The following is a 115,343-nucleotide window of genomic DNA, read 5'->3' as shown; positions in this document are numbered from 1 at the left end:
CCGAAGTTTCGCGTCTGGTCGGTCATCACAAGGCTGATGTGGTGGTTCTGGCGCGCTACATGCAGATCCTGCCGCCGCAGTTGTGCAGCGAATATGCCCATCAGGTGATCAACATTCACCACAGCTTCCTGCCATCGTTCGTCGGCGCCAAGCCTTATCATCAGGCCTCGCTGCGTGGCGTGAAGTTGATTGGTGCCACTTGTCACTATGTCACCGAAGAACTCGACGCCGGTCCCATCATCGAGCAGGACGTGGTTCGCGTCAGCCATCGCGACAGCATCGAAAACATGGTGCGCTTCGGCCGTGACGTGGAAAAAATGGTCCTGGCCCGTGGTCTGCGTGCTCACCTGGAAGACCGGGTGTTGGTGCATGACAACAAGACCGTGGTTTTCGATTGATCATTTGCGCCATTCGCGAATAAATTCGTTCCTACGCCTCTGTAGGAGCGAATTCATTCGCGAGACGTCATTGAAGGCGACAGATTTTCTTCGAATGTACGGGCGCCTTGCTAATGACCGATCCCCTCGACAAAGCCACCTCCACCGCGCCTCCCACTCTGGGCGAAGGCTGTCTGAGTCGCTACGACCTTGATGAGTTGACGCCTGAAGACGGCGCCGACTTCTCTGAGGCCGCTGAATTGTGGCGTCAGTTGCAAGAACAATCCCCCGAGCCCGACAGCAACGCTTGAGCATTCAGCCAGGCGATTTTGGTCATGGGCTGACGTCCTTCCTCCAGCAAGCGTTTGAGGGTGTCGAGCCAGTAGCGGCGCGAGAACCCATGGCGCATGTCGACAGGGTGCAGGCCCAGACGAATGGTCGGTGCTTCCTGAATCCTGGACCTGTGCAGTTCGCTGACCACTTTCGATACGCCTCGCCGCCAGGAACTTCGTGCGCTCCAGACAAGACCGGGTGCATCGATGCTCGTAAAGTCAGGTAATCGATAAAGGTGCTGCGAGTCGCTGGTGTAAGCCAGTGGCAGTTGGCGCAGCGCTTCGCGGGTGCCTTGGCTCATCAACCAGGCGGGTGCCACAAAACCGTGAAGGGGCCAGGCATGGCGTCTGAACAGTTCAATACCCGCTTCCAGTCGCGCAAGGGCCTGTTGTCTGTTCAGGGTGTAAAACTCGCCTTCCCAGGTGAAGATGCGACGCATGAAGTATTCATGCAGTGAGCGGGGCGCAGGGCCGTCGTCGTAGTGACAGTAACCATGCAATGCCAGCTCATCGCCTCGTTCAAGCCTGCTGTGCAGCAGGTTAGGCAAGTACGGGTCGTTATCCAGCGGGTGGCGTTTGTGGAAGTCCGGTACGACCAGCCAGGTGATGGGGATCGAGCCCAATGCATCCACGGCAGCCACAAAGGGCTGATAGTCGGCCCAGGTTGGCGGCGCGACATCATGCAGGACCAGCAGGACACTGCGCGGTTTCGGCGTTTCAGCCATGGGCGAGTGCTGGCAGGCGACAGCCCAGGACTGCTCGATAATGTTCGAGCAGGCCGCTGATCACGTTATCCCAACTGTAACGCTCCTCGACATGGCGTCGAGCCGCCAGGCCTTTCTGCTGCGTGTCATGGCTGAACAACTCGCGAACGGCGAAGGCCATCGCCTGGGGATCATTCGCATGACACAACAAGCCGCACTCCGGTTTTACTATTTCAGTAAAAGCCCCGGCCGCGACGGCAATTACGGGAATGCCGCTGGCCATGGCTTCAAGGATTACCAGGCCGAAAGTCTCCTGATCGCCTGCATGTACCAGGGCATCGGCACTGGCCAGCAGTTGTGCCAGCAGCCTGGTGTTGCAGAAGCGTCCGATAACCGAAACATTGTCCGGCACCTGGACCGGCATATGTGAACCCACCAGCAACAGGTGATAGTGCGGGCCAAGTTGGCGCATGCATTCAAGCAAGACCGGCAACTTTTTCTCTTTCGAGCCGCGCCCGGCAAATATCAGCAGATGGGTATGTTCGTTCAAGCCGAGTTCAGTTCTGATGTCCGGGTTTCGATGGCGGGGGTTGAATGTCTCCAGATCGACGCCCAGGGGCTGTGTATAAACATTTTCTACGCCCAGGGATATCAACTTGTCAGCCATGATCTGACTGGGCGCCAATACCCGGTCGAAGTTGCCGTATAACTTGCTGATGTAGGCTTCGACACTGGTCCCCATCCAGTGGCCCATGCGGTTGCTGACCAACAATGGCAGATCCGAGTGATAGAAGCCGATCACCGGCACTTCCAGTTGCCGCCGGGCATCGAGTGCCGCCCAGGCAGTGAGGTAGGCATCGCCGACTTCTATCAGGTCCGGTTGCAGGCTATGCAATACATTGCGCCAGGGCGATACCCGTAACGGAAAGCGGTAACCATTGCTGAACGGCAAGGCAGGAGCGGCCACTTTATAAACCCCGTCGTTATGGCTTGAGCAGGCACCGGGGATCAGCAGGCTGTGGCGCACATCCGGGTAGCGCTCAAGGCGGCGGTGCTTGGCATCGAGGTAAGTGCGTACTCCACCGCTGGCGGGGGCGTAGAACATGGTCATGTCGGCGATATGCACAGTTGGCACTCCTGCGATCAATGGCAGTTCTTTCCTTGACCTCCCACAAGAATAGATGTTCGCGTGCAAATCCCGCCGCCCGGCGGGAGGATGGCAGTCAGCCTTGTTGAAACTGGTCAATACTATGCGTTCTATAAAAAGCGGCTGGCTGGCGGTCAGCTATTTCCAACAGCTCTGCATGATGTGCATGAGAAGGTGATGACATGCCCGATTCTCAGGAAATTGCGTTGGGGGCCGACCTTGGTGGGCAACCGGTCTTTCAGGCTTTGCGCCTGACCAATCGTCATGGTCTGGTGGCCGGTGCAACCGGGACTGGCAAGACGGTCACCTTGCAGCGTCTGGCTGAAGCCTTCAGCGATGCCGGCGTGGCCGTATTCGCCGCGGATATCAAGGGCGATCTCTGCGGGCTGGGGGCAGCGGGCAATCCTCAGGGCAAGATTGCCGAACGGATTGCCGGGATGCCCTGGCTCAATCACAAGCCTCAGGGATATCCAGTAACGCTGTGGGATATTGACGGCAAGTCCGGCCATCCCTTGCGCACGACATTGAGTGAAATGGGGCCGTTGTTGCTGGGCAATCTGCTTGAACTGAGCGACAGCCAGCAATCGGCGTTGTACGCAGCCTTCAAGGTGGCTGATCGTGAAGGCCTTCTGCTGCTGGATATCAAGGACCTCAAGGCACTGCTCAACCATTTGCGCGATAACCCGCAGTTGCTGGGGGAAGATGGCGCGCTGATGACTACCGGTTCCAGCCAGGCCTTGCAGCGGCGTCTCGCGGTTCTGGAGCAGCAGGGCGCAGAAGCCTTGTTTGGTGAGCCGGCCTTGCAACTGGAAGATATCCTGCGGCCTGCCAGCGACGGGCGAGGGCGCATTCATCTGCTGGACGCCAGCCGCCTGGTACACGAAGCCCCCAAGGTCTACGCCACTTTCCTGCTGTGGTTGCTGGCAGAACTCTTCGAGCAATTGCCTGAGCGTGGCGATGCAGACAAGCCGCTGCTGGCGCTGTTCTTCGATGAAGCGCATCTGTTGTTTGCCGATACGCCCAAGGCCTTGCAGGAGCGGCTTGAACAGGTGGTGCGTCTGATTCGCTCCAAGGGTGTCGGTGTGTATTTCGTCACTCAGTCGCCCGGTGACCTGCCGGATGACATTCTGGCGCAGTTGGGGCTGCGTATTCAGCACGGGCTTCGAGCGTTTACGGCCAAGGAGCAGAAGTCGCTGCGTGCAGTAGCCGATGGTTTCAGGCCCAACCCTGAGTTCGATGCATTGAGTGTGCTGACTGAGCTGGGAATCGGTGAAGCGCTGGTGGGCACCTTGCAGGACAAGGGTACGCCGGCCATGGTCCAGCGGGTTCTTGTGGCTCCTCCTCAATCGCGCATCGGGCCGCTGAGCGAAGCCGAGCGTGTCAGCCTTATCAGCCAGTCGCCTCTGGCGGGGCGCTATGACAGGCCTGTCGACCGGGAGTCGGCCTACGAAATACTGGTCACCCGCAAAGCGAGCGAACCGAGTCAGGCCGATGCACCTGCCGCAAACACGCAGGAGTCGGAAAGTTTCGGGGACAAGGCCAGTGAGTTTCTGGGAAGCGTTGCAGGGCAGGCGGTGAAAAATGCCATGCGTCAGGCGGCGACTCAATTGGGTCGTGAGCTGGTGCGGGGTTTGATGGGGTCGTTGCTGGGCGGCAAGAAGCGCAGGTAAGGCGTCAAAGGCGGTGCGTGCGCACCGCCTTTGTATGGAGCATCAGGCCAGCGCTTTGGACGCGAGCCAGAACAGACAGGCCGACAGTGCGACAGTGGCTGGAAGGGTCAGGACCCAGGCCAGCAGAATCGTACGTACGGTGCCGCCTTGCAGGCCGCTCCTGTTGGCAACCATGGTTCCGGCAACACCCGACGACAGGATGTGGGTGGTCGAAACGGGCAGGCTGAAGATGTTGGCCATACCAATTGCGCAGGCTGTGGTGATCTGCGCAGACATGCCTTGAGCGTAAGTCATGCCTTGCTTGCCGATCTTCTCGCCAATGGTCAGTACCACACGTTTCCAGCCGACCATGGTGCCGATACCCAGCGCCAGTGCAACGGCCAGGATTACCCAGAACGGTGCGTATTCGGTCGTACCGGTCAGGTCCTTGCGAAGTTTTTCCAGGTCGGATTTTTCACGAGCGCCCAGGTTTGGCAACTTGCCGACCTTGCGTGCAGTGTCATCCAGGCAAAGCAGGTAGCGACGTACCTCGATGCGTTGCTCGGAAGACAGCGAGTGGTAATCGGCAACGCCTTTCAATGTGTCGAGCAGTGCGTCGATGGTTGGCTCGGTCTGCTCCGGGTTACATGCGGAACTGGATGGCAGGTCGCCCTTGAACGACTTGCCCATGGCCAGGTATTCGCCCAGCGTGTTGCTGTTGCGCTGATAGAACTGGCTCAGGTGCAGGGTTGCATCCCGGGTGCGCTCGATCTGGTAGGTCGTGCTGTTGAGGTCCAGTACGAACTGGCTTGGCACGATACCGATCAATACCAGCATGATCAGGCCGATACCTTTCTGGCCATCGTTGGAGCCGTGTACAAAGCTGACGGCCATGGCCGAAATGACCAGTACCAGACGGTTCCAGAACGGTGGGTGCTTCTTGTCGTCGATCTTGCGACGCTGTTCAGGCGTCTTGTGCATCTTGGACAGGGGGCGCCACCATTTCAGTGCGATGAGCACCAGGCCCGCCACCAGGAAGCCAGCCAGTGGCGAGAACACCAGCGATGCGCCGATATCCATCGCTTTCTGCCAGTTGACGCCCTCGCTCAGGGGGATGTCGTTGATCAGGGCGTTGGCCAGACCCACGCCAAGGATCGAGCCGATCAGCGTATGGGAACTCGATGCCGGGATACCGAAGTACCACGTCCCCAGGTTCCAGGCGATCGCGGCAGCCAGCAGCGAGAACACCATCGCCAGCCCGTGTCCTGTGTTGACGTTGATCAGCATTTCCACCGGAAGCAGGTGGACGATGGCATAGGCCACGCCGACACCGCCCAGCAGGACGCCGAGAAAGTTGAACACACCCGAGAAGAACACGGCCAGATGAGGCGGCATTGCCTTGGTGTAAATGACTGTCGCCACCGCGTTGGCGGTGTCATGAAAGCCGTTGATGAACTCGAACGTTAGGACGAATGCCAGGGCGAGCAACAGGCTCACTAACACCCAAGCATCTAGCCCGCTGAATAAATCGATCATGTAGGTTTTCTGACCCGGTCTGAAGGGGGCGCGATTATGACAGAAAAAATACGGATCGACTTGCCAGCCGCTGATTGGTATCGATTAAAGTCAAAAAAAAGGCATGCCACAGGTGCCCGAATGATTGCTCAATGGGACGGTGACGCCTGTGTGGCTGGCATTTTCAGGTCTGGGCGAACGGCTGAAGCCCGTTCAGACCTATGTCTCTTCTTTCAGGTCTTTTTCCATCTTCTGCAACTCTTGTTTGAAAGCCTGATCCAGAAGACTGGCTCTTTTACGCCAAGGCTTGCGTTCCGGTTCGGGTTGCGCGGCATAGGTGGTGACTTCCCCGCCGTAGACATCCTTGTAACGTTGCTCCTGGCGCTCAAGTTCCGCGCGCAGTTCATCTTTAGTCACTGAGTTACCTGATCTAAGTCAATTGAGTCTGGTGATAACGCTGAGCACGCAAAAGTGTTCGCTCGTGTGAGCTGACCGGCGAAATACATTCGTGGCTGTCTGGCCACGCAGGGATTCCGGCTTTTTCACAAGGCCTTTGACACGTTGCTGCTCGCGGCTACGGGGCACCAGAAAAAACAGCTGTCGTAGCGACATTCGTTTTTGGGTTGGGCGCTAATGCTTAACGTTGACTGGTCCTTGCACCGAAAAATTAACTGCATGTTGCGCAGGAGGGCAAGGTATCGCCAATCAAGTGATCGATACTATCTCCAAGAAGTTCAGTCTCGTCAACTATAGGCGTTGTCCGGACGCCATGAGATTTCATGAATATTGTTTTTTTTGTGAGACTCTTCCGAAGTTTTGGTGAGTAATGAATATGACAGAACTTTCATCGATGAAAGTCTGATGCGCCGGGACAGAATACTGGCGACAAAATTCAAATGAAAATGAGAGAGGCGATTTATCGAGTGATCATTGAGGGGTGCGTCAGGATGTCGCAGTCTGGATCGCTCTAATGAAAACGGCCTTGCTTCGTGGGCAAGGCCGCTGCCTTGGACTTCTTAGTGGGTACCTGACCAGGATTTCCAAGAAGTCACTTCATGGCAGACGTAAAGGTATAAGTATATTTGCGACGGGTCAATTGCGATTATCGGCCATTGGTTCGATAATCGCACAATCCGGGCTTCGCAGAACCCCTTGAAAAGGGGCTGAAGCCAGCGGTTTACAAGGCCTGAGAGCTGTTACAGAGGTGTTGGCAATGAATAATGATGAACTGCGTAATTCTTTTGCATCGCTGGCACCGCCTATCGTGGCATCGCCTGCAAAACGTATTCAGGCACTGACCGGCGACCCCGATTTCATGACGTCACTGGCACGTGGCCTGGCAGTGATTCATGCCTTCCAGGAGCGCAAGCGGCATCTGACCATTGCCCAGATCAGCCATCGCACGGAAATTCCCCGGGCTGCGGTTCGGCGTTGTCTGCATACGCTGATCAAGCTGGGTTACGCGACGACAGACGGTCGAACCTACTCATTGTTGCCCAAGGTCCTGACACTGGGTCATGCCTATCTGTCCTCGACCCCTCTGGCGGTTTCTTCCCAGCCTTATCTGGACCGCATGAGCGATATGCTGCATGAGGCCTGCAACATGGCGACCCTCGAAGGCGATGACATTCTTTATATCGCCCGCTCGGCAACCACCCAGCGGCTCATTTCCGTCGATCTGTCTGTCGGTGGTCGCTTGCCGGCTTATTGCACGTCCATGGGACGTATCCTGCTGGCGGCGCTGGATGATGTGTCGTTGCGTGAATATCTGGATCATGTGGATTTACAGCCCAAGACCAGCCGCACCATTCGCACTCCCGAAGCACTTCTCGAATGTCTGCAACTGGTTCGCCAGCAAGGCTGGTGCATCGTCGATCAGGAACTGGAGCAAGGGCTGCGCTCGATTGCCGTACCTGTTTATGACGCATCGGGTCAGGTGCTGGCTGCGCTGAATGTCAGCACCAGTGCCGGGCGAGTGGCCCGCAGCGAGCTGGAGCAGCGGTTCTTGCCGATCATGCTCGATGCGAGCCGGGACTTGAGCACGCAACTGTTTACCTGATCGCTGTAGTCGCTTTTTAATGCGTTCGATTATCGAACGCTTAGTCGATTATCGGATTGTTTGCGACCGTGCTCAGGCATAACCTCATTTTCATTGCGGCGCTCTTCGCGCTGATCATTGAACGTGATGTTGGGTTCGGGAGCACCTCATGGCTGAAATTCTTTCTCTACGCGATGCAGTGAAGCAACTGGTCAACGACGGCGATACCGTTGCACTGGAAGGCTTCACGCATTTGATTCCTACGGCTGCTGGTCATGAAATCATTCGTCAGGGCAAAAAAGACCTGACGCTGGTCCGTATGACGCCGGATTTGATCTACGACCAATTGATCGGTGCCGGTTGTGCGAAACGGCTGATTTTTTCGTGGGGCGGTAATCCGGGCGTTGGCTCTTTGCACCGTTTGCGTGATGCGGTCGAAAAACAGTGGCCTCATGCGATTGAAATCGAAGAGCACAGCCATGCCGACCTGGCCAACGCCTACGTGGCCGGTGCGTCGGGTTTGCCGTTCGCAGTGCTGCGTGCTTACGCCGGCTCCGACTTGCCCAAGGTCAACCCGCTTATCAAGACCGTGACCTGTCCGTTTACCGGTGAAGTGCTGGCTGCCGTGCCTTCGGTGCGCCCGGATGTCACGGTGATCCACGCCCAGAAAGCCGACCGCAAGGGCAACGTGCTGCTGTGGGGCATTCTCGGTGCGCAAAAGGAAGCGGCCCTGTCTGCCAAGCGCTGCATCGTGACGGTCGAAGAAATAGTCGACGACCTCAAGGCTCCGATGAACTCCTGCGTATTGCCGACCTGGGCGTTGAGCGCTGTCTGTCTTGTGCCGGGCGGTGCGCATCCGTCCTACGCCCACGGCTACTACGAGCGGGACAATCCTTTCTATCAAGCCTGGGACCCTATTGCCCGGGACCGCGAGAGTTTCACCGCCTGGATTGCCGAATACATTCATGGCACGGCGGATTTCAGTGAGTTCCAGAGCAAGTTGGCCAGCGCTGCGGAGGCAAAATAATGACTTACACCACCAGTGAAATGATGACTATTGCCGCCGCCCGCCGCTTGCGTAATGGCGCGGTCTGTTTCGTGGGCATCGGCCTGCCTTCCAAGGCTGCGAACCTTGCGCGCCTGACCTCTTCGCCGGATGTGGTGCTTATCTACGAGTCCGGCCCGATTGGTGCCAAGCCGAGCGTATTGCCGCTGTCGATTGGTGATGGCGAGTTGGCCGAAACGGCTGACACCGTGGTCGCCACCAGCGAAATCTTCCGTTACTGGTTGCAAGGCGGGCGCGTGGATGTGGGCTTTCTGGGGGCGGCTCAGGTCGACCGTTTCGGCAATATCAACACCACGGTCGTGGGCGATTACCACAACCCGAAAGTCCGCTTGCCGGGTGCCGGTGGCGCGCCGGAAATCGCCGGTTCTGCCAAGTCTGTACTGATCATTCTCAAGCAGTCGGCCCGCTCGTTCGTCAACAAGCTCGACTTCGTGACCTCTGTCGGCCATGGCGAAGGCGGCGACTCGCGCAAGCGCCTTGGGCTGCCGGGTGCGGGACCTGTAGGGATCATCACGGACCTGTGCATCATGGAGCCGGAAACCGGCACCAACGAATTCGTTGTGACTACGCTGCATCCGGGTGTCACTCGTGAACAGGTCATTGCGGCCACCGGCTGGGAAATCCGTTTTGCCGAGCAGGTCGTTTACTCCGAAGAGCCCACTGACGTGGAACTCAATGCCCTGCGTGAGCTGGAAGCTCGAACCGCGGCGGCTCACGGTCAGGTTGCAGGAGAAGCATGATGCGTGACGTCTTTATCTGCGATGCGATTCGTACTCCTATCGGACGTTTTGGCGGTGGCCTGTCTTCGGTGCGTGCCGACGACCTGGCGGCCGTGCCGATCAAGGCTCTGATAGAGCGCAACCCGTCGGTCAACTGGGAGGAGGTCGACGAGGTGTTTCTTGGCTGCGCCAACCAGGCAGGCGAAGACAACCGCAACGTTGCGCGCATGGCCGCTCTGCTGGCGGGCCTGCCGCCGAGCATTCCCGGCGTGACCCTCAATCGGTTGTGCGCTTCGGGCATGGACGCTATCGGCACCGCCTTCCGTGCCATTGCCGCAGGCGAGATGGAATTGGCGATTGCCGGTGGCGTCGAGTCGATGTCGCGCGCACCGTTTGTCATGGGTAAGGCCGATGCAGCGTTCTCGCGCAACATGAAGCTGGAAGACACCACCATCGGCTGGCGCTTCGTCAATCCGGCCATGAAGGCTGCATACGGTGTCGATTCCATGCCGGAAACCGCCGACAACGTGGCGGATGACTTCAAGATTTCTCGAGCCGATCAGGACGCTTTCGCCCTGCGCAGCCAGCAACGCACCGCCGTTGCTCAGGCTGCGGGCTTTTTCGAGGAGGAGATCGTGCCGGTGCGGGTCGCTCACAAGAAGGGCGAAACCATCGTCGACAAGGATGAACATCCACGCGCCGACACCAGTCTGGAAACGCTGGCCCGGCTCAAGCCTGTCAACGGTCCGGAAAAAACCGTTACCGCTGGCAATGCCTCGGGCGTCAACGACGGCGCGGCAGCCTTGATTCTGGCTTCGGCCGAAGCCGTCAAGAAGCATGGCCTGACGCCTCGGGCACGGATTCTGGGCATGGCCAGCGCCGGTGTTGCACCTCGGGTGATGGGCATCGGCCCGGTCCCGGCGGTACGCAAACTGGTCGAGCGTCTTGGGCTGGCTGTTTCCGATTTCGATGTCATCGAACTCAACGAAGCCTTCGCCAGCCAGGGGCTTGCAGTGCTGCGTGAACTGGGGCTTGCCGATGACGCACCTCAGGTCAACCCGAACGGTGGTGCGATTGCGCTGGGGCATCCACTGGGCATGAGTGGCGCCCGACTGGTGTTGACGGCCTTGCACCAACTGGAAAAGACCGGCGGCCGCAAAGGTCTGGCGACCATGTGCGTAGGAGTAGGGCAGGGGCTGGCGCTGGCAATCGAAGTACAACCCGCGTAGGAGCGAATTCATTCGCGAGGGGGCGGCATATTCGATAGATATATGTCGTTTGGAATACCGCATCGCGAATGAATTCGCTCCTACGGTGGCTAGGTAGGAGTGAATTCATTCGCGAGAAGCCGGTGCATTCAACAGAAGTGTGTGGTTTGCAATGCCGGGATGGTTGTACTTGTCGGGCTTGAGTGTTACAGATTGTTTCTAGTCGCCTAATCAGGATGGGGAAACAATGACAACTACAAACACGACGGAAACGCCTTATACCGGCGAAGAGCGCAGCAAGCGAATCTTTGCCATCGTAGGCGCCTCTTCCGGCAATCTTGTCGAGTGGTTCGACTTCTATATCTACGCCTTCTGCGCCATTTACTTTGCTCCGGCGTTCTTTCCTTCGGATGATCCTACCGTTCAGTTGCTCAATACCGCCGGGGTGTTCGCGGCCGGGTTTTTGATGCGGCCGATCGGCGGTTGGCTGTTCGGACGTGTGGCCGACAAGCATGGCCGCAAGAACTCGATGCTGATCTCGGTAACCATGATGTGCGCCGGGTCGCTGATCATTGCCTGTTTGCCGACCTATGCCACGATTGGTGCCTGGGCTCCTGCGTTATTGCTGATGGCGCGTCTGCTGCAAGGGTTGTCGGTGGGTGGTGAATACGGCACCACGGCCACTTACATGAGTGAAGTCGCACTGCGCGGCAAGCGCGGTTTCTATGCGTCCTTTCAGTACGTGACCCTGATTGGCGGCCAGTTGCTGGCAGTGCTGACGGTGGTGATCCTGCAGCAGTTTCTCACCACTGAAGAGCTGCGCGACTACGGCTGGCGTATCCCGTTCGTGATCGGTGCCTGTGCTGCGGTGATTGCCTTGCTGCTGCGCCGCACCCTCAATGAAACGACCACTGCCGAAAGCCGTCAGGACAAGGACGCCGGAAGTATTGCGGCGCTGTTCAAGCATCACAAGTCGGCGTTTATCACCGTACTGGGATACACCGCGGGTGGCTCGCTGATTTTCTACACCTTCACCACTTACATGCAGAAGTATCTGGTCAACACAGGCGGTATGGAACCCAAGACCGCCAGCTACATCATGACCGGCGCGCTGTTTCTGTACATGTGCATGCAGCCGTTTTTCGGCATGCTGGCAGACAGGATCGGGCGTCGTAACTCGATGTTGTGGTTCGGCGCGCTGGGCGCACTTTGCACCGTGCCCATTCTGATGACCCTGAAAAGCAACACCAGCCCGTTCGTTGCTTTCGTGTTGATTACCCTGGCACTGGCGATTGTCAGTTTCTACACATCCATCAGCGGTCTGGTAAAAGCCGAAATGTTCCCGCCCCAAGTGCGTGCGCTGGGTGTCGGCCTGGCTTACGCAGTGGCCAACGCTCTATTTGGCGGTTCGGCCGAATACGTCGCTCTGAGCTTCAAGAGCAACGGCATGGAAAACACCTTCTATTGGTACGTGACGGCGATGATGGTAGTGGCTTTCCTGTTCAGCCTGCGCTTGCCGAAGCAGCCAGCGTATCTGCATCACGATCACTGATTGCGTTTTTCAGGGCATAAAAAAACCACCCGTCAGGGTGGTTTTTTTGTGGATGCCGATCAGAACAATTGAACTGACGGCTTCTCTTTGGCGATAGGTTCCGCGCTGCTGGTCTGCTCGTACCAGCCGCCACCGAGGGCCTTGTACAGGTTGACCTCGCTGGTGAGCTGCGACAGACGATCAGTGATCAGCGTCTGTTGCGCGCTGAACAGCGAGCGCTGTGCGTCAAGGAACGTCAGGTTGCTGTCGATCCCGATGCGGTAGCGACGCTCGGCAAGACGGTAGTAGTCCTGGTTGGCAGTGACGAAATCGCGCTGCGCCTGAAGCTGCTCGTTATAGGTCTTGCGCGAGGCCAGGCCGTCGGAGACTTCCTGGAACGCAGTCTGAATCGCCTTCTCATAGTTGGCGACGTTGATTTCCTTCTGGATCTTGGAGTAATCCAGGCTGGCGCGCAGGTTGCCGGCGTTGAAGATCGGCAGGTTGATGCTTGGCTGGAACAACCATGTGCCCGAGCCGCCCTTGAACAAACCGGACAGGTCAGGGCTGGCTGTACCGGCATTGGCCGTCAGCGTGATGCTCGGGAAGAACGCGGCACGTGCTGCACCGATATTGGCGTTGGCGGCCAGCAGGTTATGTTCGGCCTGCAGGATATCCGGACGGCGCTGCAGCAGGTCAGACGGCAGGCCGACCGGCATTTCGGTCAGCAGGTCGGCAGACAGAGGCTGCGCTTCGGGAAGGTTGTCAGGCAGGGCAGAGCCCAGCAGCAAGGTCAGGTTGTTCTGATCCTGTGCGACCAGTCGTTGGTACTGGGCCAGTCTGGCCTTGGCACTTTCAACCGAGGTACGCGACTGGCTCAGGTCCAGAGCCGAAGCGACACCCACTTCATTGCTGCGCGAAGTCAGGCGATAGCTTTCCTCGTAGGTCTTGAGGGTTTCCTGCGTCAGCTTGAGCAGTTCCTTGTCGGCCTGCCAGGTCAGGTAAGCGTTGGCGACGTTGGCCACCAGGCTGATCTGTGTGCTGCGGCGTGCTTCTTCGCTGGCGAAGTAAGTCTGCAAGGCCTGATCGCTGAGGCTGCGAACACGACCGAACAGATCCAGTTCATAGGAACTGATACCCAGGTTTGCCGAGTAGGAACTGGTGATACCAGCCTCGCCACTGGTGGACATGTCGGCTGGCACGCGCTGGCGTGAGCCCGTGGCATTTGCCGAGACGGCCGGGAACAGGTCGGAACGCTGGATGCGGTATTGCGCACGGTAAGCGTCGATGTTCAGTGCCGCGACACGCAGGTCGCGGTTGTTGACCAGAGCGGACTGGATCAGTTGTTGCAATGCCGGGTCACGGAAGAACTGACGCCAGCCTTGTTCGGCGGCAGCTCTTTCGGCGGTCTCGGCTGGCAGGTACGCAGGACCTTGCGGGTACTGCGCTGCAACCGGTGATTCTGGTTGCTTGTACTCAGGAATCAAAGAGCAACCGCTGAGAATGAACGCGGTTACTGCCAGAGAAATCAGGGACTTGCTCATTGGCCAGCCTCATCGTGAGAGATAGGTTTCTGCTTGCTCTTGAAGAGCGACGATATCGATACAAAGAACAGTGGCACCCAGAAGATGGCCAGAACAACGGCAGTGATCATACCGCCAATTACGCCTGTACCAATCGAGTGTTGGCTGCCCGAGCCTGCGCCCGTGGAAATTGTCAGTGGGACAACACCCAGGATGAAGGCCATGGAGGTCATGATGATCGGACGCAGGCGCATCCGGCAAGCCTCAATTGCAGCGTCGACCAGACTCTTGCCCTGTTCGTGAAGCTCCTTGGCGAACTCCACGATCAGAATGGCGTTCTTCGCAGCCAGACCGACTGTCACCAGCAACCCTACCTGGAAGAACACGTCGTTGGACAGGCCGCGCAAGCTGGTTGCCATCAACGCACCGATGACGCCCAGTGGCACGACCAGCATGACCGCGATCGGAATCGACCAGCTTTCATACAGGGCCGCCAGACAGAGGAAGACCACCAGCAGGGAAAGAGCATACAGCGCAGGTGCCTGCGAGCCGGACAGACGTTCCTCGAAGGACAGACCTGTCCAGGAGATGCCGATGCCTGGTGGCAGTTTCTTGGCCAGTGCTTCCACTTCGGCCATGGCTTGACCAGTACTGTAGCCAGGGGCCGGTGTACCGAGAATTTCCTCTGCCGCCACGCCGTTGTAGCGCGACAGTTTAGGCGAGCCGTAGACCCACTTGCCGCTGGCAAATGCCGAGAACGGCACCATCTCGCCTGCACTGTTGCGCACATACCACTTGTTCAGGTCTTCCGGTGACATTCGTGCGCCAGAGTCGCCCTGCAGGTAGACCCTTTTGACACGACCACGGTCGATGAAGTCGTTGATATAGCGGCCACCCATTGCAATCGACAGCGTACTGTTGATGTCCGACAGCGTGATGCCCAGGGCGCTGGCGCGCTCGTCATCGATCAGCAACTGGTACTGAGGCTCATCGTTCAGGCCGTTGGGGCGGACGCCTGCCAGAACCTTGCTCTGGGACGCCATGCCCAGGAACTGGTTGCGGGCTTCCATGAGTTTCTCATGGCCTACGCCACCCTGGTCTTGCAGGTAAACGTCGAAACCGGTGGCGTTACCCAGTTCCAGAACCGATGGAGGTACTACGGCAAACACCATGGCATCGCGGAAGCTGAAGAAGTGTGCCTGGGCACGCTTGGCCAGCTCGAAGACGCTGTTTTCAGCCGAACGCTCATCCCATGGCTTGAGCATCACGAACGCAATCGCAGAGCTCTGGCCGCGACCGGCGAAGTTGAAACCGTTGACCGTGAACACCGATTTGACGGCCCCGCTTTCTTTGGTCAGCAGGTGTTCGCGCATCTTGTCGATGACTTCTTGCGTGCGCTCAGACGACGAACCCGCCGGCGTCTGGACCTGGACGAAGAGAACGCCCTGGTCTTCTTCAGGCAGGAACGCGGCCGGAATGCGAGTGAACATCCAGATCATGCCAACGCAGATCAGGACATAGCCCAGGTACGCCGGGAATTTATGCTTGAGCATATTGCCCACGCCGCGCTCGTAGCTTTCTACGCTGCGGTCGAAGGTGCGGTTGAACCAGCCGAAGAATCCACGCTTGGGTTGACCATGCTTCTCGTGATCGATCGGCTTGAGCATCGTGGCGCAAAGGGCAGGGGTGAAGATCAGGGCCACCACGACCGATAGCGCCATCGCCGAAACGATGGTGATCGAGAACTGTTTATAGATCACCCCGGTGGAGCCACCGAAGAACGCCATTGGCAGCAGAACCGCCGACAGAACCAGTGCAATACCCACCAGTGCGCCCTGGATCTGCTCCATGGACTTGATGGTTGCCTGTCGGGGCGACAGTTTTTCTTCTGCCATGACCCGTTCGACGTTTTCCACCACGACGATGGCGTCGTCCACCAGCAAGCCGATGGCCAGGATCATGCCGAACATGGTCAGGGTGTTGATGGTGAAACCGAAGGCCGCGAGGATACCGAAAGTACCCAGCAATACCACCGGAACGGTCAATGTGGTGATGACCGTGGCGCGGAAGTTCTGCAGGAACAGGTACATCACCAGGAACACCAGGACAATCGCTTCGCCCAGGGTATGAACAACCCCGGAAATCGACTCGCTGACCACTGGAGTGGTGTCATACGGGTAAACGACTTTCATGCCCGGCGGGAAGAACGGCTCAAGGGATGAAACGGTCTTGCGGATGGCCTTGGCGGTGTCTAGTGCGTTGGCACCGGGGGCCAGCCTGATCGCAAGGCCAGAAGCCGGTTTGCCGTTGAACTGAGAGTCGACACTGTAGTTTTCCGAGCCTAGACCTACCGTGGCAACATCCTTGATGCGCACCTGGGAACCATCGGTGTTGACCTTCAGCAGAATATTGCCGAACTGCTCTGCGGTCTGCAGGCGGGTCTTGCCGATGATGGTGGCGTTCAGTTGCTGGCCGTTAATGGACGGCAGACCGCCGAGTTGCCCGGAGGAAACCTGAACGTTCTGAGCCGTGATTGCGTTGCTGACATCGACCGGAGTCAACTGGAAGTTGTTCAACTTGGCCGGGTCTAGCCAGATACGCATGGCGTATTGGGAGCCAAAGACCTGGAAGTCCCCCACACCGGAGGTCCGGGAAATCGGGTCCTGCATGTTCGATACGATGTAGTTGGCCAGGTCTTCCCTGTCCTGGCTGCCATCTTCGGACACCAGGCCGATAACCATCAGGAAGTTTCGTACTGACTTGGTTACGCGGATGCCCTGTTGCTGCACTTCCTGGGGTAGCAGCGGTGTGGCCAGGTTCAGCTTGTTCTGCACCTGGACCTGCGCCGTATCTGCGTTAGTACCCTGATTGAAGGTCGCGGTGATGGTCATGCTGCCGTCGGAGTTACTTTCCGAACTCACATAACGCAGGTTGTCGATACCGTTGAGCTGCTGCTCGATGACCTGCACCACGGTGTCCTGCACGGTCTGTGCAGAAGCGCCCGGGTAGGTCACTTGAATCGCGATGGCTGGCGGCGCGATGCTCGGGTACTGGTTGATCGGCAGGCTGAGGATCGACAAGGAGCCGATCAGCATGATCACCAGGGCAATTACCCAGGCGAAAATCGGGCGATCGATAAAGAATTTCGACATGGGTTACTCCCCTTTGCTGCCTGCGGCTTTTTCAGTGGCCGGGGCAGGCGCCGGGTTTGCTCCTTTGACGTTGGTTGCTTCTGCGACTTTCACTTCCGCGCCTGGCCTTACGTATTGCAGGCCTTCGGTGATGACACGATCACCGGCGTTCAGGCCTTCTTCGATCAGCCACTCGCTACCTACGGTGCGCTTGGCAACCAGAGTGCGAAGCTCAACCTTGTTGTCCTTGTTCACGATCAGGGCAGTCGGTGTGCCTTTCTGGTCGCGGGTCACACCTTGTTGCGGTGCGAGGATCGCCTGGGCGCTTACACCGGCTTGCAGTTGGGCGTGAACGAACATGCCTGGCAGCAGACGATGATCGGGGTTCGGAAAGACTGCACGCAGGGTTACAGAGCCTGTGCCTTGGTCGACCGAAACTTCCGAGAACTCCAGCTTGCCTTCAACCGGGTAGACGCTGGAGTCTTCCAGAGTCAGCTTGACCTTGGCGGCGTTGTCGCCTGCCTTCTGCAATTTGCCGCTTTCCAGGTCTGCACGCAGCTTGAGCATGTTGGCCGAGGACTGCACCACATCGACATAGATCGGGTCGAGTTGCTGGATGGTAGCCATGGCTTCGGTCTGGGCACTGCTGACCAGCGCACCTTCGGTGACCGCGGAGCGGCCGATACGACCGGAGATCGGTGCCAGAACCTTGGTGTAGCGCAGGTTGATCTGGGCGGTCTGCAAGGCGGCCTGGGCTTCCTGGCTGGAGGCTAATGCCGTGTCGTATTCCTGACGGCTCACTGCTTGTTCATTGACCAGTTGCTTGTAACGATCCGCCAGTGATTTGGCCGACTGCAAGGTCGCCTGTGCGCTGGTGGCGGTTGCTTCGTAAAGCGCCGGGTCGATCTGATACAGCTGCTGGCCAGCTTTTACATCGCCGCCTTCGGTGAACAGGCGCTTGAGAATGATGCCGTTGACCTGTGGACGAACTTCAGCAACACGGAAGGCTGTGGTTCGACCCGGAAGTTCGGTGGTCAGTGCATAAGGTTGGGCTTTGAGGGTGACTACGCCGACCTGAGGAATTTGAGCCGGCGGTGCCGCCTCTTCCTTTTTACTACAGCCACTGAGCAGTGTTGCCAGGGCGACGGCAGTGACCAGAACGGTAACAGCTGGCTTGAATTGCATGAAGATCCTCGGGGGCAGGAGCCTGTTTACGCAAGGGAGTTGGAGAGTGTAAAAAAATATTTCGGCTAGATAAGTAGCATGCTAATGAATATACTTACATTCACGGTTGTTTGTAAACATCTTCTTACCCGCTCATCTGCTGTGTGGAAGGGGTGATTGCAAGCTCGGGACAAGGCAGCCAAATGCCGCCCGATCACGTTTCAGGTCTTGATACACGGTTCGCAAGTCTTTGAGGTTTATTGCCATGGTCCGCCGCACCAAAGAGGAAGCCCAGGTTACTCGCAGTCATATTCTGCAGGCCGCTGAGCAAGCGTTTGATGACCGCGGCATTGCCCGCACGACGCTTGCCGACATTGCGACGCTTGCTGGCGTGACTCGTGGTGCTATTTATTGGCACTTCACCAACAAGGCCGAACTGGTGCAGGCAATGCTCGACAGCCTCCGTGAGCCGCTCGAAGACATGGCCCAGGCCAGCGAAAGTGAAACTGAAGCCGATCCGCTTGGCTGGATGAGAAAACTGCTGATTCATTTGTTTCATGAAGTTGCACTTGATCCGCAGACCCGTCGCATCAATGAAATCCTTTTCCATAAATGCGAGTTCACGGATGAAATGTGTGATTTCCGACGTCAGCGTCAAGCTAACGCAATCCTGTGTCATGAACGAATCGGCCGGGCATTGAGCAATGCCGTGCGCCGGGGACAGCTACCGGCCTCTCTGGACGTCAAACGCGCCTCGATCTGCCTGTTTTCCTATATCAACGGCATCATCTACCAATGGCTGCTGGTGCCTGACAGTTTTTCGCTGTCCGGGGAAGCCGAGCAACTCGTCGATAGTTGCATGGATATGTTGCAGTACAGTCCGGCCTTGCGGGCTTGAGTGCGAACCCTGCTGTGAGGTAGGCCAATATAGCGCTGACCTGCACGCGCAGACCAGTACATAACTTCAATACGGCATGCTTTGGCGGGCTGTTTACTCACCGTTTACCTTTTCGGCGTCAGTATTGCCTGGCCAGCCGAGCATCGGGGCTTTGGGATGACACCTGCTTTGTAGGAATTAGGTAGGACATTTCTCGATGTATGTAGCTGATTTCCCAAACTGATTTCCGCGTATTGCTCCGCTATCAAACTCCCTTCAATCTTCGTCCCTTAACAAACAAACGGGAGGGAGGTTGCATGTTTTCATTGAATCTTGCGCCCATATGCTCTGAAGTCAGCAGCAACTTCACCAGTATTGAAATAGCCCTGTCTGGCTGTGAAAAGAGGGTGGCAGGCCTGATCACGGCAGACCCTTGCATGTCTGGCATGGACGCTTCCCAGATCCGACGGATCATCGGGAGGACAGACGATGTCAGAAACTGTATCTGATCCTGTGAGGTTATTGGCCCGGCTTGCCTCTCAATCTGAACATCTGGCGGTAGATTGCTCTGAAGGTGTCCCGGTCGTTCGTCTGGGGCTGATCACAACGCTGTATTTCAAGCAGGGCCATACGCAAGAGGTCAAACGACGTGTCGAGGCCTGTTTCCTGCGTTTCTACGGCGCCTTCAAACCGATGCTCAAATGGCAGCTTTACAACCGGATGCGACGTCTTACGGCCTCGGGGTTTGCTTCGTGCCGGCGTCAGGTCCTGCAAAGCTCGCCCGATGCCCAGTTCGTGTGGTCGATTGCCAGCGCCACCCAGGCGGAAGTCGCGACCTACAGCCTGTTTGTAATGAACACCTCGCAATCACAGGCAGAGAATGATCGTTCCTGTCTGAAAATGGTTTTGCCCTGGTCGTACCTGGCGGAACCCGATGGCTTGAAGCGTTATGAAACCTGGATCAGATACCTGTGCAGCGAGGTTCAGGCCGAACACGGGTTTGGCGGTCTGGCGTGTGTGTTACCGGGGGACGGGCATCATTATCTGCCGCTGGAGTATCAGTTTGCTCAGGAATACGCCGGGCTGATGGTCGATCCTGGTCCGCATATAGAAAGCCTGCGGCTGCTTGAGCATATCAAGGGCGTTGCCTGGTACACGGTATTGGGCGAGTCGTTCGTGCGGCGGCTTGGCGGTAGCGATGCTCTGCGCGGCAAGTTGAGCGGTTGCAGCGACATTGTGTTTCACGCCTACAGCAATGGCCTGATGATTCGTTCAGGAGTCGTCCCGCAACTGGGCAGCCAGGGGAAGGCGCCAGATGTCTACAGGGTGCTTAACAAGATCATCAGGCCGATTCGCTTGCAGGATACCGGCTGCCTTCACCCTTATCTGGTTCCGGGTGTGGGGTTTACCAAGGAAACCACTGCGCAGTGGTATGCCCGTTTCGACGAAAAGCCCGTCCCGCCGGTCAATTGCGGTGAGCCATGCCCCAGATCCGGTTACTGGTTCAGCAATGCCAAGGTGCGTTCCCGGCGCTTTTTCAATCAGGGCGAAATCATGCCTGTATTTGCGCATATCAAGGCTGGACGCAGCCAATGGTTCTGGGCGCAGCAGGAAGACTGAAGCCTACTTCTGTTCCGCACCGCGCAGCAGTTGGTTGGGCATGACCAGTGCCGTCGCCAGACCCAGTAGCGAGACAGCCGCACTGATCATCAATAAATGACGGAAGGTCAGCGCCAGTTCTGCACGCAAGGCTTCGAGGGCCGGACCGCTGGCGGTGTTCAGGCTATCGATCAACGCATTGCCGGCATTGCCTTCGCCACTTATCGATCCGGGTTGAAGCTGGCCGATCCCCGTGTCTTGCAGCATGGCCAGCAGCAGAGCGGACATCATCGCTACACCCACGGCGCCGCCCAGCGAGCGGAACAGATTGGAGGTACTGGTCGCCACGCCAATATCCTTGATCGCGACCGCGCTTTGCGTACCGACCAGTGAAGTGGGGAACTGCATGCCGCTGGCAATTCCGGTCAGGACCATGAACAGGCTGGTGAGCAGGATCGAGTGCGCGGGAGTGAACGCCATCCCCAGAATGGCGATGGGCATGAGTAACGCGCCGCACAGGATCAGAGGTTGATAACGGCCGGTCACTGCGGTTCTTCGGCCTGCACAATAGGCGCCGATGGGAATGCCCATCGCCAGTGGCAGCAGATGCAGGGCTGCGCTGTCGGCTCCCCCGCCGGTGACCGTCTGGTAACGCATCGGCATCAGGACGATCAGCGAGATAGCCTGAAAGCTGGTAAAGAACACCGCACTCCAGCAAAGCACTGCGCTGCGATTGGCAAACAGGTGCATGGGCAGCAGAGGTTCCAGCGCTCTGCGCTCGTACCATGCAAAAAGCGCCAGGGTGAACAGTGCAATTCCCAGCAGTAGCAGAATCCTTGGGCGACTCAGGCCGTGGCCCTGACCGATTTCGGTGATGCCCAGCAACAGACTGGTCAGGCCGATGATCATCAACACTGTTCCCAGGTAATCGATGACCGGTTTGCGTTGCGGTACGGGCAGGCCATTCAAGGTACGGTAAGCCACGACCCAGGCCACGATGCCCAGAGGAAGATTGATCAGGAACACCCAGCGCCAGGACAGGTATTCGGTCATCAGCCCGCCCAATACAGGGCCGGCGACACTGGCAATGGCGTACATGCTGCTGAAATAGCCCTGATAGCGACCCCGTTCGCGGGGCGGGACTATGTCGGCGATGATTGCCTGGCTGACCGATACCATGCCGCCAGCCCCGATCCCTTGAAGCACTCGGGCCAGCACCAGTTGCTCCATGCTTTGCGCAAACCCGCAAAACAGCGATGCCAGGGTAAACAGCCCGAGCCCGAACAGCATCAGCCTGCGCCGCCCATACAAGTCGCCCAGCTTGCCGTAGATGGGCACGGCAACGGTCAGCGCCACCATATACGCCGCGATGACCCAGGCCAGCAGGTCGATGTCCTTGAATTGAGCAGAGATCGCGGGCATCGAAACGGCCACGATCGTCTGATCCAGCGCACTGAGAAACACGGCCATCATCAGTGCAAATAAAATGCTGCGAATTGTCGGTGTAGTGTGCGCAAGACTGGTCAAGATAAAGCCCGAAACCTGGCGGGGGAAGTTGGCCAGTCTAATCCGATAGCCTGCTAATCGATAGCTGACTTTGTTTAAGAGGCGCGTGCTATTGGTTGTCGATCATCGCAAAGCACTTAATGTTGCAGTGGTTGGTACGCAATGGCCAAAGCTGCAGATTGCGACCTTGGGTGCCTGGCGAATCATTTCAATGCGATAGGCGCCCGCCGCGTATATACCAACCACTGCGAGTACACCCAATACAGCCATGCATTTTCTTGTTTTCACTTTCATGGTGCATTCCTCATTCCCACTACAGAAAAGGACATGAAGTGATTGTAGGACAAGAATTATGGATCAGGCGGTAGGAGCGAATTTATTCGCGAAGACCGATTAGAATGCGTCCCTTCGATTTATCCAGCAGACAGGTTCGCTTCCATGGCACGCAAGGAATTCAATGAGTACGAGGCAGTTTCGGCAGTCATTCCCGGTGAAGGCGGTTACAGCGCGGCGATTGCGGTAAAGGCTTTGGAGGCGGGTGGTGCGCCACGCTTCCATCCCGTTCTGGCGGGAGAAAAGTTCAAGACCGCCCATGACGCCGATCTGGCCGCGGCTCAGGAGCTTGAGCGGCTGATCGGCGTGGATGTCGAGGCTGAACTGGTATGGGCAAACGAGTAATCAGACAGTAGGCCGGTACATCTTGAAGAGTGCTTCAGGCCCTAACTGAAAGTAGTCAGCCGGGCCACCACCACGCAGGATAGGCTCGGCTGCTGCGGTGTCATAGACGCCATCCTTGAGCAGCCACTTGGCGATATGTACCGCCACCACTTCCCCCAGAATCAGCCAGCTTGGTACCAGCTCCTTGTCGGCGCGCTGCAATTGCACGATCTGGGTGACCTTGCATTCAAACGATACTGGCGTTTCCAGTACCCGAGGCACGGCGACGATCTTCGAGGCCAGTGGTGTCAGGCCAGCCAGTTCAAACTCATTCACATCCGCTGGCACGGCTGCGCAGCTCTGGTTCATGGCCTCGGCCAGTGAGCGTGTGGACAGGTTCCAGACGAACTCGCCCGTCTGCTCGATGTTATTGAGGCTGTCTTTGCGCCCGACACTGCAAAAACCAATGATTGGGGGAATGTAGTTGAAGGCGTTGAAGAAACTGTAGGGTGCGAGATTCAGTCTGCCCTCGGCGTCCTGGGAAGAAATCCAGCCAATGGGGCGCGGGCCTACGATAGCGTTGAAGGGATCGTGCGGCAGGCCATGACCTTTGGCTGGCTCGTAGGAGTGAATATCGTCTGACATGGCTTGATTCCTGGTAACCACGGTTTCGGAGAGTCGATCATAGTAGACCTGAGCCCAGGAACAACAAAGCCCGGCACTGGCCGGGCTTGGGTGTCATTCGGGAGGTATCAGACCCGGCGGTTTGCACCGACACGATCAGCACCGTCAGCAGCCAGGCGGTTTGCACCAACGTGGTCGGCACCGTCGGAAGTCAGACGGTTTGCACCGACACGATCAGCACCGTCAGCAGCCAGACGATTTGCACCAACGCGGTCAGCGCCATCGGAAGTCAGACGGTTTGCGCCAACACGATCAGCACCGTCAGCAGCCAGACGATTTGCACCAACGCGGTCGGCACCATCGGAAGTCAGGCGGTTTGCGCCAACACGGTCAGCACCGTCAGCAGCCAGACGATTTGCACCGACGCGGTCAGCACCATCGGAAGTCTGACGATTCGGGCCGATGTTGGTGTTGTTTGAACCACCTTCTGCAACGACTGGAGCGTTCAACGAATCATTGGTGTTGATGGCTGGGAGTGCAAAAGCAGTCGAAGCCAGAACAGAGAAAGCGAGGCCGAAAATCAGTTTGTTGGTTTTCATGATGGTGTCTCCAATTTGGGTCGGGTGAGTTGTCATCCCGGTATGGAGGCAATGCTACGCGGCTGGGCATTATTAAGAAGTTAATAGGATTGCTACCTACCATCGCTGAAAATGATAGTAAGTCGTATCGCCCGATTTTCGGGCCTTTCAGGTAGAAATGGCTATTGATGGTGCATTTTCTGAAAAATCTTGCAATAAAGCCTCTTGACAAATTTAAATATAAATAAATTTAAGGGCTTACATGCGAAAGGCTGTTGAAAAGCGCACCAGCCTGAAACAACTTGTCATGTTCTGTCGTCCATGAAAAAGGGCAGCCCATGACGCTGGCTGCCCTTGATCATCACTCAAACACGAGATCAGTCGGTTTCGATACGCGAATGCTTGCGGGTGTCCTTCATGAATACATACACCAGCAGCGAGCATGCGATACAGGCCGTGACATACCAGTAGTATCCGGTTTCCATGCCGATGCTCTTGAACCACAGTGCAATGTATTCAGCCGTGCCACCAAAGATCGAGACGGTCAGTGCGTAAGGCAGGCCTACGCCCAGCGCGCGGATTTCGGTCGGGAACAGTTCGGCTTTGACCACGGCGTTGATCGAGGTGTAGCCGCTGACGATGATCAGTGCGGCCATGATCAGGAAGAACGCGCCCCACCAGGTCTGGATGGTGTGCAGGGTGGTCAGGATCGGCACGGTGCACAGGGTACCCAGTACGCCGAAGGCGATCAGGATCGGACGACGACCGATCTTGTCGGACAGCCCACCCACGACCGGTTGCAGCAGCATGAACAGGAACAGCGTCGCGGCCGAGATGGTGGTCGAGTCGCTGATGCTCATGCCTACGGTGTTCACCAGATACTTCTGCATGTAGGTGGTGTAGGTGTAGAAGGCCAGGGTGCCGCCCATGGTCAGGCCGACCACGGTCATCAGTTCCTTGGGATGACGCATCAGGGTGCGCATCAGGCTTTCTTTAGGCTTGTCGTCTTTCTGCTTGCGGGTAAAGGACTCTGTTTCTTCCATGCCGCGACGCAGGAACAGCGCAACCACTGCACACAGCGCGCCGATGGCGAACGGGATACGCCAGCCCCAGCTGTGCAGTTCTTCGGTGGTCAGGACCTGTTGCAGCACGATCAGGACAGCCAGTGCTATGAGCTGGCCGGAAATCAGGGTGACGTACTGGAAGCTGGAGAAAAAGCCGCGACGTTCCTTGGTCGCCATTTCACTGAGGTAGGTTGCCGAGGTGCCATATTCGCCACCCACCGACAGGCCCTGCAGCAGACGGGCGAAGACCAGCAGGATCGGAGCGCCGACACCGATGGTTTCATAACCCGGTGTCAGGGCAATGATCAGCGAGCCGAAGCACATCAGCAGTACCGACGCCATCAGGGCTGCCTTGCGTCCTTTGTAGTCGGCGTACAGGCCCATCAGCCAGCCACCGATCGGGCGCATCAGAAAGCCTACGGCGAAGATTGCAGCGGTGTTGAGCAGTTGAGCGGTGCTGTCGCCCTTGGGGAAGAAGACTTTGGCGAAGTACAACGAGAAAGCGGCATAGACGTACCAGTCATACCACTCGACCATGTTGCCGACCGAGCCGCTGAAGATCGACTTGAGCCGGCTGGAGGTGGATTTTTCAGCGGCGGGGGTGCCTGCCGACTCTTTCGAGAGGGAGTTGGAGATATCCATGGTGTTCCTTAAGTCATTATTTTTAGAAGGCAGCTGCACGCAGCCTGACCTGAGCTATAGCAGGAGTTGTGCCAGGCCTGAGAGGCCCGTTCCAGAGGGGGAAGGGGATTAAAATGAGCGGAAATCCGCCTATCCGGTCTTTCTGGATAAGCGGAAAATTGCCGATGGCAGCAAGGTATGGGGCTAGCGAGGGTGACCGGGACCGAAAATCAGCACGGCCAGTACAAAGGCGAACATCAGACCCAGGATGATCATGACGCCCTTGCCGATATTTTCCGAGCAGTAGCTCTTGATGCGTTTCCATCCACCGGTTTTCGCTGCGCAATAGCTCTGGAGCCTGAATATCCGGTAGGGCGAAAGGGCTATCCAGGCCGCCAGAGTGATTGCGTATGTGACCAGTGCAACCGGCCCGTTATTGGCGAAGGCGATACCTGCGACGATCACCGGGATACCATGACGCAGCAGCAATGCCTGATGTCCCGGCCAACTCAGCCAGCCAGGCAGTAACCGCTTGCTCAGATATTCATCCACAGATGCAAAGGAGGCGGAAACCGGCCTCCAGAACGACATGAAGACGTGGACCACCAGAAGAATCACCACTGGCAAGCTGAGTGCCGTGAAAATCATGTAGAGCAGATCAAACTTTCCGGCTCTGGACGTAGGAACAATGCCTGCCATCAGAATGAATACGAACCCGAACAGATAGGCTCTCAGGTACGTGTTGAAATGCACCTGGTCATACAGCGTTCGCCAACTCGAAAGATCGGCGTTCGGGTATTGCTCCAGCGTCTCGGGGTAACGATAGGTCAGGTCCTGAGACAGTTGCTCGCAACCTTGCCAGACTGCCGGGTCGCTGTTTCTGGCCATGCGCAACTGAGTATCCAGCGCAGGCGGCTCAAGCAGCAGCTTCGCCGCATCGCCATGATGACTGTTCTCGTTCAGCAACTCTTGTAGGCGTTTGGCAAAACCATATCGTTCGCAACGCTCCACAAGACGCTGCCAGAGCGAAGGCGGATCGGTCGGGGCGTAATGTTTCTGATCCCAGTCAAAGAGCTGGCAGATACGCTCGAACAGGGCCGGCGTCCAGTCCCTCGTATTGATCAGCAGGGTCATGGTCCAGCGCTGAAGGTGCTCACGATGCTCCAGCTTTTCCAGCCAGGGTTGTTGCTCAAGGGTTTTCAGCTCGTCCAGGAACTGGCGCTCCTGCTGGCTTTCCAGCAGCGCTTGCAGGCGTGGCAGCACGTCATCGAGCAGGGCCTGGATCAGGCGTTTTTCCTGATGAGCACTCAGCGTCACCTTTTGCCAGGGCGTCAGCCATTGCAGTTGCGCTACAGCGGCCTTGAGCAGCTCCAGATTGTCGGCAACATCGATCAGGCAGCGCTGCACAAGATGCTGCTGAAACTGCGCATCCGCCCCGAGGTCCTTGGCCAACTGATGTTGCGAGTGCAGGTTCTGAGCTGTGGTCTTGTGAGCCAGCTCGTACCAGCTCTGTTCCACAGGCGGAGGCGTGCTGACAACCGTTGGCTCTGAAACCTGTACTGTCTCGACGAGTTGCAGATGCATGAGCGGTTCAGGGCTCGCATCGACTTCTTCGTACTCATACTCATCCGCCTCATAGCGATTGCGTGCCTGATCCAGCGCCTGCTCATAAGCGTCGCGCAATCGCTGAAAGGCGTCCGGGTCCTCATCGGGCCGGTTCACTTTCAGCAGCTTTGCGTACTGACGTTTGATGCTGCGCTCGTCGGCGTTTCTGTCCAGCTCAAGGACGCTCCAGCAATTCATCCCTGTTACCTCTCGCCCCGCTCGAAACGATCGATCTCTTGTTCGAGGCTCTTGCGCATTTCGCTGATCTGGCGCTCATCCTGGGTTTCCAGCACTCGCTGAAACTGGCTGGCCCAGTAGCCGATCATTTCCCGGGCTTCGCCCAGATATTCCTGATACAGCCGCTCCAGGCGTGCGCTCAGGTGCGTATTGACCTGCTGTTCGCGAGGGTGAACCTTGAGCGATTCCAGCACCTTGAGGCGTTCCTGGATTTCCGCCGGGGTCATCACTCCGGGGTTGTTCTCGATCACCAGCTTGTGGCTCTGGCCGGTCATCGGGATTTGCACGTCAGCTTCCAGCAGACCGTTGTTGTCGTAGGTGAATCGCACATTCAACTCGACTTCCCCGGCCTTGGCGGGCGGGATCGGAATATCCAGCTCACCCAGAGCAATGTTGTCTTTCACCAAGCGGCTTTCGCCTTGATAAATCTTCACCAGAACATGCTTCTGATTGTCGCTCAGGGTCTGCACGGTTCTGACACGGCTGACCGGCACCACGCTGTTGCGCTCGATGATCGGCAGGTAATGGCCGCTTTCGATGGAGGTGCCGAACCGGTTGGAGGTTTCGATACCCAAGGTGTAAGGGCACACGTCAGTCAGGACAATCTCTTCCAGTGCCGCGTCTCTTTGCTTGAGCGCCGCCTGGATGGCTGCACCCTGCGCGACCACTTCATCGGGGTTGAGGGTAATGGACGGAAAGCGCCCGAACAGACCCGCCGCGAGCTTGCGGATCAGCGGCATGCGCGTGGTGCCGCCGACCAGCAGTATTTCGTCGAGATCGGCTACGCGGATTTTCGCATCGCGCAGGGCGCGCTCGATGGGGGCGCGCAAACGCGAGAGCAATGGTGCATACAGCTCGCCCAGTTGTTCCTGGGTAATCGTCTTGCGCCATTCACGATCAGCATGGCGCAGCACGAATTCGGCGCTGCTATCCTGCCCCAGTGTTTTACGTACGCGCTCGGCTTCGCGGCGCAATGACGGGCCGATGTTCGTTCGGGGCGGGAAATCGGTTTCATCGCGATGCAGACCAATGAAGTGATCGACCAGCAAGAGGTCGAAGTCTTCACCGCCAAGAAAGTTATCCCCGGCGCTGGCGCGGACTTCCATCACGCCATCGAACAGCTCAAGGATCGAGATATCGAAGGTACCACCGCCGAGGTCGAACACCAGAAAAGAGGTTTCGCCTTCCTTCTGGTGCAGCCCGTAGGCCAGCGCCGCGGCGGTGGGTTCATTGATCAGTTTGTCGACTTTAAGGCCTGCCAGTTCGCCAGCCACGCGAGTGGCCTTGCGCTGGGCATCGCTGAAGTAGGCCGGCACGCTGATCACCGCTTCGGTCACGGGTTCACCGAACTCACGTTCCACATCGGCCTTGAGGCTTTTCAAGACCAGTGCCGAGAGCTCTTCGGGCCGATAGCTGTTCGATCCCAGGCTGACCTTTTGCGCGCTGCCCATATGGCGCTTGAACAGCGCAGCGGTTCTGGCCGGATGGGTTTGCAGGCGTTCGCGTGCAGCTTTGCCCACCAGGATCTGATCATCGTCGTCCAGTCCTACCACGCTGGGCGTCAGCATCTCGCCCAGTGCGTTGGCAACCAGTCGGGTTTTACCATCGCGCCAGACGGCGACCAGACTATTGGTCGTGCCCAAATCTATACCGACGATCATGTAATGCTTTCTCCTTGCGTGGTCACTGTCCGGATTCTAAAGGGGGATAAGGTTGATCGGTCGATTCCATGAATAGTTTCATACCAGAAACATTTCTCGCACCAGCCCGTGACGCTGCATTTTTTCGTTGAGCGTTCGACGCGGCAGTTGCAGCTCATTGAGCACGGATTTGATATCGCCTTTATGACGGGCCAGAGACGCACGCAGGCACTGGGCCTCGAATGCTTCCTGCTGCGCCGCCAGGGATTGTCCCTGCTGCGGTGATTCGGCGATATCCAGCCCCAATGCCTGACGCTCGGCCGCGTTGGCCAGTTCGCGGACATTGCCCGGCCAGTCATGGCTGAGCAACTGGCTCAGTTGCAAGGCGCTGAGTGCCGGCGCTTCGCGGCCCATGCGGGCAGCGGCGGTGCGGGCAAAGTGGTTGAAGAGCTGCACGATATCTTCGCGTCGCTCACGCAGGGGCGGCAGATGCAACTGTGCAACGTTCAGGCGATAAGCCAGGTCTTCGCGGAAGCGTCCAGCCCGTGCTTCTTCCAGCAGATCCGGCTTGGTCGCGGCGATGATGCGCAGGTCAACTTCAATACTGCGGTTGGAGCCCAGCCGCTCCAGGCGCTTGTCCTGCAGCACGCGCAACAGTTTGACCTGCTGAGCCATCGGCATGCTTTCGATCTCGTCGAGAAACAGCGTGCCGCCGTCGGCGTACTCCAGCCTGCCGATACGCTTGCCTTGAGCGCCGGTAAAGGCTCCGCTTTCATGGCCGAACAGTTCGGCTTCGAACAAATGCTCGGGGATGGCGGCGCAGTTGAGGGCGACAAAAGGCTTGCTGGCGCGAGGGCCGAAGTCATGCAGGCAGCGAGCGACCAGTTCCTTGCCGCTGCCGGTTTCGCCACGGATGATCACGTTGACCGGTAGTTGCGACAGTTCCAGCACATTGCGTCGCAAGACTTGCAGGCTGGGCGATACACCCAGCAGCGTGGTATCCAGCTGGGAACGGGCGTCGGCCTGTTCGGTCAGGCGGCGGTTCTCCAGAACCAGCTGGCGTTTTTCCATGGCTCTGCTCAGGTTGGTGAGCAGGGTCTGCGGGCTGAAGGGTTTTTCCAGAAAGTCGTAAGCGCCTTCACGCATGGCCTCGACCGCCATGGGCACATCGCCGTGGCCGGTCAGCAGGATAACCGGCAAGTCCTTGTCCAGCGCTTGCAGGCGGGCCAGCAACTCAAGGCCGCCCATGCCCGGCATGCGCACGTCGGTGAGGATCACGCCAGGAAAGTGTTCGGGCAAGTGCTCCAGACATTCCTCGGCGCGGCTGTAGACCTGAACCTGGAAACCGGACAGCGTCAGCCATGGCTCAATGGCCTGGCGAATGGGGGCTTCGTCGTCAACGACGATGACCGAGTTCAGCATGCGTTTTCAGTCTCTATAAAGTCATTGGGCAGGCTGAACCAGAACACCGCGCCGTTATCCCGGTTTTCTGCCGTCAGGCGACCATTGAGTTCATGGATGATCGCATAGGATACCGCCAGCCCGAGGCCAAGCCCGTCGCCCACCGGTTTGGTGGTGAAGAACGGATCGAAGATATTGCCCAGATGTTCCTGCGCAATGCCACCGCCACTGTCGATGACACTCAGACGCCAGTGTCCGGCTTGGGCATCTATCCGCACTTCCAGGCGTTTGAGGGGTTGATTGCGTATGGCATCCAGGGCATTGCGCAGCAGGTTGATCAGCACCTGTTCCAGACGGATTGCATCGCCACGTACCCAGGCCGGGCGTGACAGATGCAGAACACAACTGACCCGCTCCTCGCGGATGCGCGGGTCCAGCAACAGCAAGGCCTGATCGACTACGGTCGCCAGGTCCAGACGTTCACGCAAGCCGCTTGGGCTCTTGCGGGCGAAGGTTTTCAGGTGCCCGGTCAGCGCGCTCATGCGGGTCAGTTGCTGGTCCAGCGGCGTAAGGGATTTGCAGGCATCCTCGATACGGCCCTGATCCAGAAGCAGGCGCACGGTCGCCAGTTGCATGCGCTGGGCCGTCAGCGGCTGGTTGATCTCATGGGCCAGTGCCGCGGACATTTGCCCCAGTGCCGCCAGCTTGGTCGATTGCACCAGACCTTCCTGGGCGGTACGCAAATCACGGGTACGCTCCTGCACCTGACGTTCCAGTTCGTCACGGCTGCGCTCGCGCAATTTCGACAGTCGCCAGCGCTGGTACAGGAACAACCCCAGAAAGACCAGCGTCAGCCAGATACCCGCGCCGGCCAGTGCGGCATTGCGTATGTCGTCATTGACCATCTGGGGTTTGCGCAGCAGGTGCAAGGTCCAGTTTTCATCGGGAAGCGGCATGGACTGCCAAAGGTAATCAACCGTGCCGTCGGGGCCGTCGACCCGGCTCAAATGGCTTTGCTGCCCGACCTGATCGAGGATGCGGCTGCGCAGTGGCGACAGCGGCTTTTTATCGTACTGGCGGGTACGCAGCAGTTCTGCACGGTTTTCGAGGGAAATGGGTTCCAGTTCGCGATAGCGCCATTCGCTTTTGCTGGAGATAAACACGATGCCTTTGTTATCGCTGACCAGGAGCAGATCGTCGCCCTGGCTCCATTCCTGTTCGATATTGGGAAACTCCAGCTTCACCACCATGGCGCCGCCGAACTCTCCTGCCTCATCCAGCACGGCATTGGACAGGAAGTAACCGGGAATGCCTGTCGTGACACCGACCGCATAGAAGCGTCCGATACCCTGGGTCCGGGTCTGTTGAAAGTAAGGGCGAAACCCGTAGTTGTGCCCGACATAGCTGTTGGGCTGTCGCCAGTTGCTGGCGCCTACGGCCAACCCGTTTCGATCAAGTAGTTCCAGGGACGAGGAGTGTGCGGTTTCGTTGATTTTTTCCAGCTTGCGATTGAGTGAGAGCTGGGCGCTTTCGCTGATGGGGCCGCTCACCGCTGCGCGAATTTCGGCGTCGAGCGCCAGCACCGAGGGGAGGGCGCGATAGCGTTCGATCAAGGTGTGAAGGGTGTTGGCGTACAGAGCCATTTGCCCGCTGGCACGTGTTGCTTCCTGTGCCAGGGCATGTCGCTGCGCCTGACGCATGGCCAGACTGGCCGACAGGGCGGCGCCCGCCAGGATCAAGAGGATATACAGGGAAATACGCACGTTGCGCTTGATGATCATACTGCGTGTGCTGCCTGAGGTTTCAAAACGGGCGTATTCGCAAGCGCAGGCACTTACGAATACGCCGTTATCGGCATTTACAACAGATCGAAGCTTGCTTGTTTCACTGCTTCGGAGTCGAGGCCGATCATGACCTTGAACTCACCTGGCTCGGCCGCGTATTTCAGCTTCGAGTCATAGAACTTCAGGTCGTTCTCGCTGAGGGTGAAGTTCACGACTTTCTCCTCACCCGGCTCAAGCGTGACTTTCTCGAAGTTCTTCAGTTCTTTCACCGGACGGCTGATCGAAGCCGCTACATCACGCAAGTACAACTGCACGATGGTGGTGCCGGCAACCTTGCCGGTGTTCTTGACGGTGACACTGGCGGTCAGCTTGCCTTTGCGGGCCATCTTGGTGTCCGACAGCTTGACGTCGGAGACATCGAACTGGGTGTAGCTCAGGCCATAACCGAACGGAAACAACGGGCCGTTGGGTTCCTCGAAGTAGTGCGAGGTGTAGTTGCCTGGCTTGCCCGGCGTGTAAGGACGGCCGGTGTTCAGGTGCGCATAGTAGACCGGCAGTTGGCCGATCGAGCGCGGGAAGGACATGGCCAGTTTGCCCGACGGGTTGTAGTCGCCAAACAGCACGTCAGCCACGGCGTTACCGCCTTCGGTGCCCGGGAACCAGGTTTCGAGCATGGCATCGGCCTGTTCCAGTTCGTCGACCAGTACCAGCGGGCGGCCATTCATCAACACCAGAACCAGCGGCTTGCCGGTGGCTTTCAGGGCCTTGATCAGATCACGCTGCTTGCCCGGAATGTTCAGGCTGCTGCGGCTTGCCGATTCATGGGACATGCCACGGGACTCACCTACAACGGCCACGATCACGTCGGACTGCTCGGCTACCTTCACGGCTTCGTCGATCATTTCCTGAGCAGGACGTGGATCGACTTCCACTTCGTGTTCGATGAAGTTCAGGTAGTTGAGGATGTGCTCGTTGTCACTGACGTTCGCGCCACGGGCATAGACCAGCTTGGCCTTGTCGCCGACAGCTCTGGTCAGGCCTTCATACACGGTCACCGACTGGTTCGGCCGGCCGGCTGCGGACCAGCTGCCCAGCATGTCGAGCTGACTTTTCGCCAGACCGCCGATCACGGCGATGGTCCCTTGCTTCTTCAGTGGCAGGGTTTCGTTCTGGTTCTTCAGCAGCACCAGAGTCTTGCGGGCGACATCGCGAGCTTCTGCGCGGTGCAGGCGATCATCGGAGTAAGTGTCGGCCGGATCATCGGCGGCAACGCCGATACGACCATAAGGCGCTGCGAACAGGCCCATGTCGTACTTGGCGCCCAGCACTTCACGTACGGCGTTGTCGATTTCCTTCATGGAAACCTCACCGTCCTTCACCAGACCGGGCAATTGCTCGCCGTAGGCCACGTCGTTCATGCTCAGGTCGATGCCAGCCTTGATCGCCAGCTTGGCGGCTTCGCGATAGTCCTTGGCAACGCCGTGTTCGATCAGCTCCTTGATGGCGCCGTGGTCGCTGATGGTCACGCCTTTGAAGCCCCAGTCCTTGCGCAGCAGGTCTTGCATCAGCCACATGTTGGAAGTGGACGGAACACCGTTGATCGAGTTGAGTGCGACCATGACACCGCCGGCACCGGCATCGATAGCTGCGCGGTAAGGTGGCAGGTAATCCTGGTGCATGCGCGTCATGCTCATGTCCACGGTGTTGTAGTCACGCCCGCCTTCGACCGCGCCATACAGGGCGAAGTGTTTGACGGCTGCCATGATGCTGTCGTTCGCGGCGACGCTCTTGCCCTGGAAGGACTTGACCATCACTTCGGAGATACGCGACACCAGATAGGTGTCCTCGCCGAAGCCTTCGGAGCTGCGTCCCCAGCGTGGGTCACGGGAGATGTCGACCATGGGGGCAAAGGTCATGTCCAGGCCGTCGGCGCTGGCTTCCTTCGCAGAAATCCGGCCGGTCAGCGCGATGGCGTCCATGTCCCAGCTGGCAGCCATGCCCAGGCTGATCGGGAAAATCGTGCGATGGCCATGAATCACGTCATAGGCGAAGAACATCGGAATCTTCAGACGGCTATGGGCTACAGCCGCTTCTTGCAATGGGCGGTTTTCCGAGCGTGTAATGGAGTTGAATGTTCCGCCGATCCTTCCTGCGGCAATTTCCTTGAGAATTTTCGGCTGAGGCATCTCACCGCTGATGCTGATAAGGCGCAACTGACCGATCTTTTCATCAAGGGTCATTTGTTTCATCAGGTTGGAGATGAAGGCATTCTTGGCTTGCAGTGTGGCTTTGGCGGAGGGAGCGGTAGTGGAAGTGGCGTCGGCCATTACCGATTGACTGGCCAAACCGACCAGCAGACCTAATAAACACAGCTTATTCATGAATGATTTCTCAAGGCTTTTGCCGGTAACTCGCGTTTAATACCGGGTAGCCAGATTTTGGGTTTTAGACCTTTGGCATTTATTGTGCAAACAACGCGAAGGGTAGACGCTGTTCGTTTCGTTGCCCGAGGCATATCGAATCCAGTCAGATTCGACCGACTCGGGCGTTGGCGAGGGATTATGCCGGGGAACTTCTATTTTGGCTAAGGCGTGTCCATCCAATAGAACAAAAAATCACCGGAGGTCGGGTGTTGAAGTTTGTGTTACAGCATATGTTTTATATAGCGATGTTGTGGGGGAGCGCTCTGAAGGTGCAGGCCGAACAGCTCGCTCTGGTGTTCCCGCCAATGACGGGCAATGTAGTCGACTCGGCGCAAATGCTCGACAGCCAGGCAACGGTGCGTCTGGCGAAAATGCTACAGGCCCATGAGCAAGTGACCGGGGAGCGGGTCGTGCTGGTTACCGTGGTCGACTTGCAAGGCACGACCATCGAGGATTACGGTTCGCGACTGGGCAGCGCATGGGGATTGGGCAGCCAGGGCCGGGACAACAGTGCCCTGCTGATTGTCGACCGCGACAAGCGCAGAGTCCTGATCGAGGTGGGTTCCGCCCTGGACGATCGTCTTACCGAGGCTCAGGCGTCGCTCATCATCAACATGCTGATTGCCCCGGAATTCAACCGCAGCCGCTTTGCCACGGGCATCGAACGTGGCGCGCGGGCCATGATCATGGCGCTGGGCGGTCATGTACCGGACGAACCCGAGCCCTCGACCGAATTCAGCGTCTACGACGTGCAGGCCAGCAGCGATGTGGCCTGGCAGATTGCCGGAGGGCTGATTGTCGGTGTGTTGCTGATTGTGTTTGTCTGCTTGAGAAGGGCCGTACTGGTCTGTGCCGCTTCACGCGAAGGGGCGGCAAGCGGCAAGGGCCGATTTGGCGGCGGCGGGGCTTCGGGCAACTGGTAACAGGACACTGGAAATGGCTTTACTCAATAAAGATGAACAGCAGCAGGTCGCAGAAGCGATTGGTCGTCTTGAACTGCGCACCGATGCCGAACTGGTCACGGTCCTGGCAGCCAGAGCCGATGACTACGCCTACATGCCTCTGGTCTGGGCCGGGCTGATCGGCCTGTTGCTGCCGGGCGTCATCAATTTCTTCATGGATGTGCTGAGCGCCAATGAATTGCTGCTGGCGCAGATGAGTACCTTCATCATCGTGGCCCTGCTGTGCCGTATTCCGGCGGTCACCAGTCATCTGGTCCCGACCGCGGTTCGGCGCTGGCGGGCCGGGAACCTGGCCCGTCGGCTGTTTCTCGAACAGAACCTGCATAACGCGGTGGGCGGCACCGGGATTCTGGTGTTCGTCTGCGAGGCAGAGCGCTACGTCGAAATCCTGGTGGATCACGGTATTGCCACTCGCTTGCACAGCGATATCTGGAAGGCGATGGTTGATGTCTTTACCCAGCAGATCCGGGACGGGCAGGCGGTGCAGGGCTTTCTGGGCTGCATCCATGCCTGCGGGGAATTGCTGGCCGATCATGTTCCTGTGACCCATGAGCGCGGCGAGTTGAGCAACCGGTTGGTGGTTCTGGGATAAGGCCTGTCAGTTACGGTCATAAATCACTTCGTGGGAGGCAGCTTGCTGGCGACTTCACGTACAGACGCAGAATATCTGCCGGTTTTCAGACTTTTTTGCCAGCAAGCTGCCTCCCATACGTTTTGTTTGTGCCTTAACTGATCGGCATCAGTCATACATATTTATTAACCCTGAACCTTCAACCCGCCTAAAATGGCTCCCTTCCTGTTCAGCTCCAGCCGCCCGAGGCGTTTTTCGATGTCAGCCACTGCCACTTCCTCCAGACCCACGCCGGACCATCGCGCGCAGTTCCTGGGTTTGCTGGACACCAGCCTTTCCCAGAACTCTCTCATCAAACTGGTTCTGGCCAGATACGTGGGCTCCGAAGCTGAGTTGCAGCGGGTCATCATCAAGCCGTTGACGGTCAAGGATCAGCCATGCCTGTCATTCGTGTATCGCTACAAGACCCGCGATATCACCAAGAACTTCCCCTTGCGAGAGGCGGTGGATGTCATTGCGGGCTTGCTGCCCGAGTCGTTTAAAAATGCACATTTGCTGTCGCTGACCGATGAGGTGCAACTGGAGTTCGGCAAGAAGGGCAAGAGCACGCTGTTCAAGAGCAAGGCACAGCAAGAGCGCGAGGCGCCATCGGCCGGGCATGATCGTGAGAAGAAACGCTATCTGGAACTCAGCCGTCCATTTCTCGCCGATCTGGGCGTGACCAACAAGCAGCATGAGCTGATCCCGGCCATGTCGCGCAAATGGAAGCAGATCAACAAGTTCATCGAAGTGTTTTCCCATGCCCTGACCTCATCGCCGCTCCAGCTCGATCAGCCGGTCAAGGTGGCTGACTTCGGCTCCGGCAAGGGCTACCTGACGTTCGCGATCCACGATTACCTGTGCAACACCTTGCAGGCACAAGGGCAGGTTACCGGCGTTGAACTGCGCGAAGACATGGTGAACCTGTGCAACGCCGCAGCCGAGCGGCTTGAGCATTCTGGTCTGGTGTTCAAGCATGGCGACGTCCGTAGCGTGGCGCCCAGCGATCTGGACGTGATGATTGCCCTGCACGCCTGCGATATCGCCACTGACTATGCCATTCATATGGGCATTCGTTCTGGTGCGTCGATCATCATGTGCTCGCCGTGCTGCCACAAACAGATCCGTTTGCAGATCCAGAGCCCGACCTTGCTGCGCCCGATGCTGCAATACGGTTTGCACATGGGCCAGCAGGCGGAAATGGTCACCGACAGCCTGCGTGCCTTGCTGCTTGAAGCTTGTGGCTACGAAACCAAGGTGTTCGAGTTCATTTCCCTGGAGCACACCAACAAGAACAAGATGATCCTGGCGGTCAAACGCGCCGAGTCGGTCGACCCGGCGCAGTTGCTGGCGCGTATTCAGGAACTCAAGACGTTCTACGGCATTACCGAACACTGCCTGGAAACCTTGCTCCAGGCAGACGGCTTTCTCAGCTGAGGGATGTGGCCGGTTTTGGCGGCGCAATGACCGATGTCTTGCGCCCCAGCATCACCGTGGCAATGACGGCAGCGGCGAAAACCCAGGTCATCGGTTCGATATGTTCGCCAAAGAACATGGCCGACAAGGCCATGGTGAAGAAGATCTGCAACAGCTGAACCTGGCTGACCCGCGAAATCCCCCCCATCGCCAGCCCTGAATACCACGCAAAGAAGCCCAGGAACTGCGAAAAAAACGCCACATAGGCAAAGGCCCACAAGGTCCCGCTGGACACAGGCCCCTGGTGTTGTGCGGCGAAATAAATGAAAGGGCCGATCAGCACAGGGCTCGACAGCACCAAGGCCCAGCAGATTACTTGCCAGCCGCCCATTTCCTTGGCCAGTCGGCCACCTTCCGCGTAACCCAGCCCGCCTACGGCGACGGCAGCCAGCATCCACAGATCACCTATCTGAATGCCACCGGCACCACTCATCAGCGAATAAGCGAGCACCAATGCGCTGCCCAGTGCCGCGCAGCCCCAGAAGGCCTTGGATGGACGCTCGTGGGACAGCCACGCTGCATAGATCGCGACAAACAGCGGCTGTATGCCGTTGACCAGTGCGCCGTGAGAGGCGGGCAAGGTCTGCATGGCCCAGGCCGACAGCACCGGAAAACCAATGATCACGCCAAAGATCACCAGCGCCAGCCCTTTGAGTTGTTGCCGCGTCGGCCACTTTTCCCGCCGCCAGTACAGCAGCGCCGCCGCCGGAATCGCGGCCAGCAGCGCACGACCGATGCCGTTGAGCAGTGGGTGAAGTTCCTGCACCACGATGCGGGTCATCGGCAGTGTCAGGCTGAAAATGATGACGCCCAGCAGGCCCAGAGCCATACCGGTGTTTTCACGAGAAGACATGATCCCAATCCATTTTTAATGTTTTTTGTATACAGAATGGGCATATAGCCACAGGTCAGATCAATCGTACGTCTACAGCTATGCACAGATTCAACCGTACAGTTGCGACCATCGGTAGCCTGCAGTTGCGCTTCATTGAGCTGGATCAACGTCTGCGCCTGCGCTAAGGCAGAAGCTACAGGCAAACCCAAGGTCCCAGACCCGCCGTCTTGTCGGACACCTGAGCCAGCCAGAGATGAGGATTCGCCATGAGCAGCACCTTTTTCATTCCCGCCGTGAACATTATTGGCTCCGGTTGCATTGATGAAGCCATGCAAGCCATCCGCAAATACGGGTTCCTCAAGGCACTGATCGTCACCGATGCCGGGCTGGCCAAGGCCGGTGTCGCGGCTCAGGTCGCGGGCCTGTTGGTGGAGCAGGGGATCGATGCTGTGGTGTACGACGGTGCCAAGCCCAATCCGACCATCAGCAACGTGGAAAAAGGCCTCGCGCTGCTGCAAGAGCGCCAATGCGATTTCGTGATTTCCCTCGGTGGCGGCTCACCCCATGACTGTGCCAAGGGGATTGCCCTGTGCGCCAGTAACGGCGGGCATATCAGCGATTACGAAGGCGTTGACCGCTCGCAAAAGCCTCAACTGCCGCTGATCGCAATCAACACCACCGCCGGTACTGCCAGCGAGATGACTCGCTTCTGCATCATTACCGATGAAGTGCGCCACGTGAAAATGGCGATCATCGACCGCAACGTCACGCCGATCCTGTCGGTGAACGACCCGAAGATGATGGTCGGCATGCCTAAGTCCCTGACCGCCGCCACGGGCATGGACGCACTGACCCACGCCATCGAAGCCTACGTGTCGACCGCTGCTACCCCGATCACCGACGCTTGCGCCATCAAGGCCATGAACCTGATTGCGGGCAACCTGCATAAGGCGGTTTTTGACGGTACGGATATCGTTGCCCGGGAAAACATGGCCTATGCGCAGTTCCTGGCGGGTATGGCGTTCAACAACGCTTCGCTGGGTTACGTGCATGCCATGGCGCACCAGTTGGGCGGTTTCTATGATTTGCCCCATGGCGTCTGCAACGCGGTATTACTGCCTCATGTGCAAAGTTTCAACGCCGCCGTCAGTGCTGCGCGCCTGACCGACGTGGCTCACGCCATGGGCGCCGATATTCGCGGCCTGTCCCCTGAGGACGGTGCCCGTGCGGCTATTACGGCGATCCGCAAACTGTCGGCGTCGGTGGAAATTCCGTCAGGCCTCGTGGCGCTGGGCGTGAAGGAAGAAGACATCCCGACTCTGGCTGCCAATGCCTTGAAAGACGCCTGCGGCCTGACCAATCCGCGCCCGGCCAATCAGGAACAGATTGAAGGCATCTTCCGTCAGGCTCTTTGAGGAAAACACAATGAGCACCACTTCCAGCGACATCTGCGAAGCCGCCGAGCAACTTGAAGGTTTTGTGGGCTATCACCACAAGCACAAACATTTCATCGTTCGTTTCAGCGAAGACTCTTTTGGCATGGACGTCACCGAAGACAGCATCACCCCCACCAGTGAATTCGTCTGGAGTGCAGGCTCCGGCGCCCAGATGAACCTCAGCCGCGAGCGCCTGCAACTGCTGCTCGACCAGAACATCGACAGCCGCCTGAATATCACCGAACCGCTGCGTGTATACATGCGCCGCCAGGACTTGCCGGAAATCAAAGTGGAGCGCTGGGTGAAGGTGTAAATTCGCACAATACTCGTCATCCCCTTGGGTATGAAATGTGCAGCAAAGCACGGATCTGCCAAGAAAATGACGAGAAACCATGAAGCCCATACCCTTCGTATCGGCCCGGCTCACACCTAAAGCCCTGTCGGCAGGGCTTATAGGTTTCATTGTTCTGGTCTGCGTCTCCCTGATACTGGCCACAGCCTGGCAAATCCAACAGTCGGCCGATGAACGTCTGGCAAATGCCCAAATGGGTGTTTCAAATATTGTCAGTGCTGCCGAGCAACAGGCTCAAGACACCGTCCGTCAGGCTGACAACAAGTTGAGGGATATCGTTGAGCGGGTAGAGAGCGAGGGCATGGACCGGCCCCAGCAACTACGCCTGCACAAAATCATGTCCCAGGACACTGCCACGATGGACAGTATTCAGGGACTTTTCATCTATGACGAAGAGGGAAACTGGATCGCCAACTCCTTCTCGCCAAACGTCAGCAAAAAAAATAACAGCGATCGCGACTATTTTATTTATCACCGCGAAAACATTGATGATTCGATTCATATTGGTTCGATCATCACAAGCCGCACTACCGGAGAAATGGTGATTCCGGTCAGTCGCCGTATTCAAAGTCCGGATGGTGGCTTTGCGGGGGTTGCCCTGGCCACGATTCCTGTTGCTTATTTCCAGCGTTTTTTTGAGCGCATGGAAGTTGATGATAAAGGCGTCATTTTTCTAGCCCTTGATAACGGGGACCTGCTGGCACGTCGCCCGGCAGTTGGGACCTTGGTGGTGACCAATATTTCCAAGGGGGAAATCTTCAGCAGATACCTGCCTGTAAGCGATAGAGGTACCGCCATTATCACTTCTGTAGTGGACGGTATTGAACGGATATATGCCTATCGCCGCCTGCAAGGGCTGCCAATGGTGACGGCTGCGGGGTTTTCCTATGAATACGTATTCTCCAACTGGTGGACATATGCCTACCGCTCGTTCGCCATTGCCGGTTTCATCATTTTTGCACTCACGTTGCTCGGGGTTGTGCTTTACAGCCAGGTTCAGAAACTGCTGAAGGCTGAAAAACAACTCAATATCGCACGCAGCGAACTGGAAATACTGGCGCAAACAGACAGCCTCACAAACGTGGCTAACAGAAGATGCTTCGATGCCGCATTACAGAAAGAGGAAGCTCAATCGCGGCGTAACGGACAAAGTATCGGGCTGATTCTTCTCGATATCGACTGGTTCAAGCAATACAACGATACCTACGGTCATGTTATGGGCGACCAATGCCTGCAACAGGTGGCGCGCCTTATACAGGCCAATATCCGTCGCCCTGCCGACCTGGCCGCTCGATATGGCGGGGAAGAGTTTGTGGTCTTGCTGCCGGATACCGATCTGGCCGGTGCATTGAGTGTGGCTGAACTCATAAGGTCAGCCATCCATGCCGCTGGCATTGAACATTCGGGCAGTGCCTTGAAGGTTGTTACCATCAGTGCCGGCGTGGTCGCTACGCGGTTGTCCGAAGGAGAGAGCTACGCTGCAAGTTTGAGAGAGGCGGATCGGCTGCTGTATCGGGCGAAGAGTCTGGGGCGCAATCGGGTTGAAACAGAGTGACTCCAAGGGGCGGCCTTTGTTGTTAAGCCGCCGGGAAGGGACGTTTTATCAGTCAGGTTTGTAGAGTTTGGTTATTTGGGAACACGTGATGCCAGTTACCCGGTTTGATGTGCGCGCACTGATACGTCTTGATTTGCCCCAGCCCCTGAAATGGGGGCTGACGCTGCTGATTGTATGGAGCGCGTATTTATTGAGAGCAAAAGTATTCACCGCGATTCCACCCTTGCCCATATTGTTTTTCTTGCCGGCCATCCTGTTCTCGGCGATTTTTTTCGGACGGCGTTTCGGTCTGTTTGCCACAGCCCTGAGTTCAGCCATTGCTGCTTATTTCTTCCTTCCCCCGCTCGGCAGTTTGAGTATTGCTGCACCCAGTGGCGCATTCAGCCTCACGCTATTCATCATGACCAGTGCACTTATTACGCTAATGGGGTCGGCATTGCGCAATGCCTACCTCGAAACCGAGCAATTGCAGCGCCAGACGGCCATCGCCCACGATGATGCGGAGAAGGCGCGTGCCCTGGCCGAGAAAGGCGAGCGCGAACGACAGTTGCTGCTCGTAGAGTTCGGGCATCGGGTCAAAAACGACATGCAGCGCACCATCGCCACCCTGCATCTGCAAGCCGTCCACTCTGCCCCCGACGTCGCCTCGGCCCTCAGACAGGCGGCCGGACAGATAAACGTTGTTGCCTCCATGCATGATCGCCTGGCTCACCACGATGGTGAGGTATCCGTTGACATGAATGAATACCTCCAGGACCTGGTCGCCGGGTTGAATTACAGCATGGCCGAAACCCGGCCCATTGAAATGCTTGTAAAGGCACAGGCCCTTACACTGCCTCTGGATCGTGCCGGGGCTGTGGGGCTCATCACCAATGAACTCATTACCAATGCCTTGAAGCATGCGTTTCCCGATGGGCGCGCAGGTAGCATCACAGTAGATTTTTGCCGTACCAACCAACAGTTTGTGCTGACCGTCTCGGACAACGGGATCGGCCTGCCTGACGAAACCACGGACCCCGCGCCGCGACGCAAAGGGCTAGGCCGCAAACTCACAAAGGCCTTGGCGACGCAGTTGGGAGGCGAGCTTGTAGTGACGACGCATGATCCCGTCGGGACTACGACAGTCTTGAGTTTTCCGGTGGTGGAGAGTTGATGTAGGCAGGGATGGTAGTTACACATTGTGAGAGGGGCCTTGGCCGCGACAGCATTGAAGTCGCGGCCAAGGCCCCTCTCACTTAGTGATATGTACGCCTTAACTTATCAGTCAGGGTATCAAGCGCTCAGCGCGCAACCTGTCGAATACATCGAAAAAGGCCTGGTCACTGGCCTGATAGGCGCTGAAGCCCAATGCCCTGCTTTTCGACATATCGGTGACTACTTCGATGGGACGTCCAAGGTCTGCATCGGTGTGCCATGGCGATATCAGGCGGCTGATGTCGGCTTCGCGCAGATCATGCTCTGCAACGATCTGACTCCATGCGCTCTGGTCGTTGGCCATCTGCGTTTCGAGTGGAGAGGGCGCCGATGGAAAGTCGGCCGGTTGCAGGCCGAAGTAGTTGGCGATTTGGCCCCACATCCATTTCCAGCGAAATACATCGCCGTTGGTGATATTGAATGCCTGATTGGCGGCCTCTGGTGTAGTCGCTGCCCAGAGCTGCTGTCTGGCAAGTTGCCGGGCATCGGTCATGTCGGTGAGGCTGTCCCATTGCACCCGTGAGCCGGGAAATACAAAGGGGCGTCCAGTGTGTTTGCTGATGGTGGCGTAGACGGCGAGGGTTGTCGCCATGTTCATCGCGTTGCCCACGGCGACGCCTGTGACCGTATGCGGGCGATGCACGCTCCAACTGAAACCGTCCTTTTCGGCGGCGGCGAATACTTCATCTTCCTGCGCGTAGTAGAAGTTCTCTACATCCAGGCGACCCTGATCCTCACGGAACGGCGTCTGCGGAAGGCTGCCTTTGCCATAGGCCTCGAAAGGGCCGAGGTAATGCTTCAAGCCCGTGACCAGCGCCACGTGCTTCACGCTTGCGGCCGGGCGAACGGCGTCCAGCACATTGCGCACCATGGCGGCGTTGACCCGAATGTTCTCGGCTTCGGTCGCTTGCCGTGACCAGGTCGTGATGAATACATGGGTAGGTTTCAGGTCTGCCAGCGCCGAGCGCAGCGATGCGGGGTCCTGAAGATCAGCAGCGACCGGGATCACGCCTTTCGCGGGGGATGGATTGCGCGAAAGCGCCGCAACCTGCCAGCCGTTTTCAATCAGGAGTCGAGTGGTTTCGCTACCGACGATGCCGCTGGCACCGACGACCAATGCTGTCTGGGTCATAAGGTTTCTCCATGAATTCAGGTGTCTGAAACCCATCGTCCCGGAAAAGTTCAAAGGCGATACCCCGGCGGTTTCTCTGCAATGAGGCAATTGGCAGGAACTGTTATCCACTTGTCAGGCTCTTTTGAATACCAAGCGTAAAACCTGTCTGGACTGATGGCCAAAGGAGGTCAGACCATGAGTGACGATAAGCAGAAGCAACAGGACAAACCCGAGAACGACACCCCCGCGCATTCGACCGAGAAGGAAAGGGAGCGGCTGAAGGACTTCAACAAGAACGGCATTCCGCCTGGAGCATGCTGAGGTCGGGTGTTCACTTCAAAGCCTGGTCATGGTTCAGTAGTTGTGTCGGGCTTTGTGGGGCTGCCTGCAGATACCCACAAGCTCGACATTACTTTTGAATATGAGTGGAGCAACGATCATGAAGTACGACGAAAAACTTATGAGTCGATTGCATGACCACGGTTTCATCAGTAATCCGGTGAACAGGAATAAATCGATCTGGTTGACGGCGAAGGTCGGGAGCGAGGTCGCCAGCAAGCTGCCTCCCTCAAAGTGATTTATGACCTCAACTTATCGGCATCAGCAGGTAGGAGCGGATTTATCCGCGAGACTTCATTGAAGGAGATACATTTTGTTCGGGTGTACGCGCCTCTCGCGAAGAAGCGGAGCGCCGCCCGATTGCTCCTGCCTGTTGGCGTATCGGCTCAGACTTGAGCGACCGTCTGATTCGGGATAGTCGATCTCGATCACAGCCCGCACGCCTCCTGGCAGCCGTGGGAGGTTTTAATTCAACTTACGTTACAGGTCAGTTGAAATATGTGTTTCTCGTCGTTGAAACGCTTACCTGCCAACACCTCGATGCTGGACAGCTGGGTATTGCTAAGGTTGTAACCTTCAATACCTCGCTGCGGTGATGACCAATTCATAATTTCGGCTAGTTGGGCTTCGCAGTCATCTGGTAGAACAATTTCAAAATCTAGAAATTCGTTCTCTTTGTCGAATGCTTCGATGATAAATTTCATGGTTCTACCTGTCTGTTTTTATCTGCGTCTTTGGTTTGCTCACCTGTTTCGTGATTAAACTCTCCAAGATGGGCTCCGCGCTTATTGTATTTCTCAACAGTCCCATGTTGGCTATCCCACTCGAAAATAGTGCCATCTCTTGTCTTCCATCGTTTGCGTAGCCCCCCTCCGCCCTGTATCGATGTTTTCCGTGGGGTAATCCGTGCATCTGGAAAAGCTGTAAGCCCTCTGGGGGCTGGATGATAGCTGTGGTCTCCGCCAAGCGGCTTTGCATAAACCACATACAGCGACTTTAAGCCCGTTTCTGCCGGAAAGACCAGAATACAGTCGTCAGTTGTAATGTCGTCGCCGGGAAGGCCTTCAATCAGGCTGTCCGTGTTTTCCGGGATTGGGTGTACAAGGATGGCACCCAGTTGCTCACTGCTTTGGTCGGGGTAAGTCAGTGGTGGCATTCCTGAAGAGCTGTTTGGCGGCGTCCAGAGAATGGTGATCCCGTTTAGTTCGGCCTCCATCGCAGTTTTGGTTGCGTTCCACTTCACCTGCACTATGCGTACCGAGTCATCACCTGACGCGCCGGTGTGAATGCCGTAGATCTTTGCTATGCCTTCGGCATCACGCCTGAACTGAAAGCGCACCCGTGTTGTGGCCTTGCCCATGCTGCGCAGTTGTTCATCTGTATGGAGTGTGCCGTCACCCATTTTGGTGGGGAGCATGCCCATTATAAAAACGCTTATCGGTCCCCCGGCGCCACGTATTGCCCACGTCATACGCTTTTGCATGATGCCACCGCCAGCAACACGGCCCAGTCCGGCATCAGCACCGATGGCCATTGCCAATGCATCTGCCGACGAAGGCAAAAGCATGGAGGCAACAACCATGATGTTGCCGAAGTTGGAGGCTGGTTCGGTGATCGTTCCTGCTTCTGTGCTGCACCAATTTTCAGCAACGCAGGATTTGGCGAAGACTAGGTCTGCGCGCTGCTTGGGAGATGGCCATTCATCTTTGGGGGCGTACATGGGTTCTGGTATAGAGGTTTTGGCCCACGCTGCCCATGAGGCTCCAGCGTTTGGGCGCTTCTGATGCAAGAGTGAGTCAAAAAAAGAGTCGTGTTTATCCTCCTCCACGTGAAGTCCCTGTATGAGTTCAGACCAAAACGAGAAGGTTGCTGCCCGATAACGCCCCAGGTCAATTTGACTTGGTAACTGATAGTTTCACTGAACCGGTACGATTCAGGGAATTTGATGTGCTTCAACTCAGGCGTGCGCCGCTTTGCCCCACCTCACTTGGCGCCTATGTCCGCGACGGGGGCACATGATCGAGTGGCGATCATCCGTGAGTCATGATTGCGGCTCGCGGCGCTGAGATTGTTTGTGCGTTCGCGGGATGCAGGGCTGATCTTACCGGTCCCATCGTGGGCGCAGCTCACAAAATCTCAAGAGATCTATGCCCAGTGGGTATTGCTGCCAGATGGACTCAGGATGGGGAAATTGATCAATGGTATTGCAGAAGTTAATCAGCAGAGGATGTTGATTAAAAAGGATTTTTCTAAGGAAAGGCTGGAGCGGGTAGAGGGAATCGAACCCTCAACTAAAGCTTGGGAAGCTTTCGTTTTGCCACTAAACTATACCCGCTCTGAGCGGCTGACTTTGTACCAGATGCCCGGTGCGAGTTAAAGCGCTAAATTCATCCAGCCGCGCTTTCTGGCTGTACTGCGCCCAGGGAGACCATTCGCCAGTTGCTGCTTTCCCTGCGTTGGCGAATGGTCCCTCGGCTCTGTCGAGCGCCGGGCTCAGAAGGCGAATGCATGGTGCGCAGCCTGGTTGTAGGCGTGGCGAGCGGGTTCTGCTACTGGTTGCAGAAAACCCATCAGTGCCTTTTTCGAGTCGCGGCAGGCGGCTTTGTGTTCCATGTCCAGAAAGTGTCCGGCGGCTTCGATGGTGCTGAAGCTGCAGTTCTGTACGTGTTGAGCAAAGAGCACCGCGTCGTCCGCTGCGGTGTATTCGTCCCAAGCGCCGTTCATGAACAGTATGGGGACGTTGATGTTCTTCGCAGCGGTCAGGTAGTTGTCCGGATCGAGTTCCAGTACCTGGCTGATGTGATAGTGCATCTGGTCGTATTCATGCAGGTCCAGGCTGCTGACGTGACGATAGTTGAAGCGTTTGAACAGCGATGGCAGATGTTTGCCGATGGTGTCGTTGATCAGGTGGCCCATTTCATAGCGGTTATGGTCGCCCAGGTGCTTCAGGCCACGGTTCAGGTAGCCGCGCATGTGTTCGTTGAGGATCGGCGAGAACGAACTGATGACCGCACTCTCGATGCGTTTTGGCCGGTGTGACAATGCAACCAGTGCCGCGGCTCCGCCCCATGAAAACGACATGATGTGTTCGGCGTTGAAGTGGTCGATCAGCTCCAGCAGTATCTGGCCTTCCATTTCCCGGGTCAGGGGTTTTTCATGCAGGTTGTGCGGCTTGGATTTCCCGGCATAGGGTTGGTCGTAAAGCACCACATTGAACTGTGGATACAGGTTGCGAACGGTCTGGGCAAAGGAAGCGGTGGTGGCCAGCGAGCCGTTAACCATGACGATGGTTTTTTCCGCGGCATCTGCGCGGTAGAACTCCGTGTAAACCCGAAACTGTCCTTGTATATCAAGCACGGCGATTTCTGGCCTCATATGTATGTCTCCTGACTTACAGATATGCGTATGCGCTAGCGCAAATAAAAAAATGCACGGTTTGGTGACAGGTAGGCATTAGCCTTGAAGGCCCATGTCGATCCAAACGATCTGTTCGACAGGTATTGTTATTGGCGGGCAATTTGTCGTGAACCCGAGGGCTCGATACGGCAAAAGGTTTCTTAGAATGCGTTGCTGACTTGCCAGTCACATGTGGACTGACGATTGGATTCAAGCAGGCGATCCGGGAACCCGCAAGTGCCGTTCGTAATTGATCTGGCCGTTCCGCCGAATGGTAGTGACTTTTTCAGATCGACTGAATTTGAGCGCTACTCAGTGCCTGATAGCTGCCGGGCTCTAGCTCGGGGGCCAGGGCCAGAGGCCCCATGCTTTCTCGATGCAGAATCAGTACTTTATTGTCGAAATGACCGAACATCCGTTTTACCTGATGGTAACGGCCTTCCACGATACTGAGCCTTGCACGGCGAGGTCCGAGCAGGGTCAGAGCGGCAGGTTGTGTGGTGATGTTCTCGTAGGCAAAGTAAAAACCTTCGGCAAACTTTGCTATGTACCGTTCGTCGATAACTTGCTCTGTCTCGACGTAATACACTTTTGAAAGTCTGGTTTGAGGCTGGGTCAGGCGACGTGACCACTGTCCGTCGTTGGTGATCAGCATCAGGCCGGTGGTATTGAAATCCAGCCGACCGGCGATGTGCAGTTCATGTTTGTCGGGTTCATCCAGCAAGTCGAGTACGGTCGGGTGTTGTGCATCGACTGTTGCACTCACATAGCCTCGCGGTTTGTGCAGCATGAAATAACGGGCTGCCTTGCCGGCCTGCAGTAATTCGCTGTCGAATTCCACTCGGCTGAACTCGCGCACTTCATGATGTGGATCGCCAATCACCAGGCCATCGACTTTGACTCGCCCACTGGCCAGCGCCAGGCGGACATGCTGGCGGTTGAAGCGGGGCAGGTTGCTGAGAAAGCGGTCAAGACGCATGAGGGTAACAGGGCGATGGGCAAGGAGCGCGCATGGTACGCCTATCGTTCCGGTTTGGCCTGCACACTGTTTGCGATGCCGGCGCAGCGCGGGCACAGGCAGGCCAGGTTGCGGATCTCGGCGGGCAGGGCTTGCAGCACGGCCGGGTCAATGGTCTGCGAAAAGCACCAGCAGGCTTGATCGACCGTGCGTGGGTCCGCCAGTGTGCAACTGTTGCTGAAGCCGCATACCGGGCACAGGCCGGGGTCTGTGTGTGTCGCTGTTGTGTTCATGCCGGGATAGGGTTCTCGATACAGACTTGGTTGCGGCCATTGAGTTTGGCGCGATAGAGCGCGCTGTCGGCACGGGCGATCAGGCTTTGCAGGGTATCACCGCTTTGCAGTTCGGCCAGCCCTACGCTGACGGTGACCTGTAATGGCAGGCCGGAAAATATATAAACGTGCTGTTCGGCCAGTTCACGGATTTTCTCGGCGATGCGTTGGGCGCCTTTGGTGTCGCTGCCCTTGAGCAGGATGATGAACTCTTCACCGCCCCAGCGGCAAATGATGTCTGACTGGCGCAGACAGCTTTTCAGATCATTGGCAAAACCGGCCAGCACTTCATCGCCCGCCAGATGACCATGAGTGTCATTGAGCCGCTTGAAGTGATCCAGGTCCAGCAGCAGCGCCGTAAGGGGCGTGGCTTCGCGTTGCGTATCCTTGAGCGTATTGACGGCCAGCAGGTTGAAGCCTCGACGAGTGGGCAAGCCGGTCAGGCTGTCGAGCGCGGCCTGGGTTTCAAGTTTTTGCTGGTAGCTGATGATGATGCGATGCAGGAGCCCGACAATCACCAGCGTCACGATCAGGCAGATGAACAGGTTCAGGTACAGCGACTGGCGAATGTCGCTCAGGGCTTTTTCTTCCTGTTTGTCGACGAACAGATACCAGTCCAGTTCGGGGATGAAACGCACATTCAGAAAATGACCTTCGTCTTCGGTGCTGTATTCAAAGGTGCCACTGTGAGGTTTGGGCAGCTTTTCCTGCAGGTCACTCATGCTGGGCAGGTCTTGCAGCTTTTGCCCGATCACTGCGCCTTGTGGCCCGCCGCCCGCTCCAGTCAGGACGATGCGTCCGAAGGTGTCGACGAGGTAGACGTTGCGCTCATAGCGTTGCTGGTAGCGGTCAATCAGTTGGGTGACGGCATCGACGGTAAGACCTACTCCGGCTACCCCGATAAACCGGTTGTTGTAGTCGAATACTTTGTAGTTGATGAAAAAGGTCAGGTTGTCTTTGTTGGCCATGTCGGGGTCGAAGCTGATTTCGTAAGGCACGTCCATGTCCCGCACCCGGTAATACCAGGCGTCTCGCGGTTCAAGGGCGCTGATTTTTTTCAGAATGCCTTTGGCGTGGTAATAGATATGGGTGGAATCGGAGATGAAAAAGGATGTGTAGGCTCCGTAATGATCCATGACTTCCTTGAGGTAACGGGTCATTTGTTCCGGGTTGCGTTCGCCATCGACAATCCAGTCGCGCATGAAAGTATCGCGCGACATCATCGAGGAAATGAGAACGGGCCGGACCAGGTCTTTCTGGATTTCCGAATAGACGGTATCCGAGGTCAATGGCAACTCAGTGTTGATAATTGCGTTGCGAATGGATTCTCGTGAAACGTAATAGCTCAACAGTGAGGTTGTCAGAAAGCCGCTTCCGAGCAAAAACACTAAGGTCAGTAATAATGAACGATGAGATGTAATTGCAGAGTGATGGGGCATGAAAGATCCGCTTTCTTGAATATCCTTGAGAGTGCGTATATTAAATGAATCGGCGATTCATTAATAACCGGATATATAAAGCAAGTCTCTGGCCACTTTCAGTCAGGGCGCATTGATAAGCGCCGGAGCCAGATAAACCGGGCTTCGACGCAGGAAGGCGTCAATGGCGGAACATCGACAATGCACCAAAAGAATCCGGTCGTAATGAATACCCTGCGCCGATAATGTCTTGAACAGATCTTCCAGCGAGGGTGCGGACATTGCAAAACGGTTACGCACCGTCAATATATCCATGGGGACGGGCGGGAGGTGCCCTTTGAAAGGCGAGATATTTGAATTGCGCACAATATTGGCAATGTCCTGATAGCTTTCATCGGCCAGAGTCTGAAACTTTGACAAGGTGTAATTCTTCAATCTGCCGTGAACCGAGGTGCCCGCCATGAGTTTGTCGGTCACTACCAGAGAGGGCAGTGAAGATGGCGGTATCGCCAGGGTATTGCCCGCCGTATTCGATATGGCAAATGGGCCGACTTTTTTACTGACGACGCGATGCAGCTTTGGATCGGCAAGAAGATAACCATGAGGTGCATAGGTTTGTATTTCTGTGCCGTTGGGGATTTTGACCGTCGAACTCCAGGGCAGATACTGGCCATGGGTGCTGACCACCAGGGTGCGGGCCTGACCTTTGCTGGATGTCCAGAGCAGAAACTTGCGTCCCAGTTTCCAGGCATGGATAGGCAGGTTGCCATAGCGTGGATGCCCCGGCACGGTCCAGACCTTGAGCATGCTGTCGGTGTGAAAGAACTTCTCCAGACGGGTTTGCCGAGGTTGCATTGAATGGCCAAACAGTGACGCGTGGCTCAAGGGGCGAACGGCTGTGGCGCGTTGTGTGCGCACGATGTTTCTTGCAGGCGTCACGACTTTCTTGAGCGCCCCAAGCAACCTTGGCGTGAAAGGCATCAGGCTGAACAACCCCAATGACAGTGCAGACAGGATCGCCTGCTTCTTTTCCTCGCGACCACTGCCGGGCTGATTGGCCGCTACGATGTTCAGGGACGTGATGCCGATGTCGATGGCCAGTACCGCAATGAACGCAGGGGTCAGCAGAAAAGACATGGGGGCCAGCACCCATTGCAGATGACTCAGACGCTGGGTCCAGTAGCGCAGCGAAAGCTGGGTCGAAGTCACGATCTGTTGTTGGGTCTCTTCCAGGGTGTTCTGTTTCAGTGTCTGGCGCATGAAAGCGAACGGCGAGCCCGGCAGCAGATATCTATGCAGCGAATGGCTTAATGCCTTGCGCACATCGGGGTTGTATATCGCGTCTGTCCAGGGGCGCAGTATCGAAGCAGGCGGGTCTGGTGCCTGGACTCCGCCCCATAACCTGAACAGATAGTTCAAGCGCTCCTGATTGCGGCCCGGTACGTAATTCAGTACGGCCGTGCGCCACTTCTCGTCCCCGGTGGCTTGCCTGAGGTATTCCTGAAGGGCCTCATCGTTCTTGAATTCAATGAGCGCCTTGGGCAGCCCGGCTTGATAAAGCACCCTTTGCGGCTTGTCGGGCTCCTCAAGCACCAGCAGGCCAGCGCAATACTGGTGCTCGACACCTTCAACAAATGAGTTCTGCACTTCAAAGCCCAGGGTGAGCCATTGTGCAGCGGGGTCCGTCAATGACTTCACGATGCTGTCGAAGCCGCTGCGCAGCAGGCTGCCCTGTTTCAGGCAGATCACGGCCTGACTGATCAACATGGCCTGAAATATCTGCTCGATCCTCTGCGCCTGTTGTTCCCAGAATTCATCGAGACGGCGGGACATCAGGTGCAGAAAGTCGATGGCTTTTATCCGTTCTTCGATATCCAGGGCCGCAACCGCAAGCTCCTTGTCGGCTGACCAGACGCCTTTGCCGGTCGTGTCCAGATACACCACCGACCGACCGCCATGGTCGATATAGCCGGCAGGGTATTGCACCCGATAATTGCTCATCAGGGCTTCACTGAGGCTGACGGGTTTCTCGTCGGGTACGTGTACATGAACGGTAGGTCGCAGAATGCTGCCCAGCGGCGTGACCGAGTGCCCGCGTCGATAGGCAATGAAGACGTGATCAGGGTTTAGCTCTGCGCCATGCAGGGTGAGGATGACTTCAGCCATGAGCTGCGCCGCTATTTTCAGCGGTGCGGGGACTTGCCCGAGGATGGGGGCCTTTGTCTGCCAGAGGTCTACCGCTCCTGCCAGGGTCAGGCCACGTGCAATGGGTTTGAGCAGGTCGATATCGTGGGCGCCATCCACGCTTTCCAGCAGGTCGAGTGCGAATGTTTTCTGAGCATCTGTCAGGTGGCTGAACACGTCACCCTGAAGCACTACCGACTCGACCACGAGTGCCAGGCTTTCATCGGCAATGTATTTGTTCAGCCAGAGTCGATGCTGCCTTGAGGTATTCAGGGCATCGAGCAATCGTTGGGTCATCTGGCGCGGCTCGTCACTGATGTACTCGGTGATGGTTGCCGTATCACCCAGGACATGAATGAAGCAATGCGAGGTGTTCAGCGACCTGACCTGAAAGATGCCGGGTACGAGCTGAGCGTTGACAGACAGCATGCGGACCTCCGAGCTGTTTCCTCGTGCGGTCTGTTCCAGCGCCTGGCTGTCGGCTGGAAAGTGCTTGAGCCCCAGTGCATCTAGCGTCAGGTAATAACCGTTGCGGCTGATCTTTTTCCGGGCGAACTTTCGTGCCAGCACATCGAGAAAGGAAAGCCTGGCCAGTGCGCGGTAAGTCGTTTCATGTTTGTGCCAGAAGGCATTGACCTTGCTGGTGTAGTCATCGACCCACGGGGCATTGATGATGAGGTCAAACAGTGTCCTGGAGCTTAGTGATGGCGTATCCGGGGCCGGCAATGTGTCGGTTATCGTGCAGCTCAGCAGGTCTGCCAGCCGGCTCGTGTCGCCAGATATCAGGGCCAGTTCGGTCAGGGAGAGTCGGGCGCTGTAACGCTCGCGCCCACGCTCATCGACCGAGGGCCGGTTTTCGGTCGTGAAGGTGATGTGCAGGTGGTCAGGGTCCAGTTGCTTGCCAGCCTTCTGCAGCAGCAGGGCTTTCAGTTGCTCGCCGATATACGCCCGTCGGGGAGGAGGGCAGTCCATGTCCAGTTGCAGGGTTTTCAACAGCAGGATCGAGTCGGCAAGCAGTTTGAAACCGGGGCTTTTTCTGAGCTTTTTCAGTCGCTGTAGGGCTTGTGTATCGGGTAATGCCGAAGGTGATGGCGAGGCGATCTCCGGCAGCGGTTTTTCGTCAGTCGGGTAATGCAGCGGCGCAAGGGAAAATGCCCCCGAGCCATTGAGGCTGTCTTTTCGTTCCGAATCAGGCCCCGGCAATATGATGAAATCGGGATGCTCCAGATTGGAAGCAGCAGAGAGGGATTTCCAGAGTTCATCCATGACAGTGACATAGCGAAGTGAGTGGCCGCTTACTATGTCACTGCCAAGGCTGCGCAGTTGCCTATCTATTTATGGGTTCAGCGCTGTTGCAGATAAGCACGCCAGCCGCCCAGATGGCTGATATCGGTCGCGCCTTCAAGGCCATAAGGTTCGCAGATAAAGCCGCTTTCCCAGCGTCCATCGGCCAGTTGCACCTTGCCCAGCCCCAGCGGTGCGGGAATGCCGGTCAGGAATGAACCCAGCTCACGGCTCGGCAGCTCCCAGACTTCCACCTCTATCGCCACGCCATCTTGCGCGACACGCAACATGCCTGGACGAAACGGCGGGCCGCCTGCCAGTGCATACAACTGATAGTCGGGCGAGCTTTGTGTCACTTCCAGCAAGCGTGCGCCGCGCTGCTTGAGTTGCCAGTTCAGTGCCAGGCCGTCCAGGTGGGCGCCACATACCACAAGGCGGCTCATGTCATTGCGGGCGGCGGACTTGGGTTGAGGCAGATCTGGAATGTGGCCACCGATCAGTGGCAGTGCGGTCTGGCGTTGCAAGGCGTCGGCCATGCTCAGCAGGTACTGATCGGTAAAGGCCCGACCAAACAGCGTTACGCCCCAGGGCAGGCCGTTGTTCATAAAGGCACTGGGGACCGCAACCGCCGCGTAATCCAGCAGGTTGACGAAGTTGGTGTAGTAACCCAGCTCCGAGTTGCGCAACACCGGTTCTGCTTCGAGCTCTGCCGAGGTGACCGGGCGACCGATGCTGGGCGTGACCACGAAGTCCAGGTCTTCAAGCGCCTTGTCGCAGATCGCCTTGAGCGCCTGCAAACGATATTGCGCCCGGAAAGTATCGACACCCGTGACCGCAGGCGCCTTGGCCAGTACAGCGCGGATAACGGGCAGCACGGCGTCGGGAGCTTCCTGCATCAATTGCCCGGCCACGCTGTAGCGTTCGGCGACCCATGGGCCTTCATACAGCAGACGCGCCGCTTCCAGGAAGGGCGAAAGATCCAGGGTGACAGCTTCACCGCCCAGTGCTTTCAGATGAGCGAGCGCCGCCTCGAACAACTGTGGGCCTTCGGCACACCCGAAAAACTCCAGGTCTTCGGCACGTGGCACGCCGAAACGCAAAGCACGGGGCGCGCCGAAGGCCGAAGCGTCGTTCCACAGCGGGTTGCTGCGGCTGTATTCGTCGCGAGGGTCCAGCCTGGCCACCAGCCCCAGCAACTGGCTGGCTTCCCTTGCTGTGGCAGTGAAGGTGGTGACGCAATCCAGCGTACGGCAGGCCGGTACTACGCCAGCCGTGGAGATCAGCCCTTTACTGGCTTTCATGCCGACCAGATTGTTCAGCGCTGCGGGCACCCGGCCCGAGCCTGCGGTGTCGGTGCCCAGTGAGAAGCTGCTGACTCCCAATGCCACGGCCAATGACGAACCGGAACTCGACCCGCCGGACGGATAGTCCTTGAGTACGCTGTTGGGGCATGCGCCATAGGGTGAACGGCTGCCGTTCAGGCCGGTAGCGAATTGATCGAGATTGGTCTTGCCCATGGGCACTGCGCCCAGAGCGATCAGTTGCTCGACAATGGTTGCCGAACGTTGTGGCACATACGCATAGGACGGGCAGGCTGCGGTGGTGGCAATGCCTGCAAGGTCGATATTGTCCTTGATCGAAAACGGGATGCCGTACAGCGGCAGGTCTTTGATATCGCGGTTTTCCAGTACGGCGAGGTAAGGCTCCAGTTCTGCCGGGGTGAGCAGGTGGATGAACAGGTGAAAGTCAGGATTCAGTACGGCGGCCTTTTCATGGAGGGCCAGGATCAGTTGCCGGGGCGTCAGGCTGCCGGACTGGTACGCGGCACGCAGTGTATCCAGTTGCAGGTCGCTTGGGAGTACGTTGTGGTTCATGGCGAATTCCGTCGAAAGAGTTAAAGACACAAGGTTTCAGTCCGTTTCCAGAACGACCACACGTTGCCCGGCTCGCACCGCCGAGCCAGGTTGCACCCGCACATCGCGAACGACGCCGCTCACGGGAGCCAGCAGCGGGATTTCCATTTTCATGGACTCCAGAATCACCAGCACATCTCCTGCCGCAACCCGTTCACCCGGCTGGACCTGCACTTGCCAGAGGTTGCCGGCGATATGGCTGTCGATCCCTTGCTGACCCGCTTCGAGTGCAGGCTCATCGGTGAGCGGGGCCGCACTTTCTTCGCTCTCGAAGTTGGCTTGCCCGCTGGCGATCCAGCGTTCGCGTTCGGCCTGGAAAGCGGCCTGCTGCTGGCTGCGAAAGGCGGCGATTCCCTCGGCTTCCTGACTCAGGAAGGCCTGGTATTCGGCCAGGTTCAGGGTGCTGTGTTCGATTTCCAGCGGGTAGCGGCCCAGCGGGAAGTCTCGACGGATGCGCAGCAGTTCATCGGCGCTGACCGGGTAAAAGCGGATCTGGTCGAAGAAGCGCAGTAGCCAGGGTTTGCCGTCAAAGGCGGCGACTTCGCGATAGCGGTTCCACATCTGCAACGTACGGCCCACGAACTGATAGCCGCCGGGGCCTTCCATGCCGTACACGCACATGTAGGCTCCGCCGATGCCCACCGAGTTTTCGGCGGTCCAGGTACGTGCCGGGTTGTACTTGGTGGTGACCAGACGATGACGCGGGTCCAGGGGCGTGGCCACAGGCGCGCCGAGATAGACGTCACCGAGGCCCATGACCAGATAGCTGGCGTCGAACACCGTTCGTTGCACTTCGTCCAGATTGGGCAGGTCGTTGATGCGGCGGATGAACTCCAGGTTGCTCGGGCACCAGGGCGCGTCCTTGCGCACTGTGGTCATGTATTTCTCGATTGCCAACTGACAGGCCGGATCGTCCCAGGACAAGGGCAGATGCACGATGCGCGACGGGACTTGCAGATCCTGGGTGGCGCAGACGGCATCCCATTCACCGGCGACGATATCGAGCAGTGTTTTGAGAGGCAGTTGTTCGGGCTGGTAATGCACTTGCAGGGAGCGAATGCCTGGCGTCAGGTCGATCACCCCTTGCAGCGCCTTGCTTTCCAGCGCCTGCATCAAGGCGTGCCCGCGGAATCGCAGCACCAGATCCAGTTCGGGAGCCCCGATTTCCAGCAACACATGGGTGTCGCCTGATAGCCGGGCGACCAGTCGTTTGTCGTCCTGGCCTATATCCAGCACAACCGGATTCTGTAGGAGCGGATTCATCCGCGAAGAGGCCGTTACATCCAACGCATCATTTGTGCATGAGCCACCGTCTTCGCGACTGAAGTCGCTCCTACAGAGGAGCGCGCGGGCTATTTCCAGGCTGACCGGGCTGAAACGCACTTTATCTCCGGCCTTGAGCTGCCCCAACTGCCACAGATCCGCTTCGATGATGGTCACCGGGCAGACGAATCCGCCCAGGCTCGGGCCGTCGGGGCCGAGGATGACGGGCATGTCGCCGGTAAAATCCACCGCGCCGATGGCGTAGGGATTGTCATGGATATTGGACGGGTGCAAACCCGCTTCGCCACCATCGGCGCGCACCCATTCCGGCTTGGGCCCGATCAGGCGCACGCCGGTGCGGCTGGAGTTGAAATGCACTTCCCAGTCGGTGGCAAAGAACGTGTCGATGTAACCCTCGGTAAAATATTCCGGCGCGCCATGCGGCCCATAAATCACACGAATCTGACGCACATCTGCCAAGGGAGTGATCTGTTCATCCGGCACACGCTGCCCCGCGCTGCGGTCTGCCAGCGTCGCAATATGCAATACATCTCCTGCGCGTAACGCCCGTCCGCCATGGCCGCCGAACTGGCCGAGGGTGAAGGTGCTTTTGCTGCCCAGATAGTCCGGCACATCCAGACCACCGCGAACGCACAGGTAACTGCGTGCTCCGGCACCCGCAATGGTGCCCATCGCCAACGTCGAACCGGCGGGCAGCAACAGCGCCGTGTTCATGGGCTGCGGCTCACCGTCCAGAGTGAACGGGATCTGCGCGCCCGTAACAGCCACTACCGCATCGGTATTGAAACGAATCAGCGGGCCGCTCATGGTGATTTCCAGTGCCGCGCAACCTTCGGCATTACCCAGCAGGCGATTGCCCTGGCGCAAGGCGCGGCTGTCCATCGGCCCTGACGGCGGTACGCCGACCGCCCAGTAACCGAGGCGACCCGGATAGTCCTGGACGGTGGTCTGGGTGCCGCCGCTGAGCACTTCAAAGGTGTCGGCGTGATAGATCAGGTTTTCCAGGCAACGTGTCCACGGCTGGCCGCTGGCAAAGGGGGCATCGACGATGATCTGGCGAAGATAATCGCGGTTGGTTTCCACGCCATACAGGCGCGTGTTGCTCAAGGCTTCGGCCAATGCATCACTGGCTTGCTGACGATCCGGTGCCCAACTGATGAGCTTGGCGATCATCGGATCGAAAAACGGCGGGATCTCGCAACCGGCTTCAACCCAGGTATCGATGCGCAACTTCTGGCCATCGGCCTGAGGAAAGTTCACGGCAGTCAACAGGCCGGGGCAGGGCTGGAAGTCGCGCCCTGGATCTTCGGCATACAAGCGCGCCTGAATGGCATGGCCGGTCGGTTGCAGGGTGGCCTGCAACTGGCTGAGCGGCGGCAGATCCCCGGCCGCCAGTTGCACCATCCAGCCAACCAGGTCGACGCCCCATACCTGCTCGGTGACGCCGTGTTCGACCTGCAGGCGGGTATTCACTTCCAGGAAGTAGAAGCGCTGATCTTCGCTGTCGAAGACAAACTCCACAGTGCCCGCGCTGCGATAGTTGACCGCCTTGGCCAGCTTGATAGCCGCCGCGCAGAGTTCTTCGGCCATGCCGTCCGGCAGGTTGGGCGCCGGGGTTTCTTCCAGCACTTTCTGGTTGCGACGCTGTACCGAGCAGTCGCGTACACCCAGCGCCAGCACTTCGCCCTGGCCGTCACCGAAAACCTGCACTTCAAGGTGGCGAGCGCGCTGAATGTATTTTTCGATAAACACACCGGCATCGCTGAAGTTGTTCTGTCCAAGGCGTTTCACGGCCTCGAAGGACTCAGCCAGTTCTTCGGCACTGCGGCAGACACGCATGCCGATGCCACCGCCGCCTGCGGTGCTCTTGAGCATCACCGGATAACCGATGTCGCGTGCTGCCGTCAGGGCCGACTCAAGGCTGTCGAGCAGTTCGGTGCCTTCGAGCATGGGCACGCCATGTTCTTTGGCCAGTGCGCGAGCGGTGTGCTTGAGGCCGAATACGCGCAGTTGCTCGGGCGTCGGGCCGACGAAGGCGATACCGGCGTCTTCGCAGGCCTGGGCGAACGCCGCGTTTTCAGACAGAAAACCGTAGCCGGGATGAATCGCTTTGGCGCCACTGTCTTTGGCAATGGCGAGAATCTTGTCGACCGCCAGATAAGTCCCCGAAGCACCGCCTTCTCCCAGGCTGTGGGCTTCGTCGGCCTGCATCAGGTGCAGGCTGGCAGCATCGGCTTCGGAGTAGACCGCAACGCCCTTGACCTTCAAGGTGCGCAGGGTTCGCAGGATGCGGCAGGCAATGGCGCCACGGTTGGCGATCAGCAGTTTGTCGAACATGGCATAAACCCCGGAAACCCAGATTCGCTCGGTTTCGTGATGGGAAGCGGGCCGTCCCGCTATGGGTCGTTGCGCACAACGGTCGTCCGTTGTGGAGGGCTCGTTTTTTCTGGATCAGTCGCGGATCAGCAGTCGGGCCGGAGTCGGGTTGTAACCGTTGCAGGGGTTGTTCAATTGCGGGCAGTTGGAGATCAGCACGATCACATCCATTTCGGCGCGCAATTCGACGTATTTACCGGGCGCGGAAATGCCGTCCTCGAAGGTCAGGCCGCCTTCGGCAGTAACCGGAACATTCATGAAGAAGTTGATATTCGGGCCGATGTCGCCTTTGCCCAGACGGCCGTCATGAACACAGGCGCGCAGGTAGTTGTCACGGCAGCTGTGCATGTGGAGTTTTTCCAGGGCATAGCGCACGGTGTTGCTTTCCTGGGCGCAGGCTCCGCCGACGGTGTCGTGACGTCCGCAGGTGTCGTCGACGATGGTCAGCATCGGCTTGCCGAGGTTGGAATACAGCACGCTGCCCGTGGTCAGGTACACGTTGTTCTGGCGGCGCAGGGTGCGTTGCACGTCATAACGCTCGCGTGGGTTGGCCAGGCTGTAGAACAGGGTATCGACGGCCTGGTTGCCTTCCAGGTCTAGAATGCGGACGGTTTGCCCGGCCTTGACCTCGGCCAGGAAAGGTTCGCCAGCGGGGATGGTGGCGTCGCAGCAATGTTGAGTCGAATGCATGGCAAGGGCTCCTCAGGCAAACAGGCGGTCGGTATTGATGAAGCCACGCTCGTTTTCCGGGCGTGAGGTACGGCAGTGCTCGGCCACACTGGCGTCGGCTTTCATCCAGCTCAGCTTCAGGGGTTGTGGGGCGTATTGCGGGTTGGGGTCCATCGGGTGTTGCAGGGCGGTGAGGACCACCAGGGTGTCCATCGGCGCATACAGCTCGATGTAGTCACCGGCCTTTGAGTTGTCCGGCACGAAATGCAGGGCGCCGGTTTCGTCCACATTGACCCGGCTGAACAGGTTCAGGGTCATCAGCAGGTCAGAAAGGCCCAGGCCCCACTTGCCCAGCTCCACCAGCAGGTTGTCGACGCCGTTGCGGAAGAAGCCATTGCGCAGTTCCTGATAGCGGCCCTGACCGTATTTCTCTTCGACTTCCGCTGCGTTGAGCACGCCGCCGAGGCTGTCGCTCCAGCCGCAGGTGTCAGCAGTGATCGCCGCCAGCACACGACCCATGTCCGAGTACAGGCAGTGACCGCTGGTGAGTTTGGCGGTGTGTTGGCACTTGAGGCTGTCGGGCAGGTTCAGGCGCTCGGTCTTTTCATGGGCATTGAGCAGCGTCAGGCTGACATTGGCGTTGCCGTTCAGGTCGGTCAGGCGCAGCAGTTCGCCGCGCTTGAGCACGAATGAACGGTGGGCGCCGCCGGGCAGCAGTTCTTCGGCGAACACGGGAAACAGGGTGGTTGAGTCAGTCATGAGTCGGTCTCCTTTCAAGCCGGTAGCAGCGAGTCGAGAGCCGCGCGAGCTGCACGGCGGTCGCTGTTCAAGGGGATGTCGTAAGTGATGCGTGCGCCATAGGCGCCGGGGGCGTGCGGGTCGTGGCGCACTTTGTCGAAGACCATCAGGCGGGTGCCGAGGTTGAAGCCTTCGGACAGGTCGTGGGTGACCATGAACACGGTCAGCTTCGTTTCCTGCCAAAGCTCCAGCAGCAGGTTGTGCATGTCCTTGCGAATGCCGGGGTCCAGCGCGCCGAACGGCTCGTCCAGCAGCAGAACGCGAGGCTTCATGATGAGGGCCTGAGCGATGGCCAGCCGTTGCTGCATGCCACCGGACAGTTGAGTCGGATACTTGTCCAGCGCATGGCCCAGCCCGACTTTATGCAGCAGCATGGCCGCCTGTTCCCGTGCATCGCGTTTGGCCTGCCCGAACAAGCGGCCAATCCAGCGAGCCTTCGGCAATTCCAGACCCAGCGCCACGTTATCCAGCACGCTCAGGTGCGGGAACACCGAATAGCGCTGGAAGACCACGCCACGGCTTGGGTCCGGCTCGCTGGCCAGAGCCTTTCCGTCCAGGGTGATAACGCCACGACTGGGGATTTCCTGGCCCAGCAGCAGGCGCAGAAAGGTGGATTTGCCGCAACCCGATGCGCCGACCAGGGTACAGAATTCACCCTCGGCCACTTCCAGGTTCAAGCCTTCGAGCACCACTTGGTCGTCGTACTGCTGCCAGACATTGCGCACACTGATAAAGCTCATCCTCGTGCTCCTTCATACCAGGGGAATGCACGACGGGTCAGGGCCTTGAGGCCCCAGTCCATCAGCCAGGCGAGCAGGGTGATCCAGATCACGTAAGGCAGGATCACGTCCATGGCCAGATAGCGGCGGACCAGAAAAATCCGGTAGCCCAGCCCGTCCGTGGAGGCGATGGCTTCGGCCGCGATCAGGAACAGCCACGCTGAACCCAGTACCAGCCGCAAGGCGATCAGCAGGCGCGGTAGCAGTTGCGGCAGGATTACCCGCAGGATCAATGTCCAGGTCGAGGCACCGAGGGTTTGCGCCTTGATCAGCAGTTCGACCGGGATTTCCCGTGCGCGCTGTTCCAGATCCCGCGCCAGAATCGGCGTGATACCGATGACAATCAGCATCACTTTCGATAACTCTCCCAGCCCGAAAACAATGAACAGAATCGGCAGAATCGCCAGCGGCGGCACCATCGACAACACCGTCAGCAACGGCGACAGCGGCGCACCGAAGATCGGCAGAATGCCCGACGCAATCCCTAGGCACAGGCCCAGCAATGCGCTGACTCCCAGACCGATGGCCAGCCGTTGCAGGCTGGAACCGGTGTCCTGCCAAAGCAGATAACTGCCGGTGCGCGAGTCCTCGGTGAAGGCCATACGATTGACCGCATCGGCCATCTGCACCGCGCTGGGCAGCAGTTTGTCGTTGGGGTTTTCCATCAGCCGTGTTGCCGAGCCCGTGAAGTAGGCGAACAGCAACAGGGCGAATGGCAGGATCACCAGAATCAGGCGACCGGCCCGATCCGGATGGCGATTTATCAAGCGCATGGCAATGACCTTTGGGCTGGGTGCGGTTTACAGCTTGTTGTCGACGGCCATCTGTACGTAGCTTGGGTCGAAGTGCAGCTTGAGGTTGGCCTTGTCGCCTTCAGTCACGCCATTGGCGAACGACATGCCCACGGCGCTTGAGTCTCTGGCACCTTCGCCCAGCAAGCCATGCTCGAAGGAGAAACTGGCGACCTTGCGCATGGTGTCCGGCAGTTGGGTGCTGGTTGCGAAAGCCAGAGCTTCCTTGGGCGTAGCGAACAGCCGAGTGGTGTCGAGTTGCGCCTGGAAGCCCGCCAGATCGGTACCCGAAGCCTTGGCCATGTGCTCCAGTGCCGCCTTGCTGGCAGCCGACTTGGCGTTCATCAGGGCAACCACTTCAAACCAGGCGCCGGTCAGGGCCTTGCCCAGGGCCGGGTTGTCTTTCAGGGTCTGAGTGTTGACCACCATCATGTCCATGATTTCGCCGGGGATCTTGCTCGAATCGAAGACCTGGGTGACGCCAGGCTTGGCCTTGATGTCCGAGAGCATCGGGTTCCAGGTGGTGACGGCTTTCACTTCATCGGTGTTGAAGGCTGCCGAGATATCGGCGTCCGAGGTGTTGACCACCTTGAGGTCTTTTTCGGTGAGGTCTGCGCTGTCCAGCGCACGGGCCAGCAGGTAATGGGAAACCGACAGCTCGACCAGATTGACGTTCATCCCCTTGAGGTCGGCGACTTTCTTGCCTTCGCCCTTGATCACGATGCCGTCATTGCCGTTTGAGAAGTCACTGACGATCAGCGCTGTGCTTTCAACGCCTCCGGCAGCCGGAATGGTCAGGGCATCCATGTTGGTCATGGTGCAGCCGTCGAACTGACCGGCGGTGTACTGATTGATCGATTCGACGTAATCGTTGAGCTGGGTGACATCGATCTTGATGCCGTACTTCTTCGCCCATTTGTCGACGATGCCTTGAGTGCCGGCGTATTCCCACGGCATCCAGCCCGCGTAAATGGTCCAGCAGACGTTGAAGTGATCTTTGGGGGCGGCTTGTGCCGAGAGGCTCAATGCAGCGATGAGGCCTGCTGCGAGCAGACCGGACAGGCGGGACTTGGGCTTGTGCATGCTGAATAAACCTCCAGTAGTGAAAGGGGCGGCCAGGAGCAACTCGACACCACTGGTGTCCTGTCTCCCGGGCTTTTATCCCGCCGTGTAACCTCTACTGGAGGTCGCCAACTCTCGGACCAGCCACTTGCCTGTCGGCAAGCCGGAACCCTAGTCGGCTATTGCAAATTGTGGTGCCGCGAAGCTGTGTTGACTCCTGCACATCAATCGTTAAGCGAGAGTTGTGCCAACTCGCTACAAGCCTTGTTTTTCAACGGGTACTGGAAAAGGAGAGAGGTTTTGAGGCCCGTATCTGCCTTGTGCTGGTGCAGGTTTGCACCGCGATGAAGCGCTGTAGGGTGAAATGTTTTGTAGCATCTTTGTACGAAACCGGAGCAAGGCCCCGAGGCCTTGGTTATCAAGGCCTTGCGAGCCATTTGGCCATTATTTCAAGGGATCAGTGGCTTGGGGAAATCCCGCACTAGAAAGGTTTTCTGCTGTCAGATAATTCGTCTGCTGGCCAATGTGCAGACGCCGACCAGCGTCGCTGGTTGTGCCCAATCGCGGTCCAAGGAGGCCGCCATGTATCGAAGACCCTTGCTCATCGCTTTGCTGGCCCTGTTCATGACAGGTTGCTATGCAGGTCCTGGTTACTACGAATCCGAGGTGTACACACAACCGACGACTGTCGTCGCTGGAGGGTATGCTTATGACAATGGTTACCGCTCTTCCTATTATCAGGAGCGGCGCATTTATGTAGCGCCTCAGCCACGCTATTACTACAGCCAGCCACCGCGTTATTACGCACCACCGCCACCACCGCGTTATTACGGTCCTCCACCGCAACCGCGCTACTACAACCCTGGCCGGCCACCGGGCCATGCATGGCGTGATAACCGGTTCCGCGGCAATGATGGCTATCGGAACAATTACCGTAACGACTATCGCAATGACTACCGTGGAGGCGGCCGGTCATGGGATCGCGGCCGGGGTGATGGCCGTTATTGATAGGCAGGTGCCAATGTCCCCCTCCTCTTGTGGGAGGGGGCTTGCCCGCGACGAGGCCAGTATTTACGACAAATCCGCCAGCGGATGCCTGCCTTCCCAGGCTTTGGCAAAGTGAGCATCTATCACCGCTCTCGGTATCCTCGCCACATCCTGCCAGTGCCAATGGGGCGTGTGATCCTTGTCGATCAGGCGCGCACGCACACCCTCATTGAATTCCGGATGACTGCAACAGTTGAGGCTCATGGCGTATTCCATCTGGAACACCTGGGCCAGTGACAGATACTTGCCTCGACGGATCTGTTCCCAGATCAGATGAGCGGTCAACGGGCAGCCTTCCAGCAGGTTTTTCGCGCAACGTGCCAGCAGCGCGTCATCCTGATATTGCAGATGACTGATGGCATTCCAGGCACCGGATAGATTTCCGACATCCAGCAACTCATCGATCTGTTGCCGACGCGGCAGCCACTGGGCGGCAGGCAAGTGGCTGATGGCTTCCTGTTGCAGGGCCTTGAGCAGGCTGTTGAGCTGTATTTCAGTCTGTTCCTGCCAGTTCAGTTGCAGCAGGCTTTCTATCAGCACGTTCTGCTGCTCGTCGAGGAGGAAACGGTCAGCCAGGTCCAGGTCCAGCGCGTCACGGCCATTGATGTGCGCGCCGGTCAGCCCCAGAAACAGGCCCAGCTTTCCGGGCAGGCGAGACAGAAACCAGCTGGCGCCCACATCCGGATATAAACCGATACCAATCTCGGGCATTGCCAGGCGGCTGCTCGGAGTAACGATACGAATACTGGCGCCTTGCAATAACCCCATGCCGCCACCCAACACATAGCCGTGTCCCCAGCAGATCAAGGGTTTCGGGTAGGTATGCAGGCTGTAGTCCAAACGGTATTCAGCGGCGAAGAAGCTGGCGGCAAGAGGTGGCACGGTGCCGGGAGATTCACGACAGGCTTCGGCCAGCGAGCGGACCTCACCACCTGCGCAAAAGGCTTTCGGCCCGTTACCACGCAACAGAACGCACACGATCTTCGGATCGTCCGCCCAGGCAGCGAGCTTGTCTTGAAGGGCTAGAATCATTGGCAGCGTCAGGGCATTGAGTGACTTTTCGGCATCCAGGCTGGCGATACCTATTCGGGCACCTTCTTGCCCGTGACGCTCTTCAAATTGCAGATTCATCATGTCCCTCTCATAGGCAGTTCAAACGACGCTCTGCCCTCAAGTGTAGGAAACTGCTGGTTTGCTGCTGCGCATTTGACATTGGCAGCCAGCTTTCCTAGTGTCGCGCAGTGTTTTTACCGGGTATGACCATGACAAGCGATGACCGCATCAAACTTGAGCCCAGCTGGAAGCAGGCGCTGCGCGATGAGTTCGACAAACCTTATATGGCGCAACTGCGTGAGTTCCTGCGCCAGGAGCATGCCGAAGGCAAGGAAATCTATCCGCCGGGGCCGCTGATCTTCAATGCGCTCAACTCGACGCCGCTGGATCAGGTGAAAGTCGTGATTCTCGGTCAGGACCCGTATCACGGCCCCGGTCAGGCACATGGCTTGTGCTTTTCGGTACAACCCGGCGTGCCTGCGCCGCCTTCGCTGGTGAATATCTTCAAGGAGTTGAAGCGCGACTTGAACATCGACATCCCCAACCACGGCTGCCTGCAATCCTGGGCCGATCAGGGTGTTCTGATGCTCAATACCACCCTGACCGTGCAGCGGGCCAATGCGGCTTCTCATGCCGGCAAGGGCTGGCAGCATTTCACCGACAAGGTCATCGAAGTCGTCAGCGCCCATCAGCCGAATCTGGTCTTCCTGTTGTGGGGTTCCCATGCGCAGAGCAAGCAGAAACTGGTCGACGCCACCAAGCATCTGGTGCTGACTTCGGTTCACCCGTCGCCGCTCTCGGCTTATAAAGGCTTTCTGGGTAACGGACACTTCGGCCGCGCCAACAAGTATCTGGAGCAGAATGGGCTGGCGCCGATTGATTGGAGGCTTTAGACGCCAAGCTTCAAGCCGCAAGCTTTAAGCTTCAAGTCAAAAGCTTGCAGCTTGCAGCTCCTATCTCCTATTCCACCGCCTGTAAAACGGCTCTGCCAGAAACATCACAAACAGCAGCCGCATGACCTGCATCGCGGTCACTAGCGGAACTGATAGCTGAAGCACTTCGGCTGTCAGGCTCATTTCTGCGATGCCGCCGGGCATCATGCCCAGGGTCAGGGAGCGCAGATCCAGGTGGGTGAGGGCGCTCAGGCCCAGTGCGGCGAGGGCTGCGATCAGCATGGTCAGGGCTGTCCCCACCAGCGTGCGTCCGAGAAAGGACGGTGCCCGCCTGAAGAACTCACGATTGAAGTGGCAGCCCAGGCCGCTGCCGATCAGCAGTTGACCAAGCTGGCTGGCCCCGTTGGGCAGTCCGATTTTCAAGTCCCAGGCGACACTGACCACTGAACTGAGCAGCAGAGGCCCGAATAGCCAGGGATTGGGTTGTTTGAGGCGTTGCCAGAGAAAAGCCAGTACCGCGCCCGCGGGCAGCAGAAACAGCAACCATCGCCAGTCCACCGTTGTGGCATGCAGCGCTGGAGTGCCGTCACCCAGCAGGTATTTGAAGATCGCCGGTACACACAGCACCACCGCCAGCACCCGCAGGCTTTGAGCGGCCGCAACACTGCTGAGGGTCGCACCATTGCGTGCGCCGAGATTGACCATCTCCCCCGAGCCGCCCGGCATGCTTGAGAAAAATGCCGTAGGACGATCCTCCCCGGTGCGCAGCATCAGCCAGACGCTGACCACGCTGGAAAGACTGGTCACCAGCGCCCCGAGCACAATCAGGCCGAAATGATCCAGCACTTGCTCGATGACTACCGGGGTGAAGTGCAGGCCAATCCCGATGCCGATGATCAGTTGCCCGACTTTGCGTCCACCGGGGATTTGCGTCAGTTGCCAGGGTGTCAGACAGCGGACCATGATGATCGCCAGCAACGAGCCGATCATCCATGGCAAAGGCCAGCCGACCTGGCTGGCGAGGTATCCGCCAAGCAGGCCGACCAGCGGAGTGCCCCACCAGCTACGAAAGGACCGGTCAGACATCGGCCAGCGCGCGAGACTGCCGGGAGCGCTTGCGCCAGATCCGGTATAGCGGGAACAGCAGCATGAAAATCGTCACGATCCAGACACCAATGCTGATCGGGCTGGCCCACAGGATTTCCAGAGCGCCATTGGAGATTGACAGGGCGCGACGCAGGTTCTGCTCCATCAAACCACCCAGAATGAACCCGAGCAGAATCGGCGACAGCGGGAAATCCAGCTTGCGCAGGATATAGCCGAAGATACCGATGCCGACCATCAGGAAGAGGTCGAAGGTCGTGGCATGGACGGCGTAGACGCCAATCCCGGTAATGATCGCGATCACAGGTACCAGTGCCCAGTTCGGCACGGCAAGGATGCGGGTGAAGATGCGGATCATCGGGATGTTGAGGATCACCAGCATGATGTTGGCGATGAACAATGAAGCGATCAGGCCCCAGACGATGTCCGGTTGTTGCTGGAACAGCATCGGGCCGGGCGTGATGTTGTACAGCGACAGCGCGCCGATCATCACTGCTGTTGTGCCGGAACCCGGAACACCCAGGGTCAGCATGGGCACCAGCGCGCCACAAGCGGTTGCGCCGATGGCGGTTTCAGGCGCCGCGAGGCCACGCATGTCGCCCTGGCCGAACTTGCCGCTCGGGCCTGCAATGCGTTTTTCAGTCATGTAAGCCACGGCGCTGGCCAGCGTTGCTCCGGCACCCGGCAATACGCCCAGACCGAAACCGAGCAGGCCGCAACGGATGTTCACCAGGAACACCGCTGATGCTTCCTTGAAGTTGAACAGCATGCGCCCTGTGGCTTTCACGGCTTCCTGGCCACGATGGGTTTTCTCCAGCAGCAACAGAATCTCGCTGATGGAAAACAGGCCCAACACCAGCACCACGAACTGAATGCCGTCAGCCAGGTGAATATTGTCACCGGTAAAACGGTATACGCCGCTGTTTGCATCGATGCCGACGGCTGACAGGAACAGACCGATCAATGCAGCGATAAAGGTCTTGAGCGGTCGATCACCCGCCATGCCGCCCAGGCAGACAATGGCGAAGACCATCAGCACGAAGTATTCCGCCGGGCCGAAGGCTATCGCCCATTTGGCCAGTAGCGGTGCAAACAACACCATGCCGCAGGTGGCGATGAACGCCCCGATGAATGAACTCCATGCCGACAGTGACAGAGCGACCCCCGCCAGCCCTTTACGGGCCATCGGATAACCATCCAGCGTGGTCATCACAGTCGAAGCTTCGCCGGGAATGTTCAGCAGTATCGAGCTGATACGCCCGCCGTATTCACAGCCCAGATAAACCGCAGCCAGGAGAATCAGTGCCGATTCAGGCGGCAGGCCCAGTGCGAATGCGATGGGAATCAACAGCGCGACGCCGTTGATCGGGCCAAGGCCCGGCAGCAGGCCGACGACGGTGCCAATCAAGGTGCCGGAAAGTGCCGTGACCAGATTGTAAGGGGTAAGGGCAACACCAAATCCCTGGCCCAGATAGCTGAAAGTATCCATATCAATTCTCCAGAACGCTGAGCAGGCCCAAAGGCAAGGGAACGTCCATGGCTTTATCGAACAACAGGTAAAGGCCGACGCTCATCAGGATCACTACCGCGATGCTCGGAACCCAGCGCCCGCCATACAGGCGTGCCATGGGGATGCCGATCAGGATGCTGCTGAGGATGAAACCCAGGGGCTCGAACAGGCCGGCGAAAACCAGCAACAGCGCGATGCAGATGCCGATCTTGATCAGGGTTTCACGATCCAGAGGCGGTTCATCTTCTGAGTGAACGATGGGTGTCGGGCGGATCAGCATGTACAGCAGAGCCAGCCCCATCAGCCCCAGCATCAGCAGAGGAAAGGCTCTCGGGCCTACAGGTTCATAGGAAAAGGGTGCCTGGTAAGGCCAGGCCATCAGTGTCAGACCTGCGCATACCAGTAACAGTACGGCAGCAAAAATGCGTTGCAAGACCATGGAAAACTCCTGCGTCGCGCCTGCCGGGCAGGCGCAACGGATCGTCAGTCAATTGAGTTCAATCACTGAATCAGGCCGAACTCCTTGGCCAGCATCTTGTAGTCCGCGACTTGTTTCTTGACATAGGTGTCCAGCTCCGCACCGGTCATGGCGAAGGGGAACAGCTCGCGCTGGTCGCGCAGTTTGGCGAAGTCTTCCGACGCCAGGATCTTGTCGAACGAAGCTTTCCACCAATCGTAGGCTTCGTCGCTGACTTTTGGGCCGACATAGAAACCACGGACCACAGGCCAGACGATGTCGTACCCCTGTTCCTTGGCGGTTGGAATGTCTTTCATTTCCGGCTCGTCGATGCGCTTCTCGGCGAATACCGCCAGCAGACGCATGTCACCGCTCAGGATGTGTGGCATGGAGTCGGAGATATCGGTACTGCCCACCTGAATGTGGCCGCCGAGCAGGGCGGTTGCGATTTCACCGCCGCCTTCGAGGGCGACATAGCGCAGGGCGCGCGGGTTGATGCCAGCGGCTTTTGCGATCAGTGCGGTCTGCATCCAGTCCTGGCTGCCGACGGTGCCGCCGGAGCCGATCACCACTTTGCTTGGGTCGGTCTTCAGAGCCTGGACCAAGTCGTCGAGGTTCTTGTAAGGCGAATCGCTCTTGACTGCGATGGCGCCGTAGCTGGTGCCCACTGCGGCTAGCCAGCGCACGGCATTTTCATCGAAACGGCCGAACTTGCCTTGTGCCAGGTTGAGCAAAGAACCGCTGGACCACGCCACCAGTGTCCCGGCATCGGCTGGTCGTTGCGCAACCACTGCGTTGTAGGCCACTGCGCCGACACCACCAGGCATGTACGTCACGCGCATTGGGGTGGTCAGGATCTTTTCGTTGATCAGTGCGCTCTGGATCAGCTTGCAGGTCAGGTCGAAACCGCCTCCGGGCGAGGCCGGTGCAATGCATTCCGGACGCTTGGGCTCCGCGGCGAACAATTGTGTAGCAACCAGCATGCAGCCGGCCGCCAGGCTCAAATGACGCAAGGATCGAATCATGGTCAGTCTCCTGAAACGTTTTTTGTTTTTGGATAGAAGAAGCTGTTCAGTACGATTTCTGTCGCACGCACGGTTTATCGTCGACGCAAATGAGCGCATCGCAAGCGGGAAATGGATTTGCTGAGCAAGAACGGAACGGTCGAGGGCTCGACGCAATAGACGAGGTGCAAAGCCAGGGATGGCTTGGACATGGTTGACTCCATTTATTGTTTTTATTTTACAGACGCATCCAGGCGCCTTTATTTACGTGCCCATTTCTGCGGCCGTATCGCGATGCTAAATGGCGAACCTTTCACAAACCTTTCAACTATCTTTGAGAGGTGTATTCAATAGCCTCTAGTTGTTTCAATGCTTCACAGGTTGTGGCACGCCTGTACACTCCGCCTCGTGCCTTCATTACAACATTCATGATTCAGGAGACGGCGATGCGTGTTCTTCTCGTCGAAGACCATCTGCAATTGGCTGAAAGTATCGCCCAGGCGCTCAAGAACGCAGGTTTGAACGTTGATGTGTTGCACGATGGCGTTGCGGCCGATCTGGCCTTGAGCAGTGAGCAATATGCGGTGGCGATCCTTGATGTAGGGCTGCCGCGCCTGGATGGTTTTGAAGTGCTGGGGCGTTTGCGGGCGCGGGGCAAGAACCTGCCGGTGCTGATGCTGACAGCGCGTAGCGATGTCAAGGATCGGGTCCACGGGCTCAATCTGGGGGCCGACGATTATCTGGCCAAGCCGTTCGAGCTTTCTGAGCTGGAGGCGCGGGTCAAGGCGCTGCTGCGTCGCAGTGTGCTGGGCGGTGAGCGGCAGCAGCGTTGTGGTGTGCTGGCCTATGACCTGGATACGAGACGTTTCACTCTGGGCAGTGACTTGCTGAACCTGACCTCCCGTGAGCAAGCCGTGCTTGAGGCGCTGATTGCCCGCCCGGGTCGGGTCATGAGCAAGGAACAACTGGCAGCGCAGGTTTTCGGCCTTGATGAAGAAGCCAGCCCGGATGCCATCGAAATCTACGTCCATCGCCTGCGCAAGAAGCTCGATGGTCATCCCATTGCCATCGTGACTTTCCGTGGCCTGGGTTATCTGCTGGAAAACCGCGATGCATAACGACAGCCTGCGCTGGCGACTGTTATGGAACCTGGCATTACTGCTGATTGTGTTGATGCTGGCCAGCGGCATGAGCGCCTACTGGAATGGACGCGAAGTGGCCGACACGGCCTATGACCGTACTCTGCTGGCTTCGGCACGAACCATCGCTGCCGGGTTGACCCAGCGCGACGGCACGCTGAGCGCCGATGTGCCTTATGTGGCGCTGGATACCTTTGCCTATGACAGCGAAGGGCGTATCTATTACCTGGTCAACGACATCAACAAGACGTTGATTTCCGGCTATGAAAACCTGCCTTCCCCGCCTTCAGGAACCTTGCGTACCGACGATTACCCGGCACTCGCCAAGTTCTACAACGGCGTTTACCTGGGCCAGGATGTGCGGGTGGTCAGCCTGCTCAAACCGGTCAGCGAACCCGGCATGAACGGTATGGCGGAAATTCGTGTGGCTGAAACCCAGGAGGCGAGGGTGCGTATGGCCCGCAGCCTGATGGCGGACACTTTGCTGCGTCTGGGGATGCTGGGCGGCGGCGCCTTGTTGCTGGTCTGGATCACGGTCAGCTCCACATTGCGTCCGCTGGAGCGACTGCGTACTGCCGTGGAGGAGCGACAGCCCGATGACTTGCGCGCTCTGCCTATGGTTGAGGTGCAGCGTGAACTGCGCCCGCTGGTGAATGCGCTCAACCACTTCACTGAGCGCCTGCGTTTGCAGTTTGAGCGTCAGGCGCAGTTCATTGCCGATGCCGCCCATGAATTGCGCACGCCACTGGCTGCGCTCAAGGCGCGGGTCGAGCTTGGTTTGCGTGATTCCGATCCTCAGCAGTGGCGTTCAACCCTTGAGGCCGCAGCCCAAGGGACGGATCGGTTGACGTCTCTGGCCAACCAGTTGTTGTCACTGGCGCGCATCGAGAACGGAGCCCGCGCGATTGCCGAAGGTGGCGTGCAGAAGCTGGATCTGAGCCAGTTGGCCCGTGAACTGGGCATGGCCATGGCGCCACTGGCTCATTCCCGTGGCGTTGCGCTGGCGCTTGAGGCTGATGAGCCGGTCTGGCTGCGTGGCGAGCCGACGTTGCTCAACGAGTTGCTGAGCAACCTGATCGACAATGCTCTGGCGCATACCCCGGTGGGCGGCAACGTTGTGTTGCGGGTTTATGGACCCTGCATTCTGGAAGTCGAGGACGATGGTTCGGGTATTCCAGAGGAAGACCGCGAGCGGGTCTTCGAGCGTTTCTACCGCCGCAATCAACAGGGTAGCGGTTCCGGGTTGGGGCTGGCGATCGTCGGTGAGATCTGCCGCGCCCACCTGGCGCAGATATCTCTGCATGACGGGGCGCAGCGTGGTTTGAAAGTGCGAGTCAGTTTTGCTGCCTTTCAGTAAAGCATGCCCATCGCTTCGTCCATTTCAGCACTCAGCAGCCCACCGGCCACATTCAGCCGTAATTGATGAAAGGCTGGCAGGTCGACAATGTCGATCTGGCTGAAGGGGTGAGTGGTGTTCTTGTGGATGTGGATGGTCGCGACTTGTACCAGATCGATGTAATCGGCACTTCTGGACACCCGTGTGAAATCCTGGAACTGCGCCGGCACTGCCGCCAGCGGCTCCGGGAAATCCCATGATCGCAGCAGGCGTTCGCCGATGATCGGGTGAATGTTGTCGATCACATGGTTGAGGCTGATCGGGTCGGACAGCAGATCGAAGTGGTCTTCGGCGTACGTCAGGATCGGCAGGATGCCGATGAGGTGGATCAGCCCGGCGAGCGTGGCCTGATCCGGCTTCAGGTTGGTGTGCCGGTGACACAGGGTATAGCTGATCCCGGCCACTTGCAGGCTCTGCTTCCAGATTTCCCGCATCTTGTGTTCGATGACTTCCGACTTGGCGTGAAACATCTGCTCGACAACAAGGCCGATGGCCAGGTTGCAGGTGTAATTGACGCCCAGGCGGCGGATGGCGGTGTTTACGTCGCTGACTTCAAAGTTGGCGCGCAGCAACGGGCTGTTGGCAACCTTGATCAGTCGTGCGGACAGTGCGGTGTCACTGCCGATGACTTTGCTCAGTTCGGCAATGCTTATTTCGGTGTTTTCGGCAGCCAGGCGAATTTTCAGGGCTACCTCTGGCAGGGTAGGCAGAAACAAGGCATCTCTATCGATTGCCTTGATCAGGTTTCTCTGCACCTCGTCAGCCATCTTGCTCATGTTGCATCTCGCAGCCGTTGGGGGTGTTCAGGCCGCCTGGACGCCGGGTAAGCGTCAGGAGGCCAGATAGCTTTTGTGACAGTTGTAACGTGCGGGTGTTCGCCGTAACGGCTTAACGCTGGGTTTCGAGCTTGCTGTCCAGGGTGTAGGGCAGTTCGCTCAATTGCAGGGTTGGTCCGTCTGGCGAGCCGAGATGAAGGTTGCCGCTTTCCGCGGCATCGGCTTGCAATACCGCCAGCAACTCGATGCCTTGCTCGGCGTTGGCTGCGATAACGACATTGCCCACGGCGCTGTTGTGTACGGGAGAGAACAGCGACGTACCGGGTTCGGGAAGTTCGCTGGCCTCCAGCGTAAGGCGATAAAGCCTGCGCTTGAGTTTGCCAAGATACTGCATGCGGGCCACGATTTCCTGGCCGGTGTAGCAACCTTTCTTGAAGCTGACGCCGCCGACCGCCTGCAGATTGATCATCTGCGGGATGAATTCTTCGCGAGTGCTACCTACTACCTGGCCGATGCCAGCGCGGATCTGGCCCAGAAGCCAGTCATTGAGCGGGCCTTCGGGCAGTTGGGCAGCTAGTCGTGATTTCACATCCTCTGCCTGTTCGGCACGAACCCAGAGTTCGGCGCGGGCAGGAGAAGTGCGGATGGCAATCAGATTGTTGGCGCGCACCAGTGCGTCGGTGTCCTGAGGCAGGTCGAGCCCGAGGCTGACCAGGGCGCCGTCACCATCCTGAAGGCCGAATCGCACCCACGCTGCGCTCTCGTCGGTCAGCTTGGACTTGGAGAAGACTGCGTATTTTTTCAGGTCCAGCAATTGCGGCTCGATCAGCTCGCTGGCCATTGCCAGCAGGCAGCCATCGCCTTCGAGCACGATGCGGAAGCTCGACTGCATACGGCCTTTTTGAGTGCAGCGGGCACCCAGGCTGGATTTGCTGTCGTTCAGGTAGTTGAGGTTGCAGGTCAACTGACCCTGCAGGAATTTGCTGGCATCCACGCCGCGAACGGCAAGAATGCCCTCATGGGATAGCGTGCTGAAGAAAGCTGAGTGGGCCATGGTCATCGCAAGAGGAAAAGTCTGGGGCACATCATAGTGCCGAGTCGTGAATATGGGTATATGAAAACTGCTGCGACCATTGGGCAATTCGCTCAAACGTCTCGCACCTGTATACTCGCGACCTACTTTGAGGAGCGCTCCATGGTCGAAGACGTCGAACTCAACCGCCTTTATTGGCACAGCCGCCGCGGCATGCTTGAACTGGACGTGCTGCTGGTGCCGTTTGTCCGGGAAGTCTACCCGGATTTGAATGAAGAAGATCGTGAGCTTTATCGTCGCCTGCTCACTTGTGAGGATCAGGACATGTTCGGCTGGTTCATGCAGCGTGCCGAATCCGAAGATCCCGAGTTACAGCGCATGGTTCGCATGATTCTGGACCGTGTCCAGCCCAAGTGATCGTTTCGAGTGCCACTGGCAGGCCTCGCGCCTGCTATTGGTCGGGTATCTGAGTATCCAGCTACTGGCGCTCTTTGCCCTGTATTGGCTCGATATCCCAGGCTGGGCTTCTGTGCTCGGCGTCCTGTTTTGTCTGGCCCATGGTTTTTGGGTCGTTCCCGGGTCGATCCTGCTTGCTCGCCGCTCGGCAGTCACCGCCTTGCGGCGTGATCGCAAGGGCTGGCAGTTGTGGAGTGAGCAGGGCGGCTGGCAGCCCGTGCAGCTCTGTCGTGACAGCCTGGCCCTGCCATGGGTCGTCATCTTGCGCTTTCGTTCCGTAAAAGAGGGACGAGCCGGGCGCTACATGAAAAGTATCTGCATTCCCTGCGATGCGCTGACGCCGGATACCCACCGACGCCTGCGCGTACGTCTGAAATTCAGCCCGCGTAGGTGGGCGGTACCAGAATAGTGTCCAGTGCCTGAGGCAGCATGTTCGGATAATCCAGCGTGTAATGAAGGCCGCGGCTTTCTTTGCGCTCCATTGCCGAGCGGATCATCAGTTCGGCCACTTGTGCCAGATTGCGCAACTCGATCAGGTCGCGGCTGACTTTATAGTTGCTGTAGAACTCATCGATTTCATCAAGCAGCAGGCGTACCCGGTGCTGGGCGCGCTGCAAGCGCTTGTTGGTGCGCACTATCCCGACGTAGTCCCACATGAAACGCCGCAGTTCGTCCCAGTTGTGCGCAATGATTACGTCTTCATCGGAGTCGGTCACCTGGCTGGCATCCCAGGCGGGCAGGTTGTCCGGCATCTGAATCTCGGCCAGTTGCGCCTCGATGTCCGCGGCCGCAGAGCGTGCGTAGACAAAGCACTCAAGCAGTGAGTTGCTGGCCATGCGATTGGCACCGTGCAACCCGGTAAAGCTGGTTTCGCCGATGGCGTACAGGCCGGGCACATCGGTGCGGCCCTTGCTGTCGACCATCACGCCGCCGCAGGTGTAATGCGCGGCTGGCACCACCGGGATTGGCTGTCTGGTGATGTCGATGGAGAATTCCAGGCAGCGCTCGTAGACGGTCGGGAAGTGAGTCTTGATGAAGGATTCAGGCTTGTGGCTGATGTCCAGATAGACGCAATCGACACCCAGACGCTTCATTTCGTGGTCGATGGCGCGGGCGACTATGTCGCGGGGAGCCAGTTCGGCGCGTTCATCGAAGCGCGGCATGAAGCGCTCGCCGTTGGGCAGCTTGAGATAGGCTCCCTCGCCACGCAGCGCTTCAGTAATCAGGAAGCTCTTGGCTTGTGGGTGATAGAGGCAGGTTGGGTGAAACTGGTTGAATTCCAGATTCGCGACCCGGCAACCGGAGCGCCAGGCCATGGCGATGCCGTCACCACAGGCACCGTCGGGGTTGCTGGTATAGAGGTAAACCTTCGCCGCACCGCCCGAGGCCAGGATGGTAAAGCGGGCACCATAGGTGTCGACTTCCCCCGTCTTGCGGTTGAGCACATAAGCGCCGAGGCAGCGCTGGCCTGTCAGGCCCAGGCGTCGTTCAGTGATCAGGTCGATGGCGGCGCGCTGATCCAGCAGTTCGATATTCGGACGTTTGCTGGCCTGCTCGAACAGCGTCTTGAAAATGGCGGCTCCGGTAGCGTCGGCCGCATGGATGATCCGGCGATGGCTGTGGCCGCCTTCGCGGGTCAGGTGGAATTCGAAACTGCTTTCTTCGGTGTCCGAATGATCGCCGCGAGTGAACGGAACGCCCTGATCGATCAGCCACTGGATCGACTCACGGCTGTGTTCTACCGTGAAACGTACCGCTTCTTCATTGCAGAGACCGCCACCGGCATTGAGTGTGTCTTCGACATGAGACTCTACGGTGTCGGTGTCATCGAGTACGGCAGCAACGCCGCCCTGGGCCCAGAATGTCGAACCGTTGGACAGGTCGCCCTTGCTCAGGACCGCGATGCGCAAATGTCCGGGAAGGGTCAGCGCCAGACTCAATCCCGCCGCACCGCTGCCAATCACCAGTACATCGTGCTGAAAATGTTGACTCATGTATGAATTCTGCCTTTGGCGGCCATCAGGTTCTGTGGTTTCAACACGGCTTTTTACACGGCCGGGCAGGCTGAATTTTGCGCAGCAATACAGTTCGTGCTGAAACGGCAACAGGCCCTAGTATAAGTAAGGGGGTATCGGCACAATAGCCTCGCTTTCATGGCATTGTGAGACCAGTGCGGGGCTGGATTGTGCGCCAGTCCCTGACGTCATGCATACCGTTTTCCGTCGAGCCGGTAGCCGGTGGTCAATCACCGGATTGATTTGGTCGCAAAGGTAGCAGTATGTGTCTTGCACCTGTGTTTTGATCCAGGGAACTTTTTAATGAGGCCCAGGCTCAATAGCGGGTTGCCTGTAAAGGACAGCGACGGCTTGCGCGAGGTCGACCCATCATCGACAGCGCAGCCGCCGACAAGACTATTCACGCAGCCGACTTGTTCGAGCTGCGTTTTTCGTGCGGGTCAAATGAGTACCCGCAGGAAACTTGCTTGGAAGGGGAGAACTTTTGCGAAAAGCCCGAGTCTATGTTTGCAAGCCTGAACGATGGCTGATGCAACACCCCTCCAGGCTCAACGAGGAGTGTTCATGCTAACCCAGGAAGAGGATCAGCAGCTTGTCGAGCGCGTTCAGCGCGGTGACACGCGAGCATTTGATCTGTTGGTGCTGAAGTATCAGCACAAGATTCTAGGGTTGATCGTGCGATTCGTGCACGACACCCATGAGGCTCAGGATGTTGCACAGGAAGCCTTTATCAAGGCCTACCGTGCGCTTGGAAACTTTCGCGGTGACAGCGCCTTCTATACATGGCTGTACCGCATCGCCATCAACACGGCGAAAAACTATTTGGTGTCGCGCGGTCGGCGACCGCCAGATAGCGATGTAAGGTCTGAAGATGCGGAGTTCTACGATGGCGATCATGGCCTCAAGGACATCGAATCGCCGGAACGTGCATTGTTGAGGGATGAGATCGAGGGCACAGTCCATCGGACCATCCAGCTTCTCCCGGAAGATTTGCGCACTGCACTAACTTTGCGTGAATTCGATGGTCTGAGTTACGAAGACATTGCGAGCGTCATGCAATGTCCTGTTGGTACCGTGCGCTCCCGGATCTTCCGCGCTCGGGAAGCCATCGATAAAGCCCTGCAGCCGTTGTTGCAGGAATCCTGAGACAGCGGCGATAGCCAAGAGAGGAAACCGCCATGAGTCGTGAAGCCCTGCAGGAATCGCTGTCCGCAGTGATGGATAACGAAGCGGATGAATTGGAATTGCGTCGGGTACTGAATGCCCTTGACGACGCCGAGACACGTGCAACGTGGTCGCGTTATCAGGTTGCACGTGCTGCCATGCATAAAGAGTTGTTGATGCCTCATCTGGATATTTCGGCTGCTGTGTCTGCCGCAATCGCCGATGAAGTCAGCCCGCTCAAGGCCGCTCGCGGTCCGTGGCGCACTCTTGGCCGTCTGGCTGTTGCCGCTTCGGTGACTGTTGCCGTTCTGGCTGGTGTTCGTCTCTACAATCAGGACGAGATTGCAGGTGCCCAGTTGGCCCAGCAGGTTCAACAGCCTGCCAATCTGTCTGTACCGCAAGTAAAAGGCCCGGCAGTACTGGCCGGTTACACTGAAAGCACCGAGCAAGCCACAGGCCCTATGGCCAATGGTGTCTTGCAGGGGCAAGCCGGTGAAGGCGATCAGCGTCTGCCAGGTTATCTGCGTCAACACGCTCAGGAAGCAGCGTTGAAGGGTACTGAAAGCGCGCTGCCATACGCACGTGCTGCCAGCCTGGAAAACCGTTAAGGAGGATCATGCGAGCCGTCCCTCTATTACCGCTTTTGCTTGGTGGATGGCTTGTCCTTCCCGCGCATGCAGATGATGCGCAAGACATGTTCAAGCGTCTTGCGCAGGCCAATCAGCAGCAGAGCTATCAAGGTACTTTCGTTTACGAACGTAATGGCAGCTTCTCCACTCACCGTATCTGGCACAGCGTTGCCGACGGTAAGGTTCGCGAGCGGCTGCTCCAGCTTGATGGTTCTGCTCAGGAGGTCTCTCGCGTTGACGGCTTGACCCAATGTGTCAGTGGCACACTGGTGTCGGGCGTTGCCAACCCTTCCGATTCGACAGCACGTGTATTCGATACCAAAAAGCTCTCGGCCTGGTACGACATGACCATTGTCGGCAAGTCCAGGGTTGCGGGTCGGGCGGCTACCATTGTTGCGATGACGCCCAAGGATCAGCACCGATACGGCATCGAACTGCATGTGGATAACGAGACCGGTCTGCCTCTGAAATCGCTTCTGTTGAGCGAAAAAGGTCAGTTGCTGGAGCGCTTCCAGTTCACTGAACTCGATACCGTCGCTCCTTCTGCCGAGTCGCTGCAACCAAGTTCCGACTGCAAGCCGGTGAGTGTCGCCAAGGCCAAGGCCGAACCTGCGAGCGCGCCTGTTGCGTGGCGTTCCGAGTGGCTGCCGCCTGGCTTTGAGCTCAGCAGCAGTTCATCGCGCAAGGATCCGGCGTCGAAGGCATTGGTCACCAGCCTGATGTATGGCGATGGTCTTGCACGTTTTTCGGTATTCATTGAGTCGGTGAGTGACGGCACCAGTACGGATATTCGTACCCAGTTGGGGCCTACCGTTGCCGTGTCCCGCAGGCTTACCACGCCCAAGGGCGTCGTCATGGTGACTGTGGTTGGCGAGATCCCTATGGGGACTGCCGAGCATGTAGCCTTGTCGATGCGCAGTGCCGATGTGCAGGCCAGCAACAAGTAGTTCTGGATAAGTAGCTCTGGAAACGAGGTCAGTGCCCGGGATGTGTAAAAGGTTTCATCTTGGGCCCGATAAGCCGCCAGACCGCAGTTAACCTGGCCTTTGGCAGAGATACTGAAATGTTTGGTGAGGTTTGCAAGTTGCAAAAAATCTCGTTTTTTTCTATAGGTCACAGCCTTGCAGCTCTGGCCTTTGTCGTTTGTGGGGCCAAAAAGCTGACCCAAGGATAGCGCCGCATCCGAATGCGGCGCATGGGGTCTTTGAGTCAGTCGCTCTGTACTGCTTAACTTTGCTCGTTGTTAACGGGAGCCGTATGTCGATACCACGCTTGAAATCTTATGTTTCACTGATTGCCGCCATGATGATGCTCGGCCAGGTCGCTGTGGCTCAGGCCGAGGATTTGCCGGATTTCACTGTGCTGGTTGAGCAGGCATCGCCTGCGGTAGTGAATATCAGTACCCGCCAGAAAATGCCTGATCGTGCAATGGCCGCTCAGGTTCCTGATATGGAAGGCCTGCCACCCATGCTTCGCGAGTTTCTCGAGCGCAGCATGCCGCCTGGATCTCGTGCCCCCGGAAAGGGCGATCGTCAGCGCGAAGCGCAGTCGCTGGGGTCGGGGTTCATTATTTCCGGTGACGGCTACGTCCTTACCAATAACCACGTGATTGATGGCGCCGATGAGATCATTGTGCGTCTCTCCGATCGCAGTGAGTTGAAGGCCAAGCTGGTCGGTACCGATCCGCGTACCGACGTTGCCGTTCTGAAGATCGATGGCAAGAACCTGCCTACCGCCAAGCTGGGTAATTCCAACAAGCTGAAAGTAGGCGAGTGGGTACTGGCTATCGGTTCGCCGTTCGGTTTTGACCATTCGGTTACCAAGGGCATCGTCAGCGCCAAAGGCCGCAGCCTGCCGAACGATACTTATGTACCGTTCATCCAGACCGACGTAGCGATCAACCCGGGTAACTCGGGTGGTCCGCTGTTCAACATGGCTGGTGAAGTGGTTGGTATCAACTCGCAGATCTTTACCCGCTCCGGCGGTTTCATGGGGCTGTCGTTCGCGATTCCGATCGACGTGGCCATGGATGTCGCCAATCAGCTCAAGACCAATGGCAAGGTCAACCGCGGTTGGCTGGGCGTTGTGATTCAGGAGGTCAACAAGGACCTGGCCGAGTCTTTCGGTCTGGACAAGCCTGCTGGCGCCCTGGTTGCCCAGGTGCTTGAAGATGGCCCGGCTGCCAAGGGTGGCTTGCAGGTCGGTGATGTAATCCTCAGCGCCAACGGCCAGCCGATTGTCATGTCCGCCGACCTTCCTCACCTGATCGGCAATCTCAAGGACGGCAGCAAGGCCGAGCTTGAAGTGATCCGTGATGGCAAACGTCAGAATCTGACGGTCACCGTCGGAGCGCTGCCGGACGAAGGTCAGGAAATGGGCTCTTCGGGTTCTGCTGCCGAGCGCAGCAGCAACCGCCTTGGGGTTTCGGTGATAGAGCTGACCGCCGAGCAGAAGAAAAGCTTCGACCTCAAGGGTGGAGTGGTCATCAAGGAGGTTCAGGGTGGTCCTGCTGCCTTGATCGGTCTGCAGGCGGGTGACGTGATCACTCACCTGAACAATCAGGCCATCGTTTCGGCGAAGCAATTTACCGAGGTCGCCAAGAGTCTTCCCAAGGATCGTTCCGTCTCCATGCGCGTTCTGCGTCAGGGGCGAGCAAGTTTCATTACCTTCAAATTGGCTGAGTAATCGGCAGATTTGACGAAAAAGGGCGGTAGAAACCGCCCTTTTTTGTGGTTGCCTGCCGGGTGGATATTGATCTGTATGCCTCCAGACGTGACGCCTCTTGCTTCCTTCAGGTACAATTCCCGGCTATTTTTCGGCGGGTAATCTGCCTGCAACCTTTTTGAGTGTTGATCCGTGAGTGATTTGAGTCATATCCGCAATTTCTCCATCATCGCCCACATTGACCATGGCAAGTCGACGCTGGCCGACCGCTTCATTCAAATGTGCGGTGGCTTGTCCGAGCGCGAAATGGAAGCGCAGGTCCTCGACTCCATGGATCTTGAGCGCGAGCGCGGGATCACCATCAAGGCCCACAGCGTTACCCTGTACTACAAGGCCAAAGACGGTAAGACCTACCAACTGAACTTCATCGACACTCCGGGCCACGTGGACTTCACCTATGAAGTCAGCCGTTCCCTGGCTGCCTGTGAAGGCGCGTTGCTGGTTGTCGATGCCGGTCAGGGTGTCGAGGCGCAGTCGGTTGCCAACTGCTACACCGCTATCGAGCAGGGCCTTGAGGTCATGCCGGTCCTGAACAAGATGGACTTGCCGCAGGCCGATCCAGACCGCGTCAAGGAAGAGATCGAGAAGATCATCGGCATCGATGCTACCGATGCGGTGGCATGCAGCGCCAAGAGCGGCATGGGTGTCGACGAGGTGCTGGAGCGTCTTGTCGCTACCATTCCTGCGCCTGAGGGCAACATCGAAGATCCGCTGCAGGCGTTGATCATCGACTCGTGGTTCGACAACTACCTGGGCGTTGTCTCCCTGGTGCGCGTGCGTCATGGCCGCGTCAAGAAGGGTGACAAGATCCTCGTCAAGTCCACCGGCAAGGTGCATCTGGTCGACAGCGTCGGCGTGTTCAACCCCAAGCACACTGCAACCGTTGACCTGAAAGCCGGTGAAGTAGGTTTCATCATTGCGGGCATCAAGGACATTCATGGTGCGCCGGTCGGTGACACCCTGACCCTGAGTTCCACACCCGATGTAGACGTGCTGCCGGGCTTCAAACGCATCCAGCCGCAGGTTTACGCTGGCCTGTTTCCGGTCAGTTCGGACGATTTCGAGGATTTCCGTGAAGCGCTGCAAAAGCTGACGCTCAACGACTCTTCGCTGCAGTACCTGCCGGAAAGCTCCGATGCACTGGGCTTCGGCTTCCGTTGCGGCTTCCTGGGCATGCTCCACATGGAGATCATCCAGGAGCGTCTGGAGCGCGAATACGATCTGGACCTGATTACCACTGCACCAACGGTAATCTTTGAGCTGTTGCTCAAGAGCGGCGAAACGATTTACGTCGACAACCCGTCGAAGCTTCCTGACCTGTCCTCTATCGAGGATATGCGCGAGCCAATCGTGCGGGCCAATATTCTTGTGCCTCAGGAGCACCTGGGCAACGTCATTACGCTGTGCATCGAGAAGCGTGGCGTGCAGCACGACATGTTGTTCCTGGGGACCCAGGTTCAGGTGAGCTATGACTTGCCTATGAACGAAGTGGTTCTGGACTTCTTCGATCGTCTCAAGTCTGTCAGCCGTGGTTATGCTTCTCTGGATTATCATTTCGATCGTTACCAGTCAGCCAATCTGGTCAAGCTCGATGTGTTGATCAACGGCGAGAAGGTCGACGCACTGGCGTTGATCGTGCACCGTGACAACGCGCACTACAAAGGGCGTGCGTTGACCGAGAAAATGAAAGAGCTGATTCCGCGGCAGATGTTCGATGTGGCAATCCAGGCCGCCATTGGCGGGCAGATTGTGGCGCGTACAACCGTCAAGGCACTTAGAAAGAACGTACTGGCCAAATGTTATGGCGGCGACGTAAGCCGTAAGCGCAAGCTGCTTGAGAAGCAAAAGGCCGGTAAGAAACGCATGAAGCAGGTCGGCAACGTGGAGATTCCACAGGAAGCTTTCCTTGCAGTGCTCAGGTTGGAATAGTCAGGTCCTATGTCACTAAATTTCCCGCTGTTGTTGGTCATCGCAGTCTTTGTCTGTGGCGTGCTCGCACTGATCGATCTGGTTTTCCTGGCGCCTCGTCGCCGGGCGGCCATTTCGACCTACCAGAGCAGTGTCAGTCAGCCGGACATCGCGGTTGTTGAGCAATTGAACAAAGAGCCTTTGCTGGTCGAATACGGCAAATCGTTCTTTCCGGTGCTGTTTATCGTTCTGGTGCTCCGTTCGTTTCTGGTCGAACCCTTCCAGATTCCTTCGGGCTCCATGAAACCGACACTGGAGGTGGGTGATTTCATCCTGGTCAACAAGTTCTCCTATGGCATCCGCCTGCCGGTGCTGGATCAGAAAGTGATCCAGATCGGCGATCCGAAGCGTGGCGATGTCATGGTGTTTCGCTACCCGAGCGACCCTAGCGTCAACTACATCAAGCGTGTAGTCGGGTTGCCGGGCGACCACATCCGTTACACCAGTGACAAGCGTCTGTTCGTCAATGGTGAGCTGGTTGCCAAGAAGCTGATCGGCAGTGAGCCAGGTACTCTGGGCAGCGCTGAGCTGTACGAAGAGCTGCTTGGCGATGTCGAGCACCAGATCCGCCAGGAGATGAGCCGCTATCGCGCACCGCCTGACAGCGAGTGGACCGTGCCGGCCGAGCATTACTTCATGATGGGTGACAACCGCGACAACTCCAATGACAGCCGTTACTGGGACGATCCGAATATTCCCAAGAATGAACTGGGCATGGTCCCGGACAAGAACATCGTCGGCAAGGCCTTTGCTGTCTGGATGAGCTGGCCGGAGCCCAAACTCAGTCATTTCCCTAACTTTTCACGTGTAGGGTTGATCAAGTAATCAATGCGGCGCTGCTAGAACAGCGCCGTATCTCATTTGGGCTGGCCCGAAACGTTTCTGACCGATAAATCATGTCGGTTGCGTGAGCGGGCTATTCTTGAGGTCGAGGTCGAAGCATGACGTTCTCCGCTTCTCAGAAAGGTTTGTCGTTCGTGGGATGGCTGGTTGCGCTGGCGTTTGTCGCATTTGTGACGAGCACGGCTTTCAAGCTGATCCCGCACTACCTTGACTACATGTCGATGAAGAAAATCATCGAGACGGTCGAGAGCAATCAGGCCCTGGATATCACCACGGTCGACGATTTTTACAGTTATGTCGGTAAAAACATGCAGGTCAACAATATTCGGGATGTGGATTTGAACAAGGCTTTAAAGGTGACGGTGCAGAACAACAAGTTCAGTGCCCATTTGAAATATGAACAGCGTGAGCCGTTGATCCAGAATATCGATCTGGTGATGAAGTTCGACCAGCAATTCAGCGTGGGTAAACTGTGAGCGTATCCTTGAGCCGCCTGGAGCGTCAGCTCGGCTATACCTTCAAGGATCAGGAACTGATGATCCTGGCCCTGACTCACCGCAGTTTTGCTGGCCGCAACAATGAGCGTCTGGAGTTTCTCGGTGATGCGATCCTCAATTTCGTGGCCGGTGAAGCCTTGTTCGAGCGCTTCCCTCAGGCCCGCGAAGGCCAGTTGTCGCGTTTGCGCGCACGCCTGGTGAAAGGGGAAACCCTCGCACTGCTGGCCCGTGGTTTCGATCTGGGCGAGTACCTGCGCCTGGGGTCCGGTGAGTTGAAGAGTGGCGGCTTCCGTCGCGAGTCGATTCTTGCCGATGCCCTTGAAGCCTTGATCGGTGCGATCTATCTCGATTCGGGCATGGAGGTTGCGCGTGAGCGTGTCCTGGCATGGCTGACCAACGAGTTCGACAGCCTGACCCTGGTCGACACCAATAAAGACCCTAAAACCCGACTGCAGGAATTCCTCCAGTCCCGTGCCTGTGAATTGCCGCGTTACGAAGTGGTGGATATCCAGGGCGAACCGCATTGCCGGACGTTTTTCGTCGAATGCGAGATCACCTTATTGAATGAAAAGAGTCGAGGCCAGGGTGTCAGCCGTCGCATTGCCGAACAGGTAGCCGCGGCCGCAGCACTCATTGCCCTGGGCGTGGAGAACGGTCATGACTGATACAACTGCAACTCGCTGTGGCTATGTTGCCATCGTCGGCCGCCCCAACGTAGGCAAGTCAACGCTGCTCAACCACATTCTGGGCCAGAAACTGGCAATCACCTCGCGCAAGCCGCAGACCACTCGTCACAACATGCTGGGTATCAAGACCGAGGGCGCCGTGCAGGCGATCTATGTCGATACCCCCGGTATGCACAAGAACGGCGAGAAAGCGCTCAACCGATACATGAACAAGACCGCTTCGGCTGCGTTGAAAGACGTCGATGTCGTGATCTTCGTGGTTGACCGCACCCGCTGGACTGAAGAGGATCAGATGGTGCTCGAGCGCGTCCAGTACGTACAAGGTCCTGTCATCCTGGCGATCAACAAGACCGATCGCATCGAAGACAAGAGCGATCTGATGCCGCATCTGGAATGGCTGCAAGGCCAGTTGCCCAATGCGTCCATCGTGCCGATTTCCGCGCAGCACGGGCATAACCTCGATGCGCTGGAAGGCCTGATCGCTTCCCATCTGCCGGAAAACGATCATTTCTTCCCGGAAGACCAGATTACCGACCGCAGCAGTCGTTTCCTGGCTGCCGAACTGGTTCGCGAGAAAATCATGCGCCAGCTGGGTGCCGAGCTTCCATACCAGATCACCGTCGAAATCGAAGAGTTCAAGCAGCAGGGCCGCACCCTGCATATCCATGCCCTGATTCTTGTCGAACGTGACGGCCAGAAGAAAATCATCATTGGCGACAAGGGTGAGCGGATCAAGCGTATTGGCAGCGATGCACGTCGCGACATGGAGTTGCTGTTCGACTCCAAGGTCATGCTCAACCTGTGGGTCAAGGTCAAGGGTGGCTGGTCCGATGATGAGCGCGCCTTGCGTTCGTTGGGTTACGGCGACCTGTAAGTGTTCTGTCACCCGATCATGATTTCTTCATGATCGGGTGAATCCCCTTTCTTTCGAGCCAGCCCGATGAGCACGCCAACCGGCCAACCTGCTTATGTGCTCCACAGCCGGGCATATCGCGAAAACAGCGCCCTGGTCGACTTCCTCACACCGCAAGGCCGCTTGCGCGCCGTGTTGCGTAATGCGCGTGGCAAGGCAGGCACTCTGGCGCGGCCCTTTGTTCCTCTGGAAGCAGAGTTTCGCGGGCGTGGTGAACTCAAGAATGTCGGGCGCATGGAAGGTGCCGGTGTTGCCATCTGGTTGTCCGGTGAAGCCTTGTTCAGCGGCATGTACCTCAACGAACTGCTGATTCGCCTGCTGCCTTCCGAAGATCCTCACCCCGCCGTTTTCGATCACTATGCCGCGACCCTGACGGCATTGGCGCAAGGCCGTCCCCTGGAGCCGCTGCTGCGATCATTCGAGTGGCGACTGCTGGACGATCTGGGCTATGGCTTTGCGCTGGACATGGATATCAATGGCGACCCCCTTGCTGCTGACGGTTTGTATCGCCTGCAAGTGGATGCCGGGCTTGAGCGGGTTTATCTGTTGCAGCCCGGACTGTTTCAGGGTGTTGAACTACTGGCCATGGCCGAAGCTGACTGGAGCGCTCCGGGAGCGTTGTCCGCAGCCAAGCGCTTGATGCGTCAGGCATTGGCTGTGCATCTGGGCGGTCGTCCATTAGTGAGCCGTGAACTGTTTCGCAAGCCGTGAGCAGGCTTTATGCTCTGCGGCCTGCTTCGATCAAATTTCAGGAGACACCCGTGACCCAAAGCACTCGCATCCTTCTTGGCGTGAATATCGACCACGTTGCCACCTTGCGTCAGGCTCGCGGTACACGTTACCCGGACCCGGTGAAAGCCGCGCTGGATGCCGAAGAGGCGGGCGCCGATGGCATCACTGTGCATTTGCGTGAAGATCGTCGGCATATTCAGGAGCGCGATGTGTTGCTGCTCAAGGATGTTCTGCAGACACGCATGAATTTCGAGATGGGCGTAACCGAAGAAATGCTCGCCTTCGCCGAGCGCATTCGTCCAGCTCACGTATGTCTGGTGCCGGAAACCCGCCAGGAGCTGACCACCGAAGGCGGCCTGGATGTCGCCGGGCAGGAAACCCGGATCAAGGCTGCGGTCGAGCGACTGGCGAAGATCGGTTGCGAAGTTTCGCTGTTCATCGATGCCGACGAGCAACAGATCGCTGCTTCCAGGCGTGTCGGCGCTCCTGCCATCGAACTGCATACCGGCCGTTATGCCGATGCACAGACGCCGGATGAAGTCGCAGAAGAACTCAAGCGTATTGCCGATGGCGTGGCTTTCGGTGTGGCTCAGGGCCTGATCGTCAATGCCGGCCATGGCCTGCATTATCACAACGTCGAAGCGGTGGCGGCGATCAAAGGGATCAATGAGCTGAACATCGGGCATGCGCTGGTTGCACATGCCCTGTTCGTGGGCTTCAAGGCTGCTGTGGCCGAAATGAAGGCATTGATTGTGGCGGCAGCCAGGTAATCAGCCTCAGGGCTTGCGCCCGACAATCACAGCACGCATCGGTGCGGGCAGGCCTTCAACGGTGCGGCTGTGATCTTGCGGATCAAGGAAATCGCCCAGCGACTGGTAGCGCATCCATTCGGTGCTGCGTTGTTCCTGAACGGTCGTGGTGCTGACATCGACGCAGCGCACATCGGTGAATCCGGCGCGACGCAGCCATAACTCCAGCGCCGGGACCGATGGCAGGAACCATACGTTGCGCATTTGAGCGTAGCGATCTTCCGGGACCAGCACTTGTTGTGCATCACCCGGCACCACCAGTGTTTCCATGACCAGCTCGCCGCCTTTGACCAGACAGTCCTTCAAGGCCAGCAAGTGGTCGACAGGCGATTTGCGGTGATACAGCACGCCCATTGAGAACACGGTATCGAAGCCTTCGAGGTTGGCCGGCAAGTCTTCCAGAGCAAAGGGCAAATGCCAGGCCGGCAGGTCCGGCAGATAGCGCTGCATCGCCTGGAACTGGCAGAAGAACAGCCAGTTGGGGTCTACACCAATCACGCTCTCGGCTCCAGCACCGAGCATGCGCCACTGGTAATAGCCGTTGCCGCAGCCTACATCCAGTATGCGTTTACCCTTGAGATCCAGATGTGGCGAGACTCGTGACCACTTCCAGTCCGAGCGCCATTCGGTATCGACATGCACCCCGAACACATCGAACGGACCCTTTCGCCAGGGTGAAAGCCCCATCAAGGCCTTGCGCACTTGAGTGCGGGTCTCGTCGTCGCACTCGACCTCCAGAGTAAAGCTGTCGGCCAGCTCAACGCGCTCCGGCGTGAGTCTGGGCAGGGCATCCAGTGCGCTTTGCCAGCGTTGCAGGTCGCCGTGCCCCTTGGCCATCTTGGCGTCGAGTTGTGCTTGCAGGCCGTTGGCCCATTCAGCCAGAGGTGTGCCTGTCAGGCGGCGAACGAGTGGAGCGAGATCAATCATGGCAGGGCAATCAACGAGGCAAAGTTAAGGCATTGGAACCAGGGGACGACCTTGGAAAAGCCGGCGGCCAGCAGGCGTTGGCGGTGTTCTTCCAGGCTGTCGGGTTTCATGACGTTTTCGATGGCGCTGCGCTTCTGGGCTATTTCCAGATCGCTGTAGCCGTTGGCGCGTTTGAAGGCGATATGCAGGTCGGTCAGCAGTGCATGCTCCTGCTCATCGTTGAAGCGCAGCTTTTCCGAGAGGATCAAGGCACCGCCAGGCACCAGCGCCTGACGAATGCTGGTCAGCAGCGTCAGCCGCTGTTCGGGAGCGATGAATTGCAGGGTGAAGTTCAAAGCCACCACCGAGGCAGGCTGGAACTGCAATCCCAGAATATCGCCTTCTATGACCTCGACCGGCAGCAACTCCTGAAACATCGAGTTCTGTGCATTGAGGTATTCACGGCAGCGCTCGACCATTGCTGCCGAGTTATCCACCGCGATGACCTTGCAACCCTCGCTGCGCACATGGCGGCGCAGGGCTTGAGTCACGGCCCCCAGCGAACTGCCCAGGTCATACAGAACCGTATCGGGTCTGGCGAATTGTGCCGCGAGCACGCCGAGATTCTCGACAATCGTCGGGTAGCCGGGCACCGAGCGCTTGATCATGTCAGGAAAGACCCGAACGACATCCTCGTTGAAGGCGAAGTCAGGCACCTGAGCCAAAGGCTGGGCGAAAATGCGGTCGGGTTCTTTGCTCACGGCTGTTCCGGCGAAGGCTTTGAAAGGCGGGCATTCTAGGCAAGTTGTCGCCGGGATGCATCAGTCAGAGCGTGTTCTCTGACAGAGCGTGTAAAACGCTTCAATTCACCGTGATCGCACACTCGAAGGTCTGCTCGGGAGGCGCTTCAGGTGTCCAGGGTTGCTGGTAGATCATCAGCAGTTGTCCGCTGCCTGCATCGGCCGCCTTGTAGCGCCATACCGATTGTCCGCCACTGCCAACCATTTCCGTGCTTTGCGCGTTTTTATAGACCTCAGGCCCCAGGCTTCGCAGGACGTTCTGTGCCGGGTTCTGGATCTGCCAGCGAAAGCCGGTGGTGGGGTTGCTGGGCAAGGTGAGGATCAGGGTTTGTCCGCTTTTGAGTGTCAGCGGGCAGTCGCTCTGGGCCTCCACTGAAACGATGTTTTTCGGTGTTTGTGCGCAGGCTGTCAGCAGGGCAAGGCTCAAGGGCGCGAGAAGGCGGGCATGGGTCATGGCAAGGTCCGGTTTTGCGTGACGATGCTGGAGCATAACGCATTGATGCGTGAGCACGATGAAGAACTGTGCAGCCCTGCCGGCTGACGTTACACCCGACAAGGTAGGGTAGTTTTGTGAATTTCAGAAAAGTCATACAGCATTAGTGGCGTATTATGGGTTTGGTTTCTGATCTTCATGAAGTATTCAAGCTCCCGATAAACTCATGGAGTTATGAATAGATTACGCGCAGGCGAGAACGTAAATTGTTTCGCACTCTTCCATTGTTGCTGGCAGAGGATCTTGATGTCACGGGCCCCTCTTTTTCAGTCGGCACAGGATGATGGCGTTATGCCTTGGATGTTCGTTTTGTAAAAGAAGGGTCTTGTGTGCTGCGCAATGCCTAGAATGAGGTGGCATTTCGATAGGGAAGTGGCACAATCGCCAAGGTTTTTTGTATGGCAGGCTATTTGCGGTTTAATCGACCACAAACAGCGACTGCCCGGCAAGCAGCAGCCAGTCAGTTGCGAGCGGTTGTGAGCATTGGATTTTGCTCACGACACTCGGCGACGGTTCGTTGGACAATATGCACAGGATGGTCGCAGCGTGGACGTAGCAGGCGTTGCTGCGGGCAGCTTTTTTGTTTTCAAGGGCGTTGATCGAGCTGTATCGATCAGTTATCGCAACGCTCAGCAGTAAGACAAATTGGTTTTTCGGCCTTGAGGTCTCGTTAATCCCAGGACTGCCTGCCTCATTTTCAGGAATTATTATGTTTAGCGGAAAAAAACTTCTCATCTCTGGCGGTACCGGTTCTTTTGGCAACGCTGTGCTCAAGCGTTTTCTCGACAGTGATATTGCGGAAATCCGTATTTTCAGCCGGGACGAGAAGAAACAGGATGACATGCGCAAGCGCTATGCCAATAGCAAGCTGAAGTTTTACATCGGTGATGTGCGTGACTACCAGAGCGTGCTCAATGCCACTCGTGGCGTCGATTACATTTTTCATGCTGCTGCCCTGAAACAGGTTCCGTCCTGCGAGTTCCACCCGATGGAAGCGGTCAAGACGAATGTCATCGGTACCGAGAACCTGCTGGAAGCCGCAATCCAGAACGAAGTTCGTCGCGTTGTCTGCCTCAGCACTGACAAGGCCGTCTATCCAATCAACGCCATGGGCATTTCCAAGGCGATGATGGAAAAGGTCATGGTCGCCAAGTCGCGTAATGTCGACGATAGCAAGACCGTCATCTGCGGCACTCGCTACGGCAACGTGATGGCATCGCGCGGGTCCGTGATTCCACTCTTTATCGAGCAGATTCGTGCTGGTAAAGAGCTGACGCTTACTGATCCCAACATGACGCGCTTCATGATGACTCTGGGCGATGCCGTCGACCTGGTTCTTTATGCGTTCGAGCATGGTAACAACGGCGATCTGTTCGTTCAGAAGGCCCCGGCCGCGACTGTCGAAGTGCTGGCCAAGGCTCTGACTGCGCTGGTGGGCAAGCCTGATCATCCGATTCAGGTGATTGGCACGCGCCATGGCGAGAAGTTGTATGAAGCGCTGTTGAGCCGTGAAGAAATGGCCTGCGCCGAAGACAAGGGCGAATACTTCCGCATTCCGCCGGACCTGCGCGACCTGAACTACGCGAAGTTCGTGGAGCAGGGTGAAACCAAGATCTCGCGCACCGAAGACTATAACTCGCACAACACCGAGCGCCTGGATATCGAAGGCATGCAACGCCTGTTGCTCAAACTGGACTTCATGCGCGCAATCCAGCGTGGCGAGCACGCTACGCCGGAGGAATGAACATGAAGGTTCTGATTACGGGTGCCAACGGTTTCGTTGGCCAGAATCTTGTTTCCCACCTTGGGGAACGGGCCGATGTGCAGGTACTGCGTTTTACCCGTGACGAGTCCCTGGACAGTCTTGCGGGGCTGGTTGCCGAGGCAGACTTCATTTTTCACCTGGCGGGCGTCAACCGTCCACAAGACCCGCAAGAGTTCCAGACGGGCAATACCGATCTGACTCGCGCCTTGTGTGAGGCCATTGTGAGCAGTGGCCGTCAGGTGCCGATTCTGTACACCTCGTCCAGTCAGGCCGAACTGGACAATGCTTATGGCAGCAGCAAGCGGGGTGCCGAAGACGCGCTCGTGGCACTGAATGCCAGCCATGGTGTGCCGGTTCACCTGTTTCGCCTTCCGAACGTTTTCGGCAAATGGGCGCGTGCGAACTACAACTCGGCCGTTGCAACGTTCTGCCACAACGTTTCCCGAGGCTTGCCTATCAGCATCAACGATCCGCAGGCCCGTATCAACCTTGTCTACATCGATGATGTGATCAGGCATTTCCTGGCCGTCATGGACGGTAAGCTGGCGGGTACGCCTTTCGTCAGTGTCGAGCCACAGTATTCGATTACCGTGGGTGACCTGGCCGAACAGCTGTATGTATTTCGCGACAGCCGCCAGTCAATGATCACCGAGCCGGTCGGCACAGGTCTGGTCCGGGCCTTGTACTCGACTTACCTGAGCTACCTGCCACCGGACCGCTTCACTTATGAAGTGCCCAAGCATGGCGATCCGCGTGGCGTGTTCGTGGAAATGCTCAAGACCCGGGACTCCGGGCAGTTTTCCTATTTCACTGCGCATCCGGGCATTACCCGTGGTGGTCACTACCACCACTCCAAGACCGAGAAGTTTCTGGTCATCAAGGGCAAGGCCTGTTTCCGCTTCCGCCATATTGTTTCCGGCGAGTTCTATGAGTTGTTCACTACCGGTGAACAGCCGCAGATCGTTGAAACCGTACCCGGCTGGACCCACGACATCACCAATGTCGGTGAGGACGAGATGATCGTCATGCTCTGGGCCAATGAAATATTCGACCGTGAACACCCAGACACTTATGCGCGCCCCGTCGGTACCGAAGCCTGAGCCGCTGTTGACAGGATATTGAAATGAAAAAGCTGAAAATTGTAACTGTCGTAGGCACACGGCCAGAGATCATTCGTCTGTCGCGGGTCATGGCTGCGCTGGATGAGCATTGCGATCACATCCTGGTCCACACTGGCCAGAACTACGATTACGAGCTGAACGAGATCTTCTTTCAGGACCTGGGCATTCGCAAGCCAGACCACTTCCTGAATGCTGCCGGTGCCAGTGGTGCAGAAACCATCGGTAACGTGATCATCGCTGTCGACCGCGTGCTGGCTGAAATCGAGCCAGAGGCTCTGCTGGTGCTGGGCGATACCAATAGCTGCATGGCTGTATTGCCAGCCAAGCGCCGCAAGATCCCGACTTTCCATATGGAAGCGGGCAACCGTTGCTTCGACATGCGCGTGCCGGAAGAGATCAACCGGCGCATCGTCGACCATACGGCCGACATCAATCTGACCTACAGCACCATCGCCCGCGATTACCTGTTGCGCGAAGGTCTGCCGGCAGACCGCGTTATCAAGACCGGCAGCCCGATGTTCGAGGTGCTGGGGCACTACCGCGAAGGCATCGACAACTCGGACGTTCTTACCCGTCTGGGGCTTGAGCCTGGCAAATTCTTTGTGGTCAGTGCGCACCGCGAAGAGAACGTCGACTCGGACAGGAACTTCCTCAAGCTGGTGGATGTGCTCAATACCGTGGCCGAGCAGTTCGGCCTGCCAGTGATCGTCTCCACCCACCCTCGTACCCAGAAGCGTGTCGATGCGATGGGGGTGACCTTCCATGCCAACGTTCGGTTGCTCAAGCCTTTGGGCTTCAAGGATTACAACAAGCTTCAAGTTGAATCCAGGGCCGTACTGTCCGACAGCGGAACGATCAACGAGGAAGCTTCCATCCTGAACTTCCCGGCATTGAACCTGCGCGAAGCTCATGAGCGTCCTGAGGGCATGGAAGAGGCCGCAGCCATGATGGTCGGTCTGGAAACCGAGCGTGTGCTGCAAGGCTTGAGCATCCTGGACAGCCAGTCTCGTGGTGATGTGCGCAGCTTGCGTCTGGTGAGCGACTACAGCATGCCCAACGTTTCGGACAAGGTCGTACGTATCCTGCATAGCTATACCGACTATGTGAATCGAGTGGTCTGGAAGCGGTACTGATCCGAGTAGTGGAAATGGCTGAAAAAGCGTTAAAAGTTCTCGTAGTGACTCAGTATTTCTGGCCTGAGAACATGCGGATCAATGATCTGGTCCGCGATCTTTCGGCGAAGGGGCATGAGGTAACCGTCTTGACGGGGTTGCCTAACTATCCTGAAGGGAAAGTATTTGAAAGTTACCGCGAGAAGCCTGAAGAGTTTAGTCCCTACTGCGGTGCCGAGGTGGTAAGGGTTCCGCTTGTCCCCAGGGGCAAGCGCAGCCTCAGTCTTGCGCTGAACTACCTGTCGTTCTTTATCAGCGCCTCGATCCTGGGGGCTTTCAAGTTGCGCAAACACAAGTTCGATACGATCTTCGTGTATGCCGTTTCGCCAATCATGGCTGCCATTCCGGCACTGGTGATCGGGCGTCTGAAGCGTGCTCCAGTGTTTGTATGGGTGCTGGATCTATGGCCTGAAACCTTGCGTGCCGTCGGTGTGGTGAAGCAGCCTTTACTGCTGGGGCTGGTAGGCAAGGTCGTTTCGTGGATTTATAACCGTACAGACTATCTGCTGCTGCAATCCCACGGGTTCATTGACAACGTTCGGCGTTATTGCACCCGACCGATTACCGATGAGCGTCTGGTTTACTTCCCGAGCTGGGCTGAGGACGATTTTTCATCTTCGGCACCGCCATTATGTGATTTGATCCCGCAGGACCCGAATGTATTTACGGTCGTGTTTGCTGGCAATCTGGGCGAGGCTCAGGATTTCCCGGCTGTACTGGATGCTGCCGAGTCGTTGCGCGTCAGCCATGCCGTACGCTGGGTTATTGTCGGCGATGGCCGCATGAGTGAATGGATTGCCGAACAGATCGCTGCCAGGCAACTGGATAACGTGCATCTTCTCGGTCGTCATCCATTGGAGGCGATGCCGGGGCTGTTTGCCCAGGCCGATGCCTTGCTGGTATCGCTGAAAACCAATGACGTATTCGAAAAGACCATTCCGGGTAAGGTTCAGGCATATCTTGCTTCCGGGAGGCCTGTATTGGGGATGATCAATGGTGAGGCGGCGCGTGTGATCAGTGAGTCCGGTGCCGGTTTTGCCTGTGACTCCGGTGACGCTGAGGGCCTGGCAGCCATTACCCGTTCACTTGCCAATACTGCCCCGGCCCAGCGCGACAGTATGGGCCGTGCCGGGCGCAACTATTACGAGCAGCACTATGCCAAGGGCAATCTTCTGATGCGTTTGGAAACCCTCTTTCGTCAAGCTACCCTTCGCAAAGTGAGCCAGCCATGAACCCCTCTTCTGTTTTACTGACAGGTGCAACCGGTTTTGTCGGTAAAGCGCTGCTCGCCAGTCTGCTCAAACGGGGCGATAAAGTGACTGCCGCTGTGCGCGGTTCCTCGGCGCAAATCGATCCCACGGTCACGCTTGCTCAGATTGCCGGCCTTGATGGACAGACGCAGTGGCAGGATAGTCTCCAGAATGTGCAAGTGGTGATTCATGCGGCGGCCCGCGTGCATGTCATGACCGACACTGAGGCCGATCCGCTGGCTGCGTTTCGCAAGGTCAACGTCGAAGGCACATTGAATCTGGCTCGTCAGGCGGCAGCGGCGGGAGTGCGACGTTTTATCTTCATCAGTTCCATCAAGGTCAACGGCGAAGGCACCTTGCCCGGCCAGCCTTACCGTGCTGACGATATTGCGGCTCCGATTGACCCTTACGGGATCTCCAAGATGGAAGCCGAGCAAGGTCTGCGTGCCTTGGCCGAGGAGACGGGGCTGGAGGTGGTGATTATCCGGCCGGTTCTGGTCTATGGGCCGGGAGTGAAAGCCAACTTCCTGTCGATGATGCGCTGGCTGGACAAAGGCGTTCCACTGCCTTTCGGGGCAATCGACAATCGGCGCAGTCTGGTTGCTCTGGATAATCTGGTCGATCTGATCGTGACCTGCATGACGCATCCAGCCGCTGCCAACCAGACGTTTCTGGTCAGCGATGGCGAAGATCTGTCGACTACCCTGTTGCTCAAACGTATGGCGAGTGGGCTTGGCAAGTCGGCGCGCCTGTTGCCGATACCGTCTGCCTTGCTCGTGCTGGCTGCGAGGCTTCTGGGCAAGCGTTCGCTGTCACAGCGTCTTTGCGGGTCCTTGCAGGTCGATATCCAGAAGACACGCTCGCTATTGGACTGGACTCCTCCGGTTAGCGTGGATAAGGCCTTGTCGATGGTCGCGCGCCACTATCAGGAAAACCCGGGCAAATAACGCAAGGGTGGTTCTTTCAACGGGTAGTGGCATTCAAGTTCAGGGCGCGAAGCGCCTTGCAGGCTGATTGCGATATAAATGGTTTTCAACGACGCCATGCGACGTGAAGTCGGTACGAAGCGACATGGAGTGAGGTGGAGGTAGAAGGATGATGATGAAATTACGCTCGCGAATGCTGGGTCTTTCGCGCAAGAACAAGCGAATAGTGCAGGTTGGCGCCGATATTGTGCTGATCTGGGTCGCTTTGTTGCTCGCGTTCGTCGTGCGACTGGGGTTCGATGCAGCTTCCGTATCCATCTTCGAGCACTTATGGCTGTTCTCGGCCGCACCTGTACTGACGATCCCCATCTTTATCCGCTTTGGCATGTACCGTGCCGTCATGCGCTTTTTCGGCAACGATGCGCTGATTGCCATAGGCAAGGCCGTCAGCCTTTCTGCTTTATTGGTGTCGGTGGTGGTGTATTGGTATGGCGACCATGAAGTAGTTGTCCCTCGCTCAGTGGTTTTCAACTACTGGTGGCTGAGTCTGGTCATGATCGGTGGCTTGCGTCTGATCATGCGCCAGTACTTTCTGGGTGACTGGTTCATGGCATCCCAGCATGTGCCCTTTACGTCACGCGACAATGGATTGCCCAAGGTCGCAATCTATGGCGCTGGTGCTGCGGGTAATCAACTGGTTGCGGCCTTGCGCCTGGGCCGCATGATGCGCCCGGTGGCATTCATCGACGACGATAGCAGCGTGACCAAGCGCACCATCGCCGGGCTGGTTGTCTACAAGCCCAGGCATATCCAGCAAATGATCGATGCCACGGGAGCAGAAGAGATTCTTTTGGCGATCCCGTCAGCGACCCGTGCCCGTCGTCGCGAGATCCTCGAGTACCTCGAAGGCTATCCGATCCATGTGCGCAGCGTCCCGGGTTTCATGGATCTGGCCAGCGGCAGGGTCAAGGTCGATGACATCCAGGAAGTCGGCATTGCTGACTTGCTCGGTCGCGATTCGGTGTCTGCACAGGATGATCTGCTGGAGCGCTGCATTACCGGCAAGGTGGTAATGGTCACTGGAGCAGGCGGCTCGATAGGATCTGAGCTATGTCGTCAGATCCTGTTTCTGAAACCTTCCCGGCTGCTGCTGTTCGAGCACAGCGAGTTCAACCTCTACAGCATTTTCGGTGAACTGGAGAAGCAGGTTCAGCAGGGTTCGCTGGATGTTGAATTGCTGCCGATTCTGGGCTCGGTCCGCCACTTCGACAAGATGGTCGATGTGATGGGGACCTGGAACGTCGACACGGTTTATCACGCCGCAGCCTATAAGCATGTGCCGATCGTCGAGCACAACAGCGCCGAAGGTGTCTTGAACAATGTGATGGGGACCTTGCACACGGCACAGGCTGCCTTGCAGGTTGGCGTTGCCAATTTCGTGCTGATCTCCACTGACAAGGCGGTTCGGCCCACGAATGTCATGGGCAGTACCAAGCGCCTTGCCGAAATGATCCTCCAGGCGCTGAGTCGTGAAGTTGCGCCGGTATTGTTCAGCGGCAGCAATAATGTTTCCCACGTCAACAAGACCCGATTCACGATGGTGCGCTTCGGTAATGTGCTGGGCTCTTCGGGCTCCGTGATCCCGCTTTTTCACAAGCAGATCAAGAGCGGCGGGCCATTGACGGTGACTCATCCCAATATCACCCGCTACTTCATGACCATCCCCGAAGCGGCTCAACTGGTGATTCAGGCGGGCTCCATGGGGCAGGGTGGTGACGTCTTCGTGCTTGATATGGGCGCACCGGTCAAGATCGTCGAGCTGGCCGAACGCATGATCAATCTGTCAGGGTTGAGCATGCGCTCCGAGCGAAATCCCCATGGCGATATCGCCATTGAGTTCACCGGCTTGCGTCCCGGGGAGAAGCTTTATGAGGAGCTTCTGATCGGCGATAACGTGGTTCCTACCCGTCACCCGATGATCATGAGTGCCCAGGAAGATTTCCTGCCGTGGGACATCCTCAAAGACAAACTGGTGTCGCTGCTGGAGGCTATTTCCACAGATGACTACCCACGTGTTCGGCAAATGCTGAGTGAGCTGGTCGTCGGTTATATGCCTGAAGGTGAAATTGTCGACTGGATGCACCTGGAACAACGCGCTAACCAGTAGCGCTTGTGGAACTTCGCGAATGGGCGGAACGCCGCCCATTCGCGAAAGTATCAGAACAGTACTTTTGCCACATCCGCAAAGCGTTTGGCGAAGTGTACGGTCAGTCCCTCCTTCAAGTAATCGGGAAGCTCCTCGAAGTTTCCGCGATTGGGTTCCGGAAGAATCAGTTCGTTTATCTTCTGTCGCCGTGCCGCAATGACCTTTTCACGCACCCCGCCAATTGGCAGAACATGTCCGGTCAAGGTCAGTTCGCCGGTCATGGCCACGCCTTTTTTCGGCGGCTGGTTGCGTGCCAGAGACAGCAAGGCACTGGCCATGGTCACGCCGGCACTCGGGCCGTCCTTGGGCGTTGCGCCTTCCGGGACGTGCAGATGCACGAAGGCTTCGTCGAAGAACGTTGTATCGCCACCGAAGCTTTTCAGGTTGGAACTGACGTAGCTGTAGGCTATTTCGGCGGACTCTTTCATCACGTCACCCAGTTGCCCGGTCAGTTTGAAACCCCGGTTCAGGGTGTGGATGCGTGTCGCCTCGATCGGCAGGGTGGCGCCGCCCATGCTGGTCCAGGCAAGGCCCGTGATTACGCCGGTGCCGGACAGGACCTGTTCGCTGCGGAACACTGGCATGCCCAGAGAAGCCTCCAGATCCTTGTTGCCGATCTTGATCACCGAGTCAGGCTTATCCAGCAGTTTGACCACCGCCTTGCGCACCAGCTTGCCCAACTGTTTTTCCAGCTGTCGTACGCCAGCTTCGCGTGCATAGCCCTCGATCACGGCGCGCAGTGCGCTGTCGCTGATCGACAGTTTTGTCTTGGCGACACCGGCCTTGTCCAGTTGCTTGGGCCACAGGTGACGCTTGGCGATGGCGAGCTTTTCTTCGGTGATATAGCCGGACAGGCGTATCACTTCCATCCGGTCCAGCAGTGGGCCGGGAATCGAATCCAGTGTGTTGGCGGTGCATACGAACAGCACCTTGGAAAGGTCCAGGCGCAGGTCCAGATAGTGGTCGAGGAATTCCACGTTCTGTTCCGGGTCCAGGGTTTCCAGAAGGGCAGAAGCCGGATCACCCTGATAGCTCTGACCCATCTTGTCGATTTCATCGAGCATGATGACCGGGTTCATCACCTCCACATCCTTGAGCGCCTGCACCAGTTTGCCCGGTTGGGCGCCGATGTAGGTACGACGGTGGCCCTTGATTTCCGCTTCGTCGCGCATGCCGCCCACGCTCAGGCGATAGAAAGGGCGCCCGAGGGATTCGGCAATCGAACGCCCGACACTGGTCTTGCCCACGCCGGGCGGGCCGACCAGCAAGACAATCGAGCCACTGATCTCACCTTTGTAGGCTCCCACGGCTAGGAATTCGAGAATACGGGCCTTGATATCGTCCAGCCCTGCATGGTGCTGATCGAGCACCTTGCGCGCGTGCTTGAGGTCCAGCTTGTCTTCGCCGTAGACACCCCAGGGCAGAGAGCTTGCCCAGTCCAGATAGTTGCGGGTCACTGCGTATTCGGGCGAGCCGGTTTCCAGGACCTTGAGCTTGCCGATCTCTTCGTCGATTTTCTTGCGGGCCTGGGCGGGCAGGGTCTTGCCTTCCAGGCGTTGCTCGAACTGTTCGATATCGGCGCTGCGGTCGTCCTTGCTCAAGCCCAGTTCCTGCTGGATGACCTTGAGCTGTTCCTTGAGGAAGAACTGGCGCTGATGTTCGCCGATCTTGCGATTGACCTCGGCGGAGATCTCTTTCTGCAGGCGCGCGACTTCGACTTCCTTGCGCAGCATCGGCAGGACCTTTTCCATGCGCTTGAGCATGGGGACGCAATCGAGCACTTGCTGGAGTTCGACGCCGGTGGCGGAGGTCAGCGCAGCGGCAAAGTCGGTCAGGGGCGAGGGATCGTTAGGGCTGAAGCGGTTGAGGTAGTTCTTCAGCTCTTCGCTGTAAAGCGGGTTGAGCGGCAGCAGTTCCTTGATCGCGTTGATCAGGGCCATGCCGTAGGCCTTGACCTCGTCGGTCGGCTCATTGGGTTGCTGCGGGTATTCGACTTCCACCAGATAAGGCGGACGGTGGTGCTTGAGCCAGGTGCGGATACGTACGCGGCTCAAACCCTGCGCTACGAACTGCAATCGACCATTTTCGCGGCTGGCATGGTGAACCTTGACCAAAGTGCCATATTCGGGAAGTGCCTTGGTATTGAAGTGGCGAGGATCTTCCTGAGGGGTGTCCATGAAAAACAGTGCAAGCGAGTGATGCTCGGATTTGCTGACCAGTTCGAGGGTTTCGGCCCAGGGCTCTTCATTGACGATCACAGGCAGGACCTGCGCCGGAAAGAAAGGGCGATTGTGGATCGGGATGATGTAGACCTTGTCCGGAAGATTCTGGCCGGGAAGAGCAAGGGACGTGTTGTCGGAATTCAGGTGGATCGTGTGTTCGGCGGCGTCATCAGGCAAATCTTGCGAGTCTTTCTGCTGGTCACTCATAGGGCACCTGCGAAATTGAACATGATGCTTAGATGGGGCAAGTCGCCTCAGGTTTCAATGGGGACGGTCGATAGCGTAAGTAGGAGGTGATCAGCCTGTGAAAAACAAGGCAATGCCTTATGTTTTCAGGCTCTGATTGCGTGATGGCTTTATGCCTGGTGTCGCGTACTCTTAATGGGGTCGACAGTTCATCTGCATGCAAAACCATGCCAAGGCTGGCGTTCTTGTTCTCAGTACTGCCGTTTTGGATTGAATCGAGTATGACCAGAGTATTTTCTTCTGTTGTCCTGGCTGGGTTATTGGTGTGGTCCGCTGCAAATGCATCGGCTGCTGCCTTGACGGCTCAGGTATTTGACAAGCAAGGCAAACCGCTTGCCGATGCTGTCTTGACGCTCAAGGGGCCAGCCGGAGCGGCTGCCAGTGGCGGCAAGGCTGAAATGGATCAGCGCGACCAGGAGTTTTCGCCTCGCGTGCTGGCGGTGCATACCGGCGCGCAAGTCAAATTCCCCAACAGTGACAACATTCGCCATCAGGTCTATTCCTTCTCGCCTGCAAAGCGCTTCGAGCTACGCCTTTATGAAGGTACGCCTTCAGAACCCCTGCTCTTCGACAAGGCGGGTGTTGTGGTGCTTGGCTGCAATATCCATGACTGGATGGTCGGTTACATCTATGTCACCGACGAGCCATGGTTCGGCGTGACCGACAGCAATGGCACCCTCAAGCTCGACCAACTGCCTGCCGGGCATTACGTGGCAACGCTCTGGCATCCGCAGGCCGAAGACATGCAGCCGGTGCCGGGAGGTGAGTTCGATATTCCAGCGTCGGGCCTTGCCCAGCGTTTTAACCTCGATGTCGAGATCAAGGCTGAAGATAAACCTGCCAAGCCCGCGCCAGGGGCGTTTGGCGAGGCTTTCCACAAGGCTGCTCATTGATGAGTCTTCGTAACAGCTTTCAGGCGCGCATTGCCTGTGTATTGATTGCTTTGCTGCTTATCGTGATCAGCGCGGTGCTTTTTGCCGTCAAGATTGCGACTGGCGATGCGGTCCGTACCCAGGCTCAGGCTCAACTGGAAGTGGGTAGCCGGGTTTTTGAACGTTTGATCGAGCTGCGCGGCAAGCGCTTGCGCGACACGGTTCAATTGCTGTCTGCCGATTTTGGATTCCGCGATGCGGTAGCCAGCGAAGACTCGGCGACTATCCGTTCGGTGTTGCTGAACCACGGTGGAAGAATCAACGCCAGTGACATGTTTTTGCTGGGCATGGACGGTACGGTTGTCGCCAGTACCGAGGCTGAGGTGCCGGAAGGCTCCAAGTTCGTCTATGACCAGGCGTTGCGCAATGCCAAGCGCAACAAGCAGTCGGTCCTGATCATTCCCGGCGGCGGTATACCGCATCTGTTGGTTGAAAGTACGGTTCTGGCGCCCTTGCCCCTTGGGCGTGTGGTGATGGGATTTGCCATCGATAGCGATATTGCCCAGGAACTGCGCTCGCTCAGTGGCCTGGAAGTTTCCTTTCTGACCGTTGAAAACGGCCAGCCGGGCGAATTGATCAGTACCCAGCCTGATGCCTTGCATCCTGGCCTGGTCGAGCTGATGCGTAACTCCTCCGAAGGTCAGATGCGCGTCACCGAGCAGTTGAATCAGAACTTTCTCAGCCAGGCACTGATGCTGGCCAATACGGGGCAGGCGAGCGACGGGCAAGTGATTGCCTTGCTGCAAAGCCCGCTGGACAAGGCCTTGCAGGCTTTTGCACCACTGGATGAAAAGATTTTCTGGATATCCCTGGCTGCGCTCTTTGCTTCTTTGATCGGTACGCTGGCGCTGGCTCGCAGTGTGTCCACTCCGGTTCGGGAACTGGCTCTGGCGGCCAAGCGTATCGAGGACGGGGATTATGAAACCCCGGTAGCCATGAAGCGCAGCGACGAGTTGGGCATGCTCGCTGGCGCGATCAACGCGATGCAGCGTGGTATCGCAACGCGCGAAGGGCAATTGTCACACAATGCGTTGCACGATGCGGTAACCGGGCTGCCCAACCGGGCGCTGGTCATCGAGCGTCTGGGCAGTGCGATTGCGGCAGAGCGCCCGGTGGCATTGATGTATCTCGGCATAGAGAACATGGCGTCGATCAACGAAAGCTGTGGTGCCGATGGCGTTGACCAGTTACTGCGCCAGATAGGCCAGCAGTTGCAGGACGCACTGGGTTCTGGCGATACCGTGGCTCGACTGACGGCCAATGAATTCCTGTTGTTGCTGGACCACACCACCAGCGATGGCGCTGTGGCCATGGGCGACACCCTGCAACGCATACTCAGCGAGCCGCATCGTGTCGATAGCCAGGAGATCTCGCTTGAGTGCTGTATCGGTATCACGACTTACCCGGAAAACGGCGACGCCCCCAAGGAGTTGCTCAGTCGTGCGGCGATTGCGCGTAAAGACGCGGTGAATCTGCCGGGCCGTATGCAAATCTACGAAGATGGTCGCGACCTTGCTCACCAACGCCAGATCAGCCTGATTCGTGACCTGCGCAAGGCTGCGCAGAATGGCGAGCTGATGTTGCATTACCAGCCCAAGCTGGATATCCGCAAAGGCCATGTGCGTCAGGCCGAAGCCTTGTTGCGCTGGAGCCACCCGCAATTCGGCAATGTTTCGCCAGCCGAGTTCATCGTGCTGGCCGAGCGCACCGGCAGTATCCAGTTACTGACCAACTGGGTGATCGAAGAAGCCATGCGCCAGTTGGCCGAGTGGAACAAGCGCGGTCTGTTCATCCAGTTGTCGGTCAATATTTCAGCTGACGACCTGCTCGGTAGCGATCTGGTCGGGCATGTCATCACGCTGCTCAAACACCATGGTGTGCCTGCCGAGCAACTGATTTTCGAGATCACGGAAAGCGCCGTGATGAGTGAGCCGGAAAAAGCCCTGATTGTTCTCCATCGTCTGCGCGATTGTGGCATCAGCCTTTCGGTGGATGACTTCGGCACCGGCTACTCTTCGTTGGCACACCTCAAACGATTACCGGTACAGGAGTTGAAAATCGACCAGTCCTTTGTCCGCAATCTGGATGAAACCAGCGAGGACGCAGTGATCGTGCGTTCCACCATCGAGATGAGCCACAACCTGGGGCTCAAGGTGGTCGCTGAAGGTGTCGAGTATCAGCACAGCCTGGATTTGCTTGAGCGTTGGCACTGCGATACGGCTCAGGGTTACCTCATCAGTCGCCCTTTGACCGCCCCCGCGTTCGAGGCATGGATTGCCACGTCTCTGACTCCCCCCAGCCTGATGGTTAATTGAGCTATGACCTACAGAATTTCGTTGTTGTTGGGTTGTGTACTGGGGGCTTTCTCGTCCCTTTCCATGGCCGATAACGGTCGTCTGATCGCCACGGGCGGTGCCAGCAGCATAGAAGGTGCTGCGGGCGGGGGGATAACGCCATGGGCGGTGATTACCGGTTATGGCGAACAGGGCGAGTGGGGCGCCAGTGCCTTTGCTACCCATATCGACTTGCCTGACTACACACTGGATGTGGCGGGTATGGCAGTGGCTTACGGTAACCGTGTCGAGCTGTCCTATGCCCATCAGCGTTTCGATCTGGGCACCTTGCAGCACAAGTTGAGCCTGCCCGAAGACAACCTGACCCAGGACGTCTTCGGCATCAAGGTCCGGCTGTTCGGTGACTTGATTTACGACTCCCTGCCGCAGGTTTCCCTGGGTGTGCAGTACAAGCACCAGAACGATTTTCTGATCCCGAGCCTCATAGGCTCAAAGCGTGATTCGGACGTCGAAGGGTATCTGACCGCCAGCCGCCTGTTCATGGGCGCGGCCTTTGGTTACAACGTTGTAGTCAACGGCGGTGTGCGTTATAGCCGCGCCAACGAAACCGGCTTGCTGGGTTTTGGTGGCGACCGCCGCGACAGCCGCAGCGTCCTCAAGGAAGGCTCGGTTGCCGTGCTGTTCAACCCACGCTGGGCCATGGGGGTTGAGTACCGCGAGAAGCCGGACAACCTGTCGTTTGCCGGAGAGAATGATTGGGCAGATGTGTTTGTCGGCTATTTCCCCAACAAGCATTTGTCCATTGTCCTGGCCTACGCGCGGCTGGGCGAAATCGCCACACTGGATAACCAGAACGGCACTTATCTGTCTATTCAGGGGAGTTTCTGATGAGACGTCTGTTGATGTGCCTGATGATTGCCTTGCTGGCTGGTTGCGCCCAGCAGCCGCCCAAGGATGACCGCCTTTACCAGGACCTCGGACAGCGTGCCGGTATCCAGCGCATTGTCGAGGGCATGTTGATGAACGTCGCCCAGGATGACCGTATTGTCGAGCGCTTCAAGAGGGTCAATATCGTCCTGTTGCGCGACAGGCTGGTGGAAAAGCTCTGTGTCGAAGCCGGAGGGCCTTGCGAATACAAAGGTGACAGCATGGCCGAGTCGCACAAGGGCCAGAACCTGACCCGCAGCGATTTCAATGCGTTGGTAGAAAACCTCATCAAGTCCATGGATGCCGAGAAAATCCCGGTGCCGGTGCAAAACCGCCTGATCGCCAGGCTGGCACCGATGCGTGGCGAAGTCATCGAGAAGTAATCCTCTTGCAAGCCTGTTCGCAATCAAGTCGTTCACGTTGCCGACTTGATTGTGCGACAAATCAAAGAACCGTTCGTTTTCCAATACCTCCCTGCCTTTATGAAGAATTATTAATTTGGGGGGTGAGCTTTTTAATACCGCGTCAATATTCGGTACATAAACCGATGCGCTAAAAGCCCATAGAATGGAAATGAAAAATCCGCCTTTAAAAAATATTTCTAAATTTTTCAGAGGTGTGGTATTTCATTCCAGCGCTCAAGGCAGGCTATCTCTCGCCCTTCAGCGCCGGGGGGTTATCAACAAATGTCCGTTTGCGCATAACTCTTTTGTATTGAAGTTGATACACAGTCGTATGTGAGGTGAACGCCGCATCAGACGGCTTACTTGTCTTAAAAGACGGCAATGCCTATTCAAACCTTTTTGCTTTGGTCATCCCTTTGGATAACCAGGGCCGTTTTCAGTGTGTGTCACATTTCTCAGGGAAGTTATATGTTGCAGAAGCAAAGTCTGTTTTTGAAAAATGTAGTCTCTCGTCAACTGGAGTTGATTCGCGTATTGGGAGCCGGAGTTGCCATGGCGGCTGTGGTGATGCTTCCTCTGGGGGCCGCGCACGCTGCTACACCCGCTACAGAGGTTGCGCAGCAGGGGATAAGAGCGTTCAAGCTGTGCACGGGCACTGATAACCGTGCGCACATCCAGGAAGGCACGATTGATCAGAAATTCCGCACAGACGTGGACATCATCCACTTCAAGGAAACAGCACCCCATTCGTCCTACGATTGGCACCCTGCTCCTGAAGAGCAATACGTGATCACCCTCACCGGCACGCTGGAGTTCTTCACCACAGGCGGCGAAACTTTTGTCCTGCGTCCTGGTGATGTGCTGGTTGCGCAAGACACCACAGGCGAAGGCCACCGCTGGCAGATGGTCGGTGACGAGCCATGGCGTCGTGCTTACATCACCTTCAAACCGGGTGTGAAAACGGCGTTTGTACCCAAGGCCGGTTCCAAAGGTTGCTGATCGCGTTTCACTGACGCATCGAGCTTGAAACAAGAAAGGCGGCTCCCTCAGGGTAGCCGCCTTTCTTGTTGATTCAGAGAAACATCATTTCGGCAGTTTGAACGCCATTACATAGTCTCCCTGTTTAGTACCCAGCGAACCATGACCACCGGCCACCACCAGCACATATTGCTGGCCGTCCTTGCCGGTGTACGTCATTGGTGTGGTCTGGGCGCCTGCTGGCAGACGTGCTTCCCACAACTGTTTGCCGTTACGAACATCGTAGGCGCGCAGGTATTGGTCCAGCGTACCGCTCAGGAACGCCAGGCCACTGGCGGTGGTGAACGTACCGCCCAGGCTTGGAACGCCCATTGTCAGCGGGACAGGGACCGGCGAGCTGTCACGCACGGTGCCGTTCTTGTGCATCCAGATGGTCTTGTGATTAGTCAGGTCCACTGCTGCCACATAACCCCATGCTGGCGCCTGGCAAGGCAGGCCCATGGGTGAGAGCAAGGCTTCGAGTATCACGCCATAAGGTGCGCCCTTGTTCGGTTGTACGCCTTCGGTTTCGCTCTTGCGGCCAGGGCCTGCTTCAACCTCGGCTGCGGGGACCAGTTTCGAGCGGAACGCCATGTAACTCGGGTTGACGAAAGCGATCTGGCGAACCGGGTCAATCGAGATGCCGCCCCAGTCGAACACGCCGAAGTTACCCGGGTAAACGATCGAGCCTTGCAGCGATGGCGGTGTGAACGGGCCTTCGTAGCGCAAGGACTTGAAGTCGATCCGGCACAGCATCTGATCGAATGGCGTCACACCCCACATGTCACGTTCCTTGAGGGGCGGTGGCATGAAGTTCAGGTCGGACTTGGGCTGGGTCGGCGAGGTGTGATCCCCTTCGACCGCGCCTTGCGGCACCGGCACTTCCCTGATCGGCACGATGGGCTGGCCGTTGCTGCGGTCCAGCACATAGATGCTGCCTTGCTTGGTCGAGGCCAGTACCGCCGGTTTGACGCCATCGGCGGTTTTCATGTCCATGAGCGTCGGCTGACCGCCCACGTCCATGTCCCACAAGTCGTGATGAGTGAACTGATAGTTCCAGCGCACATGACCGGTGGCGATATCCAGCGCTACCAGGCCTGCGCTGTATTTCTCCGAGCCAGGAGTGCGGTTGCCGCCCCACTGGTCGGGCATCTGGTTGCCCATGGGCAGGTAAAGCATGCCCAGTTTTTCATCGACGCTGAACATGGACCACATGTTCGGTGAGTTGCGGGTGTAGGTCTTGCCTTCGGCAATAGGCGTCGTATCGTCCGGGTTGCCACTGTCCCAGTTCCAGACCAGACGGCCCGTGTGAACATCGTAGGCGCGGATGACGCCCGAAGGTTCGTCGGTGGAGACGTTATCGGTGACATGGCCGCCGATCACCACCAGATCCCTGGTCACCGCCGGTGGCGACGTGGAGTAGTAGCCGCCCGGCGCGAAGGTGCCGATATTGGCGCTCAGATCGATTGAGCCTTTGTTGCCGAAGTCTTCACACATCTTGCCGGTGTCGGCATTGAGGGCGATCAGACGGGTGTCGGCAGTGGGCAGGAAGATACGGCGCGGGCAGGCGTTGCCTGTCGTGCTCGCGGCTGCCAGTGTTGCCGGGCTTTGAGCAGGGCTGCTCGCTGCGTAGGCCGCGTCATCGTGATACGAGACGCCACGGCAGGTCATGTGCGCCCAGCCTTTGAAGTTTTCTGCACTCTGGGTGCTGATCTTCGGATCGAAGCGCCAGATTTCCTTGCCGCTGTCCGGGTCCAGTGCAATCACCTGGCTGTGCGGCGTACACACGTACAACATGCCGTTGACCTTGAGCGGCGTGTTTTCGGCAGTGGTTTCTCCCGGATCGCCCGGGCCGGGAATATCGCCTGTGCGATAGGTCCAGGCCGGGACCAGCTTGCTGACGTTTTCCGGCGTGATCTGGGCCAGCGGCGAGTAGCGGTCGCCAAAGGCGGTACGGCCATAGGACTGCCAGTCGCCATCGGGCATGGCAGGAGCGGTGTTCGCGGTGCCAGCGGTTTCACGATCCAGTTGCCCTTCGATACGGCCGGGGTTTGTGAACTGGCTGGCCAGCGCGGCAACACCTGCCAGCACTACGGCAACAGTCAGGGCACCGGTTCCCAGGCGGGCAGGCTCGCCACGCAGCAGAGGCTGGCGAAACCATGGCAACAGCAGGACAATGCCCAGCGCGAACCAGAGCGCCAGCCGTGGTACCAGTTGCCACCAGTCCAGGCCTACCTCCCACAATGCCCAGACCGTGCTCGCAAACAGCAGCACTGCATACAGGCCAAGTGCGAAGTGACGTCCCATGATGAGCAATACGCCGGTTACCGTAAAACCGATGCCTGCCAGCAGGTAGTAGAGCGAGCCGTCCAGTTGTATCAGGCGCAGGCCGCCAGCCAAGAGGACCAGTCCCATCAGCGCGATCACCAGACCGAGCAATGTGGGTAACAGGCGATTTCTACTCAAAGCACCTTCAGTGCTCATAATGCAAATCTCCGTGACGATTTCATTGTTTTATTGACGCTACGTTGTGTGTTGCACGTTGGCGTCATGTTTTTGAACGCTAGTTCTTGAAACGAATTCCCGACAGCAGAAATCAACCATTGGTCAGAAGGTCCTGCTCAGGCCCGAAAACCGGGCGTTGAGGCGTAGACCGCCAAGGTATGGATTCGTGCATTGAAATGGTGGTGACAGGCACAGCCCGAGCGGGCAGAACGTCAGTTCAGGAGGGAAAATGATAGGGTGCTAATGATTTTGTAAACAGTCACAAACCTGATACGGACCCTTGCATGATCCGCAACAGTGCAACCCGAAGGCGCCTGCGCATTGCACGCAGGCGCTTCTTTCTTTGGGGGCGTCAGAAAGTGGTGCGCAAACCGACTTCCACGCTACGGCCCTGAGCCGGTGCGATATCCCGCAGGATCGAGCTGGCGTAGCGTACCGTCTGGTTGGTCAGGTTCTCGCCGTTGACGAAGGCCAGCCACTGGCTGCCGCCCAGGTTGAAACGATAACCGGCGCTGGCGCCCAGTGTGGTGTAGCCGTCGGTGCTGGATTCGTTATCCGGAACACGATGCTGCGAGCTGGCATGTTCGACATCGATGCGCGCCTGCCATTTGTCCAGCTCCCACAGCAGGCCACTGTTCAGGCGCAGAGGTGCGATACGGGGCAGGGCTTCGCCGGTATCCAGATTTTTGGCGCGGGTGTAGTCACCGGACAGCTCCAGTGCCAGGCTGCCGTACTGGTTTTCACCCAGTTTCCAGTGATCCTGAGCCTCGATACCGCTGAAGCGGGCACGAACGCCTGCATAGTTGTATTCCGGGATGCCATTGGCATCGTCTTCGCCGTCGTCATCGACCGTACGACCGCTGCCCAGCAAGCCGATGTAATTGGAGAAGTGGCTGTAGAACACGCCCGCGCTGCCTTTGTGTGTGCCGTTGTCGAAACGCAGGGCCAGGTCGCTGGACACCGCTTTCTCTTTCGACAGGTCGGCATTGCCGCGTTCATAGGTGCCGGTGGCGACGTGAGCGCCGTTGGCATACAGCTCATAGAAGGTTGGAGCCCGTTCGGTATAGCCCAGTGTCGCGGCCAGGGACCAGACCGGTGTCAGGGTGTAGACCGCGCCCGACGACAGGCTGCCCGCTGTGAATGTGCTGGAGTTCTCGGCGGCGGCGAAACGATCCTTGCCCTGGGCATCGGGATCGACCGTGGTGTGCTCGATGCGTCCACCCAGGCTCAGTTTCAAGCGCTCGGTGGCTTGCAGCTCCTCAAGAATGAACAGCGCGCCGGCATTGGTATCGGTTTGCGGCACGAAGGCTTCTTCACCCAAGGCAGAAAATTCGTTGCGGGTCACTTGTGCGCCGACTACGCCATTGAGTGGGCCGATCGGTTGGTGGCGGGCTTCGATGCGGGCTTCATAACCCTTGTTCTTGAAGGTTGTACCGACTTCGCCGCCTTCGATTTCGCGGTGTTCGTAGTCGGTGTAGCCTGCATCGAGTTTGACCGAAGTGAAAGGCCCGGACAGATTGCGGATCTCGGAAGCGAAAGCGTAATGCTCCTGCTGCATGCGGATGCGCACGTCCTGTTCGGCGGGTGAGCCGTAGTTGGAGTCATAGTTGCTGTACGAGACACCGGCGTAACCGTCATCCCATGTATAGGAACCGCCGACTGCGCCGCCGTCCTGACGTCCATCGCTGTTGCTCAGACGTTTTTTCTTGTCTCCGTCTTCGCTGCCTTGTGCGCGCAGTTCGCTGGTGCGGGCATAGCCGGGAATGCGCAGGTCATTGAACTGACGAGAGTTGGCATCGATGTGCAAAGCGAACTGCCCGTTACCGGCTTCCAGTTTGCCAGCGCTGCTGCGGGTGGTATCGGCACCGCCGTAACGCAGCTCGCCGGCACCGTGAATGCCTTCGATGGCTTCGGTGGGAATACGATTGTCAAAGGTGTTGACCACACCGCCGATAGCGCTGCCGCCATAAAGCAGGGCTGCCGGGCCACGTACGATTTCGATACGGTCGACATTCACCGGGTCCAGCGGTACGGCGTGGTCATAGGACAGGGACGAGGCATCCAGCGCGCCTACGCCATTGCGCAGGATACGAATCCGGTCACCATCCATGCCGCGAATGATCGGGCGGCTGGCTCCAGGGCCGAAGTAAGACGAAGAAACCCCTGGCTGCTTGTTCAGCGTCTCACCCAGGCTGCCTTTCTGTTCAAACGTCAGGGCATCGCCTTCCAGAACCGTTGTCGGCGTTGCCAGTTGATCGCTGCCCAGCGGGTTGGCCGTGATGACCTGAGGTTGCAGCTCAAGGCTTTCTGCTGCATGGGCCGGCGCGGCAAGCAGCAGAGCGGTTGCCAGTGGCGTCAGGCGCCAGAGCAGGTTGCGGTGCATCGGTGACATATCGGTTTCCTTGGCAGGGCGCATGGCAGAGCCCCAGTCGAGAGTTAAGCGGATAGGTAAGTAATTTATTGTTACACTATAACATCTCTTTTTGGCGTGAAAAGGGGAACTTTTCCGTGTCTTGCTGTGAGGGCTTCTTGTGGTCGGAGTTGGCGAAACTTCACTCATCTCACGCTAAGCTCTTCCTACCTTTTGATGGCTCGGCTAAGGTGCGCACCTTCGCATTCATCAAGCTGCAAGGTCAGTCATGACAACAACCCAAAACGACCCACTGCACGGCGTTACGCTTGAGCAGATCCTCAAGGCTCTGGTTGAGCACTACCAATGGTCCGGTCTGGCTGAGCGCATCGACATTCGCTGCTTCAAGAGTGATCCGAGCATCAAGTCCAGCCTGACTTTCCTGCGCAAGACGCCTTGGGCTCGCGAGAAAGTGGAAGCGCTGTACGTGAAGCTGCATCGCAGCAAGGGCTGGTAAAAACGCACGGCAGGGACGCTGGCCTTCAAGGATCAAAAGATGCACAGCGAACACCCGCAACAGGCGCAGGGACAGCGTCTTTACACGCTTATTGCTGCCTGCCTCGCCTGGTCCGGTCTGGCTATCCAGATGTATCTGGTTTTCTGGTCGCGCTGGGCCGATCAAGCCAGCCTGTTGGGCGGGCTGATCCGTTTTTTCAGCTTCTTTACCGTCTTGAGCAATACGCTGGTGGCGGTGGTGCTGACTTGTGCTCTGAGTCGCCGTCAGTCCCGCGGGCATGATTTCTTTCGTAACCCGGTCGTATGCGGCGGTATTGCTGCCAGCATTGCACTGGTGGGCATCGCCTATAACCTGCTGTTGCGCCATCTGTGGCAGCCACAAGGCTGGCAGTGGATCGCTGACGAACTGCTGCACGACGTCATGCCGCTGATGTTCGTGCTGTATTGGTGGCTGTATGTGCCCAGAGGCCGCCTGCGTCTTGTCCATGTGTTGCTATGGACGCTGTATCCGGTGCTCTATTTCGGCTATGTCCTGCTGCGCGGCGATGCGATAGGCGATTATCTGTACCCCTTCATCGATGTCGGCACCATCGGGTACGCCAAAGCCTTCATCAATGCGGGAGGCGTGTTGTCGGGTTTTGTGGGGATTGCACTGGTTTTGCTGGGGATCGATAAATGGTTTGCCTACAGAGACTCATCATTTTCATCAAGACGCCAGTAACCTGCTGCTTTCACAAACCCGTCATCAAGGCCCAGTTCGTCAAGCAGCACGCGGCGAATCTTGCGTGACAAGGCCGCTTCGGTTGCAACCCAGGCGTAGAGCTTGTCGGCAGGCACTTCCAGACTGCGCGCAACGTCCACCAGATTCTGTTCGCCGCGAATGATCCAGGTGACATCGATCTGCGCCTGGCTTGTGAAAACCTGTTGTTCATCCTTGTTCGCAATCTCGACCACCACCCGCGCAATGCGATTCGCTGGTAGCGACTCCAGACGCCGGGCAATGGCCGGGATAGCGGTTTCGTCGCCGATCAGCAGATAGCTGTCGAAGATATCGGGCACCACCATCGAGCCGCGCGGGCCGGCTATGTGCAGGAGTTGCCCCGGCTCGGCCTGCGCTGCCCATGTCGCGGCCGGCCCGTCACCGTGCAGGACAAAATCGATATCCAGTTCGCCTGCCGTTTCATCGTAACGACGCGGCGTGTAGTCACGCATGGCGGGGCGCGGGCCGTCGCTGCTGCCGCCGGGCGTGAAGCTCTCCAGCGCGGCCTGCTCTTCGGGAGTCTGGGCGAACAGCAGCTTTACGTGGTCATCGGTGCCCAGGCTGATGAAGCCTGCCAGTTGTGGCCCGTGCAAGGTGACGCGACGCATCAGCGGTGTCAGGTCGGTCACGCGCAAGACTTCGAGCTTGCGCAGTTTGATTTCATGGTTGACGCGATGGATCGATTGCTGCGAATTCATACGGACTTCTCCGACACAGATTGGGGGCCATCAACGATGGATTTGGCGGTTTCATTGAGCAGGTCGCGAACACGCAGAATTTCTTCCGGGCTCCAGCGGCCATGGTGCATTTGCAGCGCATGACGCAGGTTGTGTACCGCTTCATGGATTTCCGGTGGCCGGTCATGCCCGCGCAAAGAGCGCTTGCTGACTTCGATCCGCATGCGCACGCCATCCAGCGCAACGGCCTGCTCGGTCAGCGATTGCAGACCGGCAACAGTGATGGTGTAGAGCTTCTTGCCGCCCTGGGCATCGCCCAGGATCAGTTCGCTTTCTTCAAGAAAGGTCAGGGTGGGATAAATCACGCCGGGGCTTGGGCTGTAGGCGCCATCGAACATGCCTTCGATCTGGCGGATCAGGTCATAACCATGGCAAGGCTGTTCGGCAATCAGGGCCAGCAGCAACAGCTTCAAGTCGCCCGGAGCGAATACCCGGGGGCCACGTCCGCCGCGTTCACGGCCGGGGCGTTTTTCAAAACCGTCGCGGCCATCGCCATATTCGCGCAGCAGTGGACGGTCATCGGGGCGGTGAGGGTCATCACGCATTGTCTTCATCTCTCGTTACGATTTAGATATACCTTAAGATATATCTTTAAGTCTTCGCAAAGAGATACAGACGAATGGTCTTACAGCCGTGTAGAGGGCGTGCTGCACATGGCCTGTCCACCATTTTCCAGATAGGGCGTGAGGATGGGAGCCATGCCCTTGAGTACCTGCACCGGCAGGGCTGAAGTAAATCTGAAGCCTTCGGCGGCGCGTCCGGGGACAAAGGCGGTCAGGGTGCCGAAGTGGTTTTCACCGATGTAGAACACAAAGGTTGCCGTGCGATTGATGGCCCTCGAACTGATAACCCGTCCACCCGCGCCAATGCTTTCGATGCGGTTGTCGCCTGTACCGGTCTTGCCGCCCATGGCCAGGATGCTGCCATCCTGCAATTTGAAAGTGCCTTGCACACGCTTGGCCGTACCGCCATCCACCACTTGCGACAGCGCTTCACGCATGGCTGCCGCGACCTCCGAAGGCAGAACGCGCTTGCCCAGTTCAGGGTTACTGGCCAGCACGGTTTCATAAGGTGTGCCTGCAGCAAAGTGCAGGCTGTCGATGCGCAGGGCG

100 protein-coding genes, 1 tRNA gene and 1 riboswitch (2 of these 102 only partly in view) are annotated in these 115,343 nt (G+C 57.7%); of the genes, 50 read left to right on the top strand and 51 right to left on the bottom strand.

The features are described from left to right. On the top strand, window positions 1-398 hold the final stretch of the coding sequence (gene purU, locus JL015_RS03745) for a formyltetrahydrofolate deformylase (protein ID WP_201017449.1). The gene continues 454 nt to the left of window position 1, outside the view; 398 of the gene's 852 nt are visible here — the last part of the coding sequence; the start codon falls outside the window, past its left edge; its stop codon occupies window positions 396-398. A gap of 113 nt (window positions 399-511) precedes the next feature. Continuing rightward, window positions 512-688: a hypothetical protein gene (locus tag JL015_RS03740; protein ID WP_201017448.1), complete on the top strand. Its 177-nt coding sequence runs from the start codon at window positions 512-514 to the stop codon at window positions 686-688. Here the strand turns inward: JL015_RS03740 and JL015_RS03735 are convergent. Together JL015_RS03735 and JL015_RS03730 are read right to left on the bottom strand one after the other, a co-directional pair. Beyond that, on the bottom strand, window positions 646-1,434 hold the full coding sequence (locus JL015_RS03735; protein WP_201017447.1) for a DUF2334 domain-containing protein: 789 nt from the start codon (window positions 1,432-1,434) through the stop codon (window positions 646-648). The genes JL015_RS03740 and JL015_RS03735 overlap by 43 nt on opposite strands. Then, window positions 1,427-2,518, bottom strand: a complete 1,092-nt coding sequence (locus tag JL015_RS03730) for a glycosyltransferase family 4 protein (RefSeq protein ID WP_201017535.1) — start codon at window positions 2,516-2,518, stop codon at window positions 1,427-1,429. The genes JL015_RS03735 and JL015_RS03730 overlap by 8 nt, the downstream gene beginning before the upstream one ends. 224 nt (window positions 2,519-2,742) lie before the next feature. Between JL015_RS03730 and JL015_RS03725 the strand changes: the two genes are divergently transcribed. After that, the gene (locus tag JL015_RS03725) at window positions 2,743-4,230 is read left to right on the top strand and encodes a helicase HerA-like domain-containing protein (RefSeq protein ID WP_201017446.1); all 1,488 of its coding nucleotides are present in this window, start codon (window positions 2,743-2,745) and stop codon (window positions 4,228-4,230) included. Window positions 4,231-4,272: 42 nt separating this feature from the next. Here JL015_RS03725 and JL015_RS03720 read toward each other — a convergent pair whose 3' ends face one another. Together JL015_RS03720 and JL015_RS03715 are read right to left on the bottom strand one after the other, a co-directional pair. Next, window positions 4,273-5,745 (bottom strand): inorganic phosphate transporter, encoded by a 1,473-nt coding sequence (locus JL015_RS03720; protein WP_201000231.1) that lies wholly within the window; start codon window positions 5,743-5,745, stop codon window positions 4,273-4,275. Between the two features lie 198 nt (window positions 5,746-5,943). Further along, window positions 5,944-6,141: a hypothetical protein gene (locus tag JL015_RS03715; protein ID WP_201017445.1), complete on the bottom strand. Its 198-nt coding sequence runs from the start codon at window positions 6,139-6,141 to the stop codon at window positions 5,944-5,946. 796 nt (window positions 6,142-6,937) lie between these two features. On the opposite strand from JL015_RS03715, the gene pcaR reads away from it, so the two are divergent. The 5 genes from pcaR to JL015_RS03690 all read left to right on the top strand — a co-directional run bounded on the left by pcaR (window position 6,938) and on the right by JL015_RS03690 (window position 12,307). Continuing rightward, window positions 6,938-7,783 (top strand): pca regulon transcriptional regulator PcaR, encoded by an 846-nt coding sequence (pcaR, locus tag JL015_RS03710; protein WP_117165915.1) that lies wholly within the window; start codon window positions 6,938-6,940, stop codon window positions 7,781-7,783. A 148-nt stretch (window positions 7,784-7,931) separates the two neighbouring features. After that, entirely contained in the window at window positions 7,932-8,789 is an 858-nt protein-coding gene (locus JL015_RS03705; protein ID WP_201000230.1) for a CoA transferase subunit A, read from the top strand. After that, window positions 8,789-9,568, top strand: a complete 780-nt coding sequence (locus JL015_RS03700) for a CoA-transferase subunit beta (RefSeq protein ID WP_374063363.1) — start codon at window positions 8,789-8,791, stop codon at window positions 9,566-9,568. Before JL015_RS03705 ends, JL015_RS03700 begins: the two co-directional genes overlap by 1 nt. Then, window positions 9,565-10,776, top strand: a complete 1,212-nt coding sequence (pcaF, locus tag JL015_RS03695; RefSeq protein WP_201017444.1) for a 3-oxoadipyl-CoA thiolase — start codon at window positions 9,565-9,567, stop codon at window positions 10,774-10,776. The genes JL015_RS03700 and pcaF overlap by 4 nt, the downstream gene beginning before the upstream one ends. 226 nt (window positions 10,777-11,002) lie before the next feature. Further along, window positions 11,003-12,307, top strand: a complete 1,305-nt coding sequence (locus tag JL015_RS03690; RefSeq protein WP_201017443.1) for an MFS family transporter — start codon at window positions 11,003-11,005, stop codon at window positions 12,305-12,307. A gap of 59 nt (window positions 12,308-12,366) precedes the next feature. Here the strand turns inward: JL015_RS03690 and JL015_RS03685 are convergent, their stop codons facing one another. From JL015_RS03685 to JL015_RS03675, 3 genes are read right to left on the bottom strand one after another with little or no spacing between them, the layout of a single operon-like run. After that, window positions 12,367-13,827: an AdeC/AdeK/OprM family multidrug efflux complex outer membrane factor gene (locus tag JL015_RS03685; protein WP_201000227.1), complete on the bottom strand. Its 1,461-nt coding sequence runs from the start codon at window positions 13,825-13,827 to the stop codon at window positions 12,367-12,369. Then, window positions 13,824-16,958 carry an efflux RND transporter permease subunit gene (locus tag JL015_RS03680; RefSeq protein ID WP_201017442.1) on the bottom strand — a complete coding sequence of 1,045 codons (3,135 nt, stop codon included), beginning with the start codon at window positions 16,956-16,958 and terminating at the stop codon, window positions 13,824-13,826. Before JL015_RS03680 ends, JL015_RS03685 begins: the two co-directional genes overlap by 4 nt. A 3-nt stretch (window positions 16,959-16,961) precedes the next feature. After that, window positions 16,962-18,122 carry an efflux RND transporter periplasmic adaptor subunit gene (locus JL015_RS03675; RefSeq protein ID WP_201000225.1) on the bottom strand — a complete coding sequence of 387 codons (1,161 nt, stop codon included), beginning with the start codon at window positions 18,120-18,122 and terminating at the stop codon, window positions 16,962-16,964. 244 nt (window positions 18,123-18,366) lie between these two features. Here JL015_RS03675 and JL015_RS03670 point away from each other — a divergent pair, with 244 nt between their 5' ends. Together JL015_RS03670 and JL015_RS03665 are read left to right on the top strand one after the other, a co-directional pair. Beyond that, window positions 18,367-18,999 (top strand): TetR family transcriptional regulator, encoded by a 633-nt coding sequence (locus tag JL015_RS03670; protein WP_201000224.1) that lies wholly within the window; start codon window positions 18,367-18,369, stop codon window positions 18,997-18,999. A gap of 468 nt (window positions 19,000-19,467) precedes the next feature. Then, window positions 19,468-20,598 carry a DUF3396 domain-containing protein gene (locus JL015_RS03665; protein WP_201017441.1) on the top strand — a complete coding sequence of 377 codons (1,131 nt, stop codon included), beginning with the start codon at window positions 19,468-19,470 and terminating at the stop codon, window positions 20,596-20,598. A 3-nt stretch (window positions 20,599-20,601) separates the two neighbouring features. On the opposite strand, the gene JL015_RS03660 is transcribed toward JL015_RS03665, so the two are convergent. After that, complete coding sequence (locus tag JL015_RS03660; RefSeq protein ID WP_201017440.1) at window positions 20,602-22,104, bottom strand: MDR family MFS transporter; 1,503 nt, start codon at window positions 22,102-22,104, stop codon at window positions 20,602-20,604. A gap of 102 nt (window positions 22,105-22,206) precedes the next feature. Further along, window positions 22,207-22,377, bottom strand: a complete 171-nt coding sequence (locus tag JL015_RS03655; RefSeq protein WP_201017439.1) for a hypothetical protein — start codon at window positions 22,375-22,377, stop codon at window positions 22,207-22,209. 144 nt (window positions 22,378-22,521) lie between these two features. On the opposite strand from JL015_RS03655, the gene JL015_RS03650 reads away from it, so the two are divergent. Then, window positions 22,522-22,761 carry a hypothetical protein gene (locus JL015_RS03650; protein WP_201000220.1) on the top strand — a complete coding sequence of 80 codons (240 nt, stop codon included), beginning with the start codon at window positions 22,522-22,524 and terminating at the stop codon, window positions 22,759-22,761. Here the strand turns inward: JL015_RS03650 and JL015_RS03645 are convergent, their stop codons facing one another. From JL015_RS03645 to bglX, 8 genes are all read right to left on the bottom strand, one after another. After that, the gene (locus JL015_RS03645; RefSeq protein WP_201000219.1) at window positions 22,762-23,385 is read right to left on the bottom strand and encodes a flavin reductase family protein; all 624 of its coding nucleotides are present in this window, start codon (window positions 23,383-23,385) and stop codon (window positions 22,762-22,764) included. Window positions 23,386-23,492: 107 nt separating this feature from the next. Next, entirely contained in the window at window positions 23,493-23,963 is a 471-nt protein-coding gene (locus JL015_RS03640) for a hypothetical protein (RefSeq protein WP_201017438.1), read from the bottom strand. A gap of 356 nt (window positions 23,964-24,319) precedes the next feature. Then, entirely contained in the window at window positions 24,320-25,648 is a 1,329-nt protein-coding gene (locus JL015_RS03635; RefSeq protein WP_201000217.1) for an MFS transporter, read from the bottom strand. Window positions 25,649-25,831: 183 nt separating this feature from the next. Continuing rightward, a complete protein-coding gene (locus tag JL015_RS03630) occupies window positions 25,832-27,430 on the bottom strand; it encodes a J domain-containing protein (RefSeq protein WP_201017437.1) in 1,599 nt (532 codons plus the stop codon). A gap of 5 nt (window positions 27,431-27,435) precedes the next feature. Continuing rightward, a complete protein-coding gene (locus tag JL015_RS03625; protein WP_201017436.1) occupies window positions 27,436-29,130 on the bottom strand; it encodes a molecular chaperone HscC in 1,695 nt (564 codons plus the stop codon). 78 nt (window positions 29,131-29,208) lie between these two features. After that, window positions 29,209-30,531: a sigma-54-dependent transcriptional regulator gene (locus tag JL015_RS03620; protein WP_200986473.1), complete on the bottom strand. Its 1,323-nt coding sequence runs from the start codon at window positions 30,529-30,531 to the stop codon at window positions 29,209-29,211. Next, window positions 30,525-32,291 (bottom strand): sensor histidine kinase, encoded by a 1,767-nt coding sequence (locus JL015_RS03615; protein WP_201017435.1) that lies wholly within the window; start codon window positions 32,289-32,291, stop codon window positions 30,525-30,527. Before JL015_RS03615 ends, JL015_RS03620 begins: the two co-directional genes overlap by 7 nt. A 77-nt stretch (window positions 32,292-32,368) precedes the next feature. Beyond that, complete coding sequence (gene bglX, locus JL015_RS03610; RefSeq protein WP_201017434.1) at window positions 32,369-34,675, bottom strand: beta-glucosidase BglX; 2,307 nt, start codon at window positions 34,673-34,675, stop codon at window positions 32,369-32,371. A 272-nt stretch (window positions 34,676-34,947) separates the two neighbouring features. Here bglX and JL015_RS03605 point away from each other — a divergent pair, with 272 nt between their 5' ends. The 3 genes from JL015_RS03605 to JL015_RS03595 all read left to right on the top strand — a co-directional run bounded on the left by JL015_RS03605 (window position 34,948) and on the right by JL015_RS03595 (window position 37,726). Further along, window positions 34,948-35,640, top strand: coding sequence for a TPM domain-containing protein (locus tag JL015_RS03605; protein WP_374063366.1), 693 nt, complete (start codon window positions 34,948-34,950; stop codon window positions 35,638-35,640). A gap of 13 nt (window positions 35,641-35,653) precedes the next feature. After that, window positions 35,654-36,271: a TPM domain-containing protein gene (locus tag JL015_RS03600; RefSeq protein WP_201017433.1), complete on the top strand. Its 618-nt coding sequence runs from the start codon at window positions 35,654-35,656 to the stop codon at window positions 36,269-36,271. Window positions 36,272-36,508: 237 nt separating this feature from the next. Next, window positions 36,509-37,726 carry a class I SAM-dependent methyltransferase gene (locus JL015_RS03595; protein WP_201017432.1) on the top strand — a complete coding sequence of 406 codons (1,218 nt, stop codon included), beginning with the start codon at window positions 36,509-36,511 and terminating at the stop codon, window positions 37,724-37,726. On the opposite strand, the gene JL015_RS03590 is transcribed toward JL015_RS03595, so the two are convergent. Next, entirely contained in the window at window positions 37,719-38,618 is a 900-nt protein-coding gene (locus tag JL015_RS03590) for a DMT family transporter (protein WP_201017431.1), read from the bottom strand. The genes JL015_RS03595 and JL015_RS03590 overlap by 8 nt on opposite strands. A gap of 248 nt (window positions 38,619-38,866) precedes the next feature. Here JL015_RS03590 and yiaY point away from each other — a divergent pair, with 248 nt between their 5' ends. From yiaY to JL015_RS03570, 4 genes are all read left to right on the top strand, one after another. Beyond that, on the top strand, window positions 38,867-40,015 hold the full coding sequence (yiaY, locus tag JL015_RS03585) for an L-threonine dehydrogenase (RefSeq protein WP_201017430.1): 1,149 nt from the start codon (window positions 38,867-38,869) through the stop codon (window positions 40,013-40,015). A 10-nt stretch (window positions 40,016-40,025) separates the two neighbouring features. After that, window positions 40,026-40,349: a DUF2025 family protein gene (locus JL015_RS03580; RefSeq protein ID WP_201017429.1), complete on the top strand. Its 324-nt coding sequence runs from the start codon at window positions 40,026-40,028 to the stop codon at window positions 40,347-40,349. 79 nt (window positions 40,350-40,428) lie between these two features. Then, entirely contained in the window at window positions 40,429-41,943 is a 1,515-nt protein-coding gene (locus JL015_RS03575; RefSeq protein WP_201017428.1) for a diguanylate cyclase, read from the top strand. A gap of 88 nt (window positions 41,944-42,031) precedes the next feature. Beyond that, window positions 42,032-43,096 carry a DUF4118 domain-containing protein gene (locus JL015_RS03570; RefSeq protein WP_201017427.1) on the top strand — a complete coding sequence of 355 codons (1,065 nt, stop codon included), beginning with the start codon at window positions 42,032-42,034 and terminating at the stop codon, window positions 43,094-43,096. Between the two features lie 111 nt (window positions 43,097-43,207). On the opposite strand, the gene JL015_RS03565 is transcribed toward JL015_RS03570, so the two are convergent. Beyond that, window positions 43,208-44,269, bottom strand: coding sequence for an SDR family oxidoreductase (locus JL015_RS03565; RefSeq protein ID WP_201017426.1), 1,062 nt, complete (start codon window positions 44,267-44,269; stop codon window positions 43,208-43,210). 177 nt (window positions 44,270-44,446) lie between these two features. Here JL015_RS03565 and JL015_RS27890 point away from each other — a divergent pair, with 177 nt between their 5' ends. Beyond that, a complete protein-coding gene (locus tag JL015_RS27890; protein WP_268939515.1) occupies window positions 44,447-44,572 on the top strand; it encodes a hypothetical protein in 126 nt (41 codons plus the stop codon). 100 nt (window positions 44,573-44,672) lie between these two features. Further along, window positions 44,673-44,828, top strand: coding sequence for a DUF6429 family protein (locus JL015_RS27995; RefSeq protein ID WP_374063362.1), 156 nt, complete (start codon window positions 44,673-44,675; stop codon window positions 44,826-44,828). Between the two features lie 232 nt (window positions 44,829-45,060). On the opposite strand, the gene JL015_RS03560 is transcribed toward JL015_RS27995, so the two are convergent. The 15 genes from JL015_RS03560 to JL015_RS03490 form a co-directional block, all read right to left on the bottom strand. Continuing rightward, complete coding sequence (locus tag JL015_RS03560) at window positions 45,061-45,294, bottom strand: DUF7683 domain-containing protein (RefSeq protein ID WP_095068582.1); 234 nt, start codon at window positions 45,292-45,294, stop codon at window positions 45,061-45,063. Further along, a complete protein-coding gene (locus JL015_RS03555) occupies window positions 45,291-46,310 on the bottom strand; it encodes a colicin E3/pyocin S6 family cytotoxin (protein ID WP_201017425.1) in 1,020 nt (339 codons plus the stop codon). Before JL015_RS03555 ends, JL015_RS03560 begins: the two co-directional genes overlap by 4 nt. A 541-nt stretch (window positions 46,311-46,851) precedes the next feature. Next, a tRNA-Gly gene (locus JL015_RS03550) sits at window positions 46,852-46,925 on the bottom strand. 158 nt (window positions 46,926-47,083) lie between these two features. Continuing rightward, window positions 47,084-47,965, bottom strand: a complete 882-nt coding sequence (locus tag JL015_RS03545) for an alpha/beta fold hydrolase (protein ID WP_201017424.1) — start codon at window positions 47,963-47,965, stop codon at window positions 47,084-47,086. Between the two features lie 307 nt (window positions 47,966-48,272). Further along, window positions 48,273-48,965, bottom strand: coding sequence for a pseudouridine synthase (locus JL015_RS03540; protein ID WP_201017423.1), 693 nt, complete (start codon window positions 48,963-48,965; stop codon window positions 48,273-48,275). Between the two features lie 41 nt (window positions 48,966-49,006). Beyond that, window positions 49,007-49,237, bottom strand: a complete 231-nt coding sequence (locus JL015_RS03535; RefSeq protein WP_201017422.1) for a cysteine-rich CWC family protein — start codon at window positions 49,235-49,237, stop codon at window positions 49,007-49,009. Continuing rightward, window positions 49,234-50,715, bottom strand: a complete 1,482-nt coding sequence (locus JL015_RS03530; protein WP_201017421.1) for a sensor domain-containing diguanylate cyclase — start codon at window positions 50,713-50,715, stop codon at window positions 49,234-49,236. The genes JL015_RS03535 and JL015_RS03530 overlap by 4 nt, the downstream gene beginning before the upstream one ends. A 102-nt stretch (window positions 50,716-50,817) precedes the next feature. Then, window positions 50,818-54,144 (bottom strand): dermonecrotic toxin domain-containing protein, encoded by a 3,327-nt coding sequence (locus tag JL015_RS03525; RefSeq protein WP_201017420.1) that lies wholly within the window; start codon window positions 54,142-54,144, stop codon window positions 50,818-50,820. 77 nt (window positions 54,145-54,221) lie between these two features. Then, window positions 54,222-56,036 (bottom strand): allophanate hydrolase, encoded by a 1,815-nt coding sequence (atzF, locus tag JL015_RS03520; protein ID WP_201017419.1) that lies wholly within the window; start codon window positions 56,034-56,036, stop codon window positions 54,222-54,224. 36 nt (window positions 56,037-56,072) lie between these two features. After that, window positions 56,073-59,696: an urea carboxylase gene (gene uca / locus JL015_RS03515; protein ID WP_201017418.1), complete on the bottom strand. Its 3,624-nt coding sequence runs from the start codon at window positions 59,694-59,696 to the stop codon at window positions 56,073-56,075. Window positions 59,697-59,810: 114 nt separating this feature from the next. After that, entirely contained in the window at window positions 59,811-60,425 is a 615-nt protein-coding gene (locus JL015_RS03510) for an urea amidolyase associated protein UAAP2 (RefSeq protein WP_200992822.1), read from the bottom strand. 12 nt (window positions 60,426-60,437) lie between these two features. Beyond that, entirely contained in the window at window positions 60,438-61,163 is a 726-nt protein-coding gene (locus JL015_RS03505) for an urea amidolyase associated protein UAAP1 (protein ID WP_200992821.1), read from the bottom strand. Between the two features lie 14 nt (window positions 61,164-61,177). Next, window positions 61,178-61,942, bottom strand: a complete 765-nt coding sequence (locus JL015_RS03500) for an ABC transporter ATP-binding protein (protein WP_201017417.1) — start codon at window positions 61,940-61,942, stop codon at window positions 61,178-61,180. Further along, on the bottom strand, window positions 61,939-62,754 hold the full coding sequence (locus JL015_RS03495; RefSeq protein ID WP_201000193.1) for an ABC transporter permease: 816 nt from the start codon (window positions 62,752-62,754) through the stop codon (window positions 61,939-61,941). The genes JL015_RS03500 and JL015_RS03495 overlap by 4 nt, the downstream gene beginning before the upstream one ends. Before the next feature lie 27 nt (window positions 62,755-62,781). Beyond that, window positions 62,782-63,855 carry a putative urea ABC transporter substrate-binding protein gene (locus JL015_RS03490; RefSeq protein ID WP_201017416.1) on the bottom strand — a complete coding sequence of 358 codons (1,074 nt, stop codon included), beginning with the start codon at window positions 63,853-63,855 and terminating at the stop codon, window positions 62,782-62,784. Between the two features lie 62 nt (window positions 63,856-63,917). Next, window positions 63,918-64,020, bottom strand: a riboswitch (guanidine-I (ykkC/yxkD leader). Between the two features lie 480 nt (window positions 64,021-64,500). Between JL015_RS03490 and JL015_RS03485 the strand changes: the two genes are divergently transcribed. Beyond that, window positions 64,501-64,842: a hypothetical protein gene (locus JL015_RS03485; protein WP_201017532.1), complete on the top strand. Its 342-nt coding sequence runs from the start codon at window positions 64,501-64,503 to the stop codon at window positions 64,840-64,842. Window positions 64,843-64,905: 63 nt separating this feature from the next. On the opposite strand, the gene JL015_RS03480 is transcribed toward JL015_RS03485, so the two are convergent. Further along, entirely contained in the window at window positions 64,906-66,012 is a 1,107-nt protein-coding gene (locus tag JL015_RS03480) for an enoyl-CoA hydratase/isomerase family protein (protein ID WP_201017531.1), read from the bottom strand. Window positions 66,013-66,143: 131 nt separating this feature from the next. On the opposite strand from JL015_RS03480, the gene ung reads away from it, so the two are divergent. Beyond that, the gene (gene ung / locus JL015_RS03475; protein ID WP_201017415.1) at window positions 66,144-66,827 is read left to right on the top strand and encodes a uracil-DNA glycosylase; all 684 of its coding nucleotides are present in this window, start codon (window positions 66,144-66,146) and stop codon (window positions 66,825-66,827) included. A gap of 60 nt (window positions 66,828-66,887) precedes the next feature. Here the strand turns inward: ung and JL015_RS03470 are convergent, their stop codons facing one another. The 4 genes from JL015_RS03470 to JL015_RS03455 all read right to left on the bottom strand — a co-directional run bounded on the left by JL015_RS03470 (window position 66,888) and on the right by JL015_RS03455 (window position 70,923). Then, a complete protein-coding gene (locus JL015_RS03470) occupies window positions 66,888-67,913 on the bottom strand; it encodes an AbrB family transcriptional regulator (RefSeq protein WP_201017414.1) in 1,026 nt (341 codons plus the stop codon). Then, a complete protein-coding gene (locus JL015_RS03465) occupies window positions 67,906-69,420 on the bottom strand; it encodes a tripartite tricarboxylate transporter permease (protein WP_201017413.1) in 1,515 nt (504 codons plus the stop codon). The genes JL015_RS03470 and JL015_RS03465 overlap by 8 nt, the downstream gene beginning before the upstream one ends. 1 nt (window position 69,421) lies before the next feature. Next, window positions 69,422-69,880 carry a tripartite tricarboxylate transporter TctB family protein gene (locus tag JL015_RS03460; RefSeq protein WP_201000188.1) on the bottom strand — a complete coding sequence of 153 codons (459 nt, stop codon included), beginning with the start codon at window positions 69,878-69,880 and terminating at the stop codon, window positions 69,422-69,424. 62 nt (window positions 69,881-69,942) lie between these two features. After that, the gene (locus JL015_RS03455; RefSeq protein WP_374063361.1) at window positions 69,943-70,923 is read right to left on the bottom strand and encodes a Bug family tripartite tricarboxylate transporter substrate binding protein; all 981 of its coding nucleotides are present in this window, start codon (window positions 70,921-70,923) and stop codon (window positions 69,943-69,945) included. A 425-nt stretch (window positions 70,924-71,348) separates the two neighbouring features. Here JL015_RS03455 and JL015_RS03450 point away from each other — a divergent pair, with 425 nt between their 5' ends. Both JL015_RS03450 and JL015_RS03445 read left to right on the top strand, forming a co-directional pair. Next, a complete protein-coding gene (locus tag JL015_RS03450; RefSeq protein WP_201000187.1) occupies window positions 71,349-72,020 on the top strand; it encodes a response regulator in 672 nt (223 codons plus the stop codon). After that, window positions 72,013-73,398, top strand: coding sequence for a sensor histidine kinase (locus tag JL015_RS03445; RefSeq protein ID WP_201017412.1), 1,386 nt, complete (start codon window positions 72,013-72,015; stop codon window positions 73,396-73,398). The genes JL015_RS03450 and JL015_RS03445 overlap by 8 nt, the downstream gene beginning before the upstream one ends. Here JL015_RS03445 and JL015_RS03440 read toward each other — a convergent pair. After that, complete coding sequence (locus JL015_RS03440; RefSeq protein ID WP_201017411.1) at window positions 73,392-74,213, bottom strand: HDOD domain-containing protein; 822 nt, start codon at window positions 74,211-74,213, stop codon at window positions 73,392-73,394. The genes JL015_RS03445 and JL015_RS03440 overlap by 7 nt on opposite strands. A gap of 112 nt (window positions 74,214-74,325) precedes the next feature. Beyond that, window positions 74,326-75,267 carry a CAF17-like 4Fe-4S cluster assembly/insertion protein YgfZ gene (gene ygfZ, locus JL015_RS03435; RefSeq protein ID WP_201017410.1) on the bottom strand — a complete coding sequence of 314 codons (942 nt, stop codon included), beginning with the start codon at window positions 75,265-75,267 and terminating at the stop codon, window positions 74,326-74,328. Window positions 75,268-75,408: 141 nt separating this feature from the next. On the opposite strand from ygfZ, the gene JL015_RS03430 reads away from it, so the two are divergent. Together JL015_RS03430 and JL015_RS03425 are read left to right on the top strand one after the other, a co-directional pair. Then, window positions 75,409-75,663 (top strand): FAD assembly factor SdhE, encoded by a 255-nt coding sequence (locus JL015_RS03430; RefSeq protein ID WP_201000183.1) that lies wholly within the window; start codon window positions 75,409-75,411, stop codon window positions 75,661-75,663. Beyond that, window positions 75,647-76,111, top strand: coding sequence for a protein YgfX (locus JL015_RS03425; protein WP_201017409.1), 465 nt, complete (start codon window positions 75,647-75,649; stop codon window positions 76,109-76,111). The genes JL015_RS03430 and JL015_RS03425 overlap by 17 nt, the downstream gene beginning before the upstream one ends. On the opposite strand, the gene nadB is transcribed toward JL015_RS03425, so the two are convergent. Then, on the bottom strand, window positions 76,080-77,696 hold the full coding sequence (gene nadB, locus JL015_RS03420) for an L-aspartate oxidase (protein ID WP_201017408.1): 1,617 nt from the start codon (window positions 77,694-77,696) through the stop codon (window positions 76,080-76,082). The two genes, JL015_RS03425 and nadB, sit on opposite strands and share 32 nt — an antisense overlap. A 585-nt stretch (window positions 77,697-78,281) precedes the next feature. Between nadB and rpoE the strand changes: the two genes are divergently transcribed. The 11 genes from rpoE to pdxJ all read left to right on the top strand — a co-directional run bounded on the left by rpoE (window position 78,282) and on the right by pdxJ (window position 88,643). Beyond that, on the top strand, window positions 78,282-78,863 hold the full coding sequence (gene rpoE / locus JL015_RS03415) for an RNA polymerase sigma factor RpoE (RefSeq protein ID WP_002554912.1): 582 nt from the start codon (window positions 78,282-78,284) through the stop codon (window positions 78,861-78,863). A gap of 32 nt (window positions 78,864-78,895) precedes the next feature. Next, window positions 78,896-79,489, top strand: a complete 594-nt coding sequence (locus JL015_RS03410; RefSeq protein ID WP_201017407.1) for an RseA family anti-sigma factor — start codon at window positions 78,896-78,898, stop codon at window positions 79,487-79,489. 8 nt (window positions 79,490-79,497) lie between these two features. Then, window positions 79,498-80,457 carry a MucB/RseB C-terminal domain-containing protein gene (locus JL015_RS03405; RefSeq protein WP_201000179.1) on the top strand — a complete coding sequence of 320 codons (960 nt, stop codon included), beginning with the start codon at window positions 79,498-79,500 and terminating at the stop codon, window positions 80,455-80,457. Between the two features lie 355 nt (window positions 80,458-80,812). Further along, complete coding sequence (locus JL015_RS03400) at window positions 80,813-82,195, top strand: DegQ family serine endoprotease (RefSeq protein ID WP_236250157.1); 1,383 nt, start codon at window positions 80,813-80,815, stop codon at window positions 82,193-82,195. Window positions 82,196-82,366: 171 nt separating this feature from the next. Next, a complete protein-coding gene (gene lepA, locus JL015_RS03395) occupies window positions 82,367-84,163 on the top strand; it encodes a translation elongation factor 4 (protein ID WP_201000177.1) in 1,797 nt (598 codons plus the stop codon). 9 nt (window positions 84,164-84,172) lie between these two features. Then, complete coding sequence (gene lepB / locus JL015_RS03390; protein ID WP_201017405.1) at window positions 84,173-85,027, top strand: signal peptidase I; 855 nt, start codon at window positions 84,173-84,175, stop codon at window positions 85,025-85,027. A gap of 116 nt (window positions 85,028-85,143) precedes the next feature. Further along, on the top strand, window positions 85,144-85,521 hold the full coding sequence (locus JL015_RS03385; protein ID WP_201017404.1) for a DUF4845 domain-containing protein: 378 nt from the start codon (window positions 85,144-85,146) through the stop codon (window positions 85,519-85,521). After that, window positions 85,518-86,207, top strand: a complete 690-nt coding sequence (gene rnc, locus JL015_RS03380; RefSeq protein ID WP_025261572.1) for a ribonuclease III — start codon at window positions 85,518-85,520, stop codon at window positions 86,205-86,207. Before JL015_RS03385 ends, rnc begins: the two co-directional genes overlap by 4 nt. Then, window positions 86,200-87,102, top strand: a complete 903-nt coding sequence (era, locus tag JL015_RS03375; protein ID WP_201017403.1) for a GTPase Era — start codon at window positions 86,200-86,202, stop codon at window positions 87,100-87,102. Before rnc ends, era begins: the two co-directional genes overlap by 8 nt. Window positions 87,103-87,168: 66 nt before the next feature. Next, on the top strand, window positions 87,169-87,852 hold the full coding sequence (gene recO / locus JL015_RS03370) for a DNA repair protein RecO (protein ID WP_201000174.1): 684 nt from the start codon (window positions 87,169-87,171) through the stop codon (window positions 87,850-87,852). 50 nt (window positions 87,853-87,902) lie between these two features. After that, a complete protein-coding gene (gene pdxJ, locus JL015_RS03365) occupies window positions 87,903-88,643 on the top strand; it encodes a pyridoxine 5'-phosphate synthase (protein WP_201017402.1) in 741 nt (246 codons plus the stop codon). A 6-nt stretch (window positions 88,644-88,649) separates the two neighbouring features. Here pdxJ and cmoB read toward each other — a convergent pair whose 3' ends face one another. The 3 genes from cmoB to JL015_RS03350 all read right to left on the bottom strand — a co-directional run bounded on the left by cmoB (window position 88,650) and on the right by JL015_RS03350 (window position 90,842). After that, window positions 88,650-89,609, bottom strand: coding sequence for a tRNA 5-methoxyuridine(34)/uridine 5-oxyacetic acid(34) synthase CmoB (cmoB, locus tag JL015_RS03360; protein WP_201017401.1), 960 nt, complete (start codon window positions 89,607-89,609; stop codon window positions 88,650-88,652). Further along, the gene (gene cmoA, locus JL015_RS03355; RefSeq protein ID WP_201000171.1) at window positions 89,606-90,349 is read right to left on the bottom strand and encodes a carboxy-S-adenosyl-L-methionine synthase CmoA; all 744 of its coding nucleotides are present in this window, start codon (window positions 90,347-90,349) and stop codon (window positions 89,606-89,608) included. The genes cmoB and cmoA overlap by 4 nt, the downstream gene beginning before the upstream one ends. A 100-nt stretch (window positions 90,350-90,449) precedes the next feature. Then, complete coding sequence (locus JL015_RS03350) at window positions 90,450-90,842, bottom strand: protease inhibitor I42 family protein (protein WP_201017400.1); 393 nt, start codon at window positions 90,840-90,842, stop codon at window positions 90,450-90,452. Between the two features lie 748 nt (window positions 90,843-91,590). Here JL015_RS03350 and JL015_RS03345 point away from each other — a divergent pair. The 6 genes from JL015_RS03345 to JL015_RS03320 all read left to right on the top strand — a co-directional run bounded on the left by JL015_RS03345 (window position 91,591) and on the right by JL015_RS03320 (window position 99,282). Next, entirely contained in the window at window positions 91,591-92,625 is a 1,035-nt protein-coding gene (locus JL015_RS03345) for a polysaccharide biosynthesis protein (RefSeq protein WP_201000169.1), read from the top strand. Between the two features lie 2 nt (window positions 92,626-92,627). After that, the gene (wbjC, locus tag JL015_RS03340) at window positions 92,628-93,746 is read left to right on the top strand and encodes a UDP-2-acetamido-2,6-beta-L-arabino-hexul-4-ose reductase (protein WP_201017399.1); all 1,119 of its coding nucleotides are present in this window, start codon (window positions 92,628-92,630) and stop codon (window positions 93,744-93,746) included. A gap of 23 nt (window positions 93,747-93,769) precedes the next feature. After that, on the top strand, window positions 93,770-94,900 hold the full coding sequence (gene wecB / locus JL015_RS03335) for a non-hydrolyzing UDP-N-acetylglucosamine 2-epimerase (RefSeq protein ID WP_201017398.1): 1,131 nt from the start codon (window positions 93,770-93,772) through the stop codon (window positions 94,898-94,900). 14 nt (window positions 94,901-94,914) lie between these two features. After that, window positions 94,915-96,171 carry a glycosyltransferase family 4 protein gene (locus tag JL015_RS03330; RefSeq protein ID WP_201017397.1) on the top strand — a complete coding sequence of 419 codons (1,257 nt, stop codon included), beginning with the start codon at window positions 94,915-94,917 and terminating at the stop codon, window positions 96,169-96,171. Beyond that, complete coding sequence (locus JL015_RS03325; protein WP_201017396.1) at window positions 96,168-97,136, top strand: UDP-glucose 4-epimerase family protein; 969 nt, start codon at window positions 96,168-96,170, stop codon at window positions 97,134-97,136. Before JL015_RS03330 ends, JL015_RS03325 begins: the two co-directional genes overlap by 4 nt. A gap of 151 nt (window positions 97,137-97,287) precedes the next feature. Then, the gene (locus JL015_RS03320) at window positions 97,288-99,282 is read left to right on the top strand and encodes a polysaccharide biosynthesis protein (protein ID WP_201017529.1); all 1,995 of its coding nucleotides are present in this window, start codon (window positions 97,288-97,290) and stop codon (window positions 99,280-99,282) included. A 50-nt stretch (window positions 99,283-99,332) separates the two neighbouring features. Here the strand turns inward: JL015_RS03320 and lon are convergent, their stop codons facing one another. After that, a complete protein-coding gene (gene lon / locus JL015_RS03315; RefSeq protein ID WP_201017395.1) occupies window positions 99,333-101,750 on the bottom strand; it encodes an endopeptidase La in 2,418 nt (805 codons plus the stop codon). Window positions 101,751-102,010: 260 nt separating this feature from the next. Here lon and JL015_RS03310 point away from each other — a divergent pair, with 260 nt between their 5' ends. From JL015_RS03310 to JL015_RS03290, 5 genes are all read left to right on the top strand, one after another. Next, the gene (locus JL015_RS03310) at window positions 102,011-102,682 is read left to right on the top strand and encodes a methylamine utilization protein (protein WP_201017394.1); all 672 of its coding nucleotides are present in this window, start codon (window positions 102,011-102,013) and stop codon (window positions 102,680-102,682) included. Continuing rightward, the gene (locus JL015_RS03305) at window positions 102,682-105,036 is read left to right on the top strand and encodes a bifunctional diguanylate cyclase/phosphodiesterase (RefSeq protein WP_201017393.1); all 2,355 of its coding nucleotides are present in this window, start codon (window positions 102,682-102,684) and stop codon (window positions 105,034-105,036) included. The genes JL015_RS03310 and JL015_RS03305 overlap by 1 nt, the downstream gene beginning before the upstream one ends. Window positions 105,037-105,039: 3 nt before the next feature. After that, window positions 105,040-105,903, top strand: coding sequence for a DUF3034 family protein (locus JL015_RS03300; protein WP_201000161.1), 864 nt, complete (start codon window positions 105,040-105,042; stop codon window positions 105,901-105,903). After that, the gene (locus JL015_RS03295) at window positions 105,903-106,325 is read left to right on the top strand and encodes a group I truncated hemoglobin (protein WP_201000160.1); all 423 of its coding nucleotides are present in this window, start codon (window positions 105,903-105,905) and stop codon (window positions 106,323-106,325) included. Before JL015_RS03300 ends, JL015_RS03295 begins: the two co-directional genes overlap by 1 nt. Before the next feature lie 489 nt (window positions 106,326-106,814). Then, on the top strand, window positions 106,815-107,345 hold the full coding sequence (locus JL015_RS03290; protein ID WP_374063360.1) for a cupin domain-containing protein: 531 nt from the start codon (window positions 106,815-106,817) through the stop codon (window positions 107,343-107,345). Window positions 107,346-107,429: 84 nt separating this feature from the next. On the opposite strand, the gene JL015_RS03285 is transcribed toward JL015_RS03290, so the two are convergent. Continuing rightward, the gene (locus tag JL015_RS03285) at window positions 107,430-109,847 is read right to left on the bottom strand and encodes a glucose/quinate/shikimate family membrane-bound PQQ-dependent dehydrogenase (RefSeq protein ID WP_201017392.1); all 2,418 of its coding nucleotides are present in this window, start codon (window positions 109,845-109,847) and stop codon (window positions 107,430-107,432) included. A gap of 373 nt (window positions 109,848-110,220) precedes the next feature. After that, complete coding sequence (locus JL015_RS03280; RefSeq protein WP_201017527.1) at window positions 110,221-112,251, bottom strand: TonB-dependent receptor; 2,031 nt, start codon at window positions 112,249-112,251, stop codon at window positions 110,221-110,223. A 256-nt stretch (window positions 112,252-112,507) separates the two neighbouring features. On the opposite strand from JL015_RS03280, the gene JL015_RS03275 reads away from it, so the two are divergent. After that, the gene (locus tag JL015_RS03275; RefSeq protein WP_201000158.1) at window positions 112,508-112,735 is read left to right on the top strand and encodes a VF530 family protein; all 228 of its coding nucleotides are present in this window, start codon (window positions 112,508-112,510) and stop codon (window positions 112,733-112,735) included. A 39-nt stretch (window positions 112,736-112,774) separates the two neighbouring features. After that, a complete protein-coding gene (locus JL015_RS03270) occupies window positions 112,775-113,455 on the top strand; it encodes a Pr6Pr family membrane protein (protein WP_201017391.1) in 681 nt (226 codons plus the stop codon). Here JL015_RS03270 and JL015_RS03265 read toward each other — a convergent pair. The 3 genes from JL015_RS03265 to JL015_RS03255 all read right to left on the bottom strand — a co-directional run. Then, window positions 113,419-114,192, bottom strand: a complete 774-nt coding sequence (locus JL015_RS03265) for a siderophore-interacting protein (RefSeq protein ID WP_201017390.1) — start codon at window positions 114,190-114,192, stop codon at window positions 113,419-113,421. The two genes, JL015_RS03270 and JL015_RS03265, sit on opposite strands and share 37 nt — an antisense overlap. Beyond that, the gene (locus JL015_RS03260) at window positions 114,189-114,785 is read right to left on the bottom strand and encodes a PadR family transcriptional regulator (protein WP_201017389.1); all 597 of its coding nucleotides are present in this window, start codon (window positions 114,783-114,785) and stop codon (window positions 114,189-114,191) included. Before JL015_RS03260 ends, JL015_RS03265 begins: the two co-directional genes overlap by 4 nt. 71 nt (window positions 114,786-114,856) lie before the next feature. Continuing rightward, window positions 114,857-115,343: the 3' portion of a biosynthetic peptidoglycan transglycosylase gene (locus tag JL015_RS03255; protein WP_201017388.1), read on the bottom strand. The gene runs 2,621 nt beyond the window's last position; only the last 487 of its 3,108 coding nucleotides appear in the window; the start codon falls outside the window, past its right edge; its stop codon occupies window positions 114,857-114,859.

It is taken from the genome of Pseudomonas cichorii (genome assembly GCF_015471405.1).
GTDB classification, from domain to species: Bacteria; Pseudomonadota; Gammaproteobacteria; order Pseudomonadales; family Pseudomonadaceae; genus Aquipseudomonas; species Aquipseudomonas serbiensis.
This window is presented reverse-complemented; position numbering and strand designations above follow the sequence as displayed.

What these genes read in the sequence shown, in the direction of transcription:
- JL015_RS03740 (WP_201017448.1), top strand. Translation starts at nt 512, where the DNA reads ATGACCGATCCCCTCGACAAAGCCACCTCCACCGCGCCTCCCACTCTG.
- JL015_RS03735 (WP_201017447.1), bottom strand. Translation starts at nt 1,434, where the DNA reads ATGGCTGAAACGCCGAAACCGCGCAGTGTCCTGCTGGTCCTGCATGAT.
- JL015_RS03730 (WP_201017535.1), bottom strand. Translation starts at nt 2,518, where the DNA reads ATGTTCTACGCCCCCGCCAGCGGTGGAGTACGCACTTACCTCGATGCC.
- JL015_RS03725 (WP_201017446.1), top strand. Translation starts at nt 2,743, where the DNA reads ATGCCCGATTCTCAGGAAATTGCGTTGGGGGCCGACCTTGGTGGGCAA.
- JL015_RS03720 (WP_201000231.1), bottom strand. Translation starts at nt 5,745, where the DNA reads ATGATCGATTTATTCAGCGGGCTAGATGCTTGGGTGTTAGTGAGCCTG.
- pcaR (WP_117165915.1), top strand. Translation starts at nt 6,938, where the DNA reads ATGAATAATGATGAACTGCGTAATTCTTTTGCATCGCTGGCACCGCCT.
- JL015_RS03705 (WP_201000230.1), top strand. Translation starts at nt 7,932, where the DNA reads ATGGCTGAAATTCTTTCTCTACGCGATGCAGTGAAGCAACTGGTCAAC.
- JL015_RS03700 (WP_374063363.1), top strand. Translation starts at nt 8,789, where the DNA reads ATGACTTACACCACCAGTGAAATGATGACTATTGCCGCCGCCCGCCGC.
- pcaF (WP_201017444.1), top strand. Translation starts at nt 9,565, where the DNA reads ATGATGCGTGACGTCTTTATCTGCGATGCGATTCGTACTCCTATCGGA.
- JL015_RS03690 (WP_201017443.1), top strand. Translation starts at nt 11,003, where the DNA reads ATGACAACTACAAACACGACGGAAACGCCTTATACCGGCGAAGAGCGC.
- JL015_RS03685 (WP_201000227.1), bottom strand. Translation starts at nt 13,827, where the DNA reads ATGAGCAAGTCCCTGATTTCTCTGGCAGTAACCGCGTTCATTCTCAGC.
- JL015_RS03680 (WP_201017442.1), bottom strand. Translation starts at nt 16,958, where the DNA reads ATGTCGAAATTCTTTATCGATCGCCCGATTTTCGCCTGGGTAATTGCC.
- JL015_RS03675 (WP_201000225.1), bottom strand. Translation starts at nt 18,122, where the DNA reads ATGCAATTCAAGCCAGCTGTTACCGTTCTGGTCACTGCCGTCGCCCTG.
- JL015_RS03670 (WP_201000224.1), top strand. Translation starts at nt 18,367, where the DNA reads ATGGTCCGCCGCACCAAAGAGGAAGCCCAGGTTACTCGCAGTCATATT.
- JL015_RS03665 (WP_201017441.1), top strand. Translation starts at nt 19,468, where the DNA reads ATGTCAGAAACTGTATCTGATCCTGTGAGGTTATTGGCCCGGCTTGCC.
- JL015_RS03655 (WP_201017439.1), bottom strand. Translation starts at nt 22,377, where the DNA reads ATGAAAGTGAAAACAAGAAAATGCATGGCTGTATTGGGTGTACTCGCA.
- JL015_RS03650 (WP_201000220.1), top strand. Translation starts at nt 22,522, where the DNA reads ATGGCACGCAAGGAATTCAATGAGTACGAGGCAGTTTCGGCAGTCATT.
- JL015_RS03645 (WP_201000219.1), bottom strand. Translation starts at nt 23,385, where the DNA reads ATGTCAGACGATATTCACTCCTACGAGCCAGCCAAAGGTCATGGCCTG.
- JL015_RS03640 (WP_201017438.1), bottom strand. Translation starts at nt 23,963, where the DNA reads ATGAAAACCAACAAACTGATTTTCGGCCTCGCTTTCTCTGTTCTGGCT.
- JL015_RS03635 (WP_201000217.1), bottom strand. Translation starts at nt 25,648, where the DNA reads ATGGATATCTCCAACTCCCTCTCGAAAGAGTCGGCAGGCACCCCCGCC.
- JL015_RS03630 (WP_201017437.1), bottom strand. Translation starts at nt 27,430, where the DNA reads ATGAATTGCTGGAGCGTCCTTGAGCTGGACAGAAACGCCGACGAGCGC.
- JL015_RS03625 (WP_201017436.1), bottom strand. Translation starts at nt 29,130, where the DNA reads ATGATCGTCGGTATAGATTTGGGCACGACCAATAGTCTGGTCGCCGTC.
- JL015_RS03620 (WP_200986473.1), bottom strand. Translation starts at nt 30,531, where the DNA reads ATGCTGAACTCGGTCATCGTCGTTGACGACGAAGCCCCCATTCGCCAG.
- JL015_RS03615 (WP_201017435.1), bottom strand. Translation starts at nt 32,291, where the DNA reads ATGATCATCAAGCGCAACGTGCGTATTTCCCTGTATATCCTCTTGATC.
- bglX (WP_201017434.1), bottom strand. Translation starts at nt 34,675, where the DNA reads ATGAATAAGCTGTGTTTATTAGGTCTGCTGGTCGGTTTGGCCAGTCAA.
- JL015_RS03605 (WP_374063366.1), top strand. Translation starts at nt 34,948, where the DNA reads ATGTTTTATATAGCGATGTTGTGGGGGAGCGCTCTGAAGGTGCAGGCC.
- JL015_RS03600 (WP_201017433.1), top strand. Translation starts at nt 35,654, where the DNA reads ATGGCTTTACTCAATAAAGATGAACAGCAGCAGGTCGCAGAAGCGATT.
- JL015_RS03595 (WP_201017432.1), top strand. Translation starts at nt 36,509, where the DNA reads ATGTCAGCCACTGCCACTTCCTCCAGACCCACGCCGGACCATCGCGCG.
- JL015_RS03590 (WP_201017431.1), bottom strand. Translation starts at nt 38,618, where the DNA reads ATGTCTTCTCGTGAAAACACCGGTATGGCTCTGGGCCTGCTGGGCGTC.
- yiaY (WP_201017430.1), top strand. Translation starts at nt 38,867, where the DNA reads ATGAGCAGCACCTTTTTCATTCCCGCCGTGAACATTATTGGCTCCGGT.
- JL015_RS03580 (WP_201017429.1), top strand. Translation starts at nt 40,026, where the DNA reads ATGAGCACCACTTCCAGCGACATCTGCGAAGCCGCCGAGCAACTTGAA.
- JL015_RS03575 (WP_201017428.1), top strand. Translation starts at nt 40,429, where the DNA reads ATGAAGCCCATACCCTTCGTATCGGCCCGGCTCACACCTAAAGCCCTG.
- JL015_RS03570 (WP_201017427.1), top strand. Translation starts at nt 42,032, where the DNA reads ATGCCAGTTACCCGGTTTGATGTGCGCGCACTGATACGTCTTGATTTG.
- JL015_RS03565 (WP_201017426.1), bottom strand. Translation starts at nt 44,269, where the DNA reads ATGACCCAGACAGCATTGGTCGTCGGTGCCAGCGGCATCGTCGGTAGC.
- JL015_RS27890 (WP_268939515.1), top strand. Translation starts at nt 44,447, where the DNA reads ATGAGTGACGATAAGCAGAAGCAACAGGACAAACCCGAGAACGACACC.
- JL015_RS27995 (WP_374063362.1), top strand. Translation starts at nt 44,673, where the DNA reads ATGAGTGGAGCAACGATCATGAAGTACGACGAAAAACTTATGAGTCGA.
- JL015_RS03560 (WP_095068582.1), bottom strand. Translation starts at nt 45,294, where the DNA reads ATGAAATTTATCATCGAAGCATTCGACAAAGAGAACGAATTTCTAGAT.
- JL015_RS03555 (WP_201017425.1), bottom strand. Translation starts at nt 46,310, where the DNA reads ATGTACGCCCCCAAAGATGAATGGCCATCTCCCAAGCAGCGCGCAGAC.
- JL015_RS03545 (WP_201017424.1), bottom strand. Translation starts at nt 47,965, where the DNA reads ATGAGGCCAGAAATCGCCGTGCTTGATATACAAGGACAGTTTCGGGTT.
- JL015_RS03540 (WP_201017423.1), bottom strand. Translation starts at nt 48,965, where the DNA reads ATGCGTCTTGACCGCTTTCTCAGCAACCTGCCCCGCTTCAACCGCCAG.
- JL015_RS03535 (WP_201017422.1), bottom strand. Translation starts at nt 49,237, where the DNA reads ATGAACACAACAGCGACACACACAGACCCCGGCCTGTGCCCGGTATGC.
- JL015_RS03530 (WP_201017421.1), bottom strand. Translation starts at nt 50,715, where the DNA reads ATGCCCCATCACTCTGCAATTACATCTCATCGTTCATTATTACTGACC.
- JL015_RS03525 (WP_201017420.1), bottom strand. Translation starts at nt 54,144, where the DNA reads ATGGATGAACTCTGGAAATCCCTCTCTGCTGCTTCCAATCTGGAGCAT.
- atzF (WP_201017419.1), bottom strand. Translation starts at nt 56,036, where the DNA reads ATGAACCACAACGTACTCCCAAGCGACCTGCAACTGGATACACTGCGT.
- uca (WP_201017418.1), bottom strand. Translation starts at nt 59,696, where the DNA reads ATGTTCGACAAACTGCTGATCGCCAACCGTGGCGCCATTGCCTGCCGC.
- JL015_RS03510 (WP_200992822.1), bottom strand. Translation starts at nt 60,425, where the DNA reads ATGCATTCGACTCAACATTGCTGCGACGCCACCATCCCCGCTGGCGAA.
- JL015_RS03505 (WP_200992821.1), bottom strand. Translation starts at nt 61,163, where the DNA reads ATGACTGACTCAACCACCCTGTTTCCCGTGTTCGCCGAAGAACTGCTG.
- JL015_RS03500 (WP_201017417.1), bottom strand. Translation starts at nt 61,942, where the DNA reads ATGAGCTTTATCAGTGTGCGCAATGTCTGGCAGCAGTACGACGACCAA.
- JL015_RS03495 (WP_201000193.1), bottom strand. Translation starts at nt 62,754, where the DNA reads ATGCGCTTGATAAATCGCCATCCGGATCGGGCCGGTCGCCTGATTCTG.
- JL015_RS03490 (WP_201017416.1), bottom strand. Translation starts at nt 63,855, where the DNA reads ATGCACAAGCCCAAGTCCCGCCTGTCCGGTCTGCTCGCAGCAGGCCTC.
- JL015_RS03480 (WP_201017531.1), bottom strand. Translation starts at nt 66,012, where the DNA reads ATGAATCTGCAATTTGAAGAGCGTCACGGGCAAGAAGGTGCCCGAATA.
- ung (WP_201017415.1), top strand. Translation starts at nt 66,144, where the DNA reads ATGACAAGCGATGACCGCATCAAACTTGAGCCCAGCTGGAAGCAGGCG.
- JL015_RS03470 (WP_201017414.1), bottom strand. Translation starts at nt 67,913, where the DNA reads ATGTCTGACCGGTCCTTTCGTAGCTGGTGGGGCACTCCGCTGGTCGGC.
- JL015_RS03465 (WP_201017413.1), bottom strand. Translation starts at nt 69,420, where the DNA reads ATGGATACTTTCAGCTATCTGGGCCAGGGATTTGGTGTTGCCCTTACC.
- JL015_RS03460 (WP_201000188.1), bottom strand. Translation starts at nt 69,880, where the DNA reads ATGGTCTTGCAACGCATTTTTGCTGCCGTACTGTTACTGGTATGCGCA.
- JL015_RS03455 (WP_374063361.1), bottom strand. Translation starts at nt 70,923, where the DNA reads ATGATTCGATCCTTGCGTCATTTGAGCCTGGCGGCCGGCTGCATGCTG.
- JL015_RS03450 (WP_201000187.1), top strand. Translation starts at nt 71,349, where the DNA reads ATGCGTGTTCTTCTCGTCGAAGACCATCTGCAATTGGCTGAAAGTATC.
- JL015_RS03445 (WP_201017412.1), top strand. Translation starts at nt 72,013, where the DNA reads ATGCATAACGACAGCCTGCGCTGGCGACTGTTATGGAACCTGGCATTA.
- JL015_RS03440 (WP_201017411.1), bottom strand. Translation starts at nt 74,213, where the DNA reads ATGAGCAAGATGGCTGACGAGGTGCAGAGAAACCTGATCAAGGCAATC.
- ygfZ (WP_201017410.1), bottom strand. Translation starts at nt 75,267, where the DNA reads ATGGCCCACTCAGCTTTCTTCAGCACGCTATCCCATGAGGGCATTCTT.
- JL015_RS03430 (WP_201000183.1), top strand. Translation starts at nt 75,409, where the DNA reads ATGGTCGAAGACGTCGAACTCAACCGCCTTTATTGGCACAGCCGCCGC.
- nadB (WP_201017408.1), bottom strand. Translation starts at nt 77,696, where the DNA reads ATGAGTCAACATTTTCAGCACGATGTACTGGTGATTGGCAGCGGTGCG.
- rpoE (WP_002554912.1), top strand. Translation starts at nt 78,282, where the DNA reads ATGCTAACCCAGGAAGAGGATCAGCAGCTTGTCGAGCGCGTTCAGCGC.
- JL015_RS03410 (WP_201017407.1), top strand. Translation starts at nt 78,896, where the DNA reads ATGAGTCGTGAAGCCCTGCAGGAATCGCTGTCCGCAGTGATGGATAAC.
- JL015_RS03405 (WP_201000179.1), top strand. Translation starts at nt 79,498, where the DNA reads ATGCGAGCCGTCCCTCTATTACCGCTTTTGCTTGGTGGATGGCTTGTC.
- JL015_RS03400 (WP_236250157.1), top strand. Translation starts at nt 80,813, where the DNA reads ATGATGATGCTCGGCCAGGTCGCTGTGGCTCAGGCCGAGGATTTGCCG.
- lepB (WP_201017405.1), top strand. Translation starts at nt 84,173, where the DNA reads ATGTCACTAAATTTCCCGCTGTTGTTGGTCATCGCAGTCTTTGTCTGT.
- JL015_RS03385 (WP_201017404.1), top strand. Translation starts at nt 85,144, where the DNA reads ATGACGTTCTCCGCTTCTCAGAAAGGTTTGTCGTTCGTGGGATGGCTG.
- era (WP_201017403.1), top strand. Translation starts at nt 86,200, where the DNA reads ATGACTGATACAACTGCAACTCGCTGTGGCTATGTTGCCATCGTCGGC.
- recO (WP_201000174.1), top strand. Translation starts at nt 87,169, where the DNA reads ATGAGCACGCCAACCGGCCAACCTGCTTATGTGCTCCACAGCCGGGCA.
- cmoB (WP_201017401.1), bottom strand. Translation starts at nt 89,609, where the DNA reads ATGATTGATCTCGCTCCACTCGTTCGCCGCCTGACAGGCACACCTCTG.
- JL015_RS03350 (WP_201017400.1), bottom strand. Translation starts at nt 90,842, where the DNA reads ATGACCCATGCCCGCCTTCTCGCGCCCTTGAGCCTTGCCCTGCTGACA.
- JL015_RS03345 (WP_201000169.1), top strand. Translation starts at nt 91,591, where the DNA reads ATGTTTAGCGGAAAAAAACTTCTCATCTCTGGCGGTACCGGTTCTTTT.
- wbjC (WP_201017399.1), top strand. Translation starts at nt 92,628, where the DNA reads ATGAAGGTTCTGATTACGGGTGCCAACGGTTTCGTTGGCCAGAATCTT.
- wecB (WP_201017398.1), top strand. Translation starts at nt 93,770, where the DNA reads ATGAAAAAGCTGAAAATTGTAACTGTCGTAGGCACACGGCCAGAGATC.
- JL015_RS03330 (WP_201017397.1), top strand. Translation starts at nt 94,915, where the DNA reads ATGGCTGAAAAAGCGTTAAAAGTTCTCGTAGTGACTCAGTATTTCTGG.
- JL015_RS03325 (WP_201017396.1), top strand. Translation starts at nt 96,168, where the DNA reads ATGAACCCCTCTTCTGTTTTACTGACAGGTGCAACCGGTTTTGTCGGT.
- JL015_RS03320 (WP_201017529.1), top strand. Translation starts at nt 97,288, where the DNA reads ATGATGAAATTACGCTCGCGAATGCTGGGTCTTTCGCGCAAGAACAAG.
- lon (WP_201017395.1), bottom strand. Translation starts at nt 101,750, where the DNA reads ATGAGTGACCAGCAGAAAGACTCGCAAGATTTGCCTGATGACGCCGCC.
- JL015_RS03310 (WP_201017394.1), top strand. Translation starts at nt 102,011, where the DNA reads ATGACCAGAGTATTTTCTTCTGTTGTCCTGGCTGGGTTATTGGTGTGG.
- JL015_RS03305 (WP_201017393.1), top strand. Translation starts at nt 102,682, where the DNA reads ATGAGTCTTCGTAACAGCTTTCAGGCGCGCATTGCCTGTGTATTGATT.
- JL015_RS03300 (WP_201000161.1), top strand. Translation starts at nt 105,040, where the DNA reads ATGACCTACAGAATTTCGTTGTTGTTGGGTTGTGTACTGGGGGCTTTC.
- JL015_RS03295 (WP_201000160.1), top strand. Translation starts at nt 105,903, where the DNA reads ATGAGACGTCTGTTGATGTGCCTGATGATTGCCTTGCTGGCTGGTTGC.
- JL015_RS03290 (WP_374063360.1), top strand. Translation starts at nt 106,815, where the DNA reads ATGTTGCAGAAGCAAAGTCTGTTTTTGAAAAATGTAGTCTCTCGTCAA.
- JL015_RS03285 (WP_201017392.1), bottom strand. Translation starts at nt 109,847, where the DNA reads ATGAGCACTGAAGGTGCTTTGAGTAGAAATCGCCTGTTACCCACATTG.
- JL015_RS03280 (WP_201017527.1), bottom strand. Translation starts at nt 112,251, where the DNA reads ATGCACCGCAACCTGCTCTGGCGCCTGACGCCACTGGCAACCGCTCTG.
- JL015_RS03275 (WP_201000158.1), top strand. Translation starts at nt 112,508, where the DNA reads ATGACAACAACCCAAAACGACCCACTGCACGGCGTTACGCTTGAGCAG.
- JL015_RS03270 (WP_201017391.1), top strand. Translation starts at nt 112,775, where the DNA reads ATGCACAGCGAACACCCGCAACAGGCGCAGGGACAGCGTCTTTACACG.
- JL015_RS03265 (WP_201017390.1), bottom strand. Translation starts at nt 114,192, where the DNA reads ATGAATTCGCAGCAATCGATCCATCGCGTCAACCATGAAATCAAACTG.
- JL015_RS03260 (WP_201017389.1), bottom strand. Translation starts at nt 114,785, where the DNA reads ATGAAGACAATGCGTGATGACCCTCACCGCCCCGATGACCGTCCACTG.